Below are 114862 nucleotides of genomic sequence, written 5' to 3'. Positions count from 1 at the left end.
CACGGGGTCGGCCGCCCGCCCGAGGCGCTGCCGGCGCTGCCGGGCCTGGCCCGCAAGGAGGAGGAGGCCGGCACCGAGGCGGTCGCCCGCCGGGAGTCGGAGACCCGGGCGGCCCTGGAGACCGCGCACCGCTGGGGCCTGGAGGCCCCGCCGCTGAAGGCGCCGCCGCGCCCGGCGACCAGGCCGGTGCTGGCCCAGTCGCAGGGCGTGAAGCTCAAGGAGGGACGGCCACCGGTCGTCTACCGGGTGCCGACCGACGAGAAGGTGGTCTTCCTCACCGTCGACGACGGCTCCGAGAAGGACCCGGAGTTCTCCCGGATGGCCGACGAACTCGGCATCCCGCTCAGCACCTACGTCTCCGACTACCTGGCCCGCGAGAACTACGGCTACTTCCGCGACCTGCACGCCCAGGGTGTGGAGATCAACAACCACACCATCAACCACCGCAACCTGAAGGTCCTCGGCTACGACGCCCAGCGCGACGAGATCTGCCGTCAGCAGGACCAGCTGGAGAAGCAGATCGGCGTCCGCCCCCGGCTGTTCCGGCCCCCGTACGGCGAGTACAACGACGACACGCTGCGCGCGGCGGCGTCCTGCGGGGTCCAGGCGGTGCCGCTGTGGAACGAGGAGGCCTTCCCGGACCACATGGAGTGGCGCTACGACGACCGCAAGCTCCACCCGGGCGACATCATCCTCACCCACTTCCGGGGCACCGACCTCTGGAAGGCCTCGATGCCGGACCTGCTCCGCAAGGTCGTCAACGACGTCACCGCTCAGGGCTTCGCCCTCGGCCGGCTGGACGACTACCTGTAGGAGCTCGCCCGTCGAGGGCCCCGAGGATCAGCCGAGCGAGAGGGCGTCGAGGTACACCCAGGCGCCCTCGTGCCGGACGAACCGGCTGTGCTCGGTGAGCACGCCCTGCTCGCGGCCCTCGGTCCAGTGCGCCCGGAAGGCGACCGTGCCCTCCGCGTGGAAGGCGCCGCCCTCGGTGGTGGACACCACCTCCAGGCCGGTCCAGCGCAGCGCCGGGTCGAAGTCCACCTCGGCGGGCCGGGTGTCCGGGTGCCAGGTGCGCAGCAGGTAGGCCTCGTCCTGGGCGGCGAAGGCGCTGTACCGCGAGCGCATCAGGGACTCGGCGGTGGTGGCCGCCGTCTGGCCGCGGTGCAGCCGCCCGCAGCAGTCGCCGTAGGCGGCGGGCAGGCCGCAGGGGCAGGGGGAGGAGGGCAGCAGCCGGGGCGCGGCGGCGGCGCGGGGCGCGGGGTGACGTCGGGACATGCGGTCCATTCTCTCCTCCCGGCCCCGGCCGCCCCGACCGGGGCCGGTGGGGCGTCCGGGTGCGGGTGCTCAGCAGCGGGCGGAGTCCGGTTCGCCGAACCAGGCGCGCAGCGCGCGCAGCAGCCCGTCCGGATCCTCCTCCCCGGGCGCGGCGGCCCAGGCGACGTAGCCGTCCGGGCGTACCAGCAGCGCGCCGGCGGGCGGTTGCGGGCAGGCGGCCGTGAGGACGTCCACCCGGCCCTTCCAGCCGGCCGCGAGGTCGCCGAGCCGTGGTGGGCCCTCCGCGAGGTCGAGCAGCAGGGCGCGGCCGCCGCGGGCCAGTTCGGCGAGCCGGGTGGGGCCGGTGGCGGTGGTCAGCGGGAGGTCCGGCGCGAAGCCGCCGGCGAGCGGGTGCGGGCAGTCGGTGTCGTACCGGACGTCGCTGCCCGCCATGAGCGCGGCGATCCGCCCGAGGTTGTCCTGGTACGCGAGCAGCTCGCCGAACAGGGCGCGCAGGGCGGTGACGGCCGGGCCCGGGGACATCAGGGCCATCTGGGCCTGCGAGTGCATGAAGACCCGCTCGCCGATGGGGTACCGCTCGCGGTGGTAGCTGTCCAGCAGGCCGGGCGGGGCCCAGCCCAGGAGGTCGGCGGCCAGTTTCCAGCCGAGGTTCGCGGCGTCCTGGAGTCCGAGGTTGAGGCCCGGACCGCCGGTGGCGGCGTGCACGTGCGCGGCGTCGCCGACCAGCAGCACCCGGCCCTCGCGGTAGCGCTCGGCGAGCCGGGTGTTGTGTCCGACCTGGCGGCGCGGGGTGTGCGCGCCGGGCGTGTCGGCCGGGGCGAGCGGCAGGTCGGCGCCGGTCACCCGGCGGACGCTGGCGCGCAGTTCGTCCAGCGTGGCCGGCACGGTCTCGTCGACGGGCGGCCCGTCCCACTCCATGGTGGCCATCATGGCGAGTTCCGGGCTCATCGGGGCGAGCACGAACACGCCGTGCGCGGTGCGGGTGTGGGTGAACGGGCGGAACGGCGTCGGGCAGCCGGGCAGCAGCACCTCGCCGGTGTCGAGCACCTGCAGCCCCTCGGGCGGGCGCACGTGGGCGATGCGCGCGACGGGGTCGGACGAGGTGACCCCGGGGAAGCCGATCCCGGCCAGTTTGCGGACGGTGCTGCGGCCGCCGTCGGCGCCGACCAGGTAGCGGGAGCGCAGCCGCGCCGGCCCGTCCGGTCCGTGGACCTCGACGGTCACCCCGGCCTCGTCCTGGGTCAGGCCGGTGACCTCGTGGCCGTGCCGCACGGTCACGCCGAGTTCGCGGGCCCGCTCCGCCAGGGCCTGCTCGATCCGGTGCTGTGGCACCGGCAGGGCGTACAGCGGGTTGCCGTCGAGCTCCCGGAGGTCCAGCGGGAACGCGCCGAACACGAAGCGGGGCACCGGGGTCGGGGCGCCCGCGCCGCCGAGCCGCTCGTACAGGCCGCGGTGGTCCAGCAGCCGGATCACCTGGCCGACCAGCCCGTTCGCCTTCTGCTCCGACGAACGTTCGGCCAGCCGGTCCAGCACCACCGGCCGGACTCCGGCCAGCGCCAGTTCGCAGGCCAGCATCAGCCCGTTCGGGCCGGCGCCGGCGATGATGACATCGTGGGTCATGGTAAATCCCCCTGTGCGACGGTGAGTTCACGAAGACGACGGGTCGGGGAGGCCGGCCGCCAGCTGCCGCAGTGCCTCCGCCAGGAGCGGTTGCAGCGGTACCGGCGGGTCGGCGCGCAGCCATACGTCGCTGGCCGCCTTGAGCGCGGCCAGGATGCCGGCGGCGACCAGTCTGGGGTGGAGGCCGCCGGGGTCGGCCCCGGTCCGGGCGGCCACCGCCGCGGTGAGCTCGGCCTCGGCGTCCGCGCCGGCGCGGGCCAGCTCGGCCTGGAGGGCCGGTTCGCGCAGCAGTAGCCGCACCGCGGCGGTCCACTTCGGGTCCGGCTGCTCCGCCGCGCCGTCGAAGGGCGCGAGGGTGGCCCGGGTGAGCGCCTCCCAGAGCGGTTCGGCCGCGGGCCGCTCGCGCAGCGCCTCGCCGACGAGCCGGATGCGGTCGCAGTGCCGGGAGACGATGGCCTCGGCCTTGCTGGAGAAGTAGTTGTTGTAGGTGCGCGGCGACACCCCGGCCGCGGCCGCGATGTCCTCCACCCGGACGTTCTCCAGGCCCCGTTCCACCGCCAGGCGCAGTGCGGCCCAGCTCAGTGCCTCCCGGGTCGCGGCCTTCTTCCGTTCCCGCAGACCGATCTGACTGTTCGTCATGACCACCACTCTCCCAGGAAGTCTGCGTGACGCGCAAGAATGCGTGCCACGCAACTTTTTCCAGCCGACATCCCGGGCGGATCCGCTCCGGCGGGGTTGCGAGGAGTCGCGCGGCGGCTCGGCGAGTCGCCCCGTCCACCCGGGTGGTCACTGATAGTAGTGGCCTGGTTGCGGAGCGGTCTCCCGCGCCGGTTCGGCGGGACGGTTCGACAGGGCGTCCCGACAGCACACCTCGACAGGACATGAGGAGCGGTCATGGGTGGCAGACAGCGTCCGCCGGGAGCGCGGACCCCTCGGCAGGGCAGGCCCGTCGCGGGCGGCCGGGTGAACGCCCGGGCGGAGATCGCCCGGCTGGAGGGCTATCTCGCCTGGGAGGCCGAGGTGGCGGCGGCCGAACGGGACGCCCGGGCCTTCGCCGGGCAGTTCCCGTGGCTGCCCGCCGCGGAGCGGGAGAGCCTGGAGCAGGCCTACGCCGCCGACCGGCTGCGCTATGCCGAGGAGGTCGTCGACCGCGCCGTCGAGCGCTGCCGCCGGCTGGCCGCCCGCTACCGCAGCGAGTGCCGCCGGATCTGCGCCCGCTGGGCCGCGCTCTGCCTCTCCGTCACCCTGGCGGCGGCGCTGTTCGCCGTCGTCCCGGCGGCCCTGCGGGCCTGACGTGCGGGCCCGAGCCGGGCCGATCCGCAGGCACGCCCGAGGGCCCGCCGCGCCGTCATCGGCGCGGCGGGCCCTCGGGCGTCCGCGGGGATCAGTGGTGGCCGTGGCCGCTGCTGATCTCCTGGTGCTCCTCGGCGGTGGGCTTGGCGATCTGGCTGCCCTCGCCGTAGAAGCCGCGGGACAGCTTGGCCCTCGTCCGGGCGAACAGTCCGGCCTTGCGGACCACCCCGTTCTCGTCCACCTCCGGCGGCAGGTCCTCCGGCTGCGGCTGCTCGTGCGCGGTGAGGGTGAACATCCGGCCCGGCGGGAGCGGGGCGTGCACCTCGACGAACTCGCCGTGCTGGAGCCGGTTGATGACGCCGGTCTCCCGGCCGTGCAGCACCTTCTCCTTGTCGCGCCGCTGCAGGCCCAGGCACCACCGCTTGGTGATCACGAAGACGACCACCGGCACGACGAAGAAGCCGGTGCGCACCGCGTAGGTGATCGCGTTGATCGACAGGTGGAAGTGGGTGGCGAGCAGGTCGTTGCCGCCGCCGGCCAGCAGGATCAGGTAGAGGCCGATCCAGGCCGCGCCGAAGGCCGTGCGCACCGGTGCGTTGCGCGGCCGGTCGGCGATGTGGTGCTCGCCGCGGTCCCCGGTGACCCAGGCCTCCAGGAACGGGTAGCACCAGATGATCAGCAGCACGGTCGGGAAGACCATCAGCGGGACGAACACCCCGAGGTTCAGGGTGTGGCCGCCCCAGACGCTGATCTCCCAGCCGGGCATCACGCGCACCAGGCCCTCGGAGAAGCCCATGTACCAGTCCGGCTGGGCGTCGGTGGACACCTGGTCGGGCCGGTAGGGGCCGTAGGCCCAGATCGGGTTGACGGTGGCGATCGCCGACATGAACGCGACCACGCCGAAGACGAGGAAGAAGAAGCCGCCGGCCTTGGCCATGTAGACCGGCATCAGCGGCATGCCGACCACGTTGTCGTTGGTCCGGCCGGGCCCGGCGAACTGGGTGTGCTTGTGGTAGAAGACCAGGATCAGGTGCGCCGCGAGCAGGCCCACCATGACCCCAGGGATCAGCAGGACGTGCACGGTGAACAGCCGCGGCACGATGTCCTGGCCGGGGAACTCGCCGCCGAACATGAAGAACTGCAGGTACGAGCCGACGATCGGCACGGCCAGGACGGCACCCTCCATGAACCGGATTCCGGTGCCGGAGAGCAGGTCGTCCGGCAGCGAGTAGCCCATGAAGCCGTCGAACATGCCGAGGAACAGCAGCAGCGCGCCGAAGACCCAGTTGATCTCGCGGGGCTTGCGGAACGCGCCGGTGAAGAAGACGCGCATCATGTGCGTCAGCATCGAGGCGACGAACACGATCGCCGCCCAGTGGTGGACCTGGCGCATCAGCAGGCCGCCGCGCACCTCGAAGCTGATGTCGATGGTCGAGGCGTAGGCCTCCGACATCTGGATGCCCTTGAGCGGGACGTACGAGCCGTCGTAGATGACCTCGCCCATGCTCGGCTTGAAGAAGAGGGTCAGCCAGACGCCGGTGATGATGATGACGACGAAGGTGTAGAGCGCGATCTCGCCCAGCATGAAGGACCAGTGGTCCGGGAAGATCTTGCGCAGATTGGCCTTGGCCAGGGAGTAGATGCCGACCCGGCCGTCGGTCCAGTCGGCCAGGGCCTCGGCCTTGTTCGCGGGGTTGGCGCGCGTGCTGGTCACCGGTCCCGGCTGCGACTGCTGGTCGGTTCTCACGACGGACTCCCCGGCGTCCTCGGCGTGCCGGGCTGGAGGCCCGCCGGCAGAGACGCCGGCCGGCGAAGTGTTGTGATCATGGGACCTCTCGATACGGGCCCGCCGGCTGAACCGGCACGCGGAGCGGGTGACCCACCGGCCCGTTGCTCAGGGTGATGAAGCGCTTACTCTGTCATGCTGTCGGCAGGGGGCCGACTGTGCACGTCCATCGGTCCGTACGGCCGCGCGTGTCGGGCCGGACGGGGGGTCCTGGCGTCCGATCGGCCGCCGGACGGGTGGCGGTGCTGCGCCCGGGTGCCGCTGAACCGTTTCGGCGCGCGCCGCGTCCGGAGGTCGCGCGATACCGGGCCTACGCTGCGCCAATGGTGGATCACCCTGAACTCTTCGAGGACGTCACCGCGGCCCTCGCCCGCGCCGGAATCGACGCCGGGCCGGGCCCGTCCCTGCTGCGGATCGGCCACCGGCCGCCGGGGGTGGCGGTCGGCTGGTCGCCGGGGGAGGTGCCGGACGGGCCGCCGTCCCGGGGAGCGCGCGAAGCGGTCAGCGGTGCGGCCGCCGTCGTGCTGCGCGAGTGCGGCTACCTGGTCGCCGAGACGGCCGGTGGCGAGCTGCTGGTGACGCCCGCCGCCGCACCGGTGGCGGTGCCGGCGGAGCCGGAGACGGTGCCGGAGCAGTGGTGGGGCTGAGCCGGGCCGACTCGGCAGCCCTCATACCGAACCCTTACCTGAACAGGGGGTCCTGTTGACCACGGTGACTCTAAGGTTTGCCTAAGCTAAGTCGAAGCGCCCTGGACCCTCGTGTCCGGGGCGTTCGGCTGTGCCGCGCCGCCGCCACCCGCGGCGGGCCGCCGAGTTCAGGTACGACCCGGGGTGACCGGGGGAGGAGCCCGCTGCATGTGGGATGAGGCGTTTCCCAGTTTTCTGATCGGGCTGCGCGAAGGTCTGGAAGCCGGACTGATCGTGTCGATCCTGGTCGCCACGCTCGTCCGCTTCGGACACAAGGCCCGGTTGCCGCAGGTGTGGACCGGCGTCGCGGCGGCGATCGCGCTCAGCCTCAGCTTCGGCGCGGTGCTCACCTTCACCGCCGCCAACCTCTCCGGCCACGCTCAGGAGGCGTTCGGCGGGGTGCTGAGCCTGATCGCGGTCGGCTTCGTCACCGCGATGGTGTTCTGGATGCGCCGCTCGGCGCGCACCCTCTCCGCCGACCTGAAGGAGAAGGTCCAGGCCTCGCTGGCGATGGGCGCCGGCGCGCTGGTGCTCACCAGCTTCCTGGCCGTCGGCCGCGAAGGCCTGGAGACCTCGCTCTTCCTGTGGACCAACGTGCGCACCGCCGGGGAGTCCACCGGGCCGCTGCTCGGCGCGGCCGTCGGCCTGGTGCTCTCGGCCGGCCTCTGCTGGGGCCTGTACCGGCGGGCGCTGAAGATGAACCTCACCCGGTTCTTCACCATCACCGGCGCCGGCCTGATCGTGGTCGCGGCGGGCGTGCTCGGCTACGGCCTGCGCGACTTGCAGGAGTCCGGGCTGGTCGGCGGCGGCAGCTCGTACGCCTTCGACCTGAGCGGCCACCTGGACGCCTCCTCCTGGTACGCCACGCTGGTGCAGGGCACCCTCAACCTGACCGTCACCATGACGGTCCTCCAGGTCGTCGGCTACCTCGCCTACCTGTGCATCGTGATGACGCTGTTCGTCGAGGGCGTCCGCGGTGGCAAGACCGCGCCGGCCGCCGGGAAGGCGGCGCAGGGTCAGGGGACGGCGCAGGGCGGGGAGACGGCGCAGGGTCAGGAGACGGCACAGGGCGGGGAGACGGCGCAGGGCGAGAAGGCCGGTGCGGCCGCGCCCGAGGGCGCCGGGCCGGTGCGGTCCGGGCGGCCGCGCTGGGTCGTGCCGGCCGCGCTGGTCGCGGTGCCGGTGGTGGTCGCCGGGGCCGTGATCGCGGCCAGCGACGGCAAGCAGAGCAGCTCCGCCACCGTGTCCGTCTCCGAGCAGGAGTGCGGCAAGGGCTTCGGCACCCCGCTGCCCGGCCAGCAGGTGTTCCAGATGCACAACACCGGCGACAAGGTCTCCGAGGTCTACCTGGTCAACCCGGCCAGCGGCGCCGTCTACGGCGAGATCGAGGGCCTGGCCCCCGGCACCACCCGCGCGCTGACCGCGACCATCGGCTCCGGCGACTACGCCTGGCGCTGCGTGCCCACCGGCGGCACGTCCGTCACCTCGGCCGCCGTGCACGTCACCGGCGGCGGCCAGGTCAAGGCCGTCAAGCCGGTCGCCGAGGACGACCTCAAGGGCCCGCTCGACGCCTACAAGGACTACGTCGGCAAGGGCCTCGCGACGCTGCTGACGCAGACCCAGAAGCTCCAGGCCGACGTCCACGGCGGCGACCTCGCCACCGCCAAGGCCGACTGGCTCACCGCCCACCTCCAGTACGCCTCGCTCGGCGCCGCCTACGGCACCTTCGCCGACCTCGACGGCAAGATCAACGGGCGGCCCGACGGGCTCGCCGACAAGGCCCAGGACAAGGACTTCACCGGCTTCCTGCGCCTGGAGTACGGCCTGTGGCACGGCCAGTCCGCCGCCGACCTGACGCCCGTCGCCGACCAGCTGGCCGCCGACGTCGCCAAGCTCGGGCAGGACTTCCCCGGCCAGGACTTCGACCCCGGAGACCTCCCGCTGCGCGCCCACGAGATCCTGGAGAACACCCTCCAGTTCGAGCTCACCGGCGACACCGACCAGGGCAGCGGCACCAACCTGGCCACCACCCAGGCCAACCTGGCCGGCACCCGGGAACTGCTGACCGTCCTGCAGCCGCTGCTCGACGAGCGCGACCCGCAGCTGCTCACCCGCGTCGACGCCGGGATGAAGCGGGTCGGCGACCTGGTCGCCGCCGCCCACAAGCCCGAGGGCTGGACCGCACTGGAGCAGCTCCCCGCCGACGCCCGCCGCCAGCTCGACGGCGCCACCGGCGAACTGCTCGAAGACCTCGCCCCCATCCCCGCCCTGCTCGAGATCCGGAAGGCCGCCTGATGACCGACCACACCGCTGCCACCGGAGGCTCCTGCCCGTTCCCGCACGCCGCCGTGCCCGCCCCGGCCGTCGCCGAAGGCGGCTGCCCGGCCGGCCCGGCCCGCCGCAGCTTCGTCCGGACCGCCCTCGGCGCCGGCGCCGGAGCGGCCGTCCTGGCGGGCGGGGCGTTCACCCTGGCCGCCGGCCCGGCCTCCGCCGGGGACAGCCGCCAGGCGAAGAGCGGGGCCGTCCCCTTCCACGGCGACCACCAGGCCGGCGTCACCACCCCGGCCCCCGGCTACGCGGCCTTCGTGTCCTGCCAGGTGATAGCCCAGGACCGCAAGGGCCTGGAGGACCTCCTCAAGACCCTGACCGAGCGGATCCGCTTCCTCACCACCGGCGGCACCCCGCCCGACCTCGGCGTCGGCGCGCCGCCCGCCGACAGCGGCATCCTCGGCCCCACCGTGCCCACCGACAACCTGACCGTCACGGTCGGCGTCGGCGCCTCGCTGTTCGACGACCGGTACGGGCTGGCCAAGGCCAAGCCGACCAAGCTGGCCCCGATGAAGACCTTCCCCAACGACAATCTGCAGGCCGCCGAACTCCACGGCGACCTCTCGCTGCAGATCTGCGCCGACCGTCAGGACACCGTGCTGCACGCGCTGCGCGACATCACCCGGCACACCCGCGGCGCGATGCAGATCCTCTGGCGGATCGACGGCTTCCAGAACGAGTCCCGCCCGGACGGCGCCCAGCGCAACCTGCTCGGCTTCAAGGACGGCATAGTCAACCCCGACACCACCTCCGCCCGCGAGATGGACCGGCTGATCTGGGTCACCGACGGGCTGGGCGAGCCCGCCTGGGCGACCGGCGGCAGCTACCAGGTGATCCGGATCATCCGGATGCTGATCGAGTTCTGGGACCGCGTCACCCTCTCCGAGCAGGAGAAGATGTTCGGCCGCCGCCGCGACACCGGCGCGCCGCTGGACGGCCGCCAGGAGACCGACGCGCCGGACTACGGCAAGGACCCGGAGGGCAAGGCGATCCCGCTCAAGGCGCACATCCGGCTCGCCAACCCGCGCACCGCCGACACCGACACCTCGCGCATCCTGCGCCGCGGCTTCAACTACGACCGGGGCGTCGACCAGGCCGGCAACCTGGACATGGGCCTGGTGTTCTGCTGCTACCAGCAGGACGTGGTGCGGCAGTTCGAGGCCACCCAGACCCGGCTCATCGACGAGCCGCTGGTCGACTACATCTCGCCGACCGGCGGCGGGTACTTCTTCGTCCTGCCGGGCGTGAAGGACAACGCCGACTGGCTCGGGCGCGGGCTGCTCGCGGCGGTCTGACGGCCGTCTGGCGGCCGTCTGACGGCGGCCTCACGGCGGCCGACGTTCGCCGGGCCCCGGGTGCCGCCACGTGCCCGGGGCCCGGCGGCGTTGCGCGCGCCCCGGTGCCGTGACGCGGGCGGGAGTTCGAGGACACGCCCTACGGGCCGAGGGTGAAGCCGATCACCGCGCCGCCGCCGTCCCGGTTGGCGGCGAAGGCCTCGCCGCCGTGCGAGCCGGCCACCTCGTGCACGATGGCCAGGCCCAGCCCCGAACCGGGCAGGCTGCGCGCGGCGGTGGCCCGGTAGAAGCGGTCGAAGACCCGGGAGAGGTCGGCCTCGTCGATCCCCGGCCCGCCGTCGCGCACCTCGACCCGGCGGCCGCGCACCACCACCTCGATCGGGGCCGTCCCGGCCGGGTCGAACTTGGCGGCGTTGTCCAGCAGGTTGCCCACCGCCCGGGCCAGAGCGTCCGGGCGGGCCGTGACCACCGTGTCGTCGGCGTCCACGGTGATCTCCCGGCCGCTGCGCCGCCGGGCCTGTGCGGCGGCCTCGCGCACCAGCTCGGCCAGCACCAGCTCGGTCGGCTCCTCGTCGGCCTTCCGGTCCGCGGCGAGTGCCACCAGCTCCTCCACCAGCAGCGTCAACTCCCTCGCCTCCTCGGCCAGATCGGCCATCAGCGCGGCCTGTTCGGCGGGCGGCAGACGGTCCAGGCTGGGCAGGACCGAGAGGTTGGTGCGCAGGCTGGTCAACGGGGTGCGCAGCTCGTGCCCGGCGTCCTGGACGAGCCGGCGCTGGTTCTCCTTGGCCGTGGCGAGCCGGCCCAGCATCCGGTCGAAGGCCCGGCCGAGCCGGCCGACCTCGTCCGTCCCGGCGGCCGGCACCGGAACGTCCAACCACCCGCTGGCGGCGACCAGTTCGGCCGCGTCGGTGAGCCGGACCAGGCGGCCCGTGATCCGCCGGGCGAGCAGCCGGCCGGCCCCGCCCGCGAGCACCGCGACCACCGCCACCGACACCCCGGTACGGATCCGCAGCGTCGCCAGCAGGTGCTCGGTGGGGCCCAGTTGCTGGGCGATCTGCACCGCGCCGCGGCCGCCGCCGAGCGAGACCACGGCCACCCGGTAGGTGTCGCCGTGCACGGGCCGAAGCCCGGACGACGTCTGGCCGGGGTCGTCGGAGCGGGCGAGGGAGCGGTCCTCCGGGGTCGGCCGGAAGTCGATCCGGGCGGTGCCGGGCAGCACCTCCCCGTCGGGGCCGAGGGACTGCGAGGTGACCCGGATCGGGCGCAGCAGATCCTCGCTCAGGCCGCCCGTGCCGTTGAAGTCGCCGGGGAACAGCATCTCCCGGCCGACCTGCTGGTGCACCGCCTGGACGGCCGCGGTGAAGTCGGCGGCCTCGTCGTCCCGGATCAGCCGGGCCGCGGAGCGGTAGCCGAGCGCGCCGATCAGCACCGCGACCAGGGCGGCCATCGCGGCGAAGGCGAGCGAGACGGTGGTGCGCAGCCCCGGTCGCGGCCACAGCAGCCGCGGCCGGTCCCGGCCGGTCACGACTCGCGCAGCGTGTAGCCGACGCCGCGGACGGTGTGGATCAGCGGTGTCAGGCCGGGCCGGTCCAGCTTGCGGCGCAGGTAGCCGATGAACACCGCGAGGTTCTTCGAGCCGGGGCCGAAGTCGTAGCCCCAGATCCGCTCGTACACCGTGGCCTGGTCGAGCACCGAGCCCGCGTGCCGGGCCAGCAGCTCCAGCAGGTCGAACTCGGTCCGGGAGAGCTCCAGCTCCTGCCCGGCCCGCCAGGCCCGCCGGGCGTGCGGTTCGACCCGCAGGTCGGCCACCGCGAGGACGCCCCCGGCGGGTTCGGGCGGGTTGCGGCGCAGCAGGGCGCGCAGGCGGGCGAACAGCTCGTCCACGTCGAAGGGCTTGACCAGGTAGTCGTCGGCCCCGGCGTCGAGCCCGGCGATCCGGTCCGGGACCTCGACCCGGGCGGTGAGCATCAGGACCGGGGTGCGGTCGCCGTCGGCGCGCAGACGGCGGCAGACCTCCAGGCCGTCCGGGCCGGGCATCATCACGTCCAGTACCAGCAGGTCAGGGCGCTGCTCCGTGAGGGCGGCCAGGGTCTGCGCGCCGTCTGCGGCGGTGCTCACCCGGTAGCCCTCCAGTTGGAGGGCGCGGGTGAGGGAGTCGCGGATGGCCCGGTCGTCCTCGGCGATCAGCACGGTGTGGGTCATGGCCCCGATTCTCCCCGGCGCGCCCACGGCGGCGTCCGGCGGGTCCGGGCGGTGGCGGCGTGCGACGGGTTCGCGGGTTCGCAGGTCCGGGCCTGGGTGGTGGCCGGGCCGGGCGCGGCTTTCGCAGCGCCGGGGACGGGCGTACGGTGGCCACACGGTGGCATGTCCGCCGGGGGTGCCACCGGGTCCTTGTCGGCACACCCCGCCGGAGGCCGCGATGGCAGACCGGATGGCCTTCCTCACCACCCCGCGCGCCGAGCGCGAGCGGCGGGACGCACAGCAGCGACTGGGGGATTCCCGGGAGGTGTACCGGCCGCGGGCACCGCTGCCGGTGGTGGGCGGGCAGGCGGCCCGGTGCATGGACTGCGGGCTGCCGTTCTGCCACCACGCCTGCCCGCTGGGAAACCTGGTGCCGGAATGGAACCGGCTGGTGGCGGACGCGGACTGGCGGGCCGCCGCCGCCCGGCTGCTGGCGACCAACAACTTCCCCGAGTTCACCGGACGGCTCTGCCCGGCGCCCTGCGAGAGCGCGTGCGTGCTGGCGATCGACGGCGCGGCGGTGACGATCAAGAACGTCGAGCTGGCGATCACCGACCGGGCCTGGGAAGAGGGCTGGGACCTGCCGCAGCCGCCCGAGCGGGGCACCGGGCGGCGGGTGGCCGTGGTCGGCTCGGGCCCGGCGGGCCTGGCCGCCGCGCAACAGCTGACCCGGGCCGGGTACGCCACCACGGTGTACGAGCGGGCCGACCGCCTGGGCGGGCTGCTGCGCTACGGGATCCCGCCGTTCCGGCTGGAGAAGCACCGCCTGGACCGGCGGCTCGACCAGATGCGGGCCGAGGGGACGGCCTTCCGCACCGGGGTGTTCGTCGGCCGGGACCTCGCGGCCGGGGAACTGCGGGCCGGGTGCGACGCGCTGGTGGTGGCGGTCGGCGCGACCGCCTGCCGGGAGCTGGCGGTGCCGGGGTGCGCCCTGCCGGGCGTGCACCAGGCGATCGACTACCTGACCTGGGCGAACCGGGTCGACGAGGGCGACCGCGCGGCCCCGCCGGTATCCGCCGAGGGCCGGCACGTGGTGATCGTCGGCGGCGGGGACACCGCGGCCGACTGCCTGGGGACGGCGCTGCGCCAGGGCGCGGCCTCCGTCACCCAGCTCGACATCAACCCGTGCCCGCCGGTGCGCCGGGCGCCGGGGCAGCCCTGGCCCGTCCATCCGAAGGTGTACCGGGAGACCACCTCGCACGAGGAGTCGGGGGCCGCGGGGGCCGGTCCCCGGGTGTTCGCGGCGACCACGGTCGGCTTCGAGGCCGGACCGGACGGCCGGCTGGCCGCCGTCCGCTTCGCCGAGGCCGAACCGGCCGACCGCAGCCCCCGGGCCGGCACCGAGCGGAGCGTCCCGGCGGAGCTGGTGCTGCTCGCGCTGGGCTTCAGCGGCCCGGAGCCGGACCAGGGGCTGATCGCCCAACTCGGCCTCACCACCGACCCGGACGGCGCCCTGACCCGGGACGACGACTTCGCCGGCGGCGCGCCGGGCGTCTTCGTCGCCGGGGACGCCGGGCGCGGGCAGTCACTGATCGTGTGGGCGATCGCCGAGGGGCGGGCGGCGGCCGCGGCGGTGGACCGCCATCTGCGCGGCGGCACCGAACTCCCGGCGCCGATCCGGGCGTCGGCGCGGGCGCTCACGCTCTGAGGGGTGTGCGGGCGGTCACGTGCTGAGGGGCGCGTGGGCGTTCACGTGCTGAGGGGTGTGCGCGCGGTCACGTGCTGAGGGGTGTGCGTGCGGTCACGTGCTGAGGGGCGTGCGGGCGTTCACGCTCCGAGGGGCGCGTGGGCGGGCCCGGCCGCCCTGCCGCACCTCCGCGCAACCCGTTGCGGTTTGGGGTATCTGCTGCCGGTGCGGTGAGCGGGGCCGGGCCCGGTCGGTTTCCGGTCAGAGCAGCGGCAGCCGGCGGAGGAAGACGTCAGGGGCCTGGTTGGTGTCGCCCGGGACGAGCGTGCCGTCCTCGGAGGTGAACAGCACCGTGGTGCCGAGGGCGTCGACGAACGGCCGCTCCGAGGCGCCGGCGGTCTGCGAGCCGTCCGTCGCCACGCTGACCCGCTCGGTGCGGCCGGTCCACAGATCGCGCCGGAAGACGTCCCCGGCGTTGTTGGTGTCCCCTGGCACCAGGTTCGCCGCGTCGGAGTCGAAGTAGACCCAGCGGGCGTCGGCGGTGATCTGCGCGTGGTAGGAGTCGCCGGAGGTCTTCGTCCCCGGGAGCCCGGCGCTGACCAGGGTCTCGGTGTCCTCCTCCAGGTCGCGGACGTACACCTCGAAGTGGTGCCCCCGGGGGCCGTTGCCGTCCTGGAGCAGCGCCGAGTAGACGGCGTAGCGGCCGTCCCGGCTGAGCGCCGGGGAGGCCGCCCCGCGGTAGCCACCCGCCCCGTCGGTGCTCACCAGGACGCTCTGCTCGTCGCGGAGGTCGCGGACGTAGAGGGGGTAGTAGCGGGGCTTGAGGATCGCCGGCTGGTCGTCGTGCCGGAAGGAGTCGCGGACGAACTCCTCGTCGGAGACGCCGTCGAGATCGGCGGCGGCCTTCGCGGCGAGGGCGCCGGGCTTGTCCTGGCCGATGATGTTGGTGGCCTTGGAGATGAAGCCGACCGAGCCGCCGTCCCCGCTGATCACCGGCTCGGCGGAGGAGGCGTTCGCCTCGGTGCCGTCCGCGCCGACGCTGACCAGGCGGGTCCCGCCCGTCGACCGGTCGGTGACGTAGATGTTGCCGCCCGTCCAGGTGACCGTGCCGGGGGCCAGGTCGGAGCGGTTGGACTGGTAGGCGACGTACCGGCCGTCCCAGCTGATCGACGGGTGGCTGGACTGCCGGCCGGCCTGCGGCTTGGCCGGGTCGTGTCCGGTGGACACCAACTCGGTGGTCCCCGTCCAGCGGTCGTGGACGTAGACGTCCTCGAAGCCGAGGTTCCCGCCGGGGGCGAGGTTGGTGGCGTAGGAGCTGAACGCCACGTAGCGGCCGTTGCCGCTGATCGTGGCGTTGAAGGAGTCGTCGGTCGCCTGGGCGCCGCTCGCGCCGGTGCTGACCCGTTCGGTGCGGCCGGTCCACAGATCCCGGACGAAGACGTCCAACTTGCCGTTGGTGTCGCCGGGAACCAGATTGGTGGCCTTCGAGGTGAAGACGGCGAAGCGGCCGTCGGCGCTCAGACCGGCGGCGTCCGAGGCGCCGTCGGGCTGCGCCTGGCCGAGCCCGACGGACACCCGTTCGGTGCGGCCGCGCGGTGCGTCCGCCTGGGCGGGCGTCGCCACCGTGACGGCGGCCAGCGCGGCCGCCGCCAGCGCGCCGGCCGCGCGCAGCAGGTGTGGTGCGGAACGTGTGCGGGTCATCCGGTCCCTCCCCTGGGTACGGCCGGCCGCGTCGAATTCCCCGGCGGCCGGCTCGTGGTGAGCCAACCGCCGAGTGCGGCGGGAGGTCAACGACGCCCGCCCGGGAGCGGCGGAATCGCGTCACCGGGAGGAGACGGAGAGGGTGATGGATCGGGTGCACACGGCTTTTGCCAGCACCCCGCGGCAGATGCGTCGGAGGGGGTTCGGGTGGACGGTGGCAAGCGGGTGGAGGCGTCGGTCGAGGTCCGCTACACGCCGACGACCGCGGACTTCCGGGCGGCCTTCGCGGCCCGGGCCCGGGGTACGGCGGCGGGTCGACGGTCCCGGCGGTCGAGGTACCTGACCGCCTCCTGCACCGGGGCCGGTGCGGTGGTGCTCTCGGTCGCCGACCGGACGGTGGGCCCACCGGCGCTGGTGATGTTCGCGGCCGCGCTGCTGCTGGTGGTCGGACTGCCCTGGCTGCAACTGCGTCAGGTGCGGCGGATGGCGGCGGACAAGGGTGAGTTCCGGATCGTCCTCGGCGAGGCCGGGGTGACCGTCACCAACGCGGTGTCCAGCACCGAACTCGTCTGGCGGGAGCTTCCGTACTACCTGGAGACGCCCGAACTCCTCGTCCTGCTGGGCGGGGACGAGCAGACGCACGTGCTGACCCTGCTGCCCAAGCGCGGCACCGGCGACCCGGGCCGGCTCGGCGCGTTGATCGCCCGGCACGCCACGGTGCCCGCCCGGGGCTGAGGGGCGGCGCCCCGGTCCGCCGCCGTCGAGGTGGGCGGTCATGGCGCGGGTTGCTGGTCGGGCTGGTCGGGCCGGTGGTGTCGGTCGGCCTGGTCGAGGTGGTTCAGCTGGTCGCGCTGGTCGCGCTGGTCGCGCTGGTCGTAGCGCCAGAGCGCCGGAAGCGCGGCCGACAGCGCGGTGGTGCCGGCCAGGCAGAGCAGGCCGCCGGTGCGCAGCGCGACGCGGATGCCCTGCCGGGCGGCGAGGCCGCCGGCCCGCAGGTCCCCGAGGGCGGGCCCGGCGGAGCCGATCAGCATCTCCAGGCCGGCGGCGCGGCCCCGAAGTTCGTCCGGAATGGACTGGTTCCAGATCGCGCTGCGGAAGGTGTCGCCGATCTGGTTGGCGCCGCCCGCGACGAGCAGGCAGAGCAGGACGGCCCACAGGCCGGGGGCGATCGAGGCCGCGGCCGTCGCCGCGCCGACGAGGGCGGCGCAGAGCAGCACCAGCCGGCCGTGCCGGTGCACCCGCTCGGTCCAGCCGCCGGTGGCGGCCGCGAGCAGGCCGCCCGCCGCAGCGGCCGAGTAGAGCAGGCCGAGCGCCCACACCGCGTCCAACTCCTGGGCGAGGAAGGGGAACAGCGCGGTCGGCAGGGCGCAGACGGTGGCCGCGAGATCCGCCAGGTAGGTGCCCAGCAGGTCGGGGCGGCGGGCCGCGTACCGGGCGCCGTCGACGAACTCCCGCAGTCGCGGTGCCTCGGCGTCCCGCTGCGAGGGGACTGGCCGGACCCGGGTCAGCAGGGCGATCGAGACCAGGAAGGTGCCGAGGTCGACCAGGTAGGCGGCCGGGACGCCGGCCGTGGCGATCAGCAGCCCGGCGGTGGCCGGGCCGGCCAGGCCGGCGATGCTCCAGCGCAGCGAGAGCAGGTTGCCCGCCGCCACCAGTTGGTCGGGTGGCACCAGCCGGGGGATCATCGCCTCCGCCGAGGGCTGCTGAAGGCCCTGCAGTGCCGCTGCCAGTCCGGCGGCCGCGTACAGCGGCCAGAGCGCGGGCGTGCCGAGCAGCGCGTTGGCGAGCAGCAGGGCGCTCAGTGCGGCGAGTGCGAGTTCGGTGACCAGGGCGACGGTGCGGCGGTCGGCACGGTCGGCGAGGACGCCGCCGTAGAGGCCGAACACGATGGTCGGCACGAGCTCGACGGCGCCGACCGCGCCCACGGCCACCGGTGAACCGGTGAGGTCGGCGATCTGGAGCGGGATCGCCGTCATGGTGAGGACGGAGCCGAGCAGGGTGACGGTGCCGGCCGTCCAGGTGAGGCGGAAGTCGCGGGAGGACCGCCAGGGCGCGGTGTTCGGCAGCAGTCGGGACCTGGGACGGTCCGTTCCGGAGGTCATGGGGTGGTGGTCCCTTCGGGCCGTCGAACACGACGGCTCTCCTTATCGCTGATAAATTCCAGCTCGGAACTTAGCGGCGATAAGGTGGAGTGGGCAAGCGAATAACGGAGAGGTGGTCGGCGGTGGCACTGCAACGCGACGAGGTGGTGCGCACCGCGCTGCGCGTACTCGACGAGGAAGGCATCGACGGCCTGACCACCCGGCGGCTCGCCCGCGAACTCGGCGTCCAGTCACCCGCGTTGTACTGGCACTTCAAGAACAAGCGGGAACTGCTCGACCTGATGGCCGAGGCGATGCTCGCCGAGGCCCTCCCGGTCGACCGCAGCCCGGATCCGGAGCACTGGCCGGACTGGCTCGCCGCCGACGCCCGCGCCAAGCGCCACGCCCTGCTCGCCTACCGCGACGGCGCCCGGGTGCACGCCGGAACGCTGCCCACCGAGGACGAACTGCCCGCCGTCGAAGCCCAGTTGGACGCCCTCCGGCAGGCCGGCCTGCGGCCCCGGACCGCGCTGCGGCTGCTGCTCACCATCGACCGCTACATCATGGGCTGGGTCACCGAGGAGCAGGCCTGGCGACAGGACGCCGCCGACCGCGTCCGGCCACCCTTCCCGGACGAGGCCCTGCGCGACCTCCCGCTGCTGCGCGAGGCGGCCGACGTGCTGCGCATGACCGACCACGACGCCGACTTCGAGTACGGGCTGCGTGTCCTGATCGAGGGCTTCCGGGCCGAGATCGCGCGCGAGGCGCTAGGGACGGATGGACCCGCGTGACCGGCCATGACCGGCCGGACAGACCCGAGGGTATGTCTGACATGTGATCATCTGATACTCGGGAGACTGTGTTCGGGGACTGACGTAGCCTGCGATGGTTGTGACCGCGCCCCGGACGAGAGAAGGCAATGTCGATCTTTGCTACCTGGCTGCTGCTCGCCGAGGATGGCGACGGGCCGGCCCCGCTCGTCTACCAGGGATCGCACGTCAGCCCTGCGGACGGCCACCCGCGGGCCGGTTGGCTGGAGGTCGCCGCTGTCCCGAACCACTGCCACCCCAGAGCCCGCCTGGAGGGGCAGGAGCCCCTGCCGGTGGAGTTCCTGCGCATGTCCATCGGTCGGCCTGTCGAGTTCTGTCCAGGTGACGAGCCCGACCAAGTGACCGTGGTCCTTGATCGATCTCAGGTACAGCAACTGCACGACACCCTCGCGGGATGGTTGGGTGCAAGCGAGCGATAGCGCTTGCCCGATAGTTGATCTTTTGGCAGGTCGAGGTGAGCTGGCGGACCCGGCGTGGGAGCGGATATCGCCTGGGCGGAGCTGCTGAAGCACGTTTCAGGTCCACGAGGTAGCGGTCGGCTTCATGGTCGACCGGGCCCACCAGCACGCCGCCAGCGCCCGCAAAAAGGGGACGCAGACGGGGGTGAACTGGCAGATCCGGGCCTCGCGCAGGCGCGCCAGGCCCTCGGCCGGTCCCGCAGGGGGCTGACCACCAAGGACCGCACCGTGGCCGAACGATGCGTCGCCCGCCTCAAGCAGTTCGCGTGACCGCAACCAGGTTCGACAGGCTCGCCGACCGCTACCGAGCCGGAGTCGTCCTGGCCTTCCTGATCCTCTGGCTCCGCGAACCGGCCAGATGATCATTTGTCAGACGGGCCCGAGCGGTGGTGGGCGTGCAGTGCTTCGCGCAGGCGTCCGCCGGAGGCGGCGAGCTGCCGGGCGGCGGTTGGCGCGTCCACGTCCGCGAGCAGGACCAGGATCGCGTCCTTGGCCCGGCCCCCGGTGGCGGCGAGCGCTTGGCGGACCGCCGCCTCGTCGGCGCCGGTGGCCTCCGTGACGATCCGGTGGGCCCGTGCGCGGAGCTTGGTGTTGGTGGCCCGGACGTCGACCATCAGATTGCCGTACGTCCGGCCGAGCCGGACCATGACGGCCGTCGACAGCATGTTGAGCACCAGCTTCTGCACCGTGCCCGCCTTCAGCCTGGTCGAGCCCGCCAGCACCTCCGGGCCGACCTCCACCTCGATCCCCAGCTCGGCCGCCGCCACCAGCGCCGAGCCCCGGTTGCACGCCAGTCCGACCGTCAACGCCCCGGCTGCCCGTGCGGTTCGGACGGCCGCCACCGTGTACGGCGTGCGGCCGGAGGCGGAGACGCCCACCACGGTGTCGGCCGGGGTGAGCCGGAGGGCGGCCAGCTCGGCCACCGCCAGCTCCGGGCGGTCCTCGGCGCCCTCGACGGCCCCGGTCACGGCGGTCCCGCCCCCCGCGATCAGGCCCACCACCAGGCCCGGATCGGTGCCGAAGGTCGGCGGGCACTCGGCGGCGTCCAGCACTCCGAGCCGCCCGGCGGACCCCGCCCCGGCGTAGACCAGCCGCCCACCGGCCGCCATTCGTGCCGCTGTGGCGTCCACCGCGGCGGCGATCCGGACCAACTCCCCGGCCACTGCGGCGGGGACGGTGCGGTCCTCGGCGTTCATCAGGCGGAGCAGGTCGGTGGTCGGCAGCCGGTCGATCCCGGCCCAGTCGGGGCGGATCGTCTCGGTCGGCGGTAGGGCGTCCTGGTTCATGCGGCCAGCGTCCCCGGACAAGGAGGTCGCCAATCGGCGCGGGGCCGTGCGTGGTGGTGCTCTCCGGGGCTCCGGTCGTGGCGCCGGGCCGGTGCGGTTGGAGCGTCAGGTGTGCCCGTCCTGCCCTCCACGTGCGGAGTGAGTGCTCGGCCCGTCAACGGGTGTCGCCGTCGCCGAGGTGACGGGCGATGCGGGCGATGGCGGGTGCGTTGTCCTCGAACAGATGGGCCTGCATGCCCACCGCCCGGGCGGCTTCGACGTTGGGCGCGTGGTCGTCGACGAAGAGGCAGTCGACCGGGCTGACACCCAGGGCGGCGCAGGTGATCTCGTAGGCACGCGGGTCGGGCTTGCCGGTCCCGATCTCGTGCGAGTAGACGATGTGCTCCACCAGCTCGTCGAACCGGTAGAGCGGGACCTCGCGTTCGCGGGCGCCGACGAAACTGTTGCTGAGGATGCCGAGCCGGGCCCGCCCGCGCAGTCCGCGCACGTGGGCGATGAGCTCCTCGTTCGGCGTGCCGAGGTACTCCTCCCAGAGGTCGGCCATGAAGGCCTCGACCTGGGCCGGGGCCAGGTGCAACCGGGCGGCCACCTGCTCGCGCACCTCCGGCTCGGTGATGCCGCCGATCGCGCCGGCCTGCCAGACGTCCCGCAGCCGCTCGTCGATCGTGTGCGGCGGCAGCTCCAACCGGTGCTCCCAGCGCTCCGGCCAGCCCGTCCTCGGCGTGTACTCCAGGACGCCGCCGATGTCGAGGATGAGGCAGGGTGCGTTCACGGGTGGTCCCCTCTCCGCTGCGGCCGCCGTGGCGCGGCCCGCCCCTGCCACTCTCGCGGGTGTGGGCGGGGCCGGGTCAAGGGGGCGGTGAGTCCCCGGCGGTTCCGGAGAGCGCGTTCGGCGGCCGCGTCCGGGGGCTGGGCGTGCTGTCGGTCCGTCAGGCCATCCAGAAGAAGACGGCCGTCATCCGACGCTCCGGCAGCTCGGTGCCGTAGTAGGAGGTCGCGCTGTGCATGAGGTTGGCGTGGTAGAGGAGCAGTTGGTTGTAGCGGTTGGGGACGCGGACGTCCTCGGTGAAGTGGTCGGCGGGCACGTGGCGGGTGCCGAGCGCCTCGACCAGGTTGCTGTGCGGCGCGTTGACGAGGTTCCCGCCGAGGCGTCCGCCGGGGAACTGCTGGCGGTAGAAGCTGGTGCCGGCGTCCTTCGGCGCGCCCGGGCTGAGGTAGAGCACGGCGGCGTAGCGGCAGAGCGCGCGGGAGTCGGTGTGCGGGCGGGACTCTGACTCCCCGGCGCCGACGACCTGGACGCAGTTGTGGTTGAGCGTGCCGCCGCCCGGGGCGCTCTGCACCCAGAGCCGGGAAGCGCCGGTGGCCTTGCGGACCAGGGCCTCGACCCGGGCCAGCTCGTCGGGCTCCAGGCCGGGCATGGTGCGCAGGCCGGGCCAGGTCTCGGGGCGGTGCGGGTAGCCTTCGGTCCAGTCGCCGCGGGCCAGACAGCGCTCGCGGACGGCGTCCGGGTCGGGGAGGACGTTGTCCAGGACCCAGTAGTCCCGGCCTCGGGTGGGCTTGCGGTAGGGCAGGACCGGCAGGGTGGTGGGCCTGATGGGCTGTGAGGGCATGGGCCGACGATAGGGGCGGCGGTCGTCAACCTTCTGCCGTGAGCAGGTCAACCTTTCGTCAAGGGCTGTCCATGGGCGGGCGCCTCGCGCCGCAGGTCAGGAGCCCGGCCGGACGGCGAAGGTGCCCAGGGCGCCCTCCAGTCGGTCGAAGGCCCGGACGGCCGAGGGGCGCACCGCCGCCCTGATGGCGGCGGCCTCGTCGCCGGCCAGCAGCCGGCGGAACACCTCGGTGAACACCGTGCGGTCGACGGCGGCGAGCAGCCCGGCGGCCACCCGGCTCTCGAAGTCGACCGGCGGGCCGGCCGGTGTGCCGACCGGTATGTCGGGCGATGTGCCGGGCGGAGTGCCGGTCGCCGTCGTGGGGCGGGTGGCCTCGGCCAGGGCCTCGGCCAGGGCGGCCTCGCTCTGCTCGTGCAGCTCGCGCAGCCGGGCGACCAGGGCGGGGCTGTCGGCGACGGTGCGGGCGAACGCCGGGCCGGAGAAGCCGAGCCGTGGGTCGTGCCGGTCGAGGCCGGCCAGGCAGTCGCGGCGTAGCGCGGCGAGGGCGGACTCGCCGGGCGCACGCTCGGCGACCGCCCGGGCGAGGCGGCCGACGATCTCCTCGTGCAGGTCGAGGAGGAGGTCCTCCTTGTGCGGGAAGTGGTTGGTGACGGTCATCTTGGCAACGCCGGCGGCCGTCGCGACCTCGGCGATGGTGGTGCGGTCGAAGCCCTGGTCGATGAAGAGCCTGGTCGCGGCGTGCGAGATCGCCTCGCGGGTGCGGCGCTTGTTGAGCTCGCGCAGGGTCGGGGTGGTCCCGGGCCCGGGCGTCGGCCCCGCCGTGGTTTCCGTCATGGAGGCAGCGTAACGCAGTTCGCTGGGTCGGACCCAGAAATTATGTTTGACCTAATCACTGGGTTCGTCCTAAGTTTCTTCCGGGCGGTCGGATCGGCCGCCGGACGGACGACCCGGGGAGGGCGCATGACCACATCGGCCACGTACGGAGGCGCCATGTTCACCCAGCACACCGGGCGGCTCCGCCTGCTGAGCGTCCACGCCCACCCCGACGACGAGTCCAGCAAGGGCGCTGCCACCCTCGCGCGGTACGCGGCCGAGGGGGTGGACGTCCTGGTCGCCACCTGTACCGGCGGCGAGCGCGGCTCGGTGCTCAACCCGGCCATGGACCGCCCTGAGGTCAGGGCGGACCTCGCCCGGATCCGGGGCGAGGAGATGGCGGTCGCCCGGGGCATCCTCGGCGTGCGCCAGCAGTTCCTCGGCTTCGTGGACTCCGGCATGCCGGGCCCGGGCGAACAGCTGCCGGCGGGCTGCTTCGCCGCCCAGCCCGTGGCGGCGGCCGCGGGGCCGCTGGTCGCCCTGATTCGGGAGTTCCGTCCGCACGTGGTGGTCACCTACGACGAGACCGGGGGGTATCCGCACCCCGACCACGTGATGACCCACCAGGTCACGGTCGAGGCCTTCGAGGCCGCCGCCGACCCGGGCCGCCACCCCGACGCGGGGAAACCCTGGCAGGCGGTGAAGCTCTACTACCACCTGGCGCTCTCCAGAGCCTGGTTCCAGGCCCTGCACGACGCGATGACGGAGCGGGGCGTCCCCTCGGGCATGGGCGCACTGCTCGCGGACTGGCCGGACACCCCGCCCGCCCTCGCCACCACCACCCGGATCGCGTGCGCCGAGCAGTTCGCCGTACGGGACGCGGCACTGCTGGCGCACGCCACCCAGGTCGAGCCCGGGGTCGCGTTCATGGCCCATCCGCGGGACATCGAGCGTGAGGTCTGGCCGACGGAGGACTACCACCTCGCCCGGAGCCTGGTGCCGGGCGAGGCCGGGGGTGAAGGCGAGGGGCCCGAGACCGACCTGTTCGCCGGGCTGCGCTCAGGAGGGGTGGGACTGCGCCCGGGGGAGGGGGACGGATGAGCCGGAGGTCGGGTTTCGCCCGCTCAGCACTGGCCGTCGGCGAGTACGAAGTAGCCTTGGCCGGTCTGCTTCAGGGTGTGCGTCACGAAGGTGTTCCAGAGGCCCATGCTCTGGCCCGAGCCGAGTGCGTAGGTCAGACCGCCGCTCTGGGTGGCCCGCCCGGCCCGGACCTGGTTGTAGTTGCTGTCGGTGAAGCACTGCACGGTGCCGCCGCCGGTGGTGGTCGCCGTCACGGCCGCCGATCGGGTGCCCACGGCGCCCGACGGGTCGACCGCCGCGACGGTGTAGCCGTACGACGTGCCGGAGGCGAGCCCGGTGTCGGTGAAGGACGGGCCGGTGGCACTGCCCGCCATCGCACCGTCCCGGTAGACCTGGTAGGAGGCGGCCCCGCTGACGGCCTGCCAGGCGAGGGCGATCGAGCCCTGGCCCGCCGGGGTCGCGGTCAGCCCGGTGGGTGCGGGCAGGCCGGGGTTGGTGGGCCCCGTGCCGCCGTCCAGGCCCCAGAACTGCGCGGTGTGGTAGCTGGAGCAGATCGTGTTGAGGAAGTAGCTGCCGGTGGCCCCGCACTGGTCGGCTGCGGAGCCGGGGTTGACGGCCAGGCCGTGGCCCATCCCGGCGATGGTGAACAGTGCCACGGCGGGTCGTCCGCCCGCGTCGGCGTAGACCTCCTCAGTGGTGCCGCCCGGCAGGCTCCGGGTGCTGGTCGGGCGCTGGCCGACACTCTGGACGTTGGTCCACTGGTCGCGCAGCTCCGTCGCGTTCACCGGCCTGACCACGGTGTCCGCGCTGCCCTGCCAGATCGCCACCCGGGGCCACGGCCCGGCGTAGCCCGGGTACGCGGCCCGGACCTTGTCGCCCCACTGGGCCGGGGTGAGCCCCTGGTCGGAGTTCTGGCAGCCGGAGGCGGCGCCCTGGGTGGTCGCGCACTGGGCCGGGAGGCCCGAGTCGATCGCCCCGCCGGCGAACACGTCCGGGTAGTCGGCCAGCAGGTCGGAGGCCATCCCGCCGCCGGCCGACAGCCCGGTGACGAACACCCGCCGGTCGTCCGAGCCGTACAGGGCCTTGGCCTTGGTGACCATCTCGGCCACCGACTCCGCCTCGCCGACGCCCCGGGAGTCCTTGGCCGCGTCAAACCAGCTGAAGCAGGAGAGGCTGTTGTTGACGCTGCTGGTCTGCGGGAAGACGACCGCGAAGCCGTACCGGTCGGCGAAGGTCGTCCAACCGGAGTTGCGGTAGTAGTCGTTGGCGGTCTGCAGACAGCCGTGCAGTGCGACCACCAGCGGCGCGCCACTCGGCAGTCCGGCGGGGGTGTAGGAGTACATCGCGAGGTTTCCCGGATTGGCGCCGAATCCGGTGACCTGCTGGAAGGTCCCGCTCACGGTGTCGGTCGCAGCCGCAGCCGCAGCCGCAGCCGCAGCCGCAGCCGCGGGCACGGCCGGAGCGGGCGCGGGTGCGGTGGTGCCGATCGCGAGCGCGGCGGCCGTCAGCAACGCGGCGGCGACAGGACGGAGAGGCATGGGGGCTCCTGGGTGGGGGAGGTGTGGGGGCGGATGCCGTGCAGCGTGGCGCGCCCCGCGCCCCGGTGCCATGTGACGGCCACCCGAGGTCCACCGCGCCGCCATGGCGTGGACCGCCATGCTCCGACGCCCGGGGCCGCGCGTCGGCCGTACGCCGGAAGGCACTTGAGGGGCGTGCGCGAACAGGGCAGGTTGATCCCATGACGACGAATGAGGCAGACTCCGGCGGCGCGACGTTCCCGGAGGGCCAGCAGCCCCTTGAAGGCCGGCAGCCCCTGGAGGTCCAGGTGCCCCGGACCCGGACCCACACCTGGACGGCCGGCCCGCCGATCTCCGCCTTCCCACACCTGAGCGGAGAGGAGATTCTGCACGAGATCCTCGCGGGCCGGATCCAGGAGCCCGCGATCTGCAGCACCCTGGGGTTCCATCTGACCGAGGTGAAGCCGGGTACGGCAGTGTTCGAGGGTGAACTCGGCGACCACCTCTACAACCCGATGAACACCGTGCACGGCGGCTACCTCGCAACCCTGCTCGACTCGGCGCTCGGTTGCGCCGTGCTGAGCCGGCTGCCAGCCGGGATCGGCTACACCACCACGCAGTTGAACGTCCACATGCTGCGCCCGCTGTTCGCCGACTCGGGGCTGCTGCGCTGCGAGGGGCTGGTGCTGCATCTGGGCCGGACGATGGCGACGGCCGAGGCCAGGGTGGTCGGGGTGGAGAACGGCAAGCTCTACGCGCACGCCACCACCACTTGCGCGATCCTGGCACCCCGCCCGGTGTCCTGACGTGATGGCCTGACCGGTGGTCTGATCGGAGGCCTGGGCAGAGGTCCGGCCGAAGGTGCGGCCGGGCCCCGGTCGCTACGGCGGCGGCGGGGGCCCGGGGCCGGTGCGGCCGAGGGGCCGGGTGGGCGGGCGGCTGCTTCGCGCGTGCTCCCGAGGTGCCGCCACGCCGCGAGGGGAGGATGGGGGCATGGACATCCGGCAGCTGGAGTACTTCCTCGCGATCGTGGACCACGGGGGTTTCAACCGGGCCGCCGCAGCCCTCTACCTCTCGCAGCCCGCGCTGTCGCAGGCCGTGCAGGCGTTGGAACGGGACGTGGGCGGGAGCCTGTTCCACCGGATCGGCCGCCGGGCGGTGCTCACCGAGGCGGGGACGGCGCTGATCGAGCCCGCCAGGGTCGCCGTACGCAGTCTGGAGCTGGCCCGTGCCAGCGTGCTGGCCGTGCACGAGTTGCGGGACGGGCGACTGGACATCGCGGCGATGCCGTCCCAGGCGATCGAGCCGTTGACGACGATGATCCGGGCGTTCAGCCGCCGGTATCCCGGGGTGTCGGTGAACATCCGGGCGGCCTTCACCTCGCGCGACGTCATCGACATGGTGCGCACCGGAGCCGCCGAGTTGGGCCTGCTCGCCACGGAAGGGCCGCTGAGCGACAAGGAGGTGGTCTCCCATGAGGTCGGGGAACAGCGCTTCGTCCTGGTCACCCCTGCCGGTGGACCGTTCCGCGAGGGCATGTCCGTCCGGTGCGAGGAACTGGCCGGTCAGCGGTTGATCGTCGGGCAGCGGGGCACGGGAATGCGCGCGTACGTCGACGGCCTGCGCGAACGTGGCATCGGGTTCGCCATCGCGGCGGAGACCGAGCACCGGGTGGCGATTCTCCCTCTCGTGCTCGCGGGGGTCGGTCTCGCGGTGGTCACCGAGTCCTGGCGCACCGCGGCCGAACAGGCGGGCGCACTGGTCCTGGACATCGAGCCGAGGACGACCTTGCGGATCGTGCTCGTCGGTCGGCGCGCCGAACAGTCCCCGGCTGCGCGCGCTTTCGTGTCCTGTGCGCTCGATGCCGTCAAGCACTGATAAGGCAGCCTTATCAGGCAGATCGGCAGAGCGTCTTGGACGGTGCGGTGGCCCGATTGCTGCAATCGGCACATGACTCATCACCACATCGCCCTGATTCCCGGGGACGGAATCGGGGCCGAGGTCCTGCCCTGCGCCCGGCAGGTCCTGGAGGCGGTCGGCGCCCGCCACGGCATCGGCTTCTCCTACACCTCGTACGACTGGTCCTGCGAGCGCTACGTCCGTGAGGGCGCGATGATGCCGGTGGACGGCCTCGACCGGCTGCGGGACAAGGACGCGATCCTGCTCGGTGCGGTCGGCCACCCCGGTGTGCCGGACCACGTCTCGCTGTGGGGGCTGCTGATCCCGATCCGGCGCGGCTTCCGGCAGTACGTCAACCTGCGGCCGGTCCGGGTGTTCGAGGGCGTCGAGAGCCCGGTGCGCGGCGCCGTGGCGGGCGAGGTGGAGTTCGTCGTCGTGCGCGAGAACGTGGAGGGCGAGTACAGCGAGATCGGCGGTCGGCTGAACCGGGGGTTCCCCGAGGAGATGGCCGTGCAGGAGGCGGTGTTCACCCGCGCAGGGGTGACCCGCGTCCTCGACTACGCCTTCGGGCTGGCTGCCCGGCGCGGCGGCGGGCTCACCTCGGCCACCAAGTCCAACGGCATCGTGCACACCCTGCCCTTCTGGGACGAACTGGTCGCCGAGCGCGGCGCCGCCCACCCCGAGGTCGCCTGGGGCCAGGAGCACATCGACGCGCTGGCCGCCAAGTTGGTACTCGATCCGGCCCGCTTCGACGTGGTGGTCGCCTCCAACCTCTTCGGTGACATCCTCAGCGACCTGGCCGCAGCGGTGGCGGGCTCCATCGGCATCGCACCGGCCGCCAACCTCAACCCCGAGCGGGACTTCCCTTCCATGTTCGAGCCGGTCCACGGCTCCGCTCCCGACATCGCCGGCCGGAACGTCGCCAACCCGGTCGGCTCGATCTGGTCGGCGGCCATGATGCTCGACCACCTCGGCCATCCCGAGGCGGCCCGGGACGTCACCGACGCCATCGCCGCGGTCTTCGCCACGACCGACGAGCGCACCCCGGACCTGGGCGGCAGCGCCGCGACCACCGAGTTCACGGAGAAGCTCCTCGAACTGCTCTGACCGGCACACTCACGGCCGAGGTTGCGGGCTGGGCGGGCGCGGCGGGCCGGCGACGCAGCTCCGGCCCGCCCGCGGTGAGACGCCGGTTCCACCCCGGTCGTAGGGCCGCTCCCGGTCGTCCGCCACCGAGCCGCGCGCTGTCACCGGTTTCCCCGCTCGGAAGGCCACTCCCGCCCCCGGCCGCATCCAGGTTCCTCGACGAGGAGAAACGCCATGACAGCAACCGCGCCTCCCGGCACCATCGCTTCCTCCGGCGCCCCGGTGTCCGAACCGTGGTACAGGCAGCTGTACTTCTGGGTGCTGACGGCCATCGGCTGCGGTGTCCTGACGGGTTGGCTCTGGCCGCGTACCGGCATCGCCCTGGAGCCGGTCGGCACCACCTTCGTGTCGGCCGTCAAGATGCTCATCACCCCGATCGTCTTCCTGACGATCGTGGCCGGCATCGGAGGCGTGGACAGCCTGCGCCGCGTCGGCAGGGTCGGCCTCAAGTCCCTCGTCTACTTCCAGGCCGGAACTCTGGTCGCCCTCGCCGTCGGACTCGCTGCCGTCAACCTGTTCCAGCCGGGCAGCGGAGTGCACGCCCACCCCGGCGACCTGCACCTGTCGGGGGACGCCGCCCGGTACGTCAAGGACGGCGCGCACCAGAGCTGGTGGGACTTCCTCACCGGCCTCGTGCCGTCCAGCGTGGTGGGGGCCTTCGCCGACGGCAACATCCTTCAGGTCATCTTCTTCGCGGTGCTCTTCGGTGTCGCCCTCAAATCCGTGGGAGCCGTGGGGGCGCCGATCGTCGAAGGCGTCAACCGGCTGAGTGCGGTCGTGTTCAAGATTCTCCGCTACATCATGCTGGCCGCACCCGTCGGCGCCTTCGGCGCGATGGCCTTCACCGTCGGCAAGTACGGCATCTCCACCCTCGCCGGCTTGGGGCGGCTCATCGGACTCTTCTACGGCACCTCGCTCTTCTTCGTTGTCGTCGTCCTCGGCGGCGTGCTGGCCCTGCTCAAGGTCAACATGTTCCGGTTGCTGCGCTACCTGCGCGAGGAGTTCCTGATCGTCCTGGGCACCTCCTCCTCCGAGAGCGCACTGCCCCGGTTGATGGCCAAGCTCGAAGGGCTGGGCGTACGCCGGGACATCGTCGGCCTGACCGTACCGACGGGCTACTCCTTCAACCTCGACGGCAGCTCCATCTACCTCTCCCTGGCCACCCTGTACATCGCGCAGGCCACCGACACCGAGCTCTCCCTCACCCGGCAACTCGGCCTCCTCGCCGTCATGATCCTCACCTCCAAGGGATCCGGAGGAGTCACCGGCGCAGGGTTCATCGCCCTGGCCGCCACCCTCTCCACGGTTGGCACGGTACCTGCGGCCGGCGTCATGCTGATCTTCGGGATCGACAAGTTCATGTCGGAGTGCCGGGCGTTGACCAACCTCGCCGGCAACGGCGTCGCCACCCTCGTGGTCGCCCGCTGGGAGCGCGCCCTCGACATCGCACGTGTCGACAGGGTCCTCCGCACCGGAGTGCCCGAACCGGTGGAGGCCCCGGGCCGGTAGCGTGCGGCACCGGGGGCCTTGCCGGAAGGGGCGCCGGGGGTGCCGCTGCTCAGAGGGCCGCGAGGAGGCCGCAGAGCGCGAGGAGGCCGCAGATCCCGAAGTTGACCAGCTTGTGCGAGAGGAAGACGGCGGCGAACTCGCGGATCGTCGCGCTCGGCCAGTAGTACGCGGCGGTCGGCGAGCCGAACACCTGCCCGTTGACGCCGGTCCTGCGGGCGGTGAGCGCCGCCCGGAAGGCGTGGAAGTTGTTGGTGACCACGACGCAGCGGTAGTCGGGCTTGGCCTGTTCCATGATGGCCTTGCTGAAGAGCAGGTTCTCCTCGGTGGTGCGGGAGCGGTCCTCGCGCTCGATGTGTTCGGCCGGGAAGCCGCGCCCGGTCAGGTAGTCGGCCATCGCGTGGGACTCCGGCAGCTTCTCGTCCGGGCCCTGGCCACCGGAGGTGATCAGCACCGGCGGGTTGCCGCGCGCGGCCTGCTTGTCGTACACCTCCCGGCCCCGGTCGAGCCGGCTGGCCAGCAGCGGCGGGACGCGCTCGCCGCCGATCAGGCCGGAGCCGAGGACGACCACGAAGTCCACGTTCCGGCGCGGCCGGTGGCGGCCGTAGAGGAACGCGTAGCCGACGAAGCAGACGAACAGGAAGGAGATGTAGCCGACCACCAGGACGGCGGTGCCCGCCAGGACGCCCAGCCGGGGTGAGCGGGTGGCCAGGGCCGCGAGCAGCAGCGCGATGACGGCGAGGATGCCCAGCCCCGCGAGGAGGGACAGCAGGTTGGCGGGCCGTCTGCCCTCCTTGCGGATCATGGTCAGGCCGTTGGCGATCAGGAACCAGACCAGGGCCGCCGTGCCCAGGGCCGGCAGCAGGATGATCGCCACCGCCGCCAGTTCCATCACCAGCGTGGGCGCCTTGCGCAGCTCGGCGAGCAGGGCGAGGGCGAGCAGGGAGACGGCGATGCCGAGCAGGACGGCATTGCTGAACTGGCGGCGGTCGCGTAGTACCCCGACTCCGAACAACAGGAAGAACAGGGCGGCTGGGACATAGACGATCATGCTTCGTATCGTAGGCGGAGGCCGTCCGCACGGATCGGCCGTTCGCGCGAACCGGCCGGGTGCCCGTGGACGAACCGGCCGGACGGGCTCGACAAGCGGACTCGACAAGCGGACTGGCCAAGCGGACTGGATGAGCGGACCGGTCAGGCGAACCGTTCGATCGCGGTGAGGACCGCCTCCGTCATCGCCGGACTCCCGGTGTGCCCGGACTCGTCGATGACGGTCAGTCGGGCCTCCGGCCAGGCCCGGACCAGCCGCCACGCGGTGTCGAGCGGCGAGCCGAGGTCCAGGCGGCCGTGGATCAGTTCGCCCGGAATGCCGGCCAGCCGCCCGGCGTCGCGCAGCAGTTGGCCGTCGGCCAGGAACGCGTGGTGCGCGAAGTAGTGCGCGGTGATCCGGGTGAACGCCATCAGCGCGTCGGTGGGGCGGTCGCTGTAGGCGTTCGGCTTGCCCAGCGCCTCGTGCGCGATGACGGCGTCCTCCCAGGTGGCCCAGGCGTTCGCGGCGGCCCGCCGGACGGTCTCGTCCTGGCTGTTGAGCAGCCGGCTGTAGGCGGCCACCAGGTCACCGTCGCGGTCGGCGGCCGGCAGGAAGTTCCGGAACTCCTCCCACGGGCCGGGCAGGAAGCGGGCGACGCCCTGGTAGAGCCAGTCGGTCTCCTCGGGGCGGGTCGTGGTGACGCCGCAGAGCACGATCTCGGAGACCCGCTCGGGGTGGGCCTGGGCATAGGCGAGGATCAGCGTCGAACCCCAGGAGCCGCCGTACAGCAGCCACTTCTCGATGCCGAGGTGTTCGCGCAGTCGCTCCATGTCCGCGATCAGCCGCTCGGTGGTGTTGTGTTCCAGCCCGGTCGCCGGGTCGGCGGCGTGCGGCAGGCTCTGTCCGCAGCCGCGCTGGTCGAACTGGACCACGTGGTACCGCTCGGGGTCGAAGTACCGCCGGGTGCCCGGTCGGTGGCCGGATCCGGGCCCGCCGTGCACGATCGCGGCGGGTTTGCCCGCCGGGTTGCCGGAGGCGTTCCAGTGCATCCGCTGACCGTCTCCGACGTCCAGCAGGCCTTGTGTGTAGGGCTCGTAGTGGGGGTGCAGGTCGGGCATCGCGGAACTCCTCCGTGGGCGTGCGGCCGGGGTGCCCGCACAGACCCTAGCGGGCGGTCGCAGGCCGGGCCGCGGATTTTCGGCGGGCCCGGGGCGGGGGCCGGCCGGGCCCGCCGTGGTGGGGTCAGCGCTGTTCGGCGGGCAGCAGGGTCGCGAGCCCGTCGAGGACGCGTTGCACGCAGAACTCGAAGCGGGTGTCCATGTCGGGTTCGGTGAGGTCGTCGGCCAGGGCGACGAGGTTGGGGAAGGTGTCGACGGGCAGGGCGCGGAAGCGGTCGCCGGTGGCGTCGGCGATGTCCCGGCGACTGGTGCCGAGGACTTCGGCGGCCGAGATCGGGGATTGTTCCTGGAGGACGAACCCCTGGACGAAGGCGCCCAGCAGGTAGGTGGCCATGGCGGCGTCGGCGTCGGAGAAACCGGCCGCGCGGAGCCGGTCGAGCTGGTCCTCCATCAGGCCGAGCAGGTGGGGCCCGGGGGAGAGGCGGCCCGAGACGACCTTGGCGGCGTCGCGCTTGTCGAGCAGCAGCCGGCGGTAGCGCCAGCAGTAGGCGTGGAACTGCTCGCGCCAGCCGCCCTCGCGCGGCGGGGGCTCGGCCGAGGCCATCACCGCGTCGGTGAGCAGGTCGAGCAGCTCCTGCTTGTTGCGGACGTGCCAGTACAGCGAGGCCGCCTTGACACCGACCTCGGCGGCGACCTTGCGCATCGACAGCCCGTCGAGGCCGTCCCGTTCCAGTACCCGCAGCGCGGCCTGGGTCAGCGCGTCCCTGGTCAGCGGTGGTGTCGCGTCGTCGTTCTCCGGCATGGCTGTGCGGACGCCTCCTGCGGTCTCATCCGGTCTCATCCGGTTGTGAGTCTCGCGGCGACGGTCCGTGGCGGGCGCCCGTCGCGAGATCCCGCTTGCAATCTAACACCGTTAGGGGCACTCTGTGCGTGCCGCACCACTCCCTAACGCTGTTAGGGGCTAGGAATCGGGAGGGTTCCCATGCAGGAGTCGAGCGCCCGGCGCAAACGGCTCGCGCTACTGACGCTCTGCGTCACCATGTTCATGTCCATGCTGGACAACGTCATCGTCAACAACGCCCTGCCCCGCATCGGCCAGGACCTGGACGCCGGGATCAGCGGCCTGCAATGGGTCGCCGAGGGATACAGCCTCGTCTACGCGGGGTTCGTGCTGACCGGCGGCGCGCTCGGCGACCGGTACGGTCGCACCCGGATGTTCCGGCTCGGCCTCGCGCTGTTCACGGTCGGCTCCGCGCTCGCCGCGCTCGCCGGAACGATCGGCCTGCTGGTCGGCGCCCGGATGCTGCAGGGCGTCGGGGCCGCGCTGCTCACCCCGGGCAGCCTCGCCCTGCTGCGCCACGTCTTCACCGACGAGCGCGAGCGCGCCAAGGCGATCGGCCTCTGGTCCGGGGTCTCCGCGCTGGGTCTGTCGATCGGCCCGGTGGTCGGCGGGCCGATGGTCGAGCACCTCGGGTGGGCCAGCGTGTTCTGGATCAACGTCCCGATCGGCGTGGCCGGACTGGTGCTCGCCGCCCGCGTGCTCCCGGACATCCCCCCGCGCGCCCGGCGGATCGACCTCGGCGGCCTCGTCCTCTCCGCCGCGGGCCTCGGCCTGCTGGTCTACGCGCTGATCGAGGGGCCGACCCGCGGCTGGACGGACACCCGGGTGCTCCTCTGCGGCGCCGCGGCGCTCGTGCTGCTGGCCGCCTTCCTGGTGCTCGAACTGCGGCTCGCCGAACCGATGCTGGAGCTGCGGCTGTTCCGCGACGGCGCCCTCGGCGGCGCGCTGCTCAGCGGCTTCATGGTCAGCTTCGGGATCTTCGGCGCGCTCTTCTTCCTGCCGCTGCTGATGCAGGGCCCGCTCGGCTGGTCCCCGTCCGACGCCGGCTACGCCGGGCTGCCGATGACCGCGATGATCGTCGTCGCAGCCCCCCTCTCCGGCGGGCTGACCTCGCGGTACGGGCCCCGGCTGCCGTTGGTGCTCGGTCTCGCGCTGTGCGCGGCGGGCCTCGGCGGGCTGTCCCTCTACGGCGGGCACGCCCACTACGTCGAGTACCTGTGGACCCTGTTCGCGATGGGCCTCGGGATGGGGATGACCTTCACCCCGGTGTCGATCGGGGTGCTCCAACGGGTCGCCCCGGCGCAGACCGGGATGGCCTCGGCGAGCATCAACACCCTGCGCGAGCTGGGCGGCGTCCTCGGGATCGCGGTGCTCGGCGCCGTGCTGACCAACCGGATGACCGGCAGCCTGACCGCCGCCCTGCACCGGCTCGGTGTGCCGGTGGACGCCGTCGGCCCGATCGCGGACGCGCCCGCCGGGGCGGGGCACGGCGGTGGCGGCGCGGCCGCCGTGCTGCCCGGCCCGGTCCAGGACGCGGTGGACGGCGCCTTCATCGAGGGCCTCCACCTGGCGGCGCGCTGCGGTGCGGCCGCGCTCGCCGTCACCGCCGTCCTGGTCGCCGTCCTGCTGGGCAGGGCCCGCCCGCTCTCCCCGGGCGGCACCGGCCTCCCGGAACCGGCTCCCGACTCCGCGTCGGACCCCGGTTTCGAGCCGAACTTGCACCTCGGCCCCGGCTCCGACCTCGACCTGGACCCGAACCCGAACCCCGGTCCGGAGCCGCTGGCCGAGGCCCGGTCGGTCCGGCCGACCTGACCGGTACGGCCGACCTGACCGGTCTGACTGATCCGGGTGCCGACGCCCGTCAGCGGATGCCCTCGACCGCCGCCTGCGCCGTGCGGGCCAGCTCCCGGCGCGCCCCCGCCCGGGTGGCCTGCGGCGCGGGCGGCGGAATCGGTGGCAGGAACGTCACGTCGGCGACCAGCCCGCGCACCGCGACCACCCGGGCGAGCGAGGTGAGCAGTCCGTCGTCGCCGATGAAGGCGGGCACGCTGGTCGGCCGTCCGTCCGACAGCCGGTAGCGGATCGTCACCGGCTGGACGAAGGCGCCCGCCTCCACCGCCGCCTGGAACAGTGCGGGCCGGAAGCGGCCGCTCTCCCGCCCGCACCAGGTGGACCCCTCCGGGAAGACGATCACCGGTCGGCCGGCGCGCAGCACCTCGGCCACCGCCGCCACGGTGCCGGGCAGCGCGCGCAGCCGGTCGCGGTCCAGGAACACCGTGCCGCCCCAGGCGATCAGCGGCCCGAGCACCGGCCACCGGCGGACCTCGGTCTTGGCCAGCGAGCGGCCCGGGCGGCCCGCCGCGATCAGCGGGATGTCCAGCCAGGACACGTGGTTGGCCACCACGAGCGTCCCGCCGCCGAGCGCGCCGCCCGGTGTCCCGAGGTGGACGGTGACCCCGAGGGCGCGCAGCAGGACGCGTGCCCAGAGCCGGATCAGTCGCGCCCGGGTCCCGTACGGGAGGAGGCGCAGCGGCAGGCTGAGCAGCACGCCCGCCAGCACCGCCGCCAGGCAGGCCGCCAGCCGCAGCGCCCGCCGGGGGTGCGAGACGGCGGGCGCCGGGTCGGCCAGGCAGGTCTCGGGTCGGCAGGGGGCCGTCGGCAGCCAGACGCTCATGATGAGGCGCCGAGCGGCCGGGCGGGCAGTCCGGACAGGAAGTGCCGCAGGTAGCGCGGGTCGGTGCGCTCCAGCGACAGCAGCACGTACAGGTCGACGCAGTCGAAGTCCGGGTCGTACGCGGGCTCGCCGCAGACCCAGGCGCCGAGCCGCAGGTAGCCGCGGAGCAGGGCGGGCAGCGCGCCGCGCTCGGCGCGCGGCACGCCGGTGGCGTCCCAGCGGCGGCGCGGGGTGACCCGGTACTGCTCGGGCGCCAGGTGCTTGGCGCTGACGGTGTCCCAGACCCGGGCCGCGGTGGCGCCGCCGTCGTCCAGGGGGATCGAGCAGCAGCCGCCGACCCAGGTGTTGCCGGTGTCGGCGAGGTAGCGGGCGATGCCGCCCCACATCAGGTTGATGACGGCGCCGTTGCCCCGGTGGTCGGGGTGGATGCAGGAACGGCCGAGTTCCACCAGGCCCGGGCGGACCGGCGCCAGGGCGGAGAGCTCGAACTCGCCGTCGGAGTAGAGCCGTCCGGCCCGCCGGGCGGCCTCGGGGCGCAGCAGCCGGTAGGTGCCGACGACGGCGCCGTGCTCGCCCTCGCGGACCAGGAGGTGGTCGCAGAACTCGTCGAAGGGGTCGACGTCCAGGCCGGCGACCGGGCTGTGCAGGACGGCACCGAGCTCGGCGGCGAACACCTGGTGGCGCAGCCGCTGGGCGGCGCGCACGTCGTCGGCGTCGCGGGCGAGGGAGACGGTGTAGGCGGCCGGGGCCTGCGGCCGCCGGGCGGAGGGGACGGCGGGGGCGTCCTGGGTGGGGGCTACTGCGGTCGGAGCGTACGTGGGGACGGTGGTCATGGCGGACCCTCCAGGGCAGCACGATCGGCGGCGCCCTGGATCGCCAGGGCACCGGCCCGGCCCGCAGGCGCTGGGCCCGGTCCCCGTATATCTCTCCGAGCCGGTTGGCATCCATGTTGCGGCCCGGCGGAGCGCAGATGTGCAACTGCTGAATGGGACCACCCGTCGCCTCCCGGTCATCTGCCGGGCACCGGGCGCTCGCCCGCCGGGGGTGGACAGCCCGGGCGCCTGTGCGCCCGGGCATGCCACTCTCCCCGGGGATTCTCCTGGAACTCCCGTGGACGGGTGCGATGTTGCGCGCGGCCGGCGTGCGCCGACAGGGCGCGCCCCCACACGCCCTAGAAGGCCTGCCAGCCCTGCGGGTCGACGTCGCCCGGGATGACGGGCGCGGGGCCGTAGGGTTCGCGGGTGAGGACGAAGGAGCCGAGGTCCAGGTGGCTGACGGTGCCGTCGGCGGCCCGGACGATCCTCAGGGTCTCGCCCGTGTAGTAGTCGTCCAGCCCCGTCCAGGTGCCGTCCGGCTCGGCGCGGAAGCGGGAGCTGCGGGCTCCGCCGGCGAGCGAGGTCAGTTCGAGGCCGCGGTCGGCCCGCAGCCGCAGAGCCTGCGCCGAAGTGCCCCAGTACCAGGGGCCGGTGAGGGCCAGCAGCTCCTCGTCGACCTCGGGCAGCGGGCGCCAGGGCTCGGGCAGCCGGGGCTCGTGCTCGGCGGTCAGCGTGATCAACTCGGTGGCCACCAGGGTGGTGCCGGCGCCGGTGGTGGCGTTGGACAGGGCGATCGCGGCCAGGCCGTCCTCGTCGCTGACCCACAGGGCGGCGGTGAAGCCGGGCATCGAGCCGGTGTGGCCGTACAGCACCCGGCCTCCGTGGCGGCGCAGTTGCAGGCCGAGGCCGTATCCGGAGGTCCAGGTCGTGTCGGCGGGGCCGGTGGCGGGCCGGCGCATCTCGGCGAGTGAGTCGGCGGCGAGCACCTTGTCGTCCCCGGCGGCGAGGAAGGCCGCCCAGCGGGCCAGGTCGGCGATGGTGGACCAGAGTTGGCCGGCCGGGCCCATCAGCCCGGTGTCGGTGAGCGGCTCCGGCAGCATGACGTCGGCCCACGGGTGGACGGCGAAGCCCCCGGCGTGCGGGTGCTCGGGCAGCAGGGTGGTGCGGTCCATGCCGAGCGGCGCCAGCACCTCGCGCCGCAGCACCTCGCCCCAGGGCTCGCCGCGCAGCCGCTCGACCAGCGCTCCGAGCAGCGCGTAACCGGGGTTGGAGTAGTGGTGGAGGCGCCCGGCCGGGTGCTTGATCGCGGCGCCGGGCTCCAGCAGGTCGTCCAGTCCGGGCCGCAGGGAGCCGTCGGTCCGCTCCCACCAGGGCCCGGGCGTCTCGGCGGCGAGTCCGGCGGTGTGGGCGAGCAGTTGCGCGATGGTCGCGCCGTCGGCAGGGGTGCCGGGCAGGTGGCGGGCCAGCGGGTCGGCGAGGTCGAGCAGGCCCTCGTCGCGCAGCCGCAGCACGAGCACGGCGACGAAGGTCTTGGTGAGCGAGCCGATCCGGTACTGGACGTCGGGGGTCGGCGCGTGTCCGTCGATCATGCTGCGGGCGCCGCTCCAGACCAGCCGGCCGTCCCGGACCACTCCGGCGGCCAGGGAGGGCGTGCGGCCTTCGGCCTGGGCGACGGCGATCCGGTGCAGCAGGGCGCGGCGGGTGGTCGGCAGCAGTTCGTCGGACTGATCGGTCATCTGATCCTCTGAATCCTTCGGCGTGGTCCGGCGGGGGAGGCCCGTCGGCAGGGTCTGCCACGAGGCCCGTAGGCCAGTACGGACGGGTGACAGACGAACCCAACCTAGCCAGGCCGCTCCGAAGGATCCACCCGTTATCTCCGCAAACGCCCCGCAAACACCCCGCAAACGCCCCGCGCCGTCGGCTCGGTCAGCCCGGCAGCGGCGGGAGTTCGGGCCGCTGCAGCCAGGCCTCGAAGAGCGGGGCCAGCGGGGCGGTCGTGTACCGGGAGGCGTGCACGAGCAGGTCGGCGGTGCCGACGACGCCGTGCCGGTGGACACTCGTCCAGTCCCGCAGCATCGCGAAGAAGGCGTCCTCGCCCAGCGCCCGCCGCAGCGCGTGCACGGCGAGGCCGCCGCGCTGGTACAGCCGGTCGTCGAACATCAGCCTGCGGCCCGGGTCGGCGAGCCTGAGGTCCTGCGGGAGCCCGGCCAGCAGGCCGTGCGCGGCGGCGGCGTGGGTGGCCGCGGCCGGGCCGCCGGCGTGCTCGGACCACAGCCACTCGGCGTACTTGGCGAAGCCCTCGTTCAGCCAGATGTGCCGCCAGTCGGCGATCGTCACGCTGTTGCCGAACCACTGGTGCGCCAGCTCGTGGGCGATCAGCCGCTCGCGCTCCCAGCCGCCGCCGAGGTGGTTCGTCCCGAAGGTGGCGACGCCCTGCGCCTCCACCGGGACGTCCAGTTCCTCGTCCGCGACGACCACCGCGTACTCGCCGAACGGGTACGGCCCGAACACCTCGCCGAAGTACGTCATCATCGCCGGCTGCCGCCCAAAGTCCCGGGTGAACGCGGGGACCAGCCGCTCCGGCACGTAGCCGGTCTGCGGCACGGCCGGGCGGGCCGCCAGCGGCACCGGCCGGTAGTGGCCGATCGACACCGTCACCAGGTACGGCGAGGTCGGCGCGCTCTGCTCGTACACCCAGGTGGTGCTGGACGCCCGGGTGGTGCGGGTCAGCAGCCGGCCGCTCGCCAGCACGGTGAACGGGGACGGCGTGGTGACCGCGATCTGGTACGTCGCCTTGTCGGCGGGCCGGTCGTTGCACGGGAACCAGGACGGCGCGCCGATCGGCTGGCTGGCGACCAGCGAGCCGTCGGTCAGCTCCTCCCAGCCCAGGCCGCCCCACGGGCTGCGCACCGGGCGGGGGTTGCCGGTGTAGTGCACCTCGACGGTGAACGCCGCCCCCGCCGCCAGCGCCCTGGCCGGGCGGATCCGCAGCTTGCCGGCGCGATGGGTGTAGCGGGCGGCCTTGCCGTCGACCAGCACCCGCCCGATCCGGAACTCGGCCAGGTCCAGCGCGAACTCGGCCAGCGCCGCGTCCGCCACGGCGCTCAGCCGGGCCGAGGCCGCCAGCCGGTTCGGCCCGGGCCGGTAGTCCAGCACGAGCTCGTAGCGGTGGACCCGGTAGCGGTGGTCGCCGCTGGCCGGGAAGTAAGGGTCGGGGGCGCCGGCGGCCGCCGGGACGTGCTTGGGCTTCACGGGGGCGGGCACTTCCTGCGGGCCGGGACGGGTGGTCATGACGTGGGCTGCCACGCCTCGATGGGGTTGCCCAGCCACCGCGTGTCGGCGGGGACGGACTCGGCGCGCATCACCAGCGAGGCCGGGCCCAGCGTGCTGCGCGCGCCCACCGTGCTGCCGGGCAGCACGATGCCGCCCGGGCCCAGGGTGGCGCCCTCGCGGAGGACCACAGTATCCATCCGCATGATCCGGTCGTGGAAGAGGTGCGTCTGCACCACACAGCCCCGGTTGACGGTCACGCCGTCCCCGAGGGTGACCAGGTCCGCCTCCGGCAGCCAGTAGCTCTCGCACCAGACGCCGCGGCCGACCCGCGCGCCGAGCGCCCGCAGCCAGAGGTTCAGCACCGGCGTGCCCGGCACCGCGCCGACCAGCCACGGCACCGCCAGCACCTCGACGAAGGTGTCCGCGAGCTCGTTGCGCCACACGAAGCTGCTCCACAACGGGTGCTCCACCGCCCGGAACCGGCCGACCAGCAGCCACTTCGCCGCCACCGCGACCACGCAGGCCACCGCGCCGGCGCCCAGCAGCACCAGGCCCGAGAGCAGCGCGGCCACGCCCGCCGACCAGGAGACGGACAGCCGGGACAGCACCGCGACGGTCAGCACGCCGAGCGCCCCCGAGGCGAGCACCGGCAGCAGCCGGGCCAGCTCGACCAGCCCGCGCGCCCAGAGCAGCCGGGCCGGCGGCTCGTAGGTCAGGCTCTGGTCGGCCTCGTCCGCCGCTCGCGGCAGCCGCATCGGCGGCATGCCCAGGTACGAGCCGCCCTTCTTGGCCTTCTCCGGAGTCGCGGACAGCACGCCCACCAGGCCCCGCTTGGGCACCGCCCGGCCCGGCGCGGTCATTCCCGAGTTCCCGAGGAACGCCCGCTCGCCGACCTTCGCCTCGCCGAGCCGCACCCAGCCGCCGCCCAGCTCGTACGGCGCGATCAGGGTGTCGTCGGCCAGGAACGCGCCGTCGCCGACGGTGGTCAGACTGGGCAGCGCCAGCACCGTGGACACCTCCGCGCCCCGGCCGACCCGCATCCCCAGCGCCCGCAGCCACAGCGGCGTGACCAGCCCCGCGTACAGCGGGAACAGCACCTCCCGGGCCCCGTCCATCAGCTGGGTGACGGTCCACGCCTGCCAGCCGACCCGGCCGTGCAGCGGGTGCACCCCGGGGACCAGACCGCGGCTCAGCAACCGGACGGCGGCCACCAGCTGCGCCGCGTACACCGCGCCGTACGCCAGGGTGGCGGGCAGCAGGCCGAGCAGCGCGCCGCCGAGCGCCGCGCCGAGGTCGTCGCCCTGGTGGACGAAAGCGGCGAGGACCGCGAGCCCGGCCAGCGCGGGCGCCACCGGGAGCAGGCCGAGCGCCGTGCCGCTGGCGCCGTAGAGCGCGGCCCAGAAGACCCGGTGCGGCGGGCGCTCCTTGGGCCACGTCCGCTCGACGCGGCCCAGCTTGACGGCGGGCGCGCCGCCCCAGCGCTGGCCGGTCGGCACGTGCCCGGTGACGCTGGAGCCGGGCAGCACCTGGGCGCGCTTGCCGACCCGGGCGCCGGGCAGCAGGGTCGAGCGGGTGCCGACCACGGCGCCGGAGCCGACCTTGACCTGGCCGACCTCCAGCCGGTCGCCGTCCAGCCAGTAGCCGCACAGGTCCACCTCGGCCTCGACGGCGCAGCCCCGGCCCAGCTTCAGCATCCCGGTGACCGGCGGCAGCGAGTGCAGGTCCACCTCGGGCCCGACCTTGGCACCCAGCGCCCGGGCGTAGCGGACCAGCCAGGCGCCGGACAGCGCGGTGGCGCCGCTGAGCTCGGCGAGCCGCTCGGCGGTCCAGAGCCGCAGGTGGACGGCGCCGCCGCGCGGATGGCTGCCCGGGCGCAGGCCGCGCAGCAGCAGCCGGGCGCCGCCGGCCGCGATCGCCAGCCGGCCCGCTGGGCTGTACAGCGCCAGGGCGCCCGCGCCGACGGCCCACCAGGAGGCGGTGGGCGCCCACGGGTAGTCGCCGAGGTGGGAGAGCAGGTTGCCGGCCGCCAGCAGGGCGACCGTCCAGCGCAGGCCGACCACGGTGAACAGCGGGATCAGCAGGAGCAGCTGGAGCAGCTTGGCCCTGGTCGGCACCAGGGCGATGGTGCGGGCCTGGCCGCCCTGGGCGGCGGTGCGCTCCAGGTGCCGGGCGAGCTTGCGCAGCGTCGGGTGCTGGTAGACGTCCAGCACGGCGGCGTTCGGGTAGCGGGTGCGCAGCAGCGTGGTGAGCCGGGCGGCGGCCAGGCTGCCGCCGCCGATGCCGAAGAAGTCGTCGCGCGGGCCGCTCACCGTCACACCGAGGATCTCGGCCCACTGCTCGGCCAGCCAGGCCTCGGTGCCGTACAGCTGCTCGCTCGGCCCGGCGTTCTCCAGCTCGGGCAGCGGCCAGGGCAGGGCGGCCCGGTCGACCTTGCCGGAGGTGCGGGTGGGCAGGGTGTCGACCGGCGCGAGCAGCGGCACCAGGGCGGCCGGCAGCTCGGCGCGCAGCTTCTCGACGGCCTGCTCGCGGTCGAAGCCGTCCTGGACGACCAGGTAGCCGACCAGCAGCTGGTTGCCGCCGCGCGCGGTGCGGACGGCGGCGGCCGCGCCCGCCACGCCGGGCAGGGCCTGGAGCGCCGCGTCGACCTCGCCGAGTTCGATCCGGCGGCCGCCGAGCTTGATCTGCTCGTCGGTGCGGCCGAGGAACAGCAGGCCGGCCGGGTCGGCCTGGACCAGGTCCCCGCTGCGGTACGCGCGCTCCCAGCCGAGCGAGGCCAGCGGCGCGTACTTCTCGGCGTCCTTCTCCGGGTCGAGGTAGCGGGCCAGGCCGACCCCGCCGATCACCAGCTGGCCGGTGCCGCCGGCCGCGACCGGCTCACCGGCCTCGTCGACCACGGCGAGGTCCCAGCCGTCCAGCGGCAGGCCGATCCGGACCGGGCCGTCGCCGGTCAGCAGCGCGGCGCAGGCGACCACGGTGGCCTCGGTGGGGCCGTAGGTGTTCCAGACCTCGCGGCCCTCGGTGACCAGCCGGTGCACCAGCTCCGGCGGGCAGGCCTCGCCGCCGAAGATCAGCAGCCGCACCTCGTTGAGCGCCTCGGCGGGCCAGAGCGCGGCCAGCGTCGGGACGGTGGAGACCACGGTGATCTCCTGCTCCGCCAGCCAGGGGCCGAGGTCGGCGCCGCTGCGCACCTGGGAGCGGGGGACGGGCACCAGGCAGGCGCCGTGGCGCCAGGCCAGCCACATCTCCTCGCAGGAGGCGTCGAAGGCCACCGACAGGCCGGCCATCACCCGGTCGCCGGGGCCGATCGGCTCGTCCTGGAGGAAGAGCGCGGCCTCGGCGTCGACGAAGGCGGCGGCGTTGCGGTGGGTGACGGCCACGCCCTTGGGGCGACCGGTGGAACCGGAGGTGAAGATGATCCAGGCGTCGTCGGCCGGCGTGGGGCGGGGGCGGTGGTCCGCGGCCGCCTCGCCGGGGTGGGGCGCCGGGCGTTCGCGGTGGACGGTCAGTGCGCGGTCGGCGCCGAGCACCGCGGCGACGCCGGCCTCCCCGAAGACCAGCTGGGCGCGCTCGTCCGGGTCCTCGGCGTCGACCGGCACGTAGGCGGCGCCGGCGGCGAGCACGGCGAGGATCGAGACGTACAGGTCGTTGGTGCCCGAGGGGACCCGCACGCCCACCCGGTCGCCCGGGCCGATCCCGGCGGCGGCCAGCCGGCGGCGCAGCTGCTCGACCTCGGCGGCCAGGGCACGGTAGCCGAGCACGGTGCGCCCGTCGTCCAGGGCCGGTTCGTCGGGGTGGGCGCGGACGGTGGCTTCCAGGACGTCGACCAGGGTGCGCGGTGCGGCGGCCGGACGGCCCGGGAAGAGCGCGCGTGGTGGTGGGGCCTGCGGCGGCGTGGCGTGGGGCGGTGTGGTTCCGGGTGGCGTGGCTCGGGGTGGCGTGGCGGACTGCTCCGTGCTCGGTTCAGCTGTCATGGCAGCCCGTACGCTCCTCGTCCTCGCCCCGTTCCGACTGATGCCCGGCCCTTCGGGGCGGTGGGAGCACTCGCCTGACCGGGTGACCCCACTCCGGGGCCGGAGCGGACAACCCGACTGATGGTAGCCCCGCGTGCGAGGCGCCGTACGGCCCGATACCTGGCCCAACTAGGCCGGAAATGGCTTGAGCTGACGTTGCGTCAGTCAACAACTGGGTGGGCGTGGCAGTCATGTGACTGGATGTCAGTCGAATTGACGGATCGTCAGGCCGAATTCCCGATCGTGATCCACGCCACAGCGAATGCTGCTCCCTTCGGGTGGCGGGCCCGGCTTCCCGGCCCGGTTCCGGCCCGGTCGCCGGGCCCGCCATGGTGTCGGAGCGGTGTCCGAGAGGCGCCGGAGAGAGACCCGGATGGCGCCCGGACAGTGTCGGAGCGGTCAGCGGAAGCGGTGCAGGTGCTCCTGGAGGAACGCCTCCAGGGTGCGCGGGGCGCGCCCGGTCAGGTGGGCGAAGGTGTCGTCGGGCGCCTCCCGGCGGACCACCGCGAGCTGCTGGATCTCCACCACGTGGGAGGCCAGCCAGGGCGGCATCCCGGCCCGCTCGACCAGATGGGCGTGCAGCCCGGCCGGGGGCAGGTCGAGGTAGCGGACCGGGCGCCCGAGCAGCTCGCCGAGCAGCCCGGTGAGCTCCGGGTAGCTGTACGCCCGGCCCCCGGTGAGCGGGTACGTTCCGCCGGCGAGCTCCGGTCGGGTGAGCACCTCGGCCGCGGCGTCGCCGATGTCCCGGGCGTCGACGTAGTTGCAGCGGGCCTGGCCCAGGGCGCCGTGCACCACCCCGGCGGCGGCGATGCCGGGCGCCAGCAGCAGCAGTTTCTGCATGAACGCGTACGGCCGCAGCACCGTCGCGGTGATGCCGGACGCGCGCAGGCGCTCCTCGACCAGATGGTGGCCGCGCGAGACGGCCACGGGGGAGTCGGGTTCGGCCGCGGGTGCGGAGATCTTGACGATGTGCTCCACACCGCTCTCGACCGCCGCGTCGATCGCGGCCAGCTCGTGCTGGACCTGGCGCGGGCCGTTGGCCATGGTGAGGAAGAGCTGGTGCGCGCCGCGGAAGGCCGTGCGCAGCGAGCCGGGGTCGGCGGCGTCGGCCGCGAGCGTCTCGGTCAGCGCGAGGGTCCGGTCGTCGAGGCCGGCCGCGAGGCGGGCGGGGTCGCGGCTGAGTGCGCGGCTCGGTGCACCGAGGGCGGCGAGGCTGCGCAGGGTGGCACCGCCGGTGGCGCCTCCGGCGCCCATGACGACGATCATGAGGTCTGTCCTTCCGGTCGGGTGGAGAGTCGGTGCTGCGGGGATCGGGCCGGGCGGCTGCCGCGCGAGCGCCAGGTGATCACGGTGGCCGCGATCGCCGACGAGACCGGCAGGTCGACCGGAAGGCGGCCGGGCCAGGGGCTGGTGGCGAGCCCGGGGAGCTGCGGCAGCCAGTGCGCGGCCGCGAGGCCGACGGCGAGTGCGACGGCCGCGGCGGCCAGGCCGAGTGCGGGGGCCAGCAGGGCGCGCGGTGCCCGGCCGCCCGGGGAGCGGTCGGGCCGGCGTCGCAGGGCGGAGCCGACCAGGGTGGCGACGACGGCCGAGGTGCCGCCGATCGTGGTGGCCGCGGCGATCATCAGTTGCGGTTGGTGCGTGACGGCCCCGCCGATGCCGGCCATCACGGCGGGCATCGCGTAGGCGACGAGGACCTCCCGCCACAGGGTGAAGGGGGGTGGTGCGCCGGGTGCTTTCCTGCTCATGGGCTTCTCCTGCGGAGGTGCTGGGGGTTAAGTGATTAGGTGGCTAACTATTAGTGCTTAGGTGCCTAACTATTGGGTCGTGAAGTCGGCGGGCCGCCTTGCGCGGCTCGCCGTTGTCGACCGGGTCAGTCCGCGGTCAGCGCGTCTGCGCCCTCGACCACCCTGGCCAGGAGGTCGAGGAAGGTGGCGCGCTCCTCGACCGAGAGCCCGCCGACCAGTGCCTGCATCCGGGCGAAGTGCTCGGGCGCCAGATCGCGCAGCCGCTGCGCGCCGCGCGCGGTGAGGACCACCACGTTGGCGCGGCCGTCGTCGGCGGACGGGCGGCGGACCACCAGGCCCTCCCGCTCCAGTCCGTCCACCAGGCCGGTCACGGTCGCCCGCGAGACGCCGAGGCTTGCCGCGAGCTGGGAGGGCGACTTCTCGCCGCCGTGGTCCTCCAGATCGGCCAGCAGTCGGTAGCGGCCGGTGGAAAGTCCGAACCGGGCGAAGTGCACCTCCCCGGCCTGGCCGATCCGGGCGCCCGCCGCCATCAGCCGGGCCGCGACCAGGATCGCCTGCGGGTCGGCCGTGAGGCCGTAGCGGGCGATCTGGCGGCGCGCCTGGTCGAGGGTGGGGGCGCCGCTGCCGGCGTCGGGGTGTTGCGTCATGAAAGTAATATGGCGCCTCATCAGTTTCCCGGTCAAGTCGACCGTCCGGCGTTCGATGTCCGGCGTCCGAAGGTGGCCGCGCCGCGTGGGGCGGCCGGGCGTGCGGGGCGGCCGGGCGTGCGGGGCGGCCGGGCGCCGGCGGCGGGTGGGTGTGAGCGCGGGGGCTCTGCCGGTCGCCGAGCGGTGCTCCGGCCGTCGAGTGGTGCTGCGGGCGCCCGCGTGCCCGGGTTCCATGATGACGAACCATCAGGTCAATCAACCGTCAAGTTGGTTCATTCACAGAATAATCCGGTCGCAAAGTGGACGGCATCGAAACATTTACGCTGCTTCCAGGTCTTCACATGGAGATCTCAGACTGACAGGCTGGGGCCGCCCTTTCAGTACTGAGGAGGTTCCTTGTCCCGTATATCCACGCTGGCCGGAGCGGTCACCTGCGCCCTCGCCCTCGTCACCGGTAGTGCTGTCGCGGCATCGGCAGCGCCGATGGACCTGGCGCCGGGTGCGGCGGCCGAGGCGAAGGTCGCCGCTGTCAACTGGACCCCGTGTAACCCCGACCCGAGCAAGCCGGACCCAGGTATCTACGACTGTGCCGTGTACCCGGTTCCGCTGGACTATGACAACCCGTCGGGTGAGAAGATCGGCATCGCCATGATGCGCCGGCGGGCGAGCGACCCGTCCAAGCGGATCGGCTCGCTGTTCCTCAACCCGGGCGGCCCGGGTGGTAGCGGCTACCTGTGGGCGACCACCACCCGCTTCGGTACCGAGGTGCAGTCGCGCTTCGACCTGGTCGGCTTCGACCCCCGCGGCGTGGCCCGGAGCAACCCGCTCAAGTGCTTCAAGAGCCAGGAGGACGCCGACGCGGTCAACGGCCGCATGGTCGGCGTGCCGGTCACCAAGTCCGAGATCAACGAGACGCTGGACGCGGACCAGGACTACACCGACGCGTGCAGCAAGAACGCCGGCCCGCTGATCGAGCACATGTCGACCATCAACGTGGTCCGCGACCTCGACCGGATGCGTCGCGCCGTCGGCGACTCGCAGCTCAACTTCGCCGGGTTCTCCTACGGCACCCTGATCGGCGCGACCTACGCCGGGATGTACCCGAACAAGGTGCGCACGATCATCGTCGACGGAAACGTCGACCCGAACCTGCGCCTGCACGACGGCCTGGAGTACGACCGTCAGCGGGCGGGCGGCTTCGAGCTGGCCCTGGACGAGTTCCTCAAGCGCTGCCAGGCCGTCGGCGCCCCGCGCTGCGCCTTCGGCGAGGGCGACACCCGGGCCAAGTTCGACCAGCTCCGCGACCACCTGCGGACCAGCCCGGTCACCCTGCCCAACGGCTCCCAGGTGACGCTGAGCACCTTCACCAGCGAGGTGGCCAGCGCGCTGTACTCGCAGGCCAAGCTGGCGCCGCTGGCGAAGTCGCTGCAGGCGACGTACCAGCTGGTCCGGAAGCCGGCCGCGAACACCCTGATGGCGCCGAAGGCGACCGTCTCGGACGACGACGCCAACATCCTCGCGGTGAACGCCCCGCGGGCGCTGCGTGAGGCCCCGGTCGACTCCGAGTACACCGCCGACGACTCCTACATGGGCGTCAACTGCCAGGACAAGCCGTACCCGTCGAACGACCGGGTCTTCCCGAACGTCGCCAAGGCCTGGGAGAAGGAGTCGCCGACCTTCGGCCGCTACCAGGCCTTCGACGCGCCCGCCTGCGCGAGCTGGCCGGCCCCGGCCCGGGACGCCGAGCGCTTCAGCGGCCCGTGGAACAAGAAGACCTCGAACACCGTCATGGTGATCGGCAACCTCTACGACCCGGCCACCCAGTACAAGTTCGCCCAGCGGATGCAGCAGCAGCTGGGCAACGCCGTGCTGGTCAGCGTGGACGCGATCGAGCACTGCGCCGTCGGCCGCAGCCAGGCGCTGAACGCGCTGGTCACCCGCTACCTGGTGGACGGCACCGCGCCGAAGCCGGGCCAGCTGCTGAAGCCGGACGCGGCGATCTTCCCGGCGGCCTGACGGGGCTGAACGGCCTGACGGGGCTGAACGGCCTGACGGCGGGACCGGCCGGCGAGCCCCCGGGGGCCTGAGGTACGCGTGAACGGATGTGGTGGTCGGCGGCGCCGGCCACCACATCCGCGTTTTCCGGCCCAGCCCCCGGACGACGGCGTGAACGCGGATGGCCGTGCGAACGCGGACGACGGCGCGAACGAGAAATGCAGCGTGAATACGACGGTGGATCGCCATCCGGCCCTCCTCGGAATCGAGTTCTTCTCGGATGTCGGGGACCGTAGCCGATACCACTGACAATCGGCCGCCGGGCCCGAACTGGTCCGGAACCTGCACCGATTCGCCGAAAACGACGTACTGTCACACTGGTTCGTCAACGGATTCACACCCTCGAATACCTCGGCCTTCCAGCGCGGGCCCTTCCGCCGGGCCCGGATCGCCACCTTCTGGGACTGGCCGGCGCGGGACGTCGAGGGCGTGTACGGGGACGGCGCGGAGGTGTTCCACCACGTTCGGTCGATCACTCGCCCGGGGGCCCGACCGGGAGGGAGCCCCACCGGATGCGCGAGCCGCCGCAGGGGCGCAGGGTCGAGGTATGAGCGGAGTGGTCGTGCTGGTCGAGCTGGAGCCGTCCACGGAGGTGCTGGACGCGGGCGAGGTCGACGTGGGCGCGCGGATCCGCTGGGTGCACGCGGCGCCGCCGGATCCGGACGCGCCGGAGGAGCCGGGGCCGGTGACGTGCTGTGGCCTCGACACGGCGGACCTCGAACGGGAGCCCTACCGTCCGGCCGGGCCCGGCGAACCGTGGTACCCGCCGTCCCAGCGCACCCGGCGGTGCCGAGCCTGCGAGACGGTGCTCAAGGTGCCCTGAACGCACCCCGGGCGTGCGCCGGCCCGCCCGACCGGGCAGGCCGGTGCGGCTGGGTGCACCCTGGTGCACCCAGGCCACCCCTACGCGGTCGCCTTCGCCGTCTCCTCCTCGACGATCCGCCCGTCACGCAGCTCGATCACCCGGTCGGCGAGCTCCATCAGGGTCGGGTCGTGGGTGGCGACCACCACGGTGACGCCCTCGCTGCGGACGACGGCGCGCAGCAGCTGCATGATCGAGCGGCCGGTCTCCGAGTCCAGTTGGCCGGTCGGCTCGTCGGCGATGATCAGGCCGGGCTCGTTGGCCAGCGCGCGGGCGATGGCGACGCGCTGCTGCTGGCCGCCGGAGAGTTCGCCGGGCCGCTGGTTGGCCTGGCCGGCGAGGCCGACGAGGGCCAGCAGGGTGTGCGCGCGCTCCTCGCGTTCGGCGGCGGAGACCTTGCGCAGCCGCATCGGCACGCCGACGTTCTCGGCGGCGGTGAGCATCGGGATCAGCCCGAAGGACTGGAAGACGAAGCCGATCCGCTCCCGCCGCAGGGCGAGCCGGCCGTCCTCGTCCAGCTTGGCGAGGTCGGTGCCGTCCAGGGCGATGCTGCCGGCGGTCGGGGCGTCCAGGCCGCCGACCAGGTTGAGCAGGGTGGTCTTGCCGGAGCCGGAGCGGCCCTTGAGCGCGGCGAGTTCACCGCGGCCGACGGTGAAGGAGACGCCGCGCAGCGCGTGCACGGTCCGCTCGCCGGTGCCGAAGCTGCGCCGGAGGTCGGTCACGGCCACCATCGGGGTGTCGGTGGTGGCGGTGGCCTGAGGCTGCGTCATTGAGGCTTCCCCCTGTGTGTGTCTACCCAGTGTCTACGGACGGGCGGCGCCACGGGTTCACGGTTTCGGGCGGCGATTTCCGGGGTGCGGGCCGGCGTTCCCAAAGGTGTGCTGTGGAGCCTGAATTGTGAAATGTCCATGGCATTCTGGCGGGCGCCCGGAGCGCGGGAGCTGCCAATGCAAGGAATTTGCTCATTACTTACTTGTTAGCGCAAGTCCCTTCCGTTCCTGGATCGAATCTGACAGAGTCGTCCGCTATCCGGTGATCAAATGCCGGTGATCATTGCGTCGATGTGCCCTAAGTGTGTCTATTCGTAGCCGAGTTGTGACCAAATCGGATCGATGGACCGGGCTGGGACGCAACCTGGGGACGTAAAGACCGGGGAGGAACTTGATGCTCGGCTTCGTCGTGCGCCGACTGCGCGGGCGACTGCCGCTGGCTGCCGCCGTGCTGCTCGCAGTGTTGATCACCACGGCAGTGCTGACCGCGCTGGTGGCATTCAACCGCAGTGTGGGCGAGGCCGGCTTGCGGCAGGCGCTCCAGGGGGCAGGCCACGCCCGGACCACGGTCGTGGTGACCGCCGAACACGGGCTCGACCAGCGTGCGAAGGACGAGGCGGAGCTCGCCGCCTACCGCGGCAGGCTCTTCGGAGACCTGCCCGTGCACACCGACAGCCTGCTGCGCAGCCGCTCCTACGGCCTGCCGGGCGGCGGCGCCCCCGTGACCGCGGGTCTCGGCCCCGGCGCCCAGCCCGATCTGACGGTCCTCGCCGACCTCGACCGCGACCGGACCCGCCTGCTCGCCGGCGCATGGCCCGCCGCGGCCTCCGGCCCGGTCCAGACCGCCGCCCCGCAGGTCGCCGTCCCGCAGGCCATGCTGGCCCGGCTCGGCCTCACCGACCAGGCCCTGCCCGCCGACGTGCAGATGGCGGACCGCCTCGACGGCAAGTCGCTGACCGTCCGCGTCACCGGCGTCTACCGGGCCGTCGACCCGACCGACGCGTACTGGCGCATCGACCCGGTCGGCGGCCACGAGGTCGAGGTCGGCGGCTTCACCACCTTCGGCCCGATGCTGGTCGACCAGAGCGCCTTCACCACCGGCGGGTTGGTGCAGAGCAGCCGCAGCTGGCTGCTCGACGCCGACTTCGCGGGCATCGGCCGCTCCGCGGCGGAGGCCATGGGCAACCGCGCCCAGAGCCTCGCCGACGACCTGCAGTCCCGCGCCAGCATCAGTTCGCGGACCGAACTGCCCGACGTCATGCGTGAGTTGTCCTCCAGCATGATGGTCGCCCGGACCACCCTGCTGATCGGCGCCCTCCAGCTGACCGTGCTCGCCGTCGCGGCGCTGCTGCTGGTGGTCAACCTGATCGCGACCCGGCAGACGGCCGAGAACGAGCTGCTCGCCGCCCGCGGCGCCTCCGGCGCCCGGCTCGGCGTCTTCACCGCGACGGAGTCGCTGCTGCTCGCCCTGCCCGCCGCGCTGCTGGCCCCCCTGCTGACCCCGTTCCTGGTCCGCGCCCTGGCCGGCTTCGGAACCGACCACCAGGTGCCCCTGGACACCGGCGTCAGCTGGTCGCTCTGGCCGATCGCCGTGCTCAGCGCCTTCGCCTGCGTCCTGCTGGCCAGCCTGCCCAGCCTCCTGCGCGGCGCCGGAGCCGCCCTGCGCAGCCGCTCCGGCCGCCGCCAGGCCCTGGTCTCCGGCATCGCGCGCAACGGCGGCGACCTCGCCGTGCTCGCCCTGGCCGTGCTCGCCTACCAGCAGCTCAGCCAGTACGGCGGCGGGCTGTCCACCGACTCCTCCGGCCGGCTCGGCGTGGACCTGCTGCTGGTCGCCACCCCGACCCTGGCGCTCTGCGCCGGCACCCTGGTGGTGCTGCGCCTGCTGCCGCTCGCCGCCCGGCTCGGCGCCCACGTGGCCGCCCGCGGCCGCGGCCTCGGCCCGGCCCTGGTCGGCTGGCAGCTGGCCCGCCGGCCCGCCCGCGCCACCGGCCCCGTGCTGCTGCTCGTGATGGCCGTGGCCACCGGCGTGCTGGCGCTCGGCCAGCACGCCACCTGGACCGCCTCCCAGCGCGACCAGGCCGCCTTCAACACGCTCGGCGGCCTGCGGATCTCCGCCTCCCACAACGCCCTGATGGGCCAGGGCGGCCGCTACGGCGCGCTGCCCGGTGGCGACCGGCTCGTCCCGGTGGTGCGCGAGGAGCAGTCCCTGCCCAACGGCAAGGGCCAGCTGCTCGCCGCGGACACCTCCGCCTTCGCCGAGCGCGTCCCGGTCCGCCCCGACCTGCTCGGCGGGCGCACCCGCGAGGACGTGTTCGGGTCGCTCGCCCAGCCCGCCCCCACCGGCCCGCAGGCCGGCCTCGAACTGCCCGGCCACCCGCTGCGGATCGACGCCGAGGTGACCGTCCAGCAGCCGGAGCAGGCGGTGAAGCTGCCCAACGGCTCCAGCCTTCCGGCGGTCCACCCGGAGGCCAGGCTGCTGGTGCGCGACCGCTTCGGCGTGATCCACAAGGTCGCGTTCGGCACGCTCCCGCTGACCGGCGACGCCAAGGTCTCGGCCTCGCTGACCACGCTGGTCGACGCCCCGCTCGGCTCGGCCGCCGCGCCGCTGACCGTGGTCGGCGTGATCGTCTCCTTCGGCGACCGGTCCGACGGTGAGCTGACCGTCCGCCGGCTGTCCGCCTCCGACAGCGCCGACGGCCCCGCGACCGCCGTCCAGGTGCCGGCCGGCTTCGGCTGGACGGCGGCGGTGCCCGCCGTCCGGGCGACCGGGGACGTGGTAGCCGGGCCGGCCGCCACCCTCGGGTCCGAACCGGCCGGTGCCGACCGCCTGTTCTCCATCCGCTACCGCTTCGCCAACGGCATGGGCGGCGAGCTGCTCCGCGCCGTCCTGCGGCCGGCCGGGACGAGCGTGCCGGACACCCTGTCCGGCGTCGCCACCCGCGACTACCTGAAGCTCGTCGGCGCCTCCGTCGGCGACACCCTCAAGGTGCCGTTCGCCGGGACCGTCCTGCCGGTCAAGGTCGCCGCGACGGTCGACGCCCTGCCGACGGCCGGGCCCAACGCGCTCATGGTCGACCTCGCCACCACGGCCCGGCTGATGGCCGCCCAGGGCAGCGAACTGCCCAACCGCGCCGAGTGGTGGCTGCCCGCCACCGGCCCCGGCGACCGGACCCCCGCCGAGGCCGCCGCCGCCCTGCGCGCCGCCCCCGGCACCCAGGACGTCCAGCTCTACGAGGAGGCCTCCGAGGCCCTCCTCAGCGATCCGGTCGGCGCCGCCCCGCAGAGCGCGCTCATGGTCATCGCGGTCGTCACCGGGGTGCTCGCCGCGATCGGCTTCGGCGCCGCCGTGGCCGCCTCCGCCCGCGAACGCTCCCGGGACTCCGCGCTGCTGCTCGCCCTGGGCGCCCGCCGCAAGCAGGTGACCCGCACCATGGCCGCCGAACAGGCCCTCCTGGTCGCCCTCGGCGGGGCCGTCGGACTGGCCCTCGGCACGCTGCTCGTCCACCTGATCGTGCCGTTCGTCGTGCTGACGCCCGCCGCCCGCCGCCCGACGCCCGGGGCGCTGATCGAGCTGCCGCTCGGCCAGGCCCTGCTGCTCACGGCCGCAATCGCCGTCGTTCCCCTGCTGTCGGCCTTCCTGATCGGACGCCGCCGTCGAGACGTGGCCGCCCGGCTGCGCCACGTGGAGGAGATGTGACCACCAAGGCCGGCACCCCCGTGCCCACCCCTTCGCCCGCGCCCGCCCACGGCCCCGCGCCCTGGGTCCGCACCCGGCTGCGCGCGACGCCGCTGGCCACCCTGCTCATGGCGGCGCTCGCCTTCGTCACCGTGTTCATGGCGGCGGCCTTCCCCCGCGTCGTCGACCGGGGCGCGGACAGCGCCCTGCGGGACTTCGTGCACCAGAAGGGCGTCAACGCGACCAGCCTGCAAGCCACCTCCGAGCCGAACCTGAGCGACCCGGCCTCCGCCCTCGACGACGTGCAGCAGAAGCTGACCGCGGAGATCGGCCGGAACCTGCCGCTCACCGAGACCAGCCAGCTCTACGGCAGCCGGGCCAAGTCCCCGCGCAAGATGTTCAACGAGGGCTACGCCCGTCTCTCCGACCATCCGCCGGTGCTCGGCCTGCTGTACCTGCACGGGCTCAAGGAGCTCGTCACCCTCACCGACGGCGTCTGGCCGGGCCCCGCGGCCGAGGGCGCACCCCTGCCGATGATCATCAGCCAGACGGCCGCCGAGACCATCGGCGTCAAGCTCGGTGACGTCGTCGACAACGGCAGCGACCTGACCGGCGGCAACCGGTCCACCGTGGTCGGCTTCTACCGCGTCAACAACCCCACCGACCCGACCTGGGACGACATCGGCTGTCCCGCCCGCGCCTGCCTGGAGGGCCAGGGCACGGAACTCCACTGGGCGACCACCGGTTTCGTCGGCGACAGCGGCCTGCACCAGCTGATCCTCTGGGGCAACGGCGGCGTGGACTTCTGGCGGCTGCCCGTCGACTCCGGCGCCCTGCGCGCCGACCAGCTGGCCGAGACCCGCGCCACCGTCGGCTCCTACCTGGTCGGGCGCGGCGCCACCACCCTCGCCGACGTGACCAAGCGCCCGGACCTGCACGTCACCTCGCTCCTGCCCGACGTCTTCACCCGGGCCACCGCCCGCTACGACGCCGCGGCCCCGCTGGCCGCGATCGGACCGGCCGGAGTCGCGGGGGTGGCCGTCGTGGTGCTGTGCCTCGCGGCGGCCCTCACCGCCGACCGGCGCACCGCCGAACTCCGGCTGCTCCAGGCCCGCGGCGGCTCGCGCGGCGGCATCCTGCTGCGCCTGCTCGGCGAGGGCGCGGCGACCGTGCTGCCCTCCGCCCTGCTCGGAACGGCCCTCGCCCTGGTGCTGCTGCCCACCCCCCGGTGGGGCAACGCCCTGCTCACCGCCCTGGCGGTCACCCTGATCGCCGTGCTGGCCTTCCCGGCGCGCGCCGCCGTACTGCTGTCCCCGCCGAAGGCCGTGGCCGGCTGGCGCCGACTCGTCGGCGAACTCGCCGTCCTGGCCGTCACCGCCGCGGCCGTGGCCGAGGTCCGCCGCCGCGGCGTCGCCCCCGGCAACGGCCTGGACCCGCTGCTGGTGGCCGCCCCGCTGATGCTCGCCCTCACCGGCGGCCTGCTGCTGGCCCGGATCCAGCCGCTGGTGGTCGGCTGGCTGGCCGCCCTCGCCGGGCGCGGCCGCGGCCTGATCGGCTTTCTCGGCCTGGCCCGCGCCGCCCGCGACAGCTCGGGCCGCCGCCGGCCCTCCGCGCTGCCGCTGCTCGCCCTGGTGATCGCCGTCACCACGACCGGCTTCGGCGCCACCGTGCTCGACACCGTGGACAGCGTCCGGCTGCGCGCCGGCCGGATCGCCACCGGCGGTGACGCCTCCGTCTCCCTGCCGGTCTACGCGACCCTGCCGGAGGCGTTCACCACGGCCGCCGCCGAACTGCCCGGCGTACGGGCCGCGACCGGGGTGTGGGTCGAGCCCGGGGCCTTCTTCATCGGCGCCGACGGCGACTCCACCTCGGCCATCCTCGTGGTGGCCGAGCCGAAGGCCTACGCCGAGATCGCCCGGACCTCCGGGGTGGGCGAGTTCGACCCGGCGGTGCTCGCCGGCACCCCCGGCGGCCCGGACACCCCGGTGCCGGCACTGTTCAGCAGTGGCCTGTCCAAGCGACTGGCCGGCGGCCCGCCCCGGCTGCGCACGCCCAACGGGGGCCAACTGCGCACCACCGTCGCCGGGATCGTCACCGGCACCCCCGCCCTGCCGGACCCCGGCAAGCCGTTCATGGTGGTGCCGGTCGGGCCCGCCTCCGAGCGCCTTCCGGAGCTCAAGCGGACGAACAAGTGGCTCTCCGCCGGCGACGTCGACGCCGGCCAGGTCAGGAACCTGCTCCTGGACCGGGGCCTGACGACCGCCACGGGCCTCGCCAAGCTGATCCGGGACGAGGCCGTGGCCGCCGGCAAGGGCAGCGACGGGCTGCCCCCCGGGTACACGGTCCGCAGCAGCCACGAAGTGGCCGCCGCGCTCGCCGCCGACCCGCTGCAGCGCTCCGCGGAACGCCTGTTCTGGTACTCGGGTGCCGCCGGCGCCGGGTTCGCCCTGCTGGCCGTCCTGCTGACACTGGTCCGGGCCGCCCCCGAGCGCACGGCCCTGCTGGCCCGACTGCGCACCATGGGCCTGCGGCCCCGGCAGGGGCTGGCGCTGATCATCACCGAGACGCTGCCGCAGGCCCTGGTGGCGGCCGTCGGCGGCGCTCTGGTCGCGCTGGCGGCGGTCGGACTGCTCGGGTCGGCCTTCGACCTGTCGGCGCTGGTCGGCGCCGACGTCGGCGACGTGCTGACCCCCGTCCTGCTGCCGGTGCTGCTGCCCACGGCGGGCCTGGCGCTGGTGGTCTGCCTCGGGGTGGTCCTGGAGGCGGCCGTCTCCGGCCGGCGCCAGATCGCCACCGAACTGCGGGCGGGGGACCAGCGGTGAGGGCGGGAGGAGCGGTACGGCCCGTGACACCGGCGCCGGCCGCCGGGACCGCGGGGACCGTCGAGGTCGTCGAGATTTTCAGGACCGTCAGCACCTTCAGGACCGCCAGGACCTCTAGGACAGTCAAGACAGGAGACGAGCGGTGAAGAGCACTCCCCAGGAGCAGCCGGTCGCCGATGCCCCCAGCTTGCAGGAGCTCCGGCAGCGGGCCCTCGCCGCCGCCTCGCCCAAGGCGTACGGCGAGGGCGCGGCCATCGTCTGCGACCGGCTGGTGCGGATCTTCAGCGCCGAGGGCGTCGAGGTCCAGGCGTTGCAGGGCTTGGAGCTGACCATCCAGCAGGGCGACCTGGTCGCCCTGGTCGGTGCCTCCGGCAGCGGCAAGTCCACCCTGCTGACCATCCTCGCCGGGCTCGACGTGCCGACCGCCGGAAGCGCCACCGTCGCCGGCTGCGACCTGCTGGAGATGTCCGCCCGGGAGCGGCTGCGCTACCGGCGCGAGGTGGTCGGCTTCATCTGGCAGCAGACCGCCCGCAACCTGCTGCCCTTCCTCACCGCCGCCGAGAACGTCGCCCTGCCGATGCAGCTGCGCGGGCGCCGGGCCGGGGCCGGGCGGGCCAAGCAGCAGGCCGACCGGGTGGCCGAGCTGCTGGAGGCGCTGGAGATCGGCGACCTCGCCCACCGCCGCCCCAACGAGCTCTCCGGCGGCCAGCAGCAGCGGGTCGCGATCGCGGTGGCGATGGCCAACGACCCGCCGGTGCTGCTCGCCGACGAGCCCACCGGCGAGCTGGACTCCGAGACCGCGGGGGTGATCTTCGAGTCCTTCCGCACCGTCAACCGGGAACTCGGCGCCACCGTCGTCATCGTCACCCACGACCCGATGGTCGCGGGCGAGGTGCGCCGCACGGTCGCCATCCGGGACGGCCGGACCAGCAGCGAGGTGCTGCGCCGCACCGTCACGGACGAGCACGGCGAGGAGTCGGTCAACGAGCGCGAGTACGTGATGCTGGACCGCACCGGGCGGGTGCAGCTGCCGGTCAAGTTCCTGGAGTCGCTCGGGATGGAGCACCGGGTGGCGGTCGACCTCGCGGCCGACCACATCGAGGTCCGCCCGGACGACATCGCCGGGCACTGAGGCGACGGGCACCGAGGAAGCGGAGGGGCGGCGGCCGGCTGGTCCGTCAGCTGTCGCCGCCCATCCGCTGGAAGAGCCCGCTGCCTTCGGCGTCCGCGCGCGGGTCGGGTGCGTCCTCACCGGCGCGCTCGCCCCGGGCGGTGGCGGTGCAGAGGGCGAAGACGAGCACTGCACTGGCCGCGACGGCGAGGATTCCGAGTGCGGTCAGGACGCGTAGCCAGGTCAAGGAAGTGCCTCCTGGGGACGGTGCGGAGGAAGGCCGCCGGGGTTGTATCGGCAGTTCGGTCCGCACGGTCGAGTGTCCACAGGCGGTTCTTCCCGTCGTCCGCCGCGCGAGAGGTCGCCCACGCGGGCGCTCGAAGCATCAGTAGGGCGCGTCACACTCCCTCGCGCGCCCCTGTGGGAATGACGGTCCGTTCCTGCGAGGACGTGGCCAACGCCCGCAGCGCGTCGAGGTCCGGCTTCCCCGCCCCGGTCAGCGGGATCCCCGGCAGCACCAGGACGGAGTCCGGAGCGCACCGAGGCCCGACCCGCTCCCGGGCCCAGCGGCGCAGTTCCTCCGCCGTCGCCCGCGATCCCGGCCCGGTGACCACGGCCGCGTGCACCCGTTCCAGCCGGTCCGGTCCGGCCGTCGCGAACATCACCGCCTCCCGCACCTCCGGGTGCGCGCGCAGCGGCTCCTCGACGTCCCGGGGGAAGACGTTGTGCCCGTCCACGATCGCCATCGGGCGGCGCCCGGCCACCGTCAGATAGCCGGCCGCGTCCAGGCTGCCCAGATCGCCGGTGTGCAGCCAGCCGTCCCGCAGCACCCGGGCGGTCAGCTCCGGATCGCGCCAGTAGCCGACCATCGCCGTCGGGGTGCGGACGCAGATCTCCCCGGTCCGGCCCACCGGCAGCACCGTCCCCTCCTCGTCCACGATCCGCACCTCGGTGTCCGGGAACGGGCGCCCGGCCGTCGACAGCAGCCGCGGGTCCAGGTGCTCGTCCGGGCCCAGCCTCGTCACCGGCCCGCACTCCGTCAGGCTGTACGTCTGGTGCAGCACCCGGCCCAGCCGCCGCGTCGCCTCCGCCAACCGGCGCGGCGACGGCGGACAGCCGGTGTACGTGACGCGGCGCAGGCTGCCGGTGTCGGTCGCGCGCAGCAGCGGATGGTCCAGCACGCGGTAGAGCAGGTGCGGCGGCAGATACACCCGGGAGACCCGGAACCGCTCGATCGCCGCCAGCACCGCCTCGGCGGCGAAGGCCTCCTGCAACACCACCGTGCCGCCCGCCGCCAGCGCCAGATCCGCCGTCGTACCGCCGCCGTGGCACAGCTCCGTACAGAGCAGGAACGTCGAACCGGACAGCAGCGCCGGTCGCGGCGGCCGGGCGAACCGGCGCAGCACCCCCTTCGGCCGGCCCGTCGTCCCGCCGGTGAACCGCACCGCCATCACGTCCTGCGGGCGGAACCGCGGGGCCAGCGGGTCCGGCGAGCGGGACGCGGCCGCCGCCGACAGGTCCACCCCGAGCTCCGACGGCCCCAGCGCGAACAGACCCGCCGAGGGCAGCGCCCGCGCGATCCCCTCGGCGGCGGCCCGGCAGCGGGCCGGATCGAAGACCAGCGCCGACGTCCCGGCGAACCCGGCCAGCGCCACCGACTCGCCGACCGGGCCGTCCGGATGCGGCATCGCCACCCGGCACCCCAGCAGGTTCGCGGCCAACCGCACCAGCACCGCCTCCGGCCGGTTCCCGGCCAGCACCGTCACGCCGTCCCCGCGCCCGAGCCCGGCACCCGCCAGCGCCCGCGCCGTCCGGTACACCCCGTCCAGACACTCCCGGGCGGTCAGTGCCTCCTCCCCCCAGCGGATCGCCACCCGCCCGGGATCCCGCTCCAGCCCCGCCAACACCAGCCCGGTGTACGTCGGCCCCGAATCCGCCATGCTGCGGCCTCCTGTCTGATGGGACGTCAGCTTAGGGCGGGTGCGGTGGTGGAGTGGTGCGGGGGATCCCGGGGGCAGGGGCCGCTGCCGGGGCGTCCTGCCGTGCCCGGACCGGAGTGCCGTACCCGCGGCCGGGAGTTGTTAGGGTTCCCCGTCGGACAGGGACGGGGGACACGTGGGCACCAGCACGGGCACGGCCGAGGCGCCGGGCGGGCAGGGGGCCGAGGAGCGCCCGCGCGGCGTCCTCGACCTGCGGGGCGTCGCGGGGGCGGCGTTCACCGTGGGCTACCCGCCCGATGCCGTCGTGGTCGTGTCGGGCCTGCCGGGCGCGGGCAAGAGCACGCTGCTGCGGCGCTGGTCCGGGGCGGGGACGGTGCCGACCGTCGACCCGCGCGCCGTCCACGAGGCCTGCGAGGCGGTCATGCCCGCGCGCCTGCCGTACGCGGTCTACCGGCCCTGGGCCCGGCTGGAGCACGTCCGGCTGCTGCGCTCCTCCGTGCGGCGCGGCGGGCCGCTGCTGGTGCACGACTGCGGCAGCCGCGCCTGGATGCGCCGCTGGCTCGCCCGCGAGGCCGCCCGGCAGGGCCGGCAACTGCACCTGGTGCTGCTCGACGTCGGTGCCGCCACCGCGCTGGACGGCCAGCGCGCCCGGGGCCGCCACGCCTCCGCCCGGGTCTTCGCCCGCCACCGCCGGGGCCTGGACCGACTGCTCGCCGCCTTCACCCGCCACACGCGCTCCGGCACGCCGACACCGACCCCGGAAGCGGCCTCCGTCCTCCTCCTCGACACCGCCTCCCGCTCCCGCGCCACAGCCGTCCACTTCGGCCCTGCCCGGTGAGGCCCCCGGCGGAGGCGGCGACCGGGAGCAGTTCCTGAGCCGCCGGGAGCGGTGAAGTCCCCCGGCCGGAGCGGTGGTCAGGTCAGAGGAGGCCGAGGCCGGGATCCACGGCGGCGAGGCGGCAGGTGGCGTCCCAGAGGCGGTCGGCGACGGCACGGTCGGTCAGGTGGGGCTGGGCGGGTTCGAGGCGGGGGGCGCCGCGCAGGCCGAAGACGCGGGGGCCCCAGAGCTGGCCGCCCTGGGCCTGCGGGTCGAGGACGGCCCGGACGATCGGCCACGCGCCGTGGTCCTTGCCCTGGAGGAGGAGCCCGGCGGGCAGGCCGCGCAGGCCTTCGGCGACGGTCCGGGTGTGGACCGGCGGGCGGGGCGGGGTGAGCGAGTCGAGTGCGCCGCCGGGGTGCGCCAGCAGGCTGAGCACGGTGCTGCCGGCGGCGCGGAGGCGTCGGTCGAGTTCGAGGCCGAAGGTCATCTGCGCCAGTTTCGAGCGGCCGTAGGCGCGTTTGGGCCGGTAGTTTACGGCCGACTGGAGGTCGTCGAGGTCCAGTCGCTCCGAGCGGGCCGCGAAGCTGCCGACCGTCACGACGCGGCCCGCCGGTGCGGCCGTGAGCAGGGGGGCCAGCCAGCGGGTGAGCGCGACGTGCCCGAGGTGGTTGGTCGCGAACATCAGCTCGTGCCCGGCCCCGGTCTCCCGGCGCGGCGGATCGTCCAGCGCGACCCCGGCGTTGTGGACGACCGCGTCGAGGTGGTCGAGGGCGAGCCCGTCCACGGCGGCCCGCAGGGAGGGCAGGTCGGCGAGGTCCAGCGGGAGGTGGCGCACCACGGCGCCGGGGACGCGGGAGCGGATCGACGCCATGGCGGCCCCGGCCCGACCGGCGTCCCGGCTGCCGAGCACGACCGTGGCGCCCGCCCCGGCGAGCTGCTCGGCGACGAAGTAGCCGATACCGGCGTTGCCCCCGGTGACCAGGACGCTCCTCCCGGCGGCGGCCGGCGGCCGGTGAACGTCCCACGGCCGGTTGCGGGTTGTGGACGACATGCTGATGACCTCCTGGCGAATTCGGGGCCGCCGGGACACCCGCGATTCGGGCCTGCGGCCCCGCCGGCAGCCCCACGATCACAGGCCTGACCGGCAGATCACTGACAGATCGCCGTCACCGCCGGCGGGCCCCAAGATCGTCGAACCGCCGGGTTTCGGGCCCGCGTCGGGTGGGGCCCTGCGAGACTAGGGCCAGCAGAGTTCGTCACGGAGAGAGGTCCGCATCCGCATGTCCAGCAGTGCCGCCGTCGACAACCCGTGGTTCCGCCGCTTCAGTCCGTCCGACTCCGCCCCCGCCCGGATCGTGATCTTCCCCCACGCGGGCGGCTCCGCCAGCTACTACATGGAGTACGCCAACGCGCTCGCGCCCTACGCCGACGTGCTCACCGTCCAGTACCCGGGCCGTCAGAACCGCTTCGCCGAACCGGCGATCGACTCGGTGCTGGAGCTCGCCGAGCAGCTCTACCGGGAGCTGCGCGAGTGGACGGACCGGCCGCTGACCTTCTTCGGGCACAGCATGGGCGCGGCCGTCGCCTTCGAGACCGCCCGATGCTTCGCCCGCGACGGCCTCCCGGGGCCCGAGCGGCTGTTCGTCTCGGCGGGCCGCGCGCCCTCGCTGCCCCGGGAGACCGCCGTCTACCGGCTGCCGGACGACGGGCTGCTCGACACGATCGTGCGCCTCGGCGGGACGGACGAGCGGATCCTCACCATCCCGGCGCTGCGCGAGCTGATCCTGCCGGCGCTGCGGGCCGACTACACCGCCATCGAGACGTACCGCTGCGCACCGGAGGCGACCGTGCCGCAGCCGATCACCGCGCTGGTGGGGGAGACGGACCAGAACGCCACCGTCGACCAGGCCGCCCAGTGGGACCGGCACACCACCGGCGGTTTCGACCTGCGAGTCTTCCCCGGTGGGCACTTCTACGTGGCGGAGCAGACCGCGGCCGTGGTCGAGGTGCTCACCGCGCACCTGCGGGGCTGAGCGGCCGCGCCGGGGCGCAGTCGGCCCCGGTGACGCGCCCCGGCGGCTCGGCTACTGTGCCTGCGTGACGGGCCGTCAGTCGAGCCGCCGTCGGCGCCGTCAGCCGAGACCACCCACCCTGGAGGCCGCCATGCGCCGGATCGCCGTCGTCGGAGCGGGCCAGGCCGGCCTGCAGCTCGCGCTGGGGCTGGTGGCGGCCGGCTACCGGGTGACGCTGGTCGCCGAGCGCACCCCCGCGCAGGTGCGCGGTGGGCGGGTGCTGTCCACCCAGGCGATGTTCGGACCGGCGCTGCGGACCGAGGCGGCGGCCGGGCTGGACCTGTGGGCGGGGGAGGCGCCGGCGGTCCGCGCCGTCCGGTCGGTGCTCGCGGTGCCGCCCGGGGTGCGGGCGCTGGAGTTCACCATGACGCTCGACGAGCCCGCCCAGTCGGTGGACCAGCGGCTGAAACTGGCGCGCTGGCTGGAGCTGCTGGAAGAGCGCGGCGGCCGGGTCGAGTACCGCTCGCTGGACCGGGACGGCCTGTGCGAGCTCGCCCGCCGGCACGAGCTGACGGTGGTCGCGGCCGGGCGCGGCGAACTGGCCGGGGTCTTCGAACGCGACGCCGCCCGCTCGCCGTTCGACCGGCCGCAGCGGTCACTGTCCTGCCTGTACGTCCACGGGGTGGGCTCGCCGGATCCGGGCACCGAGCCGCGGGCGCGGATGCACGCGCTGCCCGGCCTGGGCGAGCTGTACCTGCAACCGGCTCTGACCCTCTCCGGCCCGTGCGCGATCCTGCTGTGGGAGGCGCTGCCCGGCGGGCCGCTGGACGCGTTCCGCGACGCCCCGGAGCCCGACGTCCAACTCGCCCGGATGCGCGCCCTGTTGCGCGAGTACCTGCCGTGGGAGGCGGAGCTGTGGGCGGACGCCGAGCCGACCGATGCCGGGGCCGGACTGTCCGGCGCCGTCACGCCGGTGGTGCGGCGGCCGGTGGCGGAGCTGGGCACGGGCGTCGACGCCGTCCACGTGCTCGGCCTCGGCGACGCGGTGGTGGTGAACGACCCGATCGCCGGCCAGGGCGCCAACAGCGCCGCGCGGGCGGCGCAGGCGTACCTGCGGGCGATCGTCGAGCACGGCGAGGCCCCCTACACCGCGGACTGGATGTGCCGCACCGCAGAGCGCTTCTGGCGGCAACACGCCCGGCACGCGGTCGAGTTCACCGCCGCGATGCTCACTGTGCCGGACCACCTACAGGGCGTGTTCGCGGCCGCCGCCGAGCACGAGGAGGTCGCCCGCCGGCTCGCCAACACCTACGCGGAGCCGAGCGACCACGCCGCCTGGCTGGCGACCCCCGACCTGACCGCCGCCTACCTCGCCTCGGTCCGCGACTAGCTAGGCCCTGTCCGACCCGCCCCGGGCGCCGTTGCGGTTGCCTCCGGGGGCCCCGCGGGACGAGGCTGGAGGGGGAAGCGTCAACGGGGGCGGGAGGCGTCGCTCGTGGACGGTCGCGGACCCGCGGGGCGTGCCGGCAGCGGCCACCGGACCGTGCCGCACACGGCGGACCTGCGGGTGGAGGCCTGGGCGCCGACGGCCGAGGGCTGCATCGGCGAGCTGGTGCACGCCGTCGTGGGCGGCTTCGCGGACCTCTCCGGCGCGCGGATCGTCGGTGAGCGCGGCTGCACCGTCCTCGCGGCGAGCGACGCGGACCTGCTCGCGGGCGTCCTGGAGGAGGTCGTCTACCGGATGGACGCCGACGGCGAACTCCCGGCCGGGCTGGCGCTCGGCCCGATCCGCGGTCTGGACGGCGCCCGGACCCTCGAGGTCCGCTTCCGGATGGCGGACGCCGCCACCGCGGCCCTGGTCGGCGCCGTGCCGAAGGCCGTCTCGCTGCACGATCTGGACCTGCGCGCCGGCCCGGACGGCTGGACCTGCCGGGTGACGGTGGACGTCTGAGCGGGTCGGGGGCGACACCGGGCGCGACGGGAACGGAACGGGGTGAGCGAAGTGGAGATCGCACTGGTCGAGGCGGGCCGCTGCCGCTGGCGGATCGAACCGCGCCCGCCGATGCGCGTGCCGGGCGTGGTCTTCGCCAGCCGCGCGCTGCTGCCGCAGGCCGCCGGGGACAAGGCGCTGGAGCAGGTGGCCAACGTGGCGACCCTGCCCGGCATCGTCCGCGCCTCCTTCGCGATGCCCGACGTGCACTGGGGCTACGGCTTCCCGATCGGTGGGGTGGCCGCGACCGACGTCGACCAGGGTGGGGTGATCTCGCCCGGCGGGGTCGGCTTCGACATCTCCTGCGGGGTCCGACTGCTGGGCGCGGGCGTCGGCCGCGACGAACTCGACCCCGAGCGGGTCACCCGCCTGATGGACCTGCTCGACCGCACCGTCCCGCGCGGCCTCGGCCGGGGCGGCCTGTGGCGGCTGTCCGGACCGGAGGAACTGGACGACCTGCTGCTCGGCGGCGCCCGCTACGCCGTCGAGCACGGCCACGGGGTGCCACGCGACCTGGAGCGCTGCGAGGACGGCGGCGTCCTGGCCGGCGCGGCCCCGGGCGAGGTCAGCACCCGCGCCGTCGAGCGCGGCCTGCACCAGGTCGGCAGCCTCGGCTCGGCCAACCACTTCCTGGAGGTCCAGGCCGTCGACCGGGTGCACGACCCGGAGACGGCGGCGGCGTTCGGCCTGCGGCCGGGCCAGGTGTGCGTCATGATCCACTGCGGCTCGCGCGGCCTCGGCCACCAGATCTGCACCGACCACGTCCACGCCATGGACCGCGACCTGGAGCGCCGGCGGATCGAGCTCCCCGACCGCCAGCTCGCCTGCACCCCGGTCGACTCGCCGCGCGGCCGCGCCTACCTGGGCGCCATGGTCGCCGCGGCCAACTACGGGCGGGCCAACCGGCAGCTGCTCTCCGAGGCGGCCCGCCGCGCCTTCGCCACCGCCCTCGGGGTCGGCCTGGAGCTGGTGTACGACGTGTCGCACAACCTCGCCAAGCTGGAGACCCACGACGTGGACGGCGTGCCGCGGCGGCTGTGCGTCCACCGCAAGGGCGCCACCAGGGCGCTGCCGCCCGGCGACCCCGGCCTGCCCGCGGACCTCCTGCGGGCCGGACAGCCGGTGCTGGTGCCCGGGACGATGGGCACCGCCTCGTACGTCATGGTCGGGCTGCCCGGCAACGAGGCCTTCGGCTCCGCCTGCCACGGGGCCGGGCGGGTGTGGAGCCGCCACCAGGCGCTGCGGACGGTGCGCGGGGAGCAGCTGCGCGGCGAACTGGAGGCGCGCGGCATCGCGGTGCGGCCGGCGTCCTGGCGGGCGCTGGCGGAGGAGACTCCCCGGGCGTACAAGGACGTCGACGCGGTGGCCGCCGCCACCGAGGCCGCCGGGCTCGCCCGGCCGGTCGCCCGCCTGGTGCCGCTGGGCGTGGTCAAGGGCTGACCCGCCCTGCGGCGGCGTTCCGGGCGGTCAGCGCAGGTCGAAGGCGGCGGGGTGGTGTCCGGCCCAGATCCGGCGGGCGGTCTGCTCGGGGTAGCGGACGGTGCGGGGGCGGGCGTCCAGGACGCGGGTGAGCTGTTCGTCGGGGTGGAAGGCGGGCCAGCCGGGATCGCCGGTGGTGGCGAAGGAGACCCAGGCCCGGTGGAGCTCGCCGGAGACCGCGACGGCCTCCGGCGAGGGGGTGTCGCCGAGGAGCTGCCGCCCGATCGGGCTGTCCAGCGTTCCGAAGGCCAGGGGGACGTCGAGGCTGTGGCAGGCGCCCAGGACCCCGCCGAGCGCGGGCAGGGCCAGCTCGAACAGGTGGGAGGTGCCGCCGGCGGCGGTGTTGGCCTCGGCGAGCTGGAACGAGGGCATCCGGAACAGGGCGTCGGAGCGGACGGCCTCCAGCAGTGCGTCCGGAGTGGCCCGCGGGTACGCGGCGCGGTAGGCGTGGGGGCCGTGCGGCTGCGGGGCGAAGAGGTCGAGCGCGGTGCGGGCGTCCTGTTCGGTGAAGGTGCCGAGGAGGCCGGCCATGACGGTGAACAGCCGGAACTCGTCGCGGGTGTGGCCGACGAGCAGGTCGATCCCGGCGGCCCGGCCGGCGGCCAGGGCGGGCCAGGGCGCTTCGGGCAGGACGTCGCCGTCGACGACCGGGCAGACCGCGAGTCCGGACTGGGCGAAGGCCCCCCAGCGCTCGCCGTGTCCGGGCAGGTCGGCGCTGAGGGCGGTGAGCTCCCCGGCGAGGCGCCAGGGGTCGACCGCGGACAGGGCGGCGGCGGTGGGCGCGGTGCCGAGCCGGCCGGCCAGTGCGGCGGTGACGTCGGCGGCCAGGGCGGGGGTGCAGTGGCTGCCCGGCACCGAGTGGGTGACGGCGCGTCGGAACAGGCCGCGCACCGACTTCATGGTGAGCAGCGCGGCGATCGAGCCGGCCCCGGCGGACTGGCCGGCGACGGTGATCTGGTCGGGGTCGCCGCCGAACGCGGCGATGTTGCGCCGGACCCACCGCAGTGCGGCGGCCTGGTCGAGCAGGCCGCGGTTGGCCGGGGCGCCGTCGAGGTGGGCGAAACCCTCGACGCCCACCCGGTAGTTGAGGCTGACCACGACGAGTCCGGCGGCGGCCAGGACCGTGGCGTCGTACATGGGGTCGTCCGAGGCCGCCGCGACGTAGCCGCCGCCGGGGATCCAGACCAGGACGGGCAGTCCGGCCGCGCCCGGGTCGGGGGTGTGGACGTTGAGCGTGAGCCAGTCAGTGCCTCCGGCCGGGCCCGCGGCCGTCGGCCCGGACTGCGGCGGGGTCGGGCCGAACCGTTCCGCCTCGCGGACGCCGTGCCAGGGTTCGGCCGGGGCGGGGGCGGCGAAGCGCAGCGCGCCCACCGGGGGCCGGGCGTACGGGACGCCCCGGAAGACGGCGTGCCGGCCGAGGAGGCGGCCGCGCAGCAGGCCTTCGGCGGTGCGCACGGTCGGGTGGGTGGGCAGGTCGTGCTCTGGCATGGGCCCCTCCTCGGTCCGACTGCTCCGACCGCCTCCAGGGTAATCGGTCGCCGACGGCCGCCGACCGGCACCCCGGACGGGCTGTCCGCCCGTTTCTGACCGACCGACCGGTCGGCGATCCTGTTTCCGGGCACGCCGGTTGACGAGGTGTCAGGCATGGGCGAAAGGGCAGGATCCACTGTACGAACGGGCCGCTCCGCTTGCCCGTTCGGGCGGATGCCCGGTGCCGGCGGGCCCTATGGCGTCCGCCGGGCTTCCGGGCGGGTGTCACTCACGTCACTCTCTGTCCCATCAAGGCCGGGTTGGTGTTAGAAACGACTACTGAACCGGCCGGTAATGTTGCACTCCATTGACAGGTGCATGGTGTGAACGGGAAGTGAGGGAGAGGTGCGGTTTCAGCGCTTGATATCGCTCAACTGCCCACTGACGTTCAGCAGTTCGTGGCACTGGGCGGCCTGCTTCCCCGAGGCGGGCGTACCCGGCTGCTGGCAGACCACGCTCGCCGTCACCGTCTGGTCCTCGGGGACCTCGATGGGAGTCACCCAGTGATAGTCCTGGTTGCGGAATGTCTCCAAGGCGATGGTCGTGATCGTCTGCTCGCCGAACTTGATGGTCAACAGCCCCTGGTCGCCCTGGAAGTTGGCGGCGACGATGTCGGTGATGCGGAAGACCTTGCCGTGGTCCACCCGGTAGGCGCCCACCGCGGAGCCGCCGGTGTTGGTGGTCACGTCCACCGTCGTGGAGAACTGCTGCTCCGTCCCCGGGACCGAGCGGCCGGAGCCGCCGCCCGAACCACCGCCGGAGCCGCCGCCCGCAGCGCCGCCCTGTTGCCCCTGACCGCTCGGAGTCGCTCCGGGGGCCGGGGCCGGCGGAGCCACGACGGGGGCCGGGGTGAACGAGGCGACCTTCTGCTCGACGGCCTTGTCCGCGGCCTGTTTCGCGGAACTGCGCACCGCCGGCCGGACCAGCGTGAGCCAGGCCAGCAGCAGCGCGATCAGCGCCGCGATGAGCGCGAGCAGCCACTTGGGCAGCAGCGCGTGCTGGACGAACTCGCCCTCCAGCACGTGTTGCCGCTCGGCCGGCTGCGGGCCGTCCGACTTGGCGGCCTCGCCCTCCTGGCCGACGGTGACCTCGAAGGGCCAGGTGGCCGGCTTGCCGAACCAGATCAACTTGCCCGCGCGCACCCGCAGCCGGGTCTCGGCGGACTCGCCCGGTGCGAGTCGCAGCCGCTCCGGGGCGAACCCGAAGCGCAACTCCTCGCCGGGCTGCGCCGGGGCGAACGTCACGACGGCAGCCGTGTTCCCGAGGTTGCGCACCGACGTCCGGTAGCGGGCGCGGAGCCAGCCCCGGCGGCGCCGGGGAGCGAGCGCGGCGCGCAGCTCCCGGAACGGCGTCACGGTGACGGTCGTCTCCGGCACGGTCACCAGTTCGGGGCGCTCGGCGGGCAACACCCGGATGCCGAGCGGGAACTCACCCGCCCGCACCTCGTGCGAGCGAGCCGGGGCGAGCCGTATCGTCACCGTCTCGGACGTCCCCGGGAAGAGCGAGAGACGGGCCGGCTCGACCGTCGTCCACGAAGCGCAGGCCCCGACCACCTCGAGCGAGTACGCCTCAACGATATCGGTGTCGTTGCGTACCGTCAGGGTCGTCGTGGCCACGTCTCCGGGCGACACCGTCAGCGCGGGAAGGCCGAGTTCGGCGGATGCGGTCATGCCGTGACGGTAGGACCGGAGGACACCCCCAGGAGAGAGCCCCGCGGGCAAGCCGCGGGCACACCCCTTGCCCGCGGGAACAACCACGCCCTGCCCGGGGCCGATGCCCCGCCCCCAGCCAGCGCTCCCCACCCCGCCCCCCCGGCAACACCCGCGGCCGGCTCCATGACATGGCGCCCGGCCGTCCTCACCATGCGTCCGGTGACGCAGACGAAGCAGAACGGAACAGTTGGATGACGATGATCGAGACCACCACCCATGAGGCCGTCGGGGCGACCAGGTCCGTCCAGGCCCGACCGCGTGGATCGGCCGAGCCCGCCGCGGTGCGCGTGAACGTGAAGCCCGGCCGGGTCCAGGTGGCGGTGTACGCGGAGGACATCATCCTGCACACGGGCGTCGTCCAGCAGCTGAGGCACCGGCCGGAGGTGGAACTGCTCGCCGAGGGCGACGTCGCGCGCGCACAGGTCTCCCTGATGGTGGTCGACGGGCTGAACGACGCCGTGACCGACCGGCTGCGCCGGCTCCGGCTCAACACGCAGAGCCGGACCGGGCTGGTCGTGGGCCACTTCGAGGCCGGCGGCCTGCAGACCATCATCGAGTGCGGCGTCGGCGCCGTGCTGCGCCGCTCGGACGCCGACCAGGACCGGCTCGTCCACCTCATCACCGCCCTGGCCAACGGCGAGGGCGTCATGCCGGGGGACCTCCTCGGCAAGCTGCTCGACCGGGTCGGCAGCCTCCAGCGCACCATGCTCGACCCGCGCGGTCTGACCCTGTCGACCCTGACCGCGCGCGAGGCGGAGATGCTCCGACTGGTCGCCGACGGCCTCGACACCAGTGAGATAGCGGCCGAGACCTCGTACTCCGAACGCACGGTCAAGAACGTGCTGCACGAGATCACCACCCGGCTGGGACTGCGCAACCGCGCCCACGCCGTCGGGTACGCGATGCGCCACGGCCTCATCTGACGACGCCGCCGGAGCGGCGGCGCCGGATTGCCCTCAGGGGCACCGGTCGCTACCCCCGGCTCGGGTGCCCGGGGCCTGTCGCCCGCGCGCCCGGGCCGGGGAGACTGCCGGACGTACCGCCTTCTCGGTCTGTGAGGTTGAGCGTGATCGGCGCCACCGGCACTCCCCGCCCCCTGCGGCGCTCGGCGCGAGCCGCCGTCGCGACGTTGCTGTCCCTGGCCGTGGCCGTGGTGACACTGGGCACCGCGAACTCCGACGGCGACGGAAGAGGCGCCGCCCCGGTGGCCGCCGGGGCCACGGCGGAGAGCGGACGGATCGTCTACGCCGGCACCGGCCACCGCAGCCTGGCGCGGCTGACCGGGCCGACGTCGAGCGCGTCGCTGTTCGGGCCCGGCCCCGTCCACTTCGACACCGAACCCTCCGCGCGCGGCGACCAGCTGGTGTTCACCAGCCTGCGGGACGGCCCGCTGCCCCAGGTCTACCTGCGCGAGGCGTCGGGCGCGGTGCGCCGGCTCACCACCGGCATGGACACCGCGGAGCCGACGCTCGCCCCGGACGGCAGGACCGTCGTGTTCGACGCGGTCGAGCCCGGCGGACGCAACGGGCAGACCCAGCGGGACCTCTGGGTGGTCAACACCGACGGCACCGGCCTGCGCAGGCTGACCGACACCGCGGACTCCGAGGCGCACCCGACGGTCTCGCCCGACGGCAAGTGGGTCGCGTACACCTGCGACGTGGACCCGGCGCACACCCAGGTCTACGTCATGCCGCTGGCCGGTGGCGCGGCGCGGCGGATCACCGCGGTGACCGCCGGCGACGCCGTCGAACCGGCGTGGAACCCGGTGGACGCGCCCGACCTGCGCGACCAGATCGTCTACACCTGGGACCAGGCCGGCCAGACCGGCCCGCAGCTGCGGGTGATCTCGCCCGAGGGCACCAACGACCGGGCGTTCTTCCCCGGCATCGGCGGCGACTGGCGGACCAGGTCCGCCGGGTGGCTGCCCGACGGCAGCGGCGTGCTCTTCCTCAGCCCCAACCGGCAGAACGCCGACCCGACGCCGTACGAGAACGTGTACCGCGCCCTGACCTGCTTCTGCGGCGGGGCTGAACTGGTGGCGAGCGAGGACCGCGCCGTCCGCACACCGGTCTGGCTCGGCCCCCAGAAGGGCGGCGGGCCCGTCGTGGACCGCAACAGCGCCGACACCCCCAACGTGGCCGACCTGTCGGACATCCGCCCCGACGGAGCGGACCCGCGCGACCTGGGCGTCAGCGTGCTCCGGGAGGACCCGGCCGCCGACACCAATACCGACCCCGCCGCCGACCCCCTGTTCAACCCCCGCCCCGGCTACGACCCGTGGTTCGAACGGCAGACCTACACGCCGGACGGCCGGCGGATCGTGCTGACCCGCTTCGAGGACTCGCCCGCAGGCCGGATCGAACGGATCTGGCAGACCGGCGCCGACGGCTCCGACCCGAAGCCGATGAACCTCGCCGGGCGCGGGCCGAAGGACTGGGACACCGACCCGGAGCTCTCGCCCGACGGCCGCCTGATGGCCTTCACCCGGACCTCGCCCGGCGGCGTCGGGGCTGCCTCCGGCCCCGGACGGGTGCTGATCGCGGACGTGTCGACCGGCGCGATCGTCGGCACCGTCGAACCGACCAACGGCCAGCCGGCCGCGTCCATGGCCCAGCCCTCGTGGTCCCCGGACGGCAAGCTGATCGCCTACACCAGGACCGAGGTCGTCAACGGCAACGGCGGCAACAAGCACGTGTGGACCGTGCCCGCCGACGCCCTCGACCGGCCCACCGACCTCAGCCGTAAGGCCTGCCCGGACGCCTGCGCCGTCATCGACGACAGCCCCGCGTTCTCGCCCGACGGCCGGCGCGTCGCCTTCAACCGCAAGACCGGCGACGGCGGGCTCAACCAGCGCAACGGAGTCCTCGTCAGCTCGGCGACCGGCGACGGCTGCACGGTGGTCCTGCCCACCGGACTGAGCCAGGACCGGAACGCCTGCCGCCGCCCGCTGCCGGACACCTCCGCCACCGGCCCGTTCCAGCCCCGCGACGTCGCCTGGACGGCGGACGGCGGGCAGCTGGTGCTGACCTCCCGCCGGGCCCTGCCGGCGAACTCGCCGGAGGCGCTGCAGAGCTACGACTTCGCGACCGGCCGGCTCACCTCCGTCAATTCCAGGCTGCCGGGGCGGCAGAAGGAGCCGAGCGTCCAGCAGTCCGTCGACCTGTCGCTGAGCGCGCCGGCCGCCACCATCCCGATGCAGATCGGGGGCTCCACCACCGTGGCCATCACCGTCACCAACCACGGCCCGGCGCCCTCGCCCGGCACCGCGTTCACCGTGTCCGTGCCGACGGGCGCCCGGCTCACCGGGCTGAAGGCCACGGCCGGCACCTGCGCCGCCGACGCCCTCCGGTGCGAACTCGGCACCCTGGCCCCGGGCGCGGTCGTCCAGGTGACCGCCACCGTCGTCGGCACCGTGGCCGGCGACCAGCGGTTCGGCTGGTGGGTGACCGGGGCGGTGGTCGACCCGAAGCCCGAGGACAACACCGCGCAGACGGTCGTACCCGTCCAGGCCGCGTCGCCGTCCCCGAGCCCGTCTCCGACCCCGACCCCGACCCCGACTGCCTCGCCGACACCGACCCAGACCCAGACCCAGACCCCGACCCCGGCGCCGCCCGTCTCCTCACCGCCGGCCCCGCCGCCACCGCCGCCCGCCCCGGCCCCCGCACCGCAGCCGGCGCCGCCCGCGCCGAAGGCCGGACCGGCCGTGACGGTCGGAGCCCAGCCGAACCCCGGGTACGTCGGCGGCCGGGTCACCGTCACCTACACCGTGCGCAACGACGGCCAGGCCCTCGCCACCGGACTGCGCGTCTCGCTCGGCCTGCCCGCCGGCGTCCCCACCGGGCCGATGCCCCCCGGCTGCACCGGCGGCGTCTGCGACGTGGCCGACCTGCCCCCGGGCGGCAGCGCCGTCGTGCAGGTGGTGCTCGCCCCCGAGGCGACCCTGGACACCACCATCACCTCCGTCCTGACCACCACCGGCACGGACGCCGACCCGGGCGACCACGTCGCGCGGACCCCGCTGCGCATCCTCCAGCCCCGCATCGTCGCGGTGCCGCCGATCGGCAAGCCCGGCTTTGTGACCTCCGTCCGCGGCGTGGACTTCCCGCCCGGCACACCGGTGACCCTCACCTGGACGCCCGGCATCACCGCCGCCGCGGCACCCACCGTCCCCAAAGCCGACGGCACCTTCGCGGGCCAGCTGCTCATCCTCGCCAAGGACGAGACCGGCCCCCGGACCATCACCGCGAGCGGCCCCGGCTTCTCCCCGGTGACCACCCCCTTCCTCGTGGTGGCCGGCAGCGTCGGCCCGCCGGGGGAGGTGCAGCGGCGGTGATCCACGAAGTCGACGAGGCGCTGCGGCTCCTGCTCGTCGAGAGCGGCCTCCAGGAACGCGGGATCGAGCTGGTCTTCGACTCGCCGACCCGGGACTGGGCCGCCCGGCGCAACGCCCCCACCGTCAGCGTCTTCCTCTACGGCATCCGCGAGGACGTGTCCCGCCGCCAGGCCGGCGCCGCCGAGCAGCACGACGCCGACGGCGTGGTCGTGGCCTGGCGCAGCGCGCCCCGCTGGTTCGAACTGGCCTACCTGGTGACGGCGTGGACCAACCGGGCCCAGGACGAGCACCGGCTGCTGTCGGAGGTGCTCCGCTGCCTGACGGCCGCCGACGCGCTGCCCGCCCGCCTGCTCACCGGAACGCTCGCCGAACTCGGGCTCACCGTCGGGCTGGAGACCGCCGGGCGCAGCGAGGGCATGCCGTCGGTGTCCGACGTGTGGTCGGCCCTCGGCGGCGAGCTGAAGCCCTCGATCGACCTCAGGGTGCTCGCCCCGCTGTCCGGCCAGCGGGCCCAGGCGGGGCCGCCGGTCACCGACGGGCTCGTGCTGCGCGCCGTCGACAAGGGCGGAGAGGATGGCGAGAGCGGCGACGACACCCCGGAGGCCACGGCCGACCCGGGCCGCCGGCTGCGCTACGAGGGCGGCACGGACCCCGGCGCGGACGGCTTCGCCGCGCCCCGGGAACGCCGGCTGCCGCCCGGCCGCAGACGGCGCGGCGGTGCGCCGCGATGACCCTCGACCTCGAACCGGCGGCCACCAGCGGGCCCGCCGCGGACCTGGACGACCTGTGGGAGCGGCTGAGCCGCCTCGAACAGCGGATCCGGGCCGCCGTCCGCGAGCGCAGGGCCGACGACCCGGACCCGGACGACCCGTACCGGGGCCAGTACCTCACCCCGGAGGCGGCGGAACGGATCCTCGCGGCGCCCGCCGCGACGGGCCGGGCCGGCGCCGACCTCGGGGAACCACCGCCGCCACCGCCCGGATCGAGGACCGAACGGCTCGTCGACGGCTTCGGACTGCTCCCGCTGGACCTCGAACTCCTGCTGGTGGCACTCGCCCCCGACCTCGACACCCGCTTCGAACGGCTCTACGGGTACCTCAACGACGACCTGACCCTGCGCCGGCCGACCATCGGGCTCGCGCTCGAACTGTGCGGGCTGTCCGGGGCGGGCGCCGGCCGGTTCCGCTTCTCGGCCCAGGCCCCGCTGATCGCCGGCGGCCTGCTGGAGGTCACCGAACCGGAGCGCCCGCTGCTCTCCCGGGGCCTGCGCCTGCCCGACCGGGTGACGGCCCATCTGCTCGGCTCGGACGAACCCGACGGCACGCTGCGCGGGCTCGTCCGCGTCGGCCGGTCCGGTGCTGGCACCCCGCCGCAGGCCGCGCGCCGGCTGCGCGCCACCGTGGCCAACGGCGGCGGACTGGTGCACCTGCTGGACCGGGGCGGCAACGCCGGACGGCTCGCGGTCGACGCCCTCGCGGGCCTCGGCCGCCGGGCCCTGGTCGTCGACGTCACCACGCTCGCCGCCCGCCCCCCGGAGGCCGTGGTCCGGGCGCTCGCCCGGGAGGCGCGGCTGAGCGGCAGCGGTGTGGTGCTGGGCCCGCTGGAGCGGCTCGAACCCGAACGCCCGGAGCGAGCCGGGCTGTTGCGCGAGCTGTGCGCGGAACTCGCCGAGGTGCCGCTGCTCGTGCACGGGTCGCGCCCGTGGGATCCGACGTGGGCGCAGGAGAGCCCGGTGGTGCTCGTGGCCCCGCCGCTGGACCCGGCGCAGCGCGCCGAGCGCTGGGCGCACGCGCTGGGCGGGGCTTCGCACGAGCCTTCGGGTGGGTTTTCGGGCGAACCCGGGGAAGACCGTGCGGACGGCCCTGGGGAAGGCCCTGGGGAAGGCCCTGGAGAAGGGCCGTACGAGGGCGTGCTGAGAGCCGAGTTGGCCGAGGCCGTCGCCCCGTACCAGCTGGACGAGGACCAGGTGGTCAGGGCCGCCGGGGTCGCGACCAGGACGGCCGCCGCCGAACACCGCCCGGTGACCGCCGACGACCTGCGGGCCGCCGTACGGGCGCAGAACGGGGCGGGGCTCGCCCGCCTCGCCCGCCGGATCGAGCCCGCCGTCGGGTGGGACGACCTGGTGCTGCCCGAGCCCACCGCGCGCCAGCTGCACGAGCTCGCGCTACGCGCCAGGCACCGCGACCAGGTGCTCGGCCAGTGGCGGATGCGGCCGGGCGGAGGGCGCGGGCGCGGGGTGATCGCGCTGTTCGCGGGGGAGTCGGGCACCGGGAAGACCATGTCGGCCGAGGTGGTCGCCGCCGAACTCGGCATGGAGCTGTACGTCGTGGACCTGTCCACCGTCGTGGACAAGTACATCGGCGAGACGGAGAAGAACCTGGAGCGGATCTTCACCGAGGCCTCGCACGTGAACGCCGTCCTGCTGTTCGACGAGGCCGACGCGATCTTCGGCAAGCGGTCGCAGGTCAAGGACGCCCACGACCGCCACGCCAACGTGGAGTCGGCGTACCTGTTGCAGCGGATGGAGTCCTTCGACGGGATCGCCGTGCTGACGACCAACCTGCGCGCCAACCTCGACGAGGCGTTCACCCGGCGGCTGGACGTCATCGCGGAGTTCCCGGTGCCGGACGAGGAACAGCGGCACGCCCTGTGGGAGCGCTGCCTGGGCCCGCGGATCCCCCGCGGCGACGACCTCGACCTGGCGTTCTGCGCACGGCACTTCGAACTCGCCGGCGGCTCCATCCGGGCCTGTGCGGTGACCGCGGCCTACCTGGCCGCCGAGACGGGCCGCCCGCTGGGCATGGCGGAGCTGGTGTTCGCGGTCGAGCGGGAGTACCGCAAGCTCGGCCGGCTCGTCCTGGAGAGCGAGTTCGGGCCGTGGTCGCGTGCCTCCGGGGGCACCGGGCGGGCCTGAGCGCGCGGCCGGGCCGGTGCCGGGCCGCGGGCCGGCGCGACGACGGCGGGTCGGCAAGTGCCCGCCGGGGTGCCCGCCGGGGCAGCGGCTCTGCCCCTGGTCCGGGACCTGCGGACATGTCGCGGGCGGCGGCCCGGCAGCAGACTCGGTGGCGAATGATCGGCCACCCCGAAGGAGCGAGCATGCCGTCGTACCTCACCCCGGGCGTGTACGTGGAGGAGGTCCAGTCCGGTGCCCGGCCGATCGAGGGTGTCGGCACGGCCGTCGCCGCCCTCGTCGGCTTCGCCCAGACCGGCCCCTTCCACGAGCCCACCCTGGTGACCAACTGGGACCAGTACGTCCAGCAGTTCGGCGGCTTCTCCGAAGGCACCTACCTGCCCCACGCCGTCTACGGCTTCTTCGCCAACGGCGGCGGCGCCGTCTACGTCGTGCGGATCGGCGAGCCCGGCGGCGACACGGCCGGCGGCTGGCCGCCGGCCGCCCGATCGGCGCCCGCGCCCACCGCCCACGCCGGCTTCCTGTTCACGGCCCTGCCCGCCGGGGGCGCCGACCTGACCGTCGAGATCGCCGACGTCGAGGGCGACAACGTTCCCGACGACCGGTTCCGGCTGGTGGTCCGCAAGGGCGCCGAGGTCGCCGAGACGTACGACGTCTCGACCCGCAAGAACACCAAGGGCTACGTCGTCACCCAGCTGCGCGAGTCCAAGCTCGTCGCGGTCAGCGAGCAGCCGGGCACCGCGCCGAGCCGCCCGGAGCGCCAGACGCTCGCCCTCGCCGCAGCCCCCGCGCCCGGGCCGGTCGCCCCCGCCGCCACGACCCGGATCAGCCCCGCCGAGTACGTCGGCGACGCCTCGGCCCGCACCGGGTTCTCCGGCCTGGAGGCGATCGACGAGATCACCATGGTCGCGGTGCCCGACCTGATGAGCGCCTACCAGCGCGGGGACATCGACGCCGAGGGCGTGCGGACCGTCCAGCTCGCGGTGATGTCGCACTGCGAGCAGATGGGCGACCGGATCGCCGTCCTGGACGCCCCGCCCGGGCTGAGCGCCCAGCAGGTGCGCAACTGGCGCAACAACGAGGCGGGCTTCGACTCCCGCTACGCGGCCCTGTACTACCCGTGGATCAAGGTGTTCGACCCGGCGACCGGCCGCAACACGATGGTCCCCCCGAGCGGGCACGCCGCCGGGGTGTGGGCGCGCAGCGACGCCGAGCGCGGCGTGCACAAGGCGCCGGCCAACGAGGTCATCCGCGGCGCGGTGGACCTGGAGATCCGCCTCAGCAAGGGCGAGCAGGACCTGCTGAACCCGATCGGCGTCAACTGCGTGCGGGCCTTCCCCGGGCGCGGCATCCGGATCTGGGGCGCCCGGACCCTCTCCTCGGACCCGGCGTGGCGCTACCTCAACGTGCGGCGGCTCTTCAACTACCTGGAGGAGTCCATCCTCCTGGGGACCCAGTGGGTGGTGTTCGAGCCCAACGACGACCGGCTGTGGTCCAGCATCCGCCGCAACATCACGGCGTTCCTGACCGAGGAATGGCGACGCGGGGCGCTGTTCGGCGCCACGGCCGCGGAGGCGTTCTACGTCAAGTGCGACCGTGAGAACAACCCGCAGGAGTCCATCGACCTCGGGCAGGTGGTGTGCGAGATCGGGGTCGCTCCGGTGAAGCCCGCCGAGTTCGTGGTGTTCCGGCTCTCCCAGTTCTCGGACAGCACGAGCCTCGTCAACGAGTGACCAGCAGGCCAGCACAGACCGGAAGGTGACAGGAAGTCATGGCTGAAGGCGATCCGCTCTCCACACACATATTCGGCGTCCAACTCGGCGGCTACAACGTCGAGTCGGTCAAGGAGATCAGCAACCTGACCGTCGACCAGGACGTCGTCGAGTACAAGCAGGTGACCCAGCAGGGCAAGCTGATCGTCCGCAAACAGCCCGGCGCGCGGCTCCCGGGCGAGGTGACGATCACCCGCGGGCTCGACAAGAGCGGGGCGTTCACCAAGTGGATCAACGAGACCCTCAACAACGGCGCGATCAACACCGCGCGCCAGAACCTCACCATCGAGGTCAAGGACACCACCGGCGCCACCCTCCGGCGGATCCAGCTGATGAACGCCTGGGCCAGCCGGTGGGAGGGCCCCACCCTCACCGCCGGTGAGTCCAGCGCCGCGACCGAGACGGTGACCATCGTGTTCGAGGAGATCACCGTCGAATGAGACGACGGATCAGCCTCGACGAACTCCTGGAGCAGGCTCCGTCAGCCGCCCCCGCTCCCGCCGCGGCCCCGGCCCCGCAGGCCGCCGCGCCGCAGCGGGGGCGGGGCCCCCAGGGGCACGGGCTGCACACGGAGTTCGAGTTCGAGCTCCCGCGCGGGTACCTGGACGACGAGGGCACCCTGCACCGGCACGGCGCCATGCGCCTGGCCACCGCGCGGGACGAACTCATGCCCCAGATCGACTTGCGGGTCAAGGAGAACCCGGCGTACCTGAGCGTCGTGCTGCTCAGCCACGTGATCACCCGGCTCGGCACCGTCACCGACGTGCACGCCGGCGTCGTCGAGCAGATGTACGCCACCGACGTCGCGTTCCTCCAGGACTTCTACCAGCGGATCAACAGCGAGGGCCACACCCGCGCCGCGGTGACCTGCCCGCACTGCGACGGCTCCTTCGAGGTCGACCTCGCTGGTGGGCGCCTGGGGGAATGGTGACGTACGCGACCACCCGGCTGTACGAGGAGGTCGCGTACATCGCCTACCACTTCCACTGGCAGCGGGAGGACATCCTCGACCTGTCCCACCAGGAACGCCGCGCGTGGGTGCGGGAGATCGCGCGGATCAACACCCGCGTCAACGAAGGCGGGTGAGCGCGGGATGGGGATTCGGGACCGGCTCGGGCGCCGGAAGGCCGGCGGGCCGGGCGAGGCGGGCGCTTCGGGCGCCCCGGGTGCTACGGGTGCCTCAGGTGCTACGGGCGGCACGGGTGACGCGGCTCCCTCGCCCCGGGCCGACGCGCCCGCCCCGGACGGTGGTTGGCGCGCGGTCGCGCCCCTGACCCCGACCCTCGCGGGGGCGGCGGGCGGGGTCAGCGACGGCCTGCGGTTCCGCTCCCGGCTCGCCTCCTGGCAGAACCCCTCGCTGACCGGCGCGCTCGGGCACGCGGTCCTGCCGTCCGCCCCGGCGGGCATCCTGCGGGCGGTGGCACGGCCCCCCGGACCGGCGGTCTCCGCCGGGGCGGACGGGCCCGTGCTGCCGTACGCCGCAGCGGCGGTGGCGCCGTCGGCGGCTGCGGATCCGGCCTCGGACTCGGTCCTGGCTTCGGCGGGGGACGGGCCGGGCGCGACAGGTGGGCTCGGTCGGGTGCGGCAGGTGCAGAGGTCGGGCGCCGCGGTGCGACGGCTGCCCGTACGGGCGGTGGCCGCCGAGGGCGGCGCCGCCCCTGCCCCCGCCCCTGCCCCTGCCCCTGCCTCTGCTCATGGTTCCGAGGTGCCGCCTGCCGGGCACGCCGTGCCTGCCCGGCCGGTCCCGGCGCGCCGCGTCGGGAAGCCGCTGACCGCCGCGCCCCGCCCCCGGTCGTTGCCGACACGCGCGGTGGCCGTGATCCCGCCCCGGCCGGTGCAGCGTGCCGCGAGCGCGGCGACGGTGGAACGTTCCGCTGCCGTCGCGCCGGTGGAGCGTCCCGAGGGCGCGAGGCCGGTGGAGCCTGCCGAGGGCGCGAAGCCGGTGGAGCAGTCCGCCGACGTTGCTCCGCCCGTCGTGGAGCCGGGTGCCACCGCGCGGCCGTCCGAGACCTCGGAACCAGCCCCGGTGCGGCCGACCGACACCCCGACCCCGCACACCGGCGACGCCGTGCAGCGTGCCGCGAGGGGAGGCAGCGCGAGGGGAGGCGCCGCACCGGGCCGACCCGTGCTCGGCGCCCCGCTGACCTCGCTGCCCGCCAGCGCCTCGCCACGGCTCAACGCCGACGGTGCGGCAGGCCTCGGGCCCGTACCCGGCCCCGGGGCCGGGCAGGGGCCGATGCCGATCGTCTCCCCGCCCGCGCAGCCGACCGCTCCGGCGGGGAGCGGGTCGGACGGCGAGGAACCGTCGGCACCGGGCAGTCCGGCGCGCTCGGCTCGCTCTGCCCGCCCCGAGCCCGGACGGCGCGGGGACGCTCCCGTACAGCGCGCCGTCCAGACCGGTGGCGGTCCGACCGCGGCGCAGCGCGCCGCCCAGCCGCGCGCCGAACAGGCGCGCCCCGAATCGTCCAACGCCCGCATGCACGGGGGCCTGGGCGCGCCGCTGGCCGCGCTGCCGCCGACGGCGGGCGCGGCACCCGGAGCACGGGCCGCCGGTACGCCCGACGGTCGGCGCGGCCCCGTCCAGCGGACCACGGCCCCGGCCCACAGCGCTCCGGCGACTCCCGACACCCCACGGACTCCCGCCACCCCCGACAACCCCGCCTCTTCCGCACCGCCGCAGTCGGTCGGCCGAAGCGCGGCGGCCCCGAGCCCGGAAGGCGCTCCTCGCGCCACGGGCAAGCCCGTCGCCGCGCCGGGCTCCACGGCAGTCCAGCGTGCGGCCGCGCCCGGCACGCGAAGCGATGACACGAGCGGGCAGGGCGGCTCCTCCGAGCCCGGCCCCGTCGCCGGGCCGCAGTCGCCCCCCGGGACGGCACCGCAGGACGCGGCCCGCCGGGCCCGGCGCAGCGGTGGTACCAGTGGCACCGGCGGTACCGCTGGCGCCCGGGACGTGCGGCCGACCGCTGCGCCGGGTGAGCCCGGCCCGCTGGTCGTGGCCCGCTCGCCGATCGGTGGCAGCGCCGCACGTCCGGCGGCCGGGCCGGGCCACCGCACGCTCGGCCTGCTCGGCGAGCGCCGCATGGCGTCCACGCTTGCCGCACCGGCGACGGCGCCCGGACCGGTGTCCGGCCGAGCGCCGGCGCCCACGCCCGTCCCGCCCGTCGTCAGGGCCGCCTGGCCGCAGGAGCCGCCCGCGCGCACCCAGGTGCCGCCGGTCCTTCCGGAACCGGCGGCACCCGCGAGCTGGCGGCACCGGGCCGCCGCCGTCCTGCGCCTGCCCCGACGGGCCCAGGCGAGCCGACCCGACGCCGCGCGCCCGGCGGCACCGGCGTCCCCGGCGGACCCGGAAGGCCCCGGCCCGGCGGCGCAGGGTGCGCGGGGTGCCGTGGTGGCGCGTGCGGGTGCGCGGGGATCGACGTCCGGCGGCTCCGCCGACTCTGCGGGCTCGGGCCCGGCGGGGCGTTCTGCTGCCGTGAGGCGTCCGAGCGTGCAGCGTTCGGTGCCCGGCGGAGCCGGCCCGGTGAGGGCGGATGCGCGCTCGTCGGCGTCGGCCGGCTCGGCGGCGCAGGAGCCGCGGCCGTCGGGGCGCGGTGGTGCCCCCTCTGCGCGTGCAGGTGTGCGGGGTCCGGCGACTGGTGGCTCAGCTCCGGTGGCCGTCGGCCCCGGAACTGGCCCGATGGAGGCGGATACGCGCCGGTCGGAGCGCGGCGGTCCGCCGGCGGGGCGGGCTGGTGTGCAGCGTTCGACGACGGCCGGGGTCCCTCGTCCGGAGGCGCCGGGCGGGCAGCCCGTAGCGCCCGGCACCGCCCCGTCCGGGCGGGCGCGGCGCGGGGAGACTCCGGTGCCGTCGGCGGCTGCGGAGCGTGGCGGTCGGGGTCCGGCGGTGCAGCGTTCGGTTTCCGGCGGTCCGAGCCCCGTCGAGCCGGGTGTCCGGTCGGCGGAGCCGCGAGGTGCTGCGGTGCCGGTCGTGGTTCCCGCCGGTCGGGTGCGGCGCGGGGAGCGTCCAGCACCCCCGGTCGTCGTGGCCGATGCGGGCCCGGCGGCCGTGGGCGCCTCCCCTGCCGGGCGCGCTGCGAGCGTGCAGCGGTCGGTGTCCGCGGGCCCTGTTGTCGATGGCCCTGCTGCTACTGCCGCCGCCGCTGCCGCTGTCCTTGCCCCCGGCCCGGTCGAGCCGACCGTGCGACCGGCCTTCTCCGACGATGCGCCGGCGTCTGCCGCAGCCCCTGCCGTCCCCGCCGCTCGTGGGGGGCGTCCCGCGTCCGCGCCCGCCGCCTCCTCCGCTTCCTCCGGTGGCCGTGTTCCGAGCGTGCCGTTGGTGCGACTCACCCCGCCGAGCGCCCCGGCGCCCCCGGCCGTCCCGGCGATGGTCCAGCGGCTGCCGGTCGCCGGGCCCGCCGGCCCGGCCGTGCCCGCGTCCGCGGCGCCGCCGCTGCCGAGCGGTGGCGCCTGGACGCCGGGCGTGGCGGGGGGCGGCTTCGCCGGACCGGCGGCGGGCGGGGAGTCGCCGCTGCGCACCGGGTCGTGGTCGTGGACCGCGCCGTCCCGGGACGGCGCGGGCCCGTCTTCGGGTTCGTCCGGGCCGGCGCGGCCTTCGACGGATACGGCCCGGGTGCTGCAACGGGTGGCGGAGCAGGCGGGGTTGTCCGGGGTGCCGTTGACCGCCGTACCGGCCCGCACTCTGGTGACCGTCCAGACCGCCGCCCCGCCCCCGCCGCCGACCGCGGCCACGCCCGCGCAGCAGGGCGGCGGATCGTCGACCGGGCCCACGTCGGGGGCCGACCTCGACGAACTGGCCCGGCGCCTGATCGAGCCCGTCGGACGGCTGCTGCGCGCGGAGTTGCGCAGGGGGAGGGAGCGCGCCGGGCGGCCGTACGACGGCCGTCGCTGAGCGCTCGGGGCGCGGTGGGCAGCAGTGGCAGGTGGCAGGTGGCAGGCGGGCAGGGCGACGGAGGCAGGAATGACCGACAACATCTTCGCGACGAGCGTGTTCTTCAAGCTCACGATCGGCGGCAACGATCTGGGCGAGTTCACGACGTGCTCGGGGCTGGGCGCCGAGGTCGAGATCCACCAGTACGCCGAGGGCGGCAACAACGGCTTCTCCTGGCAGCTGCCGGGCCGGATCACCTGGTCGAACATCACGCTCACCCGCGCGGTCACCGCGGACACCGTCAAGATCGCCCGCTGGCTGGACGAGACCGTGCGGCGGGTCCAGCCCAAGAACGGTGAAATCGTGGCCCTGCGGCCCGACCTGAGCCCCATCGTCAGCTGGCAGGTGCTCGGCATCGTGCCCGTCCGCTGGCAGGGCCCGTCGTTCGACCCGGCGAACTCGCAGGCGGCGATGGAGTCCCTGGAGATCGCCCACGCCGGGCTGCGCCCGTCATCGTGACGGCGCGCCACCCCCGGCGCAGGCCACCCATCGGACGACGAACGGAAGGAGGTGCGGGATGTCAGACGTCCCCGCGAGTGTCACCCGGGCCCAACTGGCCATCATGGAGCCGCCGGCGACGGTCGGCGCCCAGCCCGGCGGGGTGATCGCGAGGCTCCCGCTCCAGTTCAACCCGTCGAGCCTGGTGCTGCGGAAGTCCTCGGAGTGGCGCCGCACCCCGTCCCGGATGGCCGCCGAGTCCGCGCTGCCCGAGTTCGTCGGCAGCGGGCCCCGCTCGCTGTCCATGGAGGTGTTCCTCGACGCGACGGCGACCCATGACGACTCCGTGGAGAAGGCGGTGGAGCAGCTGATGACGGCCTGTGTGCCGACTCCGGCGAGCCTGGCGCGCAAGAAGCCGGCGAGCCCGTGGATCCGGCTGGACTGGGGCACGTCGTCGACGACGTCGTTCAACGGGGTGCTGACCGGCCTTCAGGTCACCTACTCGCTGTTCGACGTCGACGGCAAGCCGCTGCGGGCCACCTGCTCGTTCACCATCGACGAGGCCAGCGTCGACACGCCGGGCCAGAACCCGACCTCCGGTTCGATGGAGGCGCGCAGCACCCACCGGGTGATCGCGGGCGACAGCCTGCCGCTGCTCGCCTGGCGCGAGTACGGCGACGCGACGGCGTGGCGCACCATCGCCGAGGCCAACGACATCGACGACCCGATGGTGCTCGTCCCCGGGGTGGAACTGATCGTGCCGGGGATCGACGAGCCCACCCGAGGAGGGCGGCCATGACCACTCCCGAGGCACGCGGCGGACGCTCCTTCGCCGCGGATCCGATCGTCGAGGCGCCCGGCCCGCTGCCGCCGGTCTGGGCGGCCCAACTGGTCTCCTGCGACATCGAGGAGAGCACGGGCCTGCCCGACACGGCCGTGCTGATGTTCCGCGACGCGGACCACACCTTCCTCTCCGCGACCGGGGTCACCATCGGCACCCGGCTGCGGGTCTCCGTGATGACGGTGCAGGGCAACGCGCAGGTGCGGCTGTTCACCGGCGAGGTGACGGCGCTGGAGCTGGACGTGGACACCACCGGCTCGTTCACCGTGGTGCGGGCGTCCGCGGTCACCCACCGGCTGATGCGCGGGCGCCGGGTGAAGGGGTTCCGCAACATGTCGACGGCGGACATCGTCCGTCAGGTCGCGGCGGGCGCCGGGCTCGGCTGCGGCCGGGTGGACGCGTTCCCCGTCGTCCACGAGCAGCTGTCGCAGGCCAACGTCTCGGACTGGGAGTTCCTCCAGTACCTGGCGCAGGAGAGCGGCGCGCAGGTGCGGGTGGACGACGAGGGGCTGCTGGAGTTCGTCAAGCCCGAACAGGCCTCCTCGGCCCCGGCCCCCTCGACGCCCGCTCCGCAGAACCCGATGGTCCTGGAGTACGGCCGCAACCTGCTGGAGCTGCGCGGCGTGCTGACGGGCGGCGGCGGGGCGGACACCGTCGAGGTGCGCGGCTGGAACGTCCTCACCAAGAAGGCCCTGGTCGCCACGGAGCCGTCGGTGACCAGCGAGACGGTGCGGCCCGGGATGAGCCCGTCGACGGCGGCCGCCGCCTTCGCCGGACCGGCGCGGATGACCGTCACCGACACCCCGTACCGCACGCAGGCGGAGACGGCGGCCGCGGCCGGGTCGGTCGCCGCCTCGGTGGCCGCCGGGTTCGGCGAGCTGGAGGCGGTCGTCGAGGGCAATCCGAAGCTGCGGGCGGGCGTTCCGGTCGCCCTGGGCAACGTCGGCGCCGCCTTCTCCGGCCGCTACACGGCCACCGCGGTGCGCCACCTGATCGAGCCCTTCCGCGGCTACCGGACGACCGTGGTGGTCAGCGCGGCGCCGGACCGCTCCCTCGCGGGGCTCGTCGCCGGGGGCGGCGCGGTGCCGCGCGGGCCGCGGATGCCCGGTCTGGCCATCGCCGTGGTCACCGACGTCCGGGAGCCGGGGGGCGCGCAACGCGGCTGGGTGCGGCTGAAGTTCCCGTGGCTGGACGACACCTACGTCTCCGACTGGGTGCGCACCGTCCAGTGGGGCGGGCAGGGCGGCGGCGGCGTGTTCAGCCCCGAGGTGAACGACGAGGTGCTGGTCGGCTTCGAGCAGGGCAGCCTGGACAGCCCGTACGTGCTGGGCGGCCTCTACAACGGCGTCGACAAGCCCTCGCCGCACGAGGTGCCGCTGGTCGACCCGGCCGGCGGGAAGGTCAACCGCCGCTCGCTGGTCTCCCGTTCGGGCCACCGCCTGGAACTGCTGGACGTGCCGGGCGGCCAGTCCGGCGTCCGGCTGGCCAGCGGGGACCGGAAGCTGGAGGTGCGACTGGACGAGCAGCGCGGCGAGATCGTCCTGACCGTCTTCGGCGCGGCCGGTGCGGCGGCGGCGAGTTCGGTGCGGCTGTCCTCCACCGGTATCACCATCGACGCCGGCGCCGGGGCGGTGAACCTGCGCGGGGGATCGGTGAACGTCACCGGCCGTACGGGGGTCACCGTGGACGGCGGTGCGCTGGCGGTGCTCAAGGCGGCCCTCGTGCGCATCAACTGAACCACCGTCAGCACGGCCCGACCGTCCGGCCCCCTCGAACCACCCGATTGGAGAACGCAGATGCCCCCCGCAGCCCGGATGGGTGACACCACCAGCGACGGCGGTGCCATCACCACCCCGCCACCAGGCGCCCTCGCGGCGGCGACCGTACTGATCGGCGGCCGCCCGGCCGCCGTCACCGGCAGCCTGCACGTGTGCGTGCCGCACGTGGAACTCGGGCCCGGCAACGTCGTCATGCCCAGCCCCACGGCGGCGGCCGGGGGCCTGGTCCTGATCGGAGGGCTGCCCGCGGCGCGGGTGGGCGACCAGACGTCCTGCGGCGCGAAGATCGTCACCGGCGCGTTCAACGTGCTGATCGGGGGCGTCGCGTGAGCGGCTTCATCGGGCGGGGCTGGGCCTTCCCGCTGCGGGTGAACGCCACCGGCGGCATCGGCATGGTGGACCGGGACCGGGAGATCGAGGAGGCCATCCGGCTGATCCTCGGCACCGCCCCCGGGGAGCGGCCGATGCGCCCGGAGTTCGGCTGCGGCATCCACGAGTACGTGTTCGCGCCGAGCGACGGCGGCACGGCGGGCCGGATCGCGCGCGAGGTGCGCACCGCGCTGGAACGCTGGGAGCCGCGCATCGAGGTGGACGACGTGGTGATCGCCTTCGACACGGTCGACGACGGCACGCTCTACATCGACGTCCACTACACCGTGCGGTCCACCAACGACCGCCGCAACCTCGTCTTCCCCTTCTACACCATCCCGAGCTCGCCGGACGCCCCGGATGTCCAGGACGTCCCGGGTGCGCTGGGCGCCGTGACCGGGGGAGTGAGCTGATGGCGCTGCCCTCCCCGAACCTGGACGACCGCCGGTTCCAGCAACTCGTCGACGAGGCCAAGCGGTTCGTCCAGCAGCGGGCCCCGGAGTGGACCGACCACAACGTGTCCGACCCCGGGGTCACCCTGATCGAGACCTTCGCGTACATGGTGGACCAGCTGCTCTACCGGCTGAACCGGGTGCCGGAGAAGAACTACTCGGCCTTCCTCGACCTGCTGGGCGTCCGGCTCTTCCCGCCGGCCGCGGCGACCGCCGAGGTCGACTTCTGGCTGTCGGCCCCACAGCCCGAGACGGTGCTGCTGCGGGCGGGCACCGAGGTTTCCACGCTGCGGACCGAGACCGAGGAGGCGGTGGTGTTCTCCACCGCCGAGGACCTGCCCGTCGTCCCCAGCTCCCTCGACCGGCTGGTCACCGTCTCCGCCGCGGGGGAGCAGACCGACGCCACGGCACGGCTGGCCGACGGCGTGGACGTACCGTGCTTCCAGCCGCGCCCCCAGGTCGGGGACGCCATGCTGTTCGCGCTGCCGGCCGTCGTGCCGCGCTGCATCCTCGTCGTCCGGCTGGACAGCCGGGTCGAGGGCGTCGGCGTCGACCCGCGCCAGCCCCCGCTGGCGTGGGAGGTGTGGGACGGCGCGCGGTGGATCGCCTGCGAGACCGGCTCCGACACCACCGGCGGCCTCAACCGGCCCGGCGAGGTGGTGGTGTTCGTGCCCGCCGGGCAGGTCGCCTCGGTGGTCGCCGGGCGCCGGGCGGGCTGGCTGCGCTGCCGGGTGTCCGCGCCGGAGCCGGGCCAGCCGTTCTACGCGGAGTCCCCGACGATCCGCCGCGCGGAGGTGTTCACGGTCGGCGGCACCGCGACCGTCGTGCACGCCCAGACCGTGACCGACGCGCCGCTCGGCACCTCGGAGGGCGTCGCGGGCCAGCGCTTCCGGCTCGCCAGGCCGCCCGTCCTGCTCGACGGCGGGCCCCCGGTGGTCGAGGTCGCGGCCGGCGACGGCTGGGAGCGGTGGACGGCCGTCGAGCACTTCGGTGACTCGGCGCCGACCGACCGGCACGTGGTGATCGACGCGACCACGGGCGAGTTCGCGTTCCCGCCCGCCGTCCGGGAACCCGACGGCGGCCTGCACGCCTTCGGCGCGGTGCCGCCCAAGGGCGCGCACCTGCGGGTACCGCGCTACCGCACGGGCGGCGGCACCGCCGGGAACGTCGCCCGGGCGACGATCACGGTGCTGCGCAGCTCCGTCCCGTACGTGGCCAGGGTCGACAACCGCGAGGCGGCCAGGGGCGGGGTCGACGGCGAGACGGTGGAGAACGCCAAGGTGCGCGCCCCCCACCTGCTGCGGCTCCAGGAACGGGCCGTCACCGCCGGGGACTTCGAGCTGATCGCCCGGCAGGCCGCCCCCTCGGCGGCCCGGGTGCGCTGCGCGCCGGCCGTCGCCGGGGAGGCGGGCGCGGTGCGGGTGCTGGTGGTCCCCGACGCGGTCGCGGACGAGGGCGACCGCCTGCGGTTCGAGCAGCTGATCCCCGGCGAGCAGGTGCTGTCGGCCATCGCGTCGGCCCTGGACGAGCGGCGACTCGTCGGCACCCGGCTCGTCGTCCAACCGCCCGACTACCAGGGGGTGACGGTGGTCGCCCGGCTCGCCACCCGTTCCCCGGACGGCGACCGGGTCCGGGAGGCGGCGCTCGCGGCCCTGTTCCGGCACCTCAACCCGCTGCGTGGCGGCGCCGACGGAAGGGGCTGGCCGTTCGGCCGGGCCGTGCAGTACGGGGAGGTGTTCGCGGTGCTCCAGCAGGTGGCCGGGGTCACGGCGGTCGAGGAACTGCGGCTCTTCCCGGCGGATCCGATCACCGGGCGCCGGGGCGCGCCCGCCGAACGGGTCGACGTCGCCCCGGACGCGCTGGTCTTCTCGCACCAGCACCAGGTCGTGGTCGCCGCGCTCCCGGCGGACGGTCAACGATGAGCAGAGCGGCCGTCCCCGGGCTGCCCAGCCCGCATCCGATCGGCGAACTCCTGCCCGCGCTCTACGCCGAGGACGACTTCGCCCAGCGGTTCACCGCAGGCCTGGACACCGTCCTCGCCCCGGTCTTCGCCACCCTGGACAACCTGCCCGCCTATTTCCAACCACGCCTGGCCCCGGCCGACTTCGTCGAGTGGCTGGCGGACTGGGTCGCCGTCGAGACCGATCCGGCCTGGCCGGAGGAGGTCCGCCGGGCCGTGGTCGGCCGCGCGGTCGAACTGCACCGGTGGCGGGGCACCCGGCGCGGGCTCCGGGAACGGCTGCGGCTGATCCTCGGCGTCGGCGCGCAGATCGTGGACGGCGGCGGCGTGGCCTGGTCCACCACCGCGGGCGCGGAGTTGCCGCCCGCGCCCTCCGGGGAACTGCTGGTGCGGGTCTGGCCCGAGCGCACCGCGGCGGTGGACGAGGAGCAGGTGCTGGCGGTCGTCCGGGCGTCCTGCCCGGTGCACCTCACCTGCCGGGTGGAGGTCCTGCCCGGCCCGCCTGGTCCCGGTTCACCTGGTTCACCTGGTCAACTCGGTGCGGAAGAGAGCTGAGCTATGCGTACGTGTCCCGAGTGCGGAGTGGCCAACGAGGACGGGGACGACTTCTGCGGCAACTGCGGTGCCTACCTGGGCTGGTCGGGGACGGCTGCCGCCACCTCGGCGGCTCCCGCCTCCGCGGCACCCGGCTCTGCCGCCGCCCCGCCTGCTGCCGCCAACCCACCCGCTGCCGCTGCTCCGCCCGCCGGCGCGGCGCGCGAGGAACGGCCCGTGCGGCCGTCCGCGGCGTCCGCCGAGCCGACGGCGGCGCGGCCCGCCGAACCGCCTGCCGCGCGGCCCGCCGAGCCGGCGAGGCCGTCCGCCGCCGCGCCCGCTGCCGCATCCACGCCCAAGCCCACGCCCAAGCCCAAGCCCGAGCCCACGCCCACGCCCGCCCCCGCCGCCGAGGTGCCGCCGGTCCGCCCCGGCGCGGTGCCACCGCAGCCCACGGCCGCCCGGCAGCCGGCGGCGGCGGACCCGGTGGCGGTGCAGCCGGCCAAGCCCGTCGCGCCCCGTCCGACCGTCCGCCCGGCCGCGGCCGACGAGGCCCAGGTCGGCCCACCCTGCCCCCGGTGCGGCACGCCCAACCGGCCCGACCGGAAGTTCTGCCGGCGGTGCGCGGAGCCGCTGACCCCCACCGAACCCGTCGCGGCCCTGCCGTGGTGGCGCACCCGGTGGCCGTTCCGGCGCCGCGTGCGCATCGGCGGCTCCGGCAGCACCCTGCGCCGGATGATCGCGGTGCTCGTGCTGGCGGCGCTGGTCGTCGCGGGGGTGCTGTTCTACCCGGCGGGGCGGAACATCTACGAGGACGTGCTGGACAAGCTCCGCGACGCCTCGGCGATCTCCCCCACCGGGGCGGTGGCGAGCGCGGAGGTCGAGGGCCACCCCGCGAAACTGACCGTCGACGGGCTGAGCAACACCTACTGGGGGGCACCGAACGTCGGGGACTCGATCAGCTTCCCCTTCGCCCGACCGTTCCGGCTGGTGGACGTCATCATCCACACCGGCTCCTCCACCGAGCCGCAGCAGTTCCAGCAGCAGGCACGGCCCACCGCCCTGGACCTCCGGATGACGACCTCGGACGGCAAGGTGCACGAGCAGAAGGTGACGCTGAACGACAAGCCGGGCCCGCAGACGGTGCTGACCGGTGTCAGCGACGTCGTGCAGGTGACGCTGGTCGTCCGCGCCGCCGCCGGGACGGGGCCCGGGATCCCCATCGCGCTGGCCGAGGTGGAGTTCTTCAAGCGCTGAGCGGCAGGCCGCGGAGGTGGGCCCGGGCGCCGGCGTGGGAGGCTACCCGGGTACCGCCGCAGCCCGCGCCCAGGAGCACCGCCATGCACCGACCCCCCGCCTTCCGTCTCGACGCCACCGCCTCCGGACACCCGGCGGGGATCCTCGACGCCGCCGAGCGGGCCGAACGCCGGGGCATGGACCGCCTGGTGGTCGCCGAGACCGCGTACGACCCGTTCCTCCAGTTGGCCCGCGCCGCCGACCGGACCGAGCGGATCGAGCTGGCCACCGGCATCGCGGTGGCGTTCGCCCGAACCCCGATGACGCTGGCCTACCAGGCCTGGGGGCTGCACGCGGCCTCCGGCGGACGGGCCGTCATCGGGCTGGGCTCGCAGGTCAAGCCGCACATCGAGAAGCGCTTCGGGATGCCCTGGGACCGGCCGGCCGCGCGGATGCACGAGTACGTGCACGCGGTGCGGGCGATCTGGCACAGCTGGCAGACCGGCGAACGGCTGCGCTTCCGGGGCGAGTTCTACACCCACACGATGATGACGCCGGTCTTCTCGCCCGACCCCGTCCCCGCCGGGGTGCCGAGGATCCTGCTGGCCGGCGTCGGACCGCTGATGACCCGTACGGCCGGGGCGGTGGCCGACGGGTTCCTCAGCCACCCGTTCTCCTCGCCCGCCTACCTGGCCGAGCAGGTGCTGCCCGGTCTGACCGCGGCCCGGGCGCGGGCCGAGGCCGAGGGCGCCCCGTGGACGGCGCGGCCGTTCGAGGTCGCCGGCAGCGTGCTGACCGCCACCGGCCGGACGGAGGAGGAACTGGCGGCCAACCGGGCCGGGGTGCGGGAGCGGCTGGCGTTCTACGCCTCCACCCCGGCCTACCGCCCGGTGCTGGCCCAGCACGGGTGGGAGGGGCTGCAGGAGGAACTGCACACCCACTCGGTGCGCGGCCGCTGGGCGGAGATGGCCGCGCTGATCGACGACGAGGTCTTCGACACCTTCGCGGTGTCCGGTCCGGTCGAGGACGTCGCCCGCGAGCTGACCCGCCGGTACGCGGGCCTGGTCGACCGGCTGTCCGTCAGCCTGCCGGAGGAGGCGGACCCGGAGCTGGGCCTCGACGTCCTGGCGGCCGTCCGCGCTCTCGGCTGAGCTCCGCCGGACCCCTCGTCAGGCCTCCGTCGGACCTCTCGTCGGACCTCCGTCGGACCTCCGCCCGGCCCTGTCGGGCCCCTCGCCGTACCCTCGCCCGCCCCCGCAGCCCGACCGGAAACAGCCGCCGACCGAACGCAGTGGGCGGCCGATCGGGCAGGAGGCGGCCAAGACCGGGCACATTCGGGCAACGGGTTCCCGGTGACGACGGCGGGCGGCAGGATCGCGCTGGCAGACCTTGACGGGCCGCCGTCTCCACCCACCCCACGGTCTGTCATGTCTTGGCCACCGTCGACGACCGTGGGGGTGCCCGCTTGTCCGTGCCAGACGACCATCCTGCCGTTGACTGCCTCGCCGAGTTCGGCGCGCCCGACGACCTCGCCGACTTCGACGAGTTCCTGCGCGTGTGCGCCGAACTGACCGGCTTCGACGAGCCCGAGCTGCGCGCCACCGGCATGGCGCACGAGCACCACCGCACGACCCTGGCCCACCGGGTCCGCGACGACCACGCCCTGGTCCACCTCTGGTACGTCGGCGCCTGGCCGGGCGAGACCCCCAGCTCCGCCCGCGCCTACGACCAGGGCCTGGCCTGGCGGACCTTCCGCGCCGACCCGCCCGGCGCCGCCGCCCCCGGCCACGGCAGCTGGGCCGAGGCACCCCGAGGGGGCGAGGAACGGTGACCGCCCGCTGGGACGTCGTCGTGGTCGGCGCAGGCTTCGCCGGAACGCTGGTCGCCCACCGCCTCGGTGAGCAGGGCCGGCGGGTCCTCGTCCTCGAAGCCGGCCGGGTCGCGCTCTCCGGGCCCGAGACCGCCGCCGCCTTCCGCGCGGCCGGTGGCGGCCCACCCACCTCGCCCTACCCGCACGACCCCGACGCCCCGTCCCTCGACGTCACCGACCTCACCGGGCTGCCCGGCGGCGGCTTCACCGCCACCGGACACCTCCGGCAGGACGGCCCGCTGCCCTACGCCAGCGGCTACCTGCGCGCCAACGGCGGCACCGGACTGCTCTGGACCGGCCTCACCCCGCGCATGCACCCCGAGGACTTCCGCACCGGCGACCTCGGCCGCGGCCGCAACTGGCCGATCGGTTACGACGACCTGGAGCCGTACTACCGCGCAGCCGAACACGAACTCGGCGTCGCCGCCGACGCCGGGGAGCAGCGCCGCGCCGTCGGACTGCCGATCCCCGACGACTACGCCTTCCCCATGCGGGCCATCCCGGCCAGCCACCTCGACCGCCGGCTCGCCCACGCCCTCGACGGCCGGACCGTCCGCGACCCCGCCATGCCCGGCCCCGCCCGGCTCGCCGTCACCGGCACCCCGCACGCCCGCAACGGCCTGCCCACCCGGCCCGGCGACAGCTTCGGCCCGCCCTGCGCGGGCAGCGCCAGCTGCGTCCCGGTCTGCCCGACCGGCGCCAAGTACACGCCGCTGCGCACCCAGGCCCGCTGGGCGCCCTGCGTCGAACTGCGCACCGGGGCCGTGGTGGCCAGGGTGCTCGCGGACCCGGTGACCGGGCGCGCCACCGGGGTGGAGTACCTGGCCGGCGGCGCGGCCCACCGGGTGGACGCGGACCTGGTCGTCCTCGCCGCGCACGCCGTCGAGAACGCCCGGCTGCTGCTCCTGTCCGGCCTCGCCAACCGGAGCGACCAGGTGGGCCGCAACCTGATGGACCACCCGGCGCTGCTCACCTGGGGGCTCATGCCCGGCCAGGTCGGGCCCTACCGGGGGCCCGGCTCCACCAGCGGCCTGGAGGCCTTCCGCTTCGGCCCGGCCCGCGCCCGCCGGGCCCCGTTCCGGATCGAGATCGGCAACTGGGGCTGGTCCTGGGCCGGTGGCTCCCCCGAGGCGGAGACGGCCGCACTGCTGGCCGCCGGGCTGCGCGGCAAGGAGCTGCGGACACGCCTCGGCGACCGGCTCGGCCGTCAGTTCTCGCTCCAGTTCGAACTGGAGCAGCCCGCCGACCCGGCCAACCGGGTCACCCTCGACCCGGACCGGCGCGATCCGCTCGGCCTCCCCGGTCCGGCCGTCCGCTACGACCTCGACGAGTACGTCCGCGCGGGCATGGTCTCGGCCCGCGCCGTCTCCGACCAGCTGTTCGCGCTGCTCGGCGCCGAGGACCACACCGCCTACCCGGCCGGTCCGCAGTGGCCGGGCCGCCTCGAACACCTGGGAGCCGCCTACGGCTACCGGGGAGCGGGCCACGCCGGCGGCACCCACGTCATGGGTGACTCGCCCGCCACCTCCGTCGTCGACCACTGGCAGCGCTGCTGGGACCACCCCAACCTGTACGCCGTCGGGTGCGGCTCGATGCCCTCGCTCGGCACCTCCAACCCCTCGCTCACCATGGCCGCCCTCGCCCTGCGCAGCGCCGACCGGATCCACCAGGACCTGCTGGACCTGCACCGCCCGGTGTCCGTCGCCGGTACCCCTTCGCCCGCCATCCGTTCGCCCGCCCTTCCGGAGACACCATGACCGGCCTGCCGCTCCCGCCCGTACCGGAGCCGTACCACCTGCCCTTCCACTACGGCGCGCTGCACAACATCGGCGTCGACTACCTGGTCGAGCCCGAGCGGGCGCGCGAACTGCTCGGCAAGCGCCACCCCGGCCTGACCGCCGCCGTGTTCGACGGCGGGGCCTGCGTGTCCCTCAACTACCAGCTGTACTTCGCCCAGTACCCGAACGGCGGTGGCATCACCGAGGAGCTGGAGATCAACCTGGTCGCCCACCCGGTGTTCGCCGGGGACCGCCTGCCGGTCCTCAACTACGGCCAGTACGCCCGGGGTTACGACCAGACCAAGCTGCTCGGCATCGCCCGTCTTCACGTCCTGTGCGACAACCCGCTCGCCATCGACGCCGGGCGCCGGCTGTACGCCGAGCCCAAGCACCCCGGCTGGTTCGAGACCGCGCTGCCCTCGCTCAACGCCCCCGCCGTGCGCGAGCGCTGGTCCGTCTCCTGCCGCCGGGCCACCCTCGGGGCGGACGGGCTGCGCCGCCACGACGAGCAACTCCTCGCCCTCGACGTGAACCTGATCGGCCTCACCGCCGAATCCGTCAACAACACCCCGATCACCGGCTACGGCACCGACGACGAGGGCAAGCTGCTCGCCGGCCCGCTCAACGTCTACCACCCCTACCGCTACTACGCCCTGGACGACCGCACCGCCGACCGCGTCCGGCTCGACCTCGGCAACCCGGCGGAGGAGTCCGCCCGCGACCTCGCCCACCTGATCGCCGACGCCCCGGCCGCCGGGGTCTGGACCTACCAGTCCCCGCCGGTCGCCGCCCACAACCGCGCCTACTACGTCCGGTGACGCCCGCCCGCCGGGGGCGGGTTACGGTCGGGGTCCACATCACCTGAGCCGGCGGGCAGCGGACCGTTGGCGCCGTTCTCGTGTGCACCCCTGACCGCTCCTCCGCAGCTGGGGGTGTGCGCGTGAGTGTCCACTGACAAGGGTAGCCTTACCCATTGCGCAGGTGATCGGCAGTGGGGAGGGACCCTTGTTGGAATTCCGGCTGCTCGGACCGGTGGAAGTCCGGTGCAACGGGCAGTTCGTCGAGATCGGGCCACCGAAACGCCGGACCTTGCTGGCGATGCTGCTCCTCGCCAACGACGCGCTGGTCACGAACGACCGCCTCACCGACGCCCTGTGGGGCGAGCAGCCGCCCAGGCACGCCAAGACCGTGATCCAGGGGCACGTCTCCCAACTCCGCCGGCTGCTGCACCACGTGGGCCCGGTCACCATCGCCACCGCCTGTGACGGCTACCTCCTCCAGGCGCCGTCCGACCACATCGACGGCGAGCGGTTCCGCGCCGCCGTCGCCGAAGCGCGCACCGGCGACGGCGCACCGGCCGGCATCCCGGGGCTGCGCAAGGCCCTCGCGCTCTGGCGCGGCCCGGCACTCGCCGGACTCTGCGGCACACCCACGGTCGTCGCCGCCGCGGCGGAACTGGAGGAGGCGAGGCTCGGCGCGGTGGAGGAGCTCGGCCAGGCGCTGACCGCCGGCCGGCGCGCCGAGGAGGCCGTCGCGGTGCTGCGCGGCCCGGCGGACCGGCATCCGCTGCGCGAATCCCTGGTGGCGCTCCTGCTCGACGCTCTGCTGTCGACGAACCGGCAGGCCGAGGCCATCGAGCTCTACCACCGGACGGCCCGACTGCTCGTCGACGAACTGGGCGTCGACCCCGGCCCCGCGATGGTCGAGGCCTACGACCGGATCCTCAGCCCGCCACGCGCCGCACGCCGACGGGAGGACACCCACCGGCCCGGGGACCCCCACGGACAGGAGGCCGCGGACCGGCAGGAGGCCACCCGCCGCCAGACGGACGCGCACCGCCGAGCCGACGCGCGCCGCCAGGCGGACGCGCACGGCCAGGCTGACGCGCACCGTCAGGCGGACGCGTACCGCGGCGCGGGACAGCCGGGCGCGCACGAGCTGCGGCGACCGCTCCTGCTGCCCCGCCGACCGGCCGGCTTCACCGGGCGCAAGCGCGAACTCGCCGCCCTCGACGCGGCCGTGCGGGACACCGCACACGACTCGCCCATCTGTCTGGTCACCGGGCCGGCCGGGATCGGCAAGAGCGCGCTGGTGGCCCACTGGGCCCAGCAGGCCGCGGCGGACTTCCCGGACGGCGTGCTCTTCGCCCGGCTCGGCGGCTTCGTCGACACCGCCCCGATCGCCGACCCCGCCTTCGTCATCCGGGACTTCCTCGGCGCGCTCGGCATCCAGCCCGACGACATCCCGCAGAACACCGCCGCGGCCGAGGCGCTCTACCGCTCGCTGCTCCGGAACCGCCGCCTGCTGGTCATCCTCGACGACGCGCTGAGCTACGACCAGGTCCGCCCGCTGCTGCCCGGCGCCCAGGGCTGCGCCACCGTCGTCACCAGCCGCAACCGGCTGGAGAGCCTGGTCGCCGGCGACTGCGCCCGCCCGCTGCTGCTGGACCGGCTCGGGCCGGGGGAGGGCGAGGCACTGTTCGCCCGCATCCTCGGACCGGACCGCGTCGGAGCGGAGCCGGACGCCGCCGGGCGCCTGGTGCGGCTGTGCGACGGGCTGCCGCTGGCCCTGCGGCTGGCGGCGGCCCGGCTGGCGGTGCGGCCCGAGCGCTCGCTCGGCGACGCGGTCGAGGAACTCCGCGACGGGCAGCGGCGGATCTCCTTCCTCGCGGTGGACGGCATCGACTTCGCCTCCGTCCTGCGCGTCAGCGTGGACCACCTCCCGCCCGACGCGGTCGCCGTCCTGCGGTTGCTGGCCCACCACTTCGGCCCCGACATCGACGTGGCGGCCGTCGCCGCGCTGGCGGACGACAGCCCGGACGGCAGCCGCGCCGTGCTGGAACGCCTCGTCGCCGCCAACCTGGTGGAGGAACGGGGGCACGACCGCTACGCCCTGCACGGGCTCATCCGGCTGTTCGCCCGCTCGCTCGGCCCCGCCCCCGGGGGCGACCGCCTCCTTCCGCTCCTCGACCACTACCTGTACGCCGCCCTGGCCGCCGCGAGCGCGGCGGTGGCGGGCAGCCAACCCTGCTGCCGGCTCCCGGAGGACTTCCGGACGCCGGTGTCGACGCCCGTCTTCGCCGACCGGGAGGAGGCGATGGCCTGGTACGCCAGGGAACGGCGCAACCTCGTCGCCGCCACCGCGGCGGCCGCCGCCGGCCGGCACCACCACCGGGCGTGGCGACTCGCCCTGCTGCTGTGGCCGCTGGTCGTCCAGCAGCCCGGAGCCGACTGGGAGGTTCCGCTCGGCCACGCCCTCGGCTCCGCCGTCGAACTGGCCGAGGCCGACGCGGAATCCCGCGTCAGGAGCCTGCTCGGCTGGGTCCTCGGGCAGGACGGCCGGTACGAGGAGGCCCTGCCGCACCTGCTGCGCGCACCCGATCTGGCCCGGCGCGCCGACGACACCGAGGGCGAGGCGATCGCCACCGCGAACCTGGCCCAGGCCCGGGAGGCACTCGGCGACACGAACCTGGCCGGCCTCGGCTACGAGCGGGCCGCGCAGCTCGCCCGCAGGGCCGGCAGCCCGCAGACCGAGATGCTCACGACCTACTACCTGGCGCGGTACCACCTGCTGAACGAGCGACCGGCGAAGGCGCTCGCCCTCGCGCGGCACGCGCTCGACCTCGCCCCGGAGGACCAGGTCGTCGCGCGCCGCGCGATGCTCCTGGACATCTGCGGGAGGGCCCTGGCCACCCTGGACCGCAACGGCGAGGCGTGGGACCACTTCGACCGCGCGGGCCGCCTCGCGGAACAGGACGGCTTCACCGCCGACGCGGCCGACTACTACGCGCGCGCCGCCGCGGTCCGGCCCCGGACAGCGGGACCGGACGCTGGCCCCAGGCGCCGGCTCACCTGGGAACGGGCGGCCCGCCCGGCCCCGTGAGCGCGGCCGGTACCCGATCGGCGGGCGGGGACTGCCCGGCGGGCGTGGCGTCCGGCGCGCGGGCCCAGCGGCCGGCGAGCACGGTGCCGGCCACCAGCTGGAGCTGGTGATACGCCATCAACGGCAGGACCAGCAGCCCGGCCTGGGGCCCGAAGAGCACCGTGGCCATCGGCAGGCCGTTCGCCAGGCTCTTCTGCGAGCCGCACAGCACCGCCGCGATGGTGGCCGGCCGGTCGAGCCCCAGCAGCCGTGCGCCGAGCCCGGTGACCGCGAGCGCGGCGGCCAGCAGGGCGAGCAGCACCGCGAGCAGGCCGAGCAGGGCGCCCGGGGTGGCCAGGCCCCAACTGCCCTGGGCCGTCGCCGCGCTGAACGCGGTGTAGACGACGAGCAGGATCGAGCCCCGGTCCACCGGCGTCAGCACCCGTCTGTGCCGGGTGAGGAAGGCGCCGATCCACGGCCGCAGCACCTGCCCGAGCAGGAACGGCGCGAGCAACTGGGCCCCGATCCGCAGCAGCCCCTCGGCCGACAGCGCGGTGTGCACGTCCAGGAGCCAGGCCGCCAGCAGCGGGGTCAGCAGCAGCCCGGCCAGGCTGGAGTACGTCCCCGCGCAGATCGCCGCCGCGACGTCGCCCCCGGCGGCGCCGGTCAGCGCCACCGAGGACTGCACCGTCGACGGGAGCAGGCACAGGAACAGCACCCCGGTCTGCAACTGCCCACTGAGGGGGACGGGCGTGAGCAGCGCGGTGGCCGCCCCGAGCAGCGGGAAGAGGCCGAAGGTGGCGGCGAGCACCAGCCCGTGCAGGCGAAGGTGACGCAGCCCGGCCAGCGTCTCGCGGGCGGAGAGCCGGGCGCCGTAGAGGAAGAACAGCAGCGCCACCGCCAGGTTGCAGGCCACGGCCGCCACCCGCGCCGAGCCCCCGGTGGCCGGGAACAGGGCGGCCAGGCCGACCGTCCCCGCGAGCGCGGCCAGGTACGGGTCGAGCCGGCGCGGCCACAGCCCGCGCCACCGGCCCCGGCGGACGGTGTTGTCGGTCATCGGCCACCCCCGATCGCCGCCCCGCCCGGGCCGGACCCGAGCAGGCCGCCCACCAGGGACCCGGCGCCGTCGTGATCGCTGCCCGCAGAGCCGCTGCCGTTCTGGACGTTGGCCGTGCGGTCGATCTCCACCCAGGAGTCGGCGTGGGAGTTGTCGACGAGCGTGATCAGCCCCCCGCCCGCCGCCGCGGGCGCCGCCGCGCCGGCGAGCAGGCCGCACGCCCCGGCCAGCCCCAGCGCGGTGGCCCGCAGGACGGCGGCCGCCGGGGGCGGGGCGGGACCGCGCAGTCCGGCCGTCACACCGTCACCCCCGCGAGCGGGTGCGAGCGCGCGATGTTCCGCTCCAGCAGTTCGGTGGACTCCCGCACGCCGATCTGCCGGCTCTCCCCGGCGCCGGCCGGCAGCCGCCCGTCGGCCACCTTCAGCCCGGCCAGCGCCTCGTCCATCGCCCGGTGGGCCGCGAACAGGCAGGGCGTGCTGTAGATCGCGACGTCCACCCCCAGCTCGGTCAGCTCGGAGAGCGACAGCCGGGGGGACTTGCCGCCGGCGATCTGGTTGAACAACAGCGGCTTGTCGCCGACGACCTGCCGGATCCGCCGGATCCAGTCCTCGCTGCGCACCCCGTCGACCAGCACCACGTCGGCGTCGGTGTCGGCGAGCGCCCGGGCGCGGCGCAGGATGTCCTCCTCCTCGGTGGCGTCGGTGCGGGCGACCACCAGGAGGTCCGTCCGGTTGGCGAGGACGAGGTCCAGCTTCTCCAGGTACTCCTCCAACGGGAGGACCTGTTTGCCGTCGGCGTGGCCGCAGCGGCGCGGCCGTTTCTGGTCCTCCAGGATGACGCCGGACGCGCCGATGCGTTCGAGGCTGCGCACGACGTGGCAGGCGACCTCGGGATCGACGTAGCCGTCGTCGATGTCGACCAGGAGATGGTGCCGGGGGAAGGCGCCACGCAACCGTTCGACGAAGCCGACCATGTCCGGCCAGGCGATGAACCCGATGTCGGGCAGGCCGTAGTAGGAGGCGGCGAAGCCGAATCCGGAGACGAACATGCCGTTGTAGTGCTCGGCTGCGATGGAGGCCGAGTACATGTCGTAGACGCCGATGAGGGGCGTGGCTCCGGGGCTCGCGATCTCCTCGCGGAGCCGCTGCCCGTGGCCCGACGCCGTGGTTCCGTGGAACAAGGCCTTCTCCTCACTCGTGGTGACTTTGCCTGGACTTGGTCTTCCCTAGACCGAACTGAGGTGTCATCACTATGTGGCCTTTAACGTTACGTGGGCAAATCTTTAAGTGGAATTCACTCATTCGAGTGAGGAGTGGAATTGAATATATGTCAGACATATGAAAAGGGCGGTGGCGTGGAAGATCCACGCCACCGCCCTGATCCGGTCGGGCCCGGTCGGGCCCGGTCGCCGGAGTATCCCCCGCCCTCGGCGATGGGCGCGTAGCCGTAGCCGTAGCCGTGGTGGGGGCGGGAGGGGGGAGTTGCGGGCGCGCGTCGGCGCGCCGGAGCGTCAGGAGGCCGGAACGGGCCGGACGGCGCGGCGCTCGCGCAGCGTCCGGAGCACCCGGCGGGTCGCCCGGGTGGCGACCGGCGGCAGCAGGTCCAGCGCCAGCCGGCGCGAGGTGGACTGCTGGACGGGGGCCTTGACCTGGTAGTTGAGCCGCAGCACCGGTTCCCCGGCGATGGTGTCGTCGTCCACCGTGTAGCCCTCGGCCCGCCAGTCGCGGGTGAGCAGGACCTGCCGGACGGCCGCGGCGTCGCCCCAGGTGCCGTAGAACTTCATCGGGGTGAGCAGCACGGGCCGCAGGCCGCCGGTGAAGACCGCCTCCCAGACCGCCGCCGACACACCGGGGGTGTGCTCCGAGCGGTAGTCGTCCAGCGCCACGACGCCGTTCTCGGTGAGCGCCGCCCTGGTCACCGCGATGTCCCCGGCGACGTGCTCGTACAGGTGGGAGGCGTCGACGTGGACGAACCGGCAGCTCCCGGCCGGGATCCGGCCGTCGGCCAGCACCGAGGTGGGCGCCTGCACGATCTCCGGCAGCTCGCCGTGGAAGGCGAGGTAGTTGGCCTCGAAGGCGCTCCGGGTGAGGGTCTTGCGGTAGGACATCGCCATCTCGGCGGCGTTGTCCTCGTCGCCCGCCTCGGAGTCGAACAGGTCGCAGACGGTCAGCCGTTCGCCGGTCTGGAGGTGGTCGCCGAGCAGGACGGCGCTGCGGCCGAGGTAGCTGCCGAGTTCGAGGATGTCGCCGGTGGCGCCCGCCGTGGTCTGGGCCGCCAGCAGGTGGCCGAAGGCCGCCCGGTCGAGACGGAAGAACCAGCCGGGGATGTCGTCCCGGGTCAGTGGCGCGGGGCGGGCAGCTGCGGTCTCGGCGGTGGGCACGGCGGCCTCCAGGAGGGCGGGCGGGGCGCGGTGGCGGGGTCACGCCGCGGAGGGGACGCCGCAGACGTGAGGCCGATCATCATAGCGACGCGGAGGCCGGCTGGGAGCCGATTCGCAACGGCGCGATTTCGCGCGTTCGCGCTGCTGTGCGAAGGCGCGCGCCGGGCCGCGTCCACGGCCTCGCGGGTCGGTGCGCCCGGCCGGGTGCTCGGCCTCGCGGGTCAGTGCACCCGGCCGTCCAACTCGGCGATGGTCTCCACCAGCCAGGCCCGCTCGGCCGCCGTGGAGGCCCGGGCGACGAGCAGCATGCCGCGCCGGAAGGGGTTCGGCTCCAACTCGGCGGTGACCGCGCGGCCCTCGCCGTCGTGGAGGAAGCCGCTCGGCTCGTCCAGGAACGCCAGCCGGCGCCGGAGCACGGCTGCCTGTGCGGGCGGGTCGGACAGGTGGTGCAGGAAGGCGGCGTGCGCGAAGAAGCGGATCTGGTCCGTGATCTCGGCCTGCTCCGGGTCGGCCAGCCGGCGCCGCAGCTCGGCCCGGCCCTCCTCGGTGAGCTCCAGCGTCTGGCGCGGTGCGGCCCCGCTGCCCGGTTCGGCGCGGCGGCGCAGCAGTCCGGCCTTCTCCAGTCTGGCGATGGCGGGGTAGAGCGCGCCGTCGCTGACCGGCCGGACGTGGCCGGTGAGGCCGGTGATCCGGGACTTGAGCTGGTAGCCGTGCAGCGGCTGGTCGTACAGGAAGCCGAGGATCGCGAGGGTCAGCACGGTCGAAGCCCTTTCGTCGGAGTGCGCCCTGTGGCGCGCCCCATGTTACCTCTAGTCGAGGTGTCTCGATAAGAGGTATCTCTATTCGAGGCATTCCGTCGGCAGACGGCGGAACGGGGGGGCGTGCCCGAGGCGCTGGCCGACTGGCGGGCGGAGGTCGAGCAGGGCCGCGAACTGACCGCCGAGGCGGCGCCGGAGGACACCGGGCGCCTGTCCGGGCGGGCGGCGGCCGTATTCGGCTCGGAGACGGTCTCGCTGCGCTGGATCCTGGCACACCTGATCGAGGAGTGCGCCCGCCACAGCGGGCACGCGGACCTGCTCCGGGAGAGCATCGACGGCCTCACCGGCGTGTGACGGCTCCCCGGGGGAGGGCCCCGGGGGCCGGGCCGAGGTGGGCGTCCAGGGCGGCGCGCAGCAGCGGTTCGACGTCCTCGCCGCCGGTGATGAGCCGCAGGCTGCCCCAGGTGCGCAGTTGGGCCAGTCCGTGCAGGTTCGCCCACAGCGCGGCGGCCGCCGGTCCGGGGTCGGTGGACTCCGGGCGGGCCTCGCCGACCAGGCGGGCGACGGTGTGGAACATCGGCAGGGTGGTGTGCCGCAGCTCCGCTCCGCTGCCCTCCAACAGGTCGTGACGGAACATCAGCTCGAACATGCCGGGGTTGGCCGCCGCGAAGCCGAGGTAGGCGCGGGCGAGCGCGTCGAGCCGGGTGCGGGGGGCCGCGCCGGTGGTGGCGGCCAGCGCGTCGGCGCCGGCCAGGGTGTCGGTGAGCCTGCCGAACCCGTGCCGCGCGATGGCGGCGAGCAGTTCGCGGTGGGTGGGGAAGTGGCGGCGGGGGGCTCCGTGCGAGACCCCCGCCTGCCGGGCGATCTCGCGCAGGCCGAGGGCGTGGACGCCCTCCCTGGTCACCAGTTCGACGCCGGCGGCCACCAGGCGTGCGCGCAGGTCCTTCTCCTGATCGGTCATGGGCCCTGTCTACCAGGCCGCTGTAGACAGTGTCTACTCGCGTCGGCGCGGGCGTTCCGGGCAGACTCGGAGGCATGGACGAAGGCGGAGAGGCGGCCTGCTGGCTGGACCGGGTCTGCCCGGAGTGCGGACGCCTGCGCGAGCGGCCCGGACCGCAACCGTGCGAGAACTGCGGGACCGGCGGCACGAACGGCGAGGCGGGGGCGCGGCAGCCCGCCGCCGGGGCCGCGCCGGAGCAGGACGGCTCGGCGCCTGCTCGGAACAGCTGAACGACAGCCCGGAACGGCTGGGCCCCGGTGCGGCCGGGCGGGCCTGACCGGGACCGCAGGCGTACGGCGGGGTTCGGTCTGGTACTACTGCGGCGGCTGGTCGCGGAACTGGTTCTTCGCCTGCTCCTGGGCGGCGTCCACCTGGCTGCTGTACTTGCCCTGGGTGCGCTCGTCGACGGCGTCCCCCGCCTTGTCGACGGCCCTGTCGGCCTGGTCCTCGTGGCCCTTCAGCAGGCCCTTGAGCTTATCCAACATGGACATCTGGTCACGCTCCTGGAAGAGACGGCCCCACTCCTCCAGGATCACCGCCTCCGCCGCCGTCCGCATCCCGCGGCCGCGCGGCGGCCTTGGCAACGTGATGCCGGTCATGTCAAATCGGGAGTTCACGGACCGCCGGAAGGAATCGCCTTGAAGCCCCGATCCCGCCGCCTGACCTCCCTGCCCCTCCGCCCGACCAGCCCGCTCGACCAGTCCACCCCGATACCGCGCCAGCAGCGCCGGGACCAGCGCCCGCGCACTGCCACCGTCCGGAGCGCGGGCGCCGTCCTGACCGTCGCCGCCGTGGCCGCCCCGCTGCTGCTGGCCGGGGCCGGCGGCGCGGCCGCCGACCCGGACCCGGCGCGCAGAGGCGAGAGGCTCGCCGCGCGCCTGGTCGAGGCCGCCGACGCCGAGAGCGCCCACGACACCCTGGCCGTGCTCCAGCGGATCGCCGACCGCAACGGCGGCACCCGGGTGGCCGGTTCGAAGGGGCACGACGAGTCCGCGCGCTACGTCTACGAGCAGGCCCGCCGGGCCGGGCTGAAGGTGTCCCGGCAGGAGTTCGAGTACACCTTCTTCGAGGCCCGCTCGGAGCGGCTGCAGGTGCTGTCCCCGCAGGCCGAGAGCATCCCGCTGATCGCCATGACGTACTCGCTCGGCGGTCCGGACGCGGGCCTGAACGCCGACCTGGCGGTCGCCCCGGTCAGCGCCGCGACCGGCTGCGCGCCCACCGACTACCCGGCCGGCGCGTTCACCGGCCGGATCGCGCTGATCCAGCGCGGCGGCTGCGGCTTCGCCGTCAAGCAGGCGGCGGCCGCGACAGCCGGTGCGGTGGGCGCGATCATCTACAACAACACCGACGGCGACCTCAACGGCACGCTCGGGGACCCGGCGGCCGGCAGGATCCCCGTCGGCGGGATCACCCGGGCCGCCGGGGAGGCGCTGGCCGCTAAGGCCGCCGCCGGCCAGGTCCGGCTGGACCTCGACATCCGCACCTTCATGGAGCCGCGCAAGACCTGGAACGTCATCGCCGAGACCAGGGGCGGCGACCCGGCCGACACCGTGATGGTCGGGGCGCACCTGGACTCCGTCGCGGCCGGGCCCGGCATCAACGACAACGGCTCCGGTGCGGCGGGCATCCTGGAGGTCGCGCGCAACCTGACCGTCCACCCGGTGAAGAACAAGGTCAGGTTCGCCTGGTGGTCCGCCGAGGAGTTCGGCCTCAAGGGTTCGGAGGCGTACGTGAAGTCGCTCTCCGAGGCGGACCGGAAGAAGATCAGGCTCTACCTCAACTTCGACATGATCGCCTCTCCCAACTACGCGCAGTTCGTCTACGACGGCTCGGGCAGCACCGGCGGCGGCGCCGGCCCCGAGGGCTCGGCGCAGATCGAGCGGGACCTCACCGGCTACCTGGACGGCCGGGGCCTGCCGCACGAGCCGACCGCCTTCAACGGCCGCTCCGACTACGGCCCGTTCATCGACGCGGGCATCCCGGCCGGTGGCACCGACACCGGCGCCGAGGTGGTCAAGTCGCCGGCCCAGGAGGACCGTTACGGCGGCACGGCGGGTGTGGCCTTCGACGCCTGCTACCACAAGGCCTGCGACGGCCTGAAGAACATCGACATGGACGCCTTCGACGTCAACATCGACGTGATCGCCCACGCCGTCGGCACCTACGCCTGGGACCTCTCCTCGCTGAACCGGCCCGTGCCGCCGCAGCACCCCGCCGGCCAGGCGGGTGGCGGCGGCGGTATGAGCGGGGGCCACGCCCACGAGGTGACGGCCTGACGCCCGGGTGGGCCCGCTGCCGTCCTCGGGCGGCGGGCCCACCCGCCCCATCCGCCGGCTCCGCCGCGCTCGTCCGCCATTCGGCCCCTCCTCCCGCTCGCACCCCCGGCCCTCGGACCGGCCCTCGGACCGGGCCTCGCCCCGGACCTCACCCGGGCCCCGCCCCTGACCGGCCAGGTTGCGAGCACCGTAGCCGAGGGCACTGACAATCCGGCCCCGGGCCGGGTACGGTGCCGCGCGGAGCGCATCCGCCGAGACCCGGTGGGTGCGTCGAACCCGGTCCTGACACCATGGGACCGAGATCACGAGACCGTGACACCCTCGGAGGAGTCAGCAACATGAGCACGCACTACGACGTCGTCGTCCTCGGCGCCGGCCCCGGCGGCTACACCGCAGCCGTCCGCTCCGCTCAGCTCGGCCTGAAGACCGCCGTCATCGAGGCCAAGTACTGGGGCGGCGTCTGCCTGAACGTCGGCTGCATCCCCTCCAAGGCCCTGCTGCGCAACGCCGAGCTCGCCCACATCTTCACCAAGGAGGCCAAGACCTTCGGCATCAAGGTCGAGGGCCAGGTGACCTTCGACTTCGGCGAGGCCTTCCGCCGCAGCCGCTCGGTGGCCGACGGCCGGGTCAAGGGCGTCCACTACCTGATGAAGAAGAACGGCATCACCGAGTACGACGGCTGGGGCACCTTCGTCGACGACCACACCCTCCAGGTCGCGCTCAGCGGCGGCGGCTTCGACGTCGTCACCTTCGACCACTGCGTCATCGCCACCGGTGCCACCACCCGGCTGCTGCCCGGCACCAGCCTGAGCGACCGCGTGGTCACCTACGAGGAGCAGATCCTCACCGAGCAGCTGCCGGAGAGCATCATCATCGCGGGCGCCGGCGCGATCGGCGTCGAGTTCGCGTACGTGCTGCACAACTACGGCGTGAAGGTCACCATCGTCGAGTTCCTGGACCGCGTGGTGCCGCTGGAGGACGTCGAGGTCTCCACCGAACTGGCCAAGCAGTACCGCAAGCTCGGCATCGAGGTGCTCACCTCCACCCGGGTCGAGTCGATCGACGACAGCGACCCGAACGCCAAGGTCAAGGTCACCGTCACCAGGGACGGCCGGCAGCAGGTGCTGGAGGCCGACAAGGTGCTCCAGGCGATCGGCTTCGCGCCGCGCGTCAACGGCTACGGCCTGGAGAACGCGGGCGTCAAGCTGACCGACCGCGGCGCCATCGCGGTGGACGGCCGCGGCCGCACCAGCGCCGGGCACATCTTCGCGATCGGCGACGTGACGGCCAAGCTGATGCTCGCGCACGCCGCCGAGACGATGGCCGTGATCGCCGCCGAGACCATCGGCGGGGTGGAGACCATGGAGGTCGACTTCGCCATGATCCCGCGCGCCACCTACTGCCAGCCGCAGATCGCCTCCTTCGGCTACACGGAGGCTCAGGCCCGCGAGCTGGGCCACGACGTCAAGGTCGCCAAGTTCCCGTTCACCGCCAACGGCAAGGCGCACGGCCTCGGCCACCCGATCGGCTTCGTCAAGGTCATCAGCGACGGCAAGCACGGCGAGCTGCTCGGCGCCCACCTGATCGGCCCCGAGGTCACCGAGCTGCTGCCCGAGCTGACCCTGGCCCAGCAGTGGGACCTCACCGTCCACGAGGTGGCCCGCAACGTGCACGCCCACCCCACCCTCGGCGAGGCGGTCAAGGAGGCCATCCACGGCCTCGCCGGCCACATGATCAACATGTGACGCGCACCGCATGACGGCAGGGCCCGCCCGACCTCCCGGGCGGGCCCCGCCGTTTTCCGGCGGCCCCGGGCCCCCGCCCCGGCTCCGACGGCAGGTCAGGCCGACTCGTCCGGCGCCAGGGCGAGGTAGGTGAGCACCGCGCCGAGGGCGGACAGCGCGGCGAGGGCCAGCCCGAGGACGTGCAGGGCGTCGGTGAACCCGGCGGCCAGGGCGGCCTGGTGCGCCGCGGCCACCCTGCCCTGGACGGCCTGTCCGGCGAGCTGCGCGGCCTCGTCGGCGGCGAGGCCGCTGCCGCCCAGGTGCGCGGCGGTCAGCGTGCTGAGCAGCGCGGCGGCCCCGGAGACGGCCACGGACTCCCCGGTGATCCGCATCGTGTTGAAGACGCCCGCGGCGGCCCCGGCGTGCTCGGCGGGGACGGTGCCGACGGCCGCGTCGTCCATCACCCCGAAGGCCAGTCCGACCCCGGCCCCGAACGGCAGCAGCGGCACCGCCAGCGCGAGCCACGACCCGTCGCCGCGCACCGTCACCAGCAGCAGGGAGCCCGCCGCGATCAGCGCGGAGGCGGCGGTCAGCACCGCCCGGACGGAGACGGCGGCGGCGAGGCGCCCGGCCACCAACGGCAGCAGGAGGACGGGCGCCGTCATCGGCAGCAGGAGCAGACCGCTGGTCAGGACACTCCTGCCGCCCACGCCCTGGAGGTAGGCCGGGAGGTAGACCAGCAGCACGACGAACCCCAGGGTGACGGTGAACGGCTGGCACACCACGGCGAGGAACTCGGGCCTGCGGAACAGCCGGACGTCGACCATGGCGCGCCCGGCCCGGCGGACCTCCACCCCGGCGAACAGGACCAGCAGCAGCACCGCGCCCGCCAGCGGCAGCAGCGTGCCCGGCGCCGTCCAGCCCGCGGTGCCGGCCTGCACGAGCGCGTACGACAGCGCGGCGAGCCCGCCGGTGAAGCAGACCACCCCGGGCAGGTCGATCCCGGGGTGGTCCGGGTTGCGGGACTCCGGGGCCCGGGTGGCGCACAGCCACGCGGGCAGGGCCAGGACGGCGACGAGCAGGAAGACCGACCGCCAGCCGGCCGCCTCCACCAGCAGGCCGGCGGCCGGCGGCCCGATCGCCAGGCCGGTGCCGAAGGAGGTGCCGAGGATCCCGAAGGCGAGTCGTCGGCGCCGCCCGGAGGTGGACTGGGCCAGGACCGCCGCGCCCGCCGCCAGCACGGCGGCCGCCCCGCACCCCTGCACCGCCCGGGCGGCGTCGGCCACGGCCATCGACGGCGCGAGCGCCACCACCGCGGACAGCGCGCCGACCAGCGCGATCCCCGACAGCAGCACGCGCCGCCGGCCGATCCGGTCCGCGAGGCCGCCGGCCGCCAGCGGCAGGGCGGCGAAGGTGAGGTTGAAGGCGTTCAGCATCCACTGGGCGGCGCCCACCGAGGAGCCCAGCTGCGCGGTCATGCTGGGCAGCGCCACGGCGGCCCCGGTCACCGAGAACGGCAGCATCATGCTGGCGCAGCCGACGGCGGTGACGGTCGCCCAGTAGCCGCCCGGACCGCCTTCGGTACGCGGTGGGGGAGCGGCCGTGCCCGCCGGGTGCTCGGTCCGGGGCGGCGCGGCGCGGCGGGCGCCTTCGGGACGGGCGCCGTCGGGACGGGCGTCGTCGAGGCGGGGAGAAACAGTCATGGCCCCGATCGTCGGCGGGCGCCGCCGTCGGATGAAGAGAGCCCCGTTCCCTGGGTGTGACAGGGCCACCCTCCGGCCCCCGCACCCCTGAGCGGGCGCCCCATACTGGAACGCATGGCCGAACCGATCACGCTCGCCGCCAGCCTCGGCGACTACCTGCGCACCCGGCGCGCGCTGGTGTCACCCGCGCAGGCGGGGCTGCCGCCGACCGGACGCCGCCGGGTGCCCGGCCTGCGGCGCGAGGAGGTCGCCGAACTGGTCGGCCTCAGCACCGACTACTACGTCCGGCTGGAACAGGGCCGCGCCGAGCGCCCGTCCGACGAGGTGCTCGACGCGCTCGGCCGCGCCCTGCGGCTCGGCCCCGCCGAGCGCGCCCACCTGTACGACCTGGCCCGCCCGCCCCGCCGCTCGGCGGCCAGGGCGGCGGGCGCCGGACGGGACGGCGACGCCCTGCGCCCCGCCCTGCGGTGGGTCGTGGAGGCGATGCCGACCACCCCCGCGCTGATCATGAACGACCGCAACGACGTCCTGGCGTGGAACCGGCTGGCCGCCGCGCTGATCGCCGACTTCCCCGAACTCCCGCCGCGTGAACGCAACCTGGCCCGCCGGATCTTCCTCGACCCGGGCGCGCCGGACGTCCACCTCGACTGGGAGGACACCGCGCGCACCACCGTCGGCATCCTGCGGATGGCCTCCGGCCGACAGCCGCACGACCCCGAACTCGTGCGCCTGATCGGCGAACTGGCACTCGGCAGCGCCGCCTTCCGCCGGCTGTGGGCCGGCCACCACGTGCACGAGAAGACCCACGGCCCCAAGCGCTTCCGGCACCCCGTGGTCGGCGAGGTGACGCTCGACTACGAGACCTTCCAGGCGCCCGGCGCCGCGCGCCACCTCCTGGTCGTCTACACGGCCGCCCCCGGGAGCCCGGCCGAGGAGGCGCTCGCCTTCCTCGGCGGCTTCGCGGCCGCCGCCCCGGGCAGGTGAGCCGGGGCCGCCCGGCCCGGCCTGAACCGCCGCAGGCCTGATCCGCTTCGGCCCTGAACCGCTCCGGGCCCGATCCGCTCCGACGCGGAGCCGCCTTCGTCGCCCCGCCGTGCATGGCGGGCTCATGGACGGAGTCGGAACGGCGGGATTCCCGCAGGCTGGGCGCGTACATGACGCCTGGTGGGGAGGGTGGAGAACCCTTGACGAGGGGTGGGTTCTCTGCGAATCTCTCGGCAGGTTTGGACCAAGGTCTTTTTCGCGGGGGAGAAGACCGGCTCCGGCCCGGGTGTGCGCAGGGGGGATCTGGGCGGCCGGGAGGGTGGGGGCCGGTGCGGCCGGTCGGCCGGCCAGGGGTGGGCCGGGCGGTATTCGGTGGCCGCGTCACCAGCGGATCCGTGGCGGCAGCGTCGCTGCCCGGTCGCGCGCCCCTCCCGTTTCGCCGACTGCCGAATCGAGCCGCAGATGCCTGAGTCGTTCCCCGTGCCCGCGTCGTCCTTCCAGCAGGGCATCTGGCTCACCGAGCAACTCGGGCCCGTGCACGGGGCGTTCCAGATGCCCGTCCGGATCTCCTTCGACCGGGTCGACGCCGGGGCGCTCGGCCGGGCGGTGTCCGCGCTGGCGGACCGTCACGGCGCGCTGTCCGCGGCGTTCGTGGAACGCGACGGCAAGGTCCTGCTGGAGCGGGGGCCCACCCCGGGCCTGGAGGTGGTCGACGCCTCCGGGGACCGCGTGGAGGACCTGGAGAAGCGGCTGGCCGAGGAGGTGGCGCGGCCGTTCGACCTGGCGGCCGGACCGCCGGCGCGGTTCACCCTCTACCGCTGCGGGGGCGGGGCGGCGGAACTGCTGATCGTCGTTCACCACGCGGTGTTCGACGGGGAGTCGAAGGACGTCCTGGTCGCGGGCCTCGCCGAGGCCTATGCCGAGGCCCGTGCCGACGGCGAGGCCCGTGTCGACGGCGAGGCCGCCACGCCGCCCTCCCTGTCCGCTCCGGCTTCTCCACCCGCCCCGCCCGCTCCGGAGCTGGTGCGCCGGGCCGCCGACTGGTACGGCCCGCGCTGGGCCGCCGCGACGGCGCCGGTGCTCCCCGGGCTGCGGCAGGCCGTCACGGCGGCGGGGCCGGGGGAGTCGATCGGCTGGCGGCTGGACGGTCCGGCCCGGGCGCGGCTGGCCGACGCGGCCGGGCGCAGCGGCGTCACCGTCTTCGAGTTCCTGCTCGCCGCGCTGCACGGGCTGCTGCTGCGCTACGGCGGCGAGGCCGTCCCGGTCTCCGTGCCGCTGTCCGTCCGGACGCCGGAACAGGCCGGTGAGCCGGGGCTGTTCGTCAACGAGCTGCCGGTCCACGCGCCGGCCGGGGCGAGCGTCCAGGACTCCTTCGCCGACTTCGCCCGGGCCGTCCGCGCCGAGGCGCGCGCCGGGTACCCGTTCCGTGCGGTGCCGTTCGGCGCGGCGGTGGGCGGGCTGACGGCCCGGGTCGGTCTGGCCCCGGTGTCGTTCGGGTACCGGCGTGCCCGGGGCGCCGACCCGGTGTTCCCGGACAGTGCCGCGCGCGTGGACCGGGCCGTGTTCAACGGCGCCGCCCGCAACACGCTCCACCTCCAGGTGGTCGACACCGCCGACACCCTGGACTGCTCCCTCCAGTACGCCCCGGCGGTCCTGCCGCCGGCTGCCGCCGAGCGCATCGCCGGGCACTACCGGGCGCTGCTCGACGCCGCGACGGCGCGGCCGCAGACGCCGCTGGGAGACCTCGCCCTGCTGGGCGAGGCCGAGCGGCGCCTGGTGACCACCGGGTGGAACGCCACCGCCCGCGCCTACCCGAGCGACCGTACGGTGCTGGACCTGGTGCGGGAGCGGGCCGCCGAGACACCGGACGCCCCCGCCGTCAGCGCCGCCACCGGGCGGCTGAGCTACCGGGACCTGGTCGCGCGGGTCGACGAAATGGCGGCGGTGCTGCGCGGGGCCGGGGTCGCGGCGGGCGACCTGGTCGCCCTGCACCTGGACCGCTCCGCCGACCTGCCGGCCGTGCTGCTCGCCGTGCACGCCGCCGGGGCCGCCTACCTTCCGCTCGATCCCGGCTATCCCGGCGAGCGGCTGGCGTACCTGTTGGCCGACTCGGGCGCCGTACTGCTGGTCACCGACCGGGAGCCCGCCCCGGAGCTGGCGGCGGCGGCGCCGGCCGTGCTCCGGCTCGGGACGGACCACCCGGCCCCAGCCCCGGACACGGCTCCAGTGGGGGCGCGGGGCGCCCTCGCCTACGTGCTGTACACCTCCGGCTCCACCGGGCGGCCGAAGGGCGTGGAGATCGGCCACCGGGCGCTGGTGAACCTGCTGGCCTCCTTCGCCGACCTGCTCGGCTCGGGGCCCCAGGACGTGTGGCTCGGGCTGACCTCGCTCTCCTTCGACATCTCCGGCCTGGAACTGCTGCTGCCGCTGACCACCGGCGGCCGCCTGGTGCTCGCACCGGACGGCGCCGCGCTGGACGGCCCGGGCCTGCGCGACCTGGTCCGTCGCGAGGGCGTGACCCACGTGCAGGCGACCCCCTCCGGCTGGCGGGTGCTGATCGGCGCCGGGACGCTGCCGCCGGGGCTGACCGCACTGGTCGGCGGCGAGGCGCTGCCGCTGTCGCTGGCCCGTGAACTGCGCGCCGGCGTCGACAGGTTGTTCAACGTCTACGGGCCCACCGAGACGACGATCTGGTCCACCTGCGCGGAGGTCCCGACCGAGCCGGAGGCCGTGCTGATCGGCCGGCCGATCGCCAACACCCGGGCGTACGTTCTGGACGCGGACCACCGGCCGCTGCCGGTCGGGGTGCCCGGCGAGCTCCACCTCGGGGGCGACGGCGTCGCGGAGGGCTACCGGGGCCGACCCGACCTGACCGCCGAGCGCTTCACCGCGGACCCGTTCGCCGACGCCCCGTTCGCCGACGCCCCGTTCGCCGACGCCCCGTCCGCCGACGCCCCGACCGCCGGCACCCCGACCGCCGACGGCCTGTCCGCCGAAGCCCCGGCCGCCGGCCACCGGATGTACCGCACCGGCGACCTCGCCGCCTGGACCGAGGACGGCGAACTGGCCTTCCACGGCCGGGCGGACGACCAGGTCAAGATCCGCGGCCACCGGATCGAACCCGGCGAGATCGAGGCGGCACTGCTGGAACACCCGGCGGTCGCCGAGGCGGCCGTCACGGTGCGAGAGGAGAGCCCGGGGGAACCCGAACCGGTCGGCTACCACGTCCCGGCGCCCGGTACCGGGCCGACGGGCGCCGCCGACCTGCGGGACCACCTGCTGCGCACCCTGCCCGCCGTCATGGTGCCCCGGCGGTTCGTGGCCCTGGACCGGCTGCCGCTCACCCCGAACGGCAAGCTCGACCGCCGCGCCCTGCCCGCTCCGCCGCCCGTGGCCCCCGCGGCCGGACCGCCCTCGGCCGCTCCCGGCGCTTCCCCGGCGGAGGCGGAGGTCCGCGACGACGTCGCCGAAGCCGTCCTGGCGATCTGGTCCGAGGTGCTGGGCCTGCCCGAAGTCGGCCCGGACGACGACCTCTTCGAGTTCGGCGGGCACTCCCTGACGATCATCCAGATCACCGCGCGGATCCGCGCCGCGCTCGGGGTGGAGCTCGACTTCGACCTGTTCTTCGACACCTCGACCCCGGCCGGGATCGCCGCGGCCGTCCGCGAGCGCCGCTGACCACGGGCGAGTCCCCCCGCGCTCCACCTCCCGCCCCCCGCTTCCCGCCCGAATGGACCGCCGATGACCGACATCCAGGACCCGCCCGCCGACTGGTCCGCCACCAAACGCGCCCTGCTCGCCCAGCGACTGCGCGGCGCCGCCGCACCCCGGCGCACCGTCGAGCCGCGCCCCGAGGGCAGCGCACCACCGCTGTCCAGCGGGCAGGAACGGCTCTGGTTCATGGACCAGTTCACACCGGGCGGGACGGCCTACGCGCTGGCGCCGGCCCGCCGGCTGCGCGGGCCGCTGGACCGCCCGGCGCTGGACCGCGCCCTGGCCGACCTGGTGAACCGCCACGAGGGCCTGCGGATGTCGTTCCCGACCACGGAGCACGGCACCGCCGAGGTCGCGATCGCCGAACCAGGCCCCTTCCCGGCCGAGTTCGTGGACGCGGCCGACGATCCGGACCCGCGGCGAAGAGCCGCCGACGAGATCGGCGCGCTGGTCGCCCGCCCCTTCGACCTGGCGCACGGCCCCCTCCTGCGGGCGCTGCTGGTCCGGCTCGCCGACGAGGACCACGTGCTCGCCCTGGTGATGCACCACATCGTCTGCGACGGCTGGTCCATCGACATCCTGAACCGCGAACTGGACGCGCTCTACGCCCAGCACGCCCACCGCACCCCCGCCGAACTCCCGGAGCTGCCCGTGCAGTTCGGCGACTACGCGTACTGGCAGCGGGAGCGGCTGGCCGGCGGCGCGCTGGCCGCCTCCCGGGACCACTGGCGTGCCGAACTCGCCGACGTCCCGGCACTGGAACTGCCCGTCGACCGCCCGCGTCCGCCGGTGCTCACCTTCGACGGCGCCGCCCTGGAACTGCACTGGAGTCCGGAGCTGGTGCGGGCCGTCGCCGAGTGCGCCCGCGCCCACGGGGCGTCGACGTACATGGTGCTGATGGCGGGCCTCCAGGTGCTGCTGGGGCGGCACTCCGGGCAGCGGGACTTCGCGGTCGGCTCGGCGGTGGCCGGTCGCCTCCACCGCGAACTGGAGGGCGTGGTCGGGGCGTTCGTCAACATGCTGCCGATCCGGGCCCGGCTGGAGCCGGGGCAGAGCTTCGCGGGCCTGATCGGGCGGGTGCGGGAGACGACGCTCGACGCCTACACCCACCAGGAGGTGCCGTTCGAGCAGATGGTGGCGGACCTGGACGTCGAACGGGACGTCAGCCGCTCGGCGGTGTTCCAGGTGACCTTCGC

The 114862-nt window shown here is 74.6% G+C and carries 91 protein-coding genes and 2 pseudogenes (2 of these 93 only partly in view); 55 read left to right on the top strand and 38 right to left on the bottom strand.

Annotated features, from left to right (window positions below; genetic code table 11):
* Positions 1-813 carry the 3' portion of a polysaccharide deacetylase family protein gene (locus ACIQVZ_RS18840; protein ID WP_402451240.1) on the top strand. The gene continues 165 nt to the left of window position 1, outside the view, so 813 of the gene's 978 nt are visible here — the last part of the coding sequence; its start codon lies beyond the left edge, outside the window; it ends in the stop codon at positions 811-813.
* A 27-nt stretch (positions 814-840) separates the two neighbouring features.
* Here ACIQVZ_RS18840 and ACIQVZ_RS18835 read toward each other — a convergent pair whose 3' ends face one another.
* Genes ACIQVZ_RS18835 through ACIQVZ_RS18825 form a run of 3 tightly spaced genes read right to left on the bottom strand, consistent with a single transcriptional unit; the run spans position 841 to position 3534 of the window.
* Positions 841-1284: a YchJ family protein gene (locus tag ACIQVZ_RS18835; RefSeq protein ID WP_402451239.1), complete on the bottom strand. Its 444-nt coding sequence runs from the start codon at positions 1282-1284 to the stop codon at positions 841-843.
* A gap of 60 nt (positions 1285-1344) precedes the next feature.
* Positions 1345-2895 (bottom strand): FAD-dependent monooxygenase, encoded by a 1551-nt coding sequence (locus tag ACIQVZ_RS18830; protein ID WP_402451238.1) that lies wholly within the window; start codon positions 2893-2895, stop codon positions 1345-1347.
* A gap of 27 nt (positions 2896-2922) precedes the next feature.
* Entirely contained in the window at positions 2923-3534 is a 612-nt protein-coding gene (locus tag ACIQVZ_RS18825) for a TetR family transcriptional regulator (protein ID WP_350881933.1), read from the bottom strand.
* A 255-nt stretch (positions 3535-3789) separates the two neighbouring features.
* Here ACIQVZ_RS18825 and ACIQVZ_RS18820 point away from each other — a divergent pair, with 255 nt between their 5' ends.
* Positions 3790-4188 carry a cytochrome C oxidase subunit I gene (locus tag ACIQVZ_RS18820; RefSeq protein WP_350881931.1) on the top strand — a complete coding sequence of 133 codons (399 nt, stop codon included), beginning with the start codon at positions 3790-3792 and terminating at the stop codon, positions 4186-4188.
* Positions 4189-4279: 91 nt separating this feature from the next.
* On the opposite strand, the gene ACIQVZ_RS18815 is transcribed toward ACIQVZ_RS18820, so the two are convergent.
* Positions 4280-5902 (bottom strand): cytochrome bc complex cytochrome b subunit, encoded by a 1623-nt coding sequence (locus ACIQVZ_RS18815; RefSeq protein WP_402451290.1) that lies wholly within the window; start codon positions 5900-5902, stop codon positions 4280-4282.
* A gap of 395 nt (positions 5903-6297) precedes the next feature.
* Here ACIQVZ_RS18815 and ACIQVZ_RS18810 point away from each other — a divergent pair, with 395 nt between their 5' ends.
* The 3 genes from ACIQVZ_RS18810 (at position 6298) to efeB (ending at position 10283) form a co-directional block, all read left to right on the top strand.
* Positions 6298-6621 carry a hypothetical protein gene (locus tag ACIQVZ_RS18810; protein ID WP_350881929.1) on the top strand — a complete coding sequence of 108 codons (324 nt, stop codon included), beginning with the start codon at positions 6298-6300 and terminating at the stop codon, positions 6619-6621.
* Between the two features lie 207 nt (positions 6622-6828).
* Positions 6829-8955: an iron uptake transporter permease EfeU gene (efeU, locus tag ACIQVZ_RS18805; protein ID WP_402451234.1), complete on the top strand. Its 2127-nt coding sequence runs from the start codon at positions 6829-6831 to the stop codon at positions 8953-8955.
* Positions 8955-10283 (top strand): iron uptake transporter deferrochelatase/peroxidase subunit, encoded by a 1329-nt coding sequence (efeB, locus tag ACIQVZ_RS18800; RefSeq protein ID WP_402451233.1) that lies wholly within the window; start codon positions 8955-8957, stop codon positions 10281-10283. Before efeU ends, efeB begins: the two co-directional genes overlap by 1 nt.
* Before the next feature lie 139 nt (positions 10284-10422).
* Here efeB and ACIQVZ_RS18795 read toward each other — a convergent pair whose 3' ends face one another.
* Positions 10423-11808: an ATP-binding protein gene (locus ACIQVZ_RS18795; protein WP_402451231.1), complete on the bottom strand. Its 1386-nt coding sequence runs from the start codon at positions 11806-11808 to the stop codon at positions 10423-10425.
* Positions 11805-12485, bottom strand: coding sequence for a response regulator transcription factor (locus tag ACIQVZ_RS18790; protein WP_350881921.1), 681 nt, complete (start codon positions 12483-12485; stop codon positions 11805-11807). Before ACIQVZ_RS18790 ends, ACIQVZ_RS18795 begins: the two co-directional genes overlap by 4 nt.
* 217 nt (positions 12486-12702) lie before the next feature.
* Between ACIQVZ_RS18790 and ACIQVZ_RS18785 the strand changes: the two genes are divergently transcribed.
* The gene (locus ACIQVZ_RS18785) at positions 12703-14172 is read left to right on the top strand and encodes a glutamate synthase subunit beta (protein ID WP_402451227.1); all 1470 of its coding nucleotides are present in this window, start codon (positions 12703-12705) and stop codon (positions 14170-14172) included.
* A gap of 240 nt (positions 14173-14412) precedes the next feature.
* On the opposite strand, the gene ACIQVZ_RS18780 is transcribed toward ACIQVZ_RS18785, so the two are convergent.
* Positions 14413-15852: a hypothetical protein gene (locus ACIQVZ_RS18780; protein ID WP_402451225.1), complete on the bottom strand. Its 1440-nt coding sequence runs from the start codon at positions 15850-15852 to the stop codon at positions 14413-14415.
* Positions 15853-16059: 207 nt separating this feature from the next.
* Here ACIQVZ_RS18780 and ACIQVZ_RS18775 point away from each other — a divergent pair, with 207 nt between their 5' ends.
* On the top strand, positions 16060-16587 hold the full coding sequence (locus ACIQVZ_RS18775; RefSeq protein WP_402451223.1) for a YcxB family protein: 528 nt from the start codon (positions 16060-16062) through the stop codon (positions 16585-16587).
* 38 nt (positions 16588-16625) lie between these two features.
* On the opposite strand, the gene ACIQVZ_RS18770 is transcribed toward ACIQVZ_RS18775, so the two are convergent.
* A complete protein-coding gene (locus ACIQVZ_RS18770; protein ID WP_402451220.1) occupies positions 16626-17954 on the bottom strand; it encodes an MFS transporter in 1329 nt (442 codons plus the stop codon).
* Positions 17955-18076: 122 nt separating this feature from the next.
* Between ACIQVZ_RS18770 and ACIQVZ_RS18765 the strand changes: the two genes are divergently transcribed.
* The 3 genes and pseudogenes from ACIQVZ_RS18765 to ACIQVZ_RS18755 all read left to right on the top strand — a co-directional run.
* The gene (locus ACIQVZ_RS18765; RefSeq protein WP_402451219.1) at positions 18077-18724 is read left to right on the top strand and encodes a TetR/AcrR family transcriptional regulator C-terminal domain-containing protein; all 648 of its coding nucleotides are present in this window, start codon (positions 18077-18079) and stop codon (positions 18722-18724) included.
* A 128-nt stretch (positions 18725-18852) separates the two neighbouring features.
* Positions 18853-19182: a hypothetical protein gene (locus ACIQVZ_RS18760; protein ID WP_402451217.1), complete on the top strand. Its 330-nt coding sequence runs from the start codon at positions 18853-18855 to the stop codon at positions 19180-19182.
* Between the two features lie 60 nt (positions 19183-19242).
* Positions 19243-19580 (top strand): annotated as a pseudogene (locus tag ACIQVZ_RS18755) (hypothetical protein); the annotation flags it as partial.
* Positions 19581-19583: 3 nt separating this feature from the next.
* Here ACIQVZ_RS18755 and murQ read toward each other — a convergent pair.
* The 4 genes from murQ to ACIQVZ_RS18735 all read right to left on the bottom strand — a co-directional run bounded on the left by murQ (position 19584) and on the right by ACIQVZ_RS18735 (position 22951).
* On the bottom strand, positions 19584-20507 hold the full coding sequence (murQ, locus tag ACIQVZ_RS18750) for an N-acetylmuramic acid 6-phosphate etherase (RefSeq protein WP_402451215.1): 924 nt from the start codon (positions 20505-20507) through the stop codon (positions 19584-19586).
* Between the two features lie 154 nt (positions 20508-20661).
* Positions 20662-21279, bottom strand: coding sequence for an HAD family hydrolase (locus ACIQVZ_RS18745; RefSeq protein ID WP_402451213.1), 618 nt, complete (start codon positions 21277-21279; stop codon positions 20662-20664).
* Positions 21280-21436: 157 nt separating this feature from the next.
* Positions 21437-22117, bottom strand: coding sequence for a DUF6445 family protein (locus ACIQVZ_RS18740; RefSeq protein WP_402451211.1), 681 nt, complete (start codon positions 22115-22117; stop codon positions 21437-21439).
* 96 nt (positions 22118-22213) lie between these two features.
* Complete coding sequence (locus ACIQVZ_RS18735) at positions 22214-22951, bottom strand: TetR/AcrR family transcriptional regulator (RefSeq protein ID WP_402451208.1); 738 nt, start codon at positions 22949-22951, stop codon at positions 22214-22216.
* Positions 22952-23077: 126 nt separating this feature from the next.
* On the opposite strand from ACIQVZ_RS18735, the gene mca reads away from it, so the two are divergent.
* The gene (gene mca / locus ACIQVZ_RS18730; RefSeq protein ID WP_402451206.1) at positions 23078-24031 is read left to right on the top strand and encodes a mycothiol conjugate amidase Mca; all 954 of its coding nucleotides are present in this window, start codon (positions 23078-23080) and stop codon (positions 24029-24031) included.
* Positions 24032-24054: 23 nt separating this feature from the next.
* Here the strand turns inward: mca and ACIQVZ_RS18725 are convergent, their stop codons facing one another.
* Entirely contained in the window at positions 24055-25548 is a 1494-nt protein-coding gene (locus ACIQVZ_RS18725; RefSeq protein WP_402451204.1) for a PHB depolymerase family esterase, read from the bottom strand.
* Positions 25549-25748: 200 nt separating this feature from the next.
* Between ACIQVZ_RS18725 and ACIQVZ_RS18720 the strand changes: the two genes are divergently transcribed.
* The 4 genes from ACIQVZ_RS18720 (at position 25749) to dctA (ending at position 30081) form a co-directional block, all read left to right on the top strand.
* Positions 25749-26333 carry a PaaI family thioesterase gene (locus ACIQVZ_RS18720; RefSeq protein ID WP_402451202.1) on the top strand — a complete coding sequence of 195 codons (585 nt, stop codon included), beginning with the start codon at positions 25749-25751 and terminating at the stop codon, positions 26331-26333.
* 187 nt (positions 26334-26520) lie between these two features.
* A complete protein-coding gene (locus ACIQVZ_RS18715; protein WP_402451201.1) occupies positions 26521-27405 on the top strand; it encodes a LysR family transcriptional regulator in 885 nt (294 codons plus the stop codon).
* 72 nt (positions 27406-27477) lie between these two features.
* A complete protein-coding gene (locus ACIQVZ_RS18710) occupies positions 27478-28533 on the top strand; it encodes a tartrate dehydrogenase (RefSeq protein ID WP_402451199.1) in 1056 nt (351 codons plus the stop codon).
* 213 nt (positions 28534-28746) lie between these two features.
* Positions 28747-30081, top strand: a complete 1335-nt coding sequence (dctA, locus tag ACIQVZ_RS18705; protein ID WP_350881894.1) for a C4-dicarboxylate transporter DctA — start codon at positions 28747-28749, stop codon at positions 30079-30081.
* Positions 30082-30130: 49 nt separating this feature from the next.
* Here the strand turns inward: dctA and ACIQVZ_RS18700 are convergent, their stop codons facing one another.
* The 3 genes from ACIQVZ_RS18700 to ACIQVZ_RS18690 all read right to left on the bottom strand — a co-directional run bounded on the left by ACIQVZ_RS18700 (position 30131) and on the right by ACIQVZ_RS18690 (position 33028).
* Positions 30131-31129 carry a YdcF family protein gene (locus ACIQVZ_RS18700; protein WP_350881892.1) on the bottom strand — a complete coding sequence of 333 codons (999 nt, stop codon included), beginning with the start codon at positions 31127-31129 and terminating at the stop codon, positions 30131-30133.
* 143 nt (positions 31130-31272) lie between these two features.
* On the bottom strand, positions 31273-32226 hold the full coding sequence (gene pip / locus ACIQVZ_RS18695; protein ID WP_350881890.1) for a prolyl aminopeptidase: 954 nt from the start codon (positions 32224-32226) through the stop codon (positions 31273-31275).
* Between the two features lie 124 nt (positions 32227-32350).
* A complete protein-coding gene (locus ACIQVZ_RS18690) occupies positions 32351-33028 on the bottom strand; it encodes a TetR/AcrR family transcriptional regulator C-terminal domain-containing protein (RefSeq protein WP_402451195.1) in 678 nt (225 codons plus the stop codon).
* Positions 33029-33208: 180 nt separating this feature from the next.
* On the opposite strand from ACIQVZ_RS18690, the gene ACIQVZ_RS18685 reads away from it, so the two are divergent.
* Positions 33209-34879: an MFS transporter gene (locus tag ACIQVZ_RS18685; protein ID WP_402451193.1), complete on the top strand. Its 1671-nt coding sequence runs from the start codon at positions 33209-33211 to the stop codon at positions 34877-34879.
* Positions 34880-34928: 49 nt separating this feature from the next.
* Here ACIQVZ_RS18685 and ACIQVZ_RS18680 read toward each other — a convergent pair whose 3' ends face one another.
* The 8 genes from ACIQVZ_RS18680 to ACIQVZ_RS18645 form a co-directional block, all read right to left on the bottom strand.
* Entirely contained in the window at positions 34929-35741 is an 813-nt protein-coding gene (locus ACIQVZ_RS18680) for a lysophospholipid acyltransferase family protein (RefSeq protein WP_402451191.1), read from the bottom strand.
* Complete coding sequence (locus tag ACIQVZ_RS18675; protein WP_350881881.1) at positions 35738-36574, bottom strand: GNAT family N-acyltransferase; 837 nt, start codon at positions 36572-36574, stop codon at positions 35738-35740. Before ACIQVZ_RS18675 ends, ACIQVZ_RS18680 begins: the two co-directional genes overlap by 4 nt.
* Positions 36575-36912: 338 nt before the next feature.
* Positions 36913-38292 carry a serine hydrolase domain-containing protein gene (locus tag ACIQVZ_RS18670; RefSeq protein ID WP_402451188.1) on the bottom strand — a complete coding sequence of 460 codons (1380 nt, stop codon included), beginning with the start codon at positions 38290-38292 and terminating at the stop codon, positions 36913-36915.
* 190 nt (positions 38293-38482) lie between these two features.
* The gene (locus ACIQVZ_RS18665) at positions 38483-39847 is read right to left on the bottom strand and encodes a M1 family metallopeptidase (RefSeq protein ID WP_402451289.1); all 1365 of its coding nucleotides are present in this window, start codon (positions 39845-39847) and stop codon (positions 38483-38485) included.
* A complete protein-coding gene (locus ACIQVZ_RS18660) occupies positions 39844-43800 on the bottom strand; it encodes a Pls/PosA family non-ribosomal peptide synthetase (protein ID WP_402451186.1) in 3957 nt (1318 codons plus the stop codon). Before ACIQVZ_RS18660 ends, ACIQVZ_RS18665 begins: the two co-directional genes overlap by 4 nt.
* 438 nt (positions 43801-44238) lie before the next feature.
* Entirely contained in the window at positions 44239-45105 is an 867-nt protein-coding gene (locus tag ACIQVZ_RS18655; protein ID WP_402451184.1) for an NmrA family NAD(P)-binding protein, read from the bottom strand.
* The gene (locus ACIQVZ_RS18650) at positions 45102-45584 is read right to left on the bottom strand and encodes a hypothetical protein (RefSeq protein WP_402451181.1); all 483 of its coding nucleotides are present in this window, start codon (positions 45582-45584) and stop codon (positions 45102-45104) included. Before ACIQVZ_RS18650 ends, ACIQVZ_RS18655 begins: the two co-directional genes overlap by 4 nt.
* Before the next feature lie 125 nt (positions 45585-45709).
* Positions 45710-46231 (bottom strand): MarR family winged helix-turn-helix transcriptional regulator, encoded by a 522-nt coding sequence (locus tag ACIQVZ_RS18645; RefSeq protein WP_402451180.1) that lies wholly within the window; start codon positions 46229-46231, stop codon positions 45710-45712.
* Between the two features lie 396 nt (positions 46232-46627).
* Between ACIQVZ_RS18645 and ACIQVZ_RS18640 the strand changes: the two genes are divergently transcribed.
* Positions 46628-48247, top strand: a complete 1620-nt coding sequence (locus tag ACIQVZ_RS18640; RefSeq protein ID WP_402451177.1) for an alpha/beta hydrolase — start codon at positions 46628-46630, stop codon at positions 48245-48247.
* 586 nt (positions 48248-48833) lie between these two features.
* Positions 48834-49109, top strand: a complete 276-nt coding sequence (locus ACIQVZ_RS18635) for a hypothetical protein (RefSeq protein WP_402451176.1) — start codon at positions 48834-48836, stop codon at positions 49107-49109.
* A gap of 80 nt (positions 49110-49189) precedes the next feature.
* Here the strand turns inward: ACIQVZ_RS18635 and ACIQVZ_RS18630 are convergent, their stop codons facing one another.
* Positions 49190-49918 carry an ABC transporter ATP-binding protein gene (locus ACIQVZ_RS18630; RefSeq protein ID WP_350881863.1) on the bottom strand — a complete coding sequence of 243 codons (729 nt, stop codon included), beginning with the start codon at positions 49916-49918 and terminating at the stop codon, positions 49190-49192.
* 394 nt (positions 49919-50312) lie between these two features.
* Here ACIQVZ_RS18630 and ACIQVZ_RS18625 point away from each other — a divergent pair, with 394 nt between their 5' ends.
* The 3 genes from ACIQVZ_RS18625 (at position 50313) to ACIQVZ_RS18615 (ending at position 57548) form a co-directional block, all read left to right on the top strand.
* Complete coding sequence (locus ACIQVZ_RS18625; protein WP_402451173.1) at positions 50313-53615, top strand: ABC transporter permease; 3303 nt, start codon at positions 50313-50315, stop codon at positions 53613-53615.
* The gene (locus ACIQVZ_RS18620) at positions 53612-56416 is read left to right on the top strand and encodes a hypothetical protein (protein ID WP_402451172.1); all 2805 of its coding nucleotides are present in this window, start codon (positions 53612-53614) and stop codon (positions 56414-56416) included. The genes ACIQVZ_RS18625 and ACIQVZ_RS18620 overlap by 4 nt, the downstream gene beginning before the upstream one ends.
* Positions 56417-56558: 142 nt before the next feature.
* Positions 56559-57548, top strand: a complete 990-nt coding sequence (locus tag ACIQVZ_RS18615) for an ABC transporter ATP-binding protein (protein ID WP_402451170.1) — start codon at positions 56559-56561, stop codon at positions 57546-57548.
* Positions 57549-57594: 46 nt separating this feature from the next.
* Here the strand turns inward: ACIQVZ_RS18615 and ACIQVZ_RS18610 are convergent, their stop codons facing one another.
* The gene (locus ACIQVZ_RS18610; RefSeq protein WP_350881855.1) at positions 57595-57774 is read right to left on the bottom strand and encodes a hypothetical protein; all 180 of its coding nucleotides are present in this window, start codon (positions 57772-57774) and stop codon (positions 57595-57597) included.
* 151 nt (positions 57775-57925) lie between these two features.
* Positions 57926-59467 carry an AMP-binding protein gene (locus ACIQVZ_RS18605; RefSeq protein WP_402451168.1) on the bottom strand — a complete coding sequence of 514 codons (1542 nt, stop codon included), beginning with the start codon at positions 59465-59467 and terminating at the stop codon, positions 57926-57928.
* Between the two features lie 175 nt (positions 59468-59642).
* Here ACIQVZ_RS18605 and ACIQVZ_RS18600 point away from each other — a divergent pair, with 175 nt between their 5' ends.
* Positions 59643-60305, top strand: a complete 663-nt coding sequence (locus ACIQVZ_RS18600) for an AAA family ATPase (protein ID WP_402451165.1) — start codon at positions 59643-59645, stop codon at positions 60303-60305.
* An 82-nt stretch (positions 60306-60387) separates the two neighbouring features.
* On the opposite strand, the gene ACIQVZ_RS18595 is transcribed toward ACIQVZ_RS18600, so the two are convergent.
* Positions 60388-61338, bottom strand: a complete 951-nt coding sequence (locus ACIQVZ_RS18595) for an SDR family NAD(P)-dependent oxidoreductase (protein ID WP_402451163.1) — start codon at positions 61336-61338, stop codon at positions 60388-60390.
* 229 nt (positions 61339-61567) lie between these two features.
* Between ACIQVZ_RS18595 and ACIQVZ_RS18590 the strand changes: the two genes are divergently transcribed.
* From ACIQVZ_RS18590 to ACIQVZ_RS18575, 4 genes are all read left to right on the top strand, one after another.
* Entirely contained in the window at positions 61568-62320 is a 753-nt protein-coding gene (locus tag ACIQVZ_RS18590) for a thioesterase II family protein (protein ID WP_402451161.1), read from the top strand.
* Between the two features lie 64 nt (positions 62321-62384).
* Positions 62385-63689, top strand: a complete 1305-nt coding sequence (locus ACIQVZ_RS18585; protein WP_402451159.1) for a styrene monooxygenase/indole monooxygenase family protein — start codon at positions 62385-62387, stop codon at positions 63687-63689.
* 105 nt (positions 63690-63794) lie between these two features.
* Positions 63795-64250: an archease gene (locus tag ACIQVZ_RS18580; RefSeq protein WP_350881843.1), complete on the top strand. Its 456-nt coding sequence runs from the start codon at positions 63795-63797 to the stop codon at positions 64248-64250.
* Between the two features lie 42 nt (positions 64251-64292).
* Positions 64293-65729: an RtcB family protein gene (locus ACIQVZ_RS18575; protein WP_402451157.1), complete on the top strand. Its 1437-nt coding sequence runs from the start codon at positions 64293-64295 to the stop codon at positions 65727-65729.
* 27 nt (positions 65730-65756) lie between these two features.
* On the opposite strand, the gene ACIQVZ_RS18570 is transcribed toward ACIQVZ_RS18575, so the two are convergent.
* Entirely contained in the window at positions 65757-67256 is a 1500-nt protein-coding gene (locus tag ACIQVZ_RS18570; protein WP_402451155.1) for a carboxylesterase/lipase family protein, read from the bottom strand.
* A gap of 395 nt (positions 67257-67651) precedes the next feature.
* The gene (locus ACIQVZ_RS18565; RefSeq protein WP_402451153.1) at positions 67652-68968 is read right to left on the bottom strand and encodes a hydrolytic protein; all 1317 of its coding nucleotides are present in this window, start codon (positions 68966-68968) and stop codon (positions 67652-67654) included.
* Positions 68969-69207: 239 nt separating this feature from the next.
* Between ACIQVZ_RS18565 and ACIQVZ_RS18560 the strand changes: the two genes are divergently transcribed.
* From ACIQVZ_RS18560 to ACIQVZ_RS18455, 22 genes are all read left to right on the top strand, one after another.
* On the top strand, positions 69208-69933 hold the full coding sequence (locus tag ACIQVZ_RS18560; RefSeq protein ID WP_371522529.1) for a LuxR C-terminal-related transcriptional regulator: 726 nt from the start codon (positions 69208-69210) through the stop codon (positions 69931-69933).
* 146 nt (positions 69934-70079) lie between these two features.
* Positions 70080-73343, top strand: a complete 3264-nt coding sequence (locus ACIQVZ_RS18555) for a hypothetical protein (RefSeq protein ID WP_402451287.1) — start codon at positions 70080-70082, stop codon at positions 73341-73343.
* A complete protein-coding gene (locus ACIQVZ_RS18550) occupies positions 73340-74074 on the top strand; it encodes a DUF4255 domain-containing protein (RefSeq protein ID WP_402451150.1) in 735 nt (244 codons plus the stop codon). The genes ACIQVZ_RS18555 and ACIQVZ_RS18550 overlap by 4 nt, the downstream gene beginning before the upstream one ends.
* On the top strand, positions 74071-76257 hold the full coding sequence (locus tag ACIQVZ_RS18545) for an ATP-binding protein (protein ID WP_402451148.1): 2187 nt from the start codon (positions 74071-74073) through the stop codon (positions 76255-76257). The genes ACIQVZ_RS18550 and ACIQVZ_RS18545 overlap by 4 nt, the downstream gene beginning before the upstream one ends.
* A 182-nt stretch (positions 76258-76439) precedes the next feature.
* Complete coding sequence (locus ACIQVZ_RS18540; RefSeq protein WP_402451146.1) at positions 76440-77987, top strand: phage tail sheath family protein; 1548 nt, start codon at positions 76440-76442, stop codon at positions 77985-77987.
* A 38-nt stretch (positions 77988-78025) separates the two neighbouring features.
* Positions 78026-78466 (top strand): phage tail protein, encoded by a 441-nt coding sequence (locus ACIQVZ_RS18535; protein WP_063346012.1) that lies wholly within the window; start codon positions 78026-78028, stop codon positions 78464-78466.
* On the top strand, positions 78463-78957 hold the full coding sequence (locus ACIQVZ_RS18530; RefSeq protein ID WP_350881824.1) for a hypothetical protein: 495 nt from the start codon (positions 78463-78465) through the stop codon (positions 78955-78957). Before ACIQVZ_RS18535 ends, ACIQVZ_RS18530 begins: the two co-directional genes overlap by 4 nt.
* Positions 78954-79112, top strand: coding sequence for a DUF6760 family protein (locus tag ACIQVZ_RS18525; protein ID WP_347878560.1), 159 nt, complete (start codon positions 78954-78956; stop codon positions 79110-79112). The genes ACIQVZ_RS18530 and ACIQVZ_RS18525 overlap by 4 nt, the downstream gene beginning before the upstream one ends.
* A 3229-nt stretch (positions 79113-82341) precedes the next feature.
* Positions 82342-82914: a hypothetical protein gene (locus ACIQVZ_RS18520; RefSeq protein ID WP_402451142.1), complete on the top strand. Its 573-nt coding sequence runs from the start codon at positions 82342-82344 to the stop codon at positions 82912-82914.
* A gap of 69 nt (positions 82915-82983) precedes the next feature.
* A complete protein-coding gene (locus tag ACIQVZ_RS18515) occupies positions 82984-83412 on the top strand; it encodes a phage tail protein (protein ID WP_063346010.1) in 429 nt (142 codons plus the stop codon).
* Between the two features lie 58 nt (positions 83413-83470).
* Complete coding sequence (locus ACIQVZ_RS18510; RefSeq protein ID WP_350881820.1) at positions 83471-84190, top strand: peptidase M23; 720 nt, start codon at positions 83471-83473, stop codon at positions 84188-84190.
* Entirely contained in the window at positions 84187-85968 is a 1782-nt protein-coding gene (locus tag ACIQVZ_RS18505; protein ID WP_350881818.1) for a VgrG-related protein, read from the top strand. Before ACIQVZ_RS18510 ends, ACIQVZ_RS18505 begins: the two co-directional genes overlap by 4 nt.
* A gap of 60 nt (positions 85969-86028) precedes the next feature.
* Positions 86029-86340, top strand: coding sequence for a PAAR domain-containing protein (locus ACIQVZ_RS18500; RefSeq protein WP_350881816.1), 312 nt, complete (start codon positions 86029-86031; stop codon positions 86338-86340).
* On the top strand, positions 86337-86792 hold the full coding sequence (locus tag ACIQVZ_RS18495; RefSeq protein ID WP_350881814.1) for a GPW/gp25 family protein: 456 nt from the start codon (positions 86337-86339) through the stop codon (positions 86790-86792). The genes ACIQVZ_RS18500 and ACIQVZ_RS18495 overlap by 4 nt, the downstream gene beginning before the upstream one ends.
* Positions 86792-88753, top strand: coding sequence for a putative baseplate assembly protein (locus tag ACIQVZ_RS18490; protein WP_350881812.1), 1962 nt, complete (start codon positions 86792-86794; stop codon positions 88751-88753). Before ACIQVZ_RS18495 ends, ACIQVZ_RS18490 begins: the two co-directional genes overlap by 1 nt.
* Positions 88750-89346, top strand: a complete 597-nt coding sequence (locus ACIQVZ_RS18485; protein WP_402451138.1) for a phage tail protein — start codon at positions 88750-88752, stop codon at positions 89344-89346. Before ACIQVZ_RS18490 ends, ACIQVZ_RS18485 begins: the two co-directional genes overlap by 4 nt.
* Before the next feature lie 3 nt (positions 89347-89349).
* On the top strand, positions 89350-90582 hold the full coding sequence (locus ACIQVZ_RS18480; RefSeq protein ID WP_402451135.1) for an NADase-type glycan-binding domain-containing protein: 1233 nt from the start codon (positions 89350-89352) through the stop codon (positions 90580-90582).
* 83 nt (positions 90583-90665) lie between these two features.
* Positions 90666-91712, top strand: coding sequence for a TIGR03617 family F420-dependent LLM class oxidoreductase (locus tag ACIQVZ_RS18475; RefSeq protein ID WP_350881806.1), 1047 nt, complete (start codon positions 90666-90668; stop codon positions 91710-91712).
* A 320-nt stretch (positions 91713-92032) separates the two neighbouring features.
* Positions 92033-92392, top strand: coding sequence for a hypothetical protein (locus ACIQVZ_RS18470; protein WP_350881804.1), 360 nt, complete (start codon positions 92033-92035; stop codon positions 92390-92392).
* A complete protein-coding gene (locus tag ACIQVZ_RS18465) occupies positions 92389-94188 on the top strand; it encodes a GMC family oxidoreductase (RefSeq protein ID WP_402451133.1) in 1800 nt (599 codons plus the stop codon). The genes ACIQVZ_RS18470 and ACIQVZ_RS18465 overlap by 4 nt, the downstream gene beginning before the upstream one ends.
* Positions 94185-95027 (top strand): hypothetical protein, encoded by an 843-nt coding sequence (locus ACIQVZ_RS18460; RefSeq protein WP_350881800.1) that lies wholly within the window; start codon positions 94185-94187, stop codon positions 95025-95027. Before ACIQVZ_RS18465 ends, ACIQVZ_RS18460 begins: the two co-directional genes overlap by 4 nt.
* Before the next feature lie 187 nt (positions 95028-95214).
* On the top strand, positions 95215-98091 hold the full coding sequence (locus ACIQVZ_RS18455; protein WP_402451130.1) for a BTAD domain-containing putative transcriptional regulator: 2877 nt from the start codon (positions 95215-95217) through the stop codon (positions 98089-98091).
* On the opposite strand, the gene ACIQVZ_RS18450 is transcribed toward ACIQVZ_RS18455, so the two are convergent.
* From ACIQVZ_RS18450 to ACIQVZ_RS18430, 5 genes are all read right to left on the bottom strand, one after another.
* Positions 98057-99127 (bottom strand): bile acid:sodium symporter family protein, encoded by a 1071-nt coding sequence (locus ACIQVZ_RS18450; RefSeq protein WP_402451128.1) that lies wholly within the window; start codon positions 99125-99127, stop codon positions 98057-98059. The two genes, ACIQVZ_RS18455 and ACIQVZ_RS18450, sit on opposite strands and share 35 nt — an antisense overlap.
* A complete protein-coding gene (locus tag ACIQVZ_RS18445; protein WP_350881794.1) occupies positions 99124-99426 on the bottom strand; it encodes a hypothetical protein in 303 nt (100 codons plus the stop codon). Before ACIQVZ_RS18445 ends, ACIQVZ_RS18450 begins: the two co-directional genes overlap by 4 nt.
* Complete coding sequence (locus ACIQVZ_RS18440; protein WP_402451126.1) at positions 99423-100307, bottom strand: oxaloacetate decarboxylase; 885 nt, start codon at positions 100305-100307, stop codon at positions 99423-99425. Before ACIQVZ_RS18440 ends, ACIQVZ_RS18445 begins: the two co-directional genes overlap by 4 nt.
* Before the next feature lie 330 nt (positions 100308-100637).
* On the bottom strand, positions 100638-101507 hold the full coding sequence (locus ACIQVZ_RS18435) for a class I SAM-dependent methyltransferase (protein ID WP_350881790.1): 870 nt from the start codon (positions 101505-101507) through the stop codon (positions 100638-100640).
* 221 nt (positions 101508-101728) lie between these two features.
* On the bottom strand, positions 101729-102265 hold the full coding sequence (locus tag ACIQVZ_RS18430) for a PadR family transcriptional regulator (RefSeq protein WP_350881788.1): 537 nt from the start codon (positions 102263-102265) through the stop codon (positions 101729-101731).
* 117 nt (positions 102266-102382) lie between these two features.
* Here ACIQVZ_RS18430 and ACIQVZ_RS18425 point away from each other — a divergent pair.
* Positions 102383-102619, top strand: a pseudogene (locus ACIQVZ_RS18425) (DUF664 domain-containing protein); the annotation flags it as partial.
* Here ACIQVZ_RS18425 and ACIQVZ_RS18420 read toward each other — a convergent pair.
* Complete coding sequence (locus ACIQVZ_RS18420; protein WP_402451122.1) at positions 102606-103226, bottom strand: TetR/AcrR family transcriptional regulator; 621 nt, start codon at positions 103224-103226, stop codon at positions 102606-102608. The pseudogene ACIQVZ_RS18425 and the gene ACIQVZ_RS18420 overlap by 14 nt on opposite strands.
* A 74-nt stretch (positions 103227-103300) precedes the next feature.
* Here ACIQVZ_RS18420 and ACIQVZ_RS18415 point away from each other — a divergent pair, with 74 nt between their 5' ends.
* Positions 103301-103495 carry a hypothetical protein gene (locus ACIQVZ_RS18415; RefSeq protein ID WP_402451120.1) on the top strand — a complete coding sequence of 65 codons (195 nt, stop codon included), beginning with the start codon at positions 103301-103303 and terminating at the stop codon, positions 103493-103495.
* A gap of 84 nt (positions 103496-103579) precedes the next feature.
* On the opposite strand, the gene ACIQVZ_RS18410 is transcribed toward ACIQVZ_RS18415, so the two are convergent.
* Entirely contained in the window at positions 103580-103756 is a 177-nt protein-coding gene (locus tag ACIQVZ_RS18410; protein ID WP_350881782.1) for an antitoxin, read from the bottom strand.
* A 285-nt stretch (positions 103757-104041) separates the two neighbouring features.
* Between ACIQVZ_RS18410 and ACIQVZ_RS18405 the strand changes: the two genes are divergently transcribed.
* Both ACIQVZ_RS18405 and lpdA read left to right on the top strand, forming a co-directional pair.
* A complete protein-coding gene (locus ACIQVZ_RS18405) occupies positions 104042-105541 on the top strand; it encodes a M28 family peptidase (RefSeq protein WP_402451283.1) in 1500 nt (499 codons plus the stop codon).
* Positions 105542-105879: 338 nt separating this feature from the next.
* Positions 105880-107286 carry a dihydrolipoyl dehydrogenase gene (gene lpdA, locus ACIQVZ_RS18400; protein WP_402451117.1) on the top strand — a complete coding sequence of 469 codons (1407 nt, stop codon included), beginning with the start codon at positions 105880-105882 and terminating at the stop codon, positions 107284-107286.
* Positions 107287-107381: 95 nt separating this feature from the next.
* Here the strand turns inward: lpdA and ACIQVZ_RS18395 are convergent, their stop codons facing one another.
* A complete protein-coding gene (locus ACIQVZ_RS18395) occupies positions 107382-108968 on the bottom strand; it encodes an MFS transporter (RefSeq protein ID WP_402451115.1) in 1587 nt (528 codons plus the stop codon).
* Positions 108969-109082: 114 nt separating this feature from the next.
* Here ACIQVZ_RS18395 and ACIQVZ_RS18390 point away from each other — a divergent pair, with 114 nt between their 5' ends.
* The 3 genes from ACIQVZ_RS18390 to ACIQVZ_RS18380 form a co-directional block, all read left to right on the top strand.
* Positions 109083-109952: a helix-turn-helix transcriptional regulator gene (locus tag ACIQVZ_RS18390; protein ID WP_402451114.1), complete on the top strand. Its 870-nt coding sequence runs from the start codon at positions 109083-109085 to the stop codon at positions 109950-109952.
* Between the two features lie 462 nt (positions 109953-110414).
* Positions 110415-113630 (top strand): amino acid adenylation domain-containing protein, encoded by a 3216-nt coding sequence (locus tag ACIQVZ_RS18385; RefSeq protein WP_402451113.1) that lies wholly within the window; start codon positions 110415-110417, stop codon positions 113628-113630.
* 63 nt (positions 113631-113693) lie between these two features.
* Positions 113694-114862, top strand: partial view of an amino acid adenylation domain-containing protein gene (locus tag ACIQVZ_RS18380; protein WP_402451111.1) — the beginning only. The gene runs 4390 nt beyond the window's last position; the window shows 1169 of its 5559 coding nt (coding positions 1-1169); its start codon is at positions 113694-113696; its stop codon lies off the right edge, out of view.

It is taken from the genome of Kitasatospora sp. NPDC098663 (genome assembly GCF_044760075.1).
Lineage (GTDB): Bacteria > Actinomycetota > Actinomycetes > Streptomycetales > Streptomycetaceae > Kitasatospora.
Note: the sequence above shows the minus strand (reverse complement) of the source record. Positions and strands in the feature narration are given on the sequence as shown.

What these genes read in the sequence shown, in the direction of transcription:
- ACIQVZ_RS18835 (WP_402451239.1), bottom strand. Translation starts at nt 1,284, where the DNA reads ATGGACCGCATGTCCCGACGTCACCCCGCGCCCCGCGCCGCCGCCGCG.
- ACIQVZ_RS18830 (WP_402451238.1), bottom strand. Translation starts at nt 2,895, where the DNA reads ATGACCCACGATGTCATCATCGCCGGCGCCGGCCCGAACGGGCTGATG.
- ACIQVZ_RS18825 (WP_350881933.1), bottom strand. Translation starts at nt 3,534, where the DNA reads ATGACGAACAGTCAGATCGGTCTGCGGGAACGGAAGAAGGCCGCGACC.
- ACIQVZ_RS18820 (WP_350881931.1), top strand. Translation starts at nt 3,790, where the DNA reads ATGGGTGGCAGACAGCGTCCGCCGGGAGCGCGGACCCCTCGGCAGGGC.
- ACIQVZ_RS18810 (WP_350881929.1), top strand. Translation starts at nt 6,298, where the DNA reads ATGGTGGATCACCCTGAACTCTTCGAGGACGTCACCGCGGCCCTCGCC.
- efeU (WP_402451234.1), top strand. Translation starts at nt 6,829, where the DNA reads ATGTGGGATGAGGCGTTTCCCAGTTTTCTGATCGGGCTGCGCGAAGGT.
- efeB (WP_402451233.1), top strand. Translation starts at nt 8,955, where the DNA reads ATGACCGACCACACCGCTGCCACCGGAGGCTCCTGCCCGTTCCCGCAC.
- ACIQVZ_RS18790 (WP_350881921.1), bottom strand. Translation starts at nt 12,485, where the DNA reads ATGACCCACACCGTGCTGATCGCCGAGGACGACCGGGCCATCCGCGAC.
- ACIQVZ_RS18785 (WP_402451227.1), top strand. Translation starts at nt 12,703, where the DNA reads ATGGCAGACCGGATGGCCTTCCTCACCACCCCGCGCGCCGAGCGCGAG.
- ACIQVZ_RS18780 (WP_402451225.1), bottom strand. Translation starts at nt 15,852, where the DNA reads ATGACCCGCACACGTTCCGCACCACACCTGCTGCGCGCGGCCGGCGCG.
- ACIQVZ_RS18770 (WP_402451220.1), bottom strand. Translation starts at nt 17,954, where the DNA reads ATGACCTCCGGAACGGACCGTCCCAGGTCCCGACTGCTGCCGAACACC.
- ACIQVZ_RS18760 (WP_402451217.1), top strand. Translation starts at nt 18,853, where the DNA reads ATGTCGATCTTTGCTACCTGGCTGCTGCTCGCCGAGGATGGCGACGGG.
- murQ (WP_402451215.1), bottom strand. Translation starts at nt 20,507, where the DNA reads ATGAACCAGGACGCCCTACCGCCGACCGAGACGATCCGCCCCGACTGG.
- ACIQVZ_RS18740 (WP_402451211.1), bottom strand. Translation starts at nt 22,117, where the DNA reads ATGCCCTCACAGCCCATCAGGCCCACCACCCTGCCGGTCCTGCCCTAC.
- ACIQVZ_RS18735 (WP_402451208.1), bottom strand. Translation starts at nt 22,951, where the DNA reads ATGACGGAAACCACGGCGGGGCCGACGCCCGGGCCCGGGACCACCCCG.
- mca (WP_402451206.1), top strand. Translation starts at nt 23,078, where the DNA reads ATGACCACATCGGCCACGTACGGAGGCGCCATGTTCACCCAGCACACC.
- ACIQVZ_RS18725 (WP_402451204.1), bottom strand. Translation starts at nt 25,548, where the DNA reads ATGCCTCTCCGTCCTGTCGCCGCCGCGTTGCTGACGGCCGCCGCGCTC.
- ACIQVZ_RS18720 (WP_402451202.1), top strand. Translation starts at nt 25,749, where the DNA reads ATGACGACGAATGAGGCAGACTCCGGCGGCGCGACGTTCCCGGAGGGC.
- ACIQVZ_RS18715 (WP_402451201.1), top strand. Translation starts at nt 26,521, where the DNA reads ATGGACATCCGGCAGCTGGAGTACTTCCTCGCGATCGTGGACCACGGG.
- ACIQVZ_RS18710 (WP_402451199.1), top strand. Translation starts at nt 27,478, where the DNA reads ATGACTCATCACCACATCGCCCTGATTCCCGGGGACGGAATCGGGGCC.
- dctA (WP_350881894.1), top strand. Translation starts at nt 28,747, where the DNA reads ATGACAGCAACCGCGCCTCCCGGCACCATCGCTTCCTCCGGCGCCCCG.
- ACIQVZ_RS18700 (WP_350881892.1), bottom strand. Translation starts at nt 31,129, where the DNA reads ATGATCGTCTATGTCCCAGCCGCCCTGTTCTTCCTGTTGTTCGGAGTC.
- pip (WP_350881890.1), bottom strand. Translation starts at nt 32,226, where the DNA reads ATGCCCGACCTGCACCCCCACTACGAGCCCTACACACAAGGCCTGCTG.
- ACIQVZ_RS18690 (WP_402451195.1), bottom strand. Translation starts at nt 33,028, where the DNA reads ATGCCGGAGAACGACGACGCGACACCACCGCTGACCAGGGACGCGCTG.
- ACIQVZ_RS18685 (WP_402451193.1), top strand. Translation starts at nt 33,209, where the DNA reads ATGCAGGAGTCGAGCGCCCGGCGCAAACGGCTCGCGCTACTGACGCTC.
- ACIQVZ_RS18680 (WP_402451191.1), bottom strand. Translation starts at nt 35,741, where the DNA reads ATGAGCGTCTGGCTGCCGACGGCCCCCTGCCGACCCGAGACCTGCCTG.
- ACIQVZ_RS18675 (WP_350881881.1), bottom strand. Translation starts at nt 36,574, where the DNA reads ATGACCACCGTCCCCACGTACGCTCCGACCGCAGTAGCCCCCACCCAG.
- ACIQVZ_RS18670 (WP_402451188.1), bottom strand. Translation starts at nt 38,292, where the DNA reads ATGACCGATCAGTCCGACGAACTGCTGCCGACCACCCGCCGCGCCCTG.
- ACIQVZ_RS18665 (WP_402451289.1), bottom strand. Translation starts at nt 39,847, where the DNA reads ATGACCACCCGTCCCGGCCCGCAGGAAGTGCCCGCCCCCGTGAAGCCC.
- ACIQVZ_RS18660 (WP_402451186.1), bottom strand. Translation starts at nt 43,800, where the DNA reads ATGACAGCTGAACCGAGCACGGAGCAGTCCGCCACGCCACCCCGAGCC.
- ACIQVZ_RS18655 (WP_402451184.1), bottom strand. Translation starts at nt 45,105, where the DNA reads ATGATCGTCGTCATGGGCGCCGGAGGCGCCACCGGCGGTGCCACCCTG.
- ACIQVZ_RS18650 (WP_402451181.1), bottom strand. Translation starts at nt 45,584, where the DNA reads ATGAGCAGGAAAGCACCCGGCGCACCACCCCCCTTCACCCTGTGGCGG.
- ACIQVZ_RS18645 (WP_402451180.1), bottom strand. Translation starts at nt 46,231, where the DNA reads ATGACGCAACACCCCGACGCCGGCAGCGGCGCCCCCACCCTCGACCAG.
- ACIQVZ_RS18635 (WP_402451176.1), top strand. Translation starts at nt 48,834, where the DNA reads ATGAGCGGAGTGGTCGTGCTGGTCGAGCTGGAGCCGTCCACGGAGGTG.
- ACIQVZ_RS18630 (WP_350881863.1), bottom strand. Translation starts at nt 49,918, where the DNA reads ATGACGCAGCCTCAGGCCACCGCCACCACCGACACCCCGATGGTGGCC.
- ACIQVZ_RS18625 (WP_402451173.1), top strand. Translation starts at nt 50,313, where the DNA reads ATGCTCGGCTTCGTCGTGCGCCGACTGCGCGGGCGACTGCCGCTGGCT.
- ACIQVZ_RS18605 (WP_402451168.1), bottom strand. Translation starts at nt 59,467, where the DNA reads ATGGCGGATTCGGGGCCGACGTACACCGGGCTGGTGTTGGCGGGGCTG.
- ACIQVZ_RS18595 (WP_402451163.1), bottom strand. Translation starts at nt 61,338, where the DNA reads ATGTCGTCCACAACCCGCAACCGGCCGTGGGACGTTCACCGGCCGCCG.
- ACIQVZ_RS18590 (WP_402451161.1), top strand. Translation starts at nt 61,568, where the DNA reads ATGTCCAGCAGTGCCGCCGTCGACAACCCGTGGTTCCGCCGCTTCAGT.
- ACIQVZ_RS18570 (WP_402451155.1), bottom strand. Translation starts at nt 67,256, where the DNA reads ATGCCAGAGCACGACCTGCCCACCCACCCGACCGTGCGCACCGCCGAA.
- ACIQVZ_RS18565 (WP_402451153.1), bottom strand. Translation starts at nt 68,968, where the DNA reads ATGACCGCATCCGCCGAACTCGGCCTTCCCGCGCTGACGGTGTCGCCC.
- ACIQVZ_RS18560 (WP_371522529.1), top strand. Translation starts at nt 69,208, where the DNA reads ATGATCGAGACCACCACCCATGAGGCCGTCGGGGCGACCAGGTCCGTC.
- ACIQVZ_RS18545 (WP_402451148.1), top strand. Translation starts at nt 74,071, where the DNA reads ATGACCCTCGACCTCGAACCGGCGGCCACCAGCGGGCCCGCCGCGGAC.
- ACIQVZ_RS18540 (WP_402451146.1), top strand. Translation starts at nt 76,440, where the DNA reads ATGCCGTCGTACCTCACCCCGGGCGTGTACGTGGAGGAGGTCCAGTCC.
- ACIQVZ_RS18535 (WP_063346012.1), top strand. Translation starts at nt 78,026, where the DNA reads ATGGCTGAAGGCGATCCGCTCTCCACACACATATTCGGCGTCCAACTC.
- ACIQVZ_RS18530 (WP_350881824.1), top strand. Translation starts at nt 78,463, where the DNA reads ATGAGACGACGGATCAGCCTCGACGAACTCCTGGAGCAGGCTCCGTCA.
- ACIQVZ_RS18515 (WP_063346010.1), top strand. Translation starts at nt 82,984, where the DNA reads ATGACCGACAACATCTTCGCGACGAGCGTGTTCTTCAAGCTCACGATC.
- ACIQVZ_RS18510 (WP_350881820.1), top strand. Translation starts at nt 83,471, where the DNA reads ATGTCAGACGTCCCCGCGAGTGTCACCCGGGCCCAACTGGCCATCATG.
- ACIQVZ_RS18505 (WP_350881818.1), top strand. Translation starts at nt 84,187, where the DNA reads ATGACCACTCCCGAGGCACGCGGCGGACGCTCCTTCGCCGCGGATCCG.
- ACIQVZ_RS18500 (WP_350881816.1), top strand. Translation starts at nt 86,029, where the DNA reads ATGCCCCCCGCAGCCCGGATGGGTGACACCACCAGCGACGGCGGTGCC.
- ACIQVZ_RS18490 (WP_350881812.1), top strand. Translation starts at nt 86,792, where the DNA reads ATGGCGCTGCCCTCCCCGAACCTGGACGACCGCCGGTTCCAGCAACTC.
- ACIQVZ_RS18485 (WP_402451138.1), top strand. Translation starts at nt 88,750, where the DNA reads ATGAGCAGAGCGGCCGTCCCCGGGCTGCCCAGCCCGCATCCGATCGGC.
- ACIQVZ_RS18480 (WP_402451135.1), top strand. Translation starts at nt 89,350, where the DNA reads ATGCGTACGTGTCCCGAGTGCGGAGTGGCCAACGAGGACGGGGACGAC.
- ACIQVZ_RS18475 (WP_350881806.1), top strand. Translation starts at nt 90,666, where the DNA reads ATGCACCGACCCCCCGCCTTCCGTCTCGACGCCACCGCCTCCGGACAC.
- ACIQVZ_RS18460 (WP_350881800.1), top strand. Translation starts at nt 94,185, where the DNA reads ATGACCGGCCTGCCGCTCCCGCCCGTACCGGAGCCGTACCACCTGCCC.
- ACIQVZ_RS18450 (WP_402451128.1), bottom strand. Translation starts at nt 99,127, where the DNA reads ATGACCGACAACACCGTCCGCCGGGGCCGGTGGCGCGGGCTGTGGCCG.
- ACIQVZ_RS18420 (WP_402451122.1), bottom strand. Translation starts at nt 103,226, where the DNA reads ATGACCGATCAGGAGAAGGACCTGCGCGCACGCCTGGTGGCCGCCGGC.
- ACIQVZ_RS18415 (WP_402451120.1), top strand. Translation starts at nt 103,301, where the DNA reads ATGGACGAAGGCGGAGAGGCGGCCTGCTGGCTGGACCGGGTCTGCCCG.
- ACIQVZ_RS18410 (WP_350881782.1), bottom strand. Translation starts at nt 103,756, where the DNA reads ATGTCCATGTTGGATAAGCTCAAGGGCCTGCTGAAGGGCCACGAGGAC.
- lpdA (WP_402451117.1), top strand. Translation starts at nt 105,880, where the DNA reads ATGAGCACGCACTACGACGTCGTCGTCCTCGGCGCCGGCCCCGGCGGC.
- ACIQVZ_RS18395 (WP_402451115.1), bottom strand. Translation starts at nt 108,968, where the DNA reads ATGACTGTTTCTCCCCGCCTCGACGACGCCCGTCCCGACGGCGCCCGT.
- ACIQVZ_RS18390 (WP_402451114.1), top strand. Translation starts at nt 109,083, where the DNA reads ATGGCCGAACCGATCACGCTCGCCGCCAGCCTCGGCGACTACCTGCGC.
- ACIQVZ_RS18385 (WP_402451113.1), top strand. Translation starts at nt 110,415, where the DNA reads ATGCCTGAGTCGTTCCCCGTGCCCGCGTCGTCCTTCCAGCAGGGCATC.